Source organism: Blautia sp. MSJ-19 (assembly GCF_018918125.1).
Lineage (GTDB): Bacteria > Bacillota > Clostridia > Lachnospirales > Lachnospiraceae > Blautia_A.
The window spans coordinates 1-115,343 of the sequence record NZ_JAHLQA010000004.1 but is presented as its reverse complement, the minus strand read 5'-3'; the positions used below and the strand labels follow the sequence as shown (position 1 = coordinate 115,343).

The 115,343-nt window shown below is 43.5% G+C and carries 105 protein-coding genes, 1 tRNA gene, 1 rRNA gene and 2 riboswitches (1 of these 109 running past the window's edge); of the genes, 101 read left to right on the top strand and 6 right to left on the bottom strand.

What is annotated here, in order from left to right:
• From KQI91_RS02105 to aspS, 19 genes are all read left to right on the top strand, one after another.
• Window positions 1-238 carry the final stretch of an EAL domain-containing protein gene (locus tag KQI91_RS02105; protein ID WP_216391218.1) on the top strand. It extends 3,155 nt beyond the left edge of the window, so 238 of the gene's 3,393 nt are visible here — the last part of the coding sequence; its start codon lies beyond the left edge, outside the window; it ends in the stop codon at window positions 236-238.
• Window positions 239-270: 32 nt separating this feature from the next.
• Window positions 271-1,029 carry an HNH endonuclease gene (locus tag KQI91_RS02100; protein ID WP_216391217.1) on the top strand — a complete coding sequence of 253 codons (759 nt, stop codon included), beginning with the start codon at window positions 271-273 and terminating at the stop codon, window positions 1,027-1,029.
• A gap of 60 nt (window positions 1,030-1,089) precedes the next feature.
• Window positions 1,090-1,572, top strand: a complete 483-nt coding sequence (locus tag KQI91_RS02095) for a low molecular weight protein-tyrosine-phosphatase (RefSeq protein ID WP_216391216.1) — start codon at window positions 1,090-1,092, stop codon at window positions 1,570-1,572.
• A 197-nt stretch (window positions 1,573-1,769) separates the two neighbouring features.
• Window positions 1,770-2,696 (top strand): DUF5688 family protein, encoded by a 927-nt coding sequence (locus KQI91_RS02090; protein ID WP_216391215.1) that lies wholly within the window; start codon window positions 1,770-1,772, stop codon window positions 2,694-2,696.
• Between the two features lie 68 nt (window positions 2,697-2,764).
• Complete coding sequence (locus tag KQI91_RS02085; protein WP_216391214.1) at window positions 2,765-3,529, top strand: N-acetylmuramoyl-L-alanine amidase; 765 nt, start codon at window positions 2,765-2,767, stop codon at window positions 3,527-3,529.
• Window positions 3,530-3,555: 26 nt separating this feature from the next.
• Window positions 3,556-4,140, top strand: coding sequence for a YdcF family protein (locus KQI91_RS02080; RefSeq protein ID WP_216391213.1), 585 nt, complete (start codon window positions 3,556-3,558; stop codon window positions 4,138-4,140).
• A gap of 223 nt (window positions 4,141-4,363) precedes the next feature.
• Window positions 4,364-5,977 carry a hypothetical protein gene (locus tag KQI91_RS02075; protein WP_253288327.1) on the top strand — a complete coding sequence of 538 codons (1,614 nt, stop codon included), beginning with the start codon at window positions 4,364-4,366 and terminating at the stop codon, window positions 5,975-5,977.
• A gap of 57 nt (window positions 5,978-6,034) precedes the next feature.
• A complete protein-coding gene (locus KQI91_RS02070; protein WP_216391211.1) occupies window positions 6,035-6,385 on the top strand; it encodes a TIGR04086 family membrane protein in 351 nt (116 codons plus the stop codon).
• Between the two features lie 75 nt (window positions 6,386-6,460).
• A complete protein-coding gene (gene scfA / locus KQI91_RS02065; RefSeq protein ID WP_015541285.1) occupies window positions 6,461-6,601 on the top strand; it encodes a six-cysteine ranthipeptide SCIFF in 141 nt (46 codons plus the stop codon).
• Between the two features lie 90 nt (window positions 6,602-6,691).
• Complete coding sequence (gene scfB / locus KQI91_RS02060; RefSeq protein WP_216391210.1) at window positions 6,692-8,056, top strand: thioether cross-link-forming SCIFF peptide maturase; 1,365 nt, start codon at window positions 6,692-6,694, stop codon at window positions 8,054-8,056.
• Between the two features lie 24 nt (window positions 8,057-8,080).
• Entirely contained in the window at window positions 8,081-10,489 is a 2,409-nt protein-coding gene (gene secD, locus KQI91_RS02055) for a protein translocase subunit SecD (protein WP_216391209.1), read from the top strand.
• A gap of 124 nt (window positions 10,490-10,613) precedes the next feature.
• Window positions 10,614-12,326: a single-stranded-DNA-specific exonuclease RecJ gene (gene recJ / locus KQI91_RS02050; RefSeq protein WP_216391208.1), complete on the top strand. Its 1,713-nt coding sequence runs from the start codon at window positions 10,614-10,616 to the stop codon at window positions 12,324-12,326.
• Between the two features lie 121 nt (window positions 12,327-12,447).
• A complete protein-coding gene (locus KQI91_RS02045) occupies window positions 12,448-12,972 on the top strand; it encodes an adenine phosphoribosyltransferase (protein ID WP_216391207.1) in 525 nt (174 codons plus the stop codon).
• Between the two features lie 92 nt (window positions 12,973-13,064).
• Window positions 13,065-15,395 (top strand): RelA/SpoT family protein, encoded by a 2,331-nt coding sequence (locus KQI91_RS02040; protein WP_216391206.1) that lies wholly within the window; start codon window positions 13,065-13,067, stop codon window positions 15,393-15,395.
• 22 nt (window positions 15,396-15,417) lie between these two features.
• Complete coding sequence (locus KQI91_RS02035) at window positions 15,418-16,047, top strand: MBL fold metallo-hydrolase (protein WP_216391205.1); 630 nt, start codon at window positions 15,418-15,420, stop codon at window positions 16,045-16,047.
• Window positions 16,019-17,569 carry a coproporphyrinogen dehydrogenase HemZ gene (gene hemZ, locus KQI91_RS02030; RefSeq protein ID WP_216391268.1) on the top strand — a complete coding sequence of 517 codons (1,551 nt, stop codon included), beginning with the start codon at window positions 16,019-16,021 and terminating at the stop codon, window positions 17,567-17,569. Before KQI91_RS02035 ends, hemZ begins: the two co-directional genes overlap by 29 nt.
• Before the next feature lie 6 nt (window positions 17,570-17,575).
• The gene (locus KQI91_RS02025; protein WP_334300688.1) at window positions 17,576-18,151 is read left to right on the top strand and encodes an HD-GYP domain-containing protein; all 576 of its coding nucleotides are present in this window, start codon (window positions 17,576-17,578) and stop codon (window positions 18,149-18,151) included.
• 12 nt (window positions 18,152-18,163) lie between these two features.
• Window positions 18,164-19,414, top strand: a complete 1,251-nt coding sequence (gene hisS / locus KQI91_RS02020; RefSeq protein WP_216391204.1) for a histidine--tRNA ligase — start codon at window positions 18,164-18,166, stop codon at window positions 19,412-19,414.
• Window positions 19,415-19,441: 27 nt separating this feature from the next.
• Window positions 19,442-21,241, top strand: coding sequence for an aspartate--tRNA ligase (aspS, locus tag KQI91_RS02015; protein WP_216391203.1), 1,800 nt, complete (start codon window positions 19,442-19,444; stop codon window positions 21,239-21,241).
• Between the two features lie 59 nt (window positions 21,242-21,300).
• On the opposite strand, the gene KQI91_RS02010 is transcribed toward aspS, so the two are convergent.
• Window positions 21,301-22,533 carry a hypothetical protein gene (locus tag KQI91_RS02010; protein ID WP_253288325.1) on the bottom strand — a complete coding sequence of 411 codons (1,233 nt, stop codon included), beginning with the start codon at window positions 22,531-22,533 and terminating at the stop codon, window positions 21,301-21,303.
• 260 nt (window positions 22,534-22,793) lie between these two features.
• On the opposite strand from KQI91_RS02010, the gene KQI91_RS02005 reads away from it, so the two are divergent.
• The 31 genes from KQI91_RS02005 to KQI91_RS01855 all read left to right on the top strand — a co-directional run bounded on the left by KQI91_RS02005 (window position 22,794) and on the right by KQI91_RS01855 (window position 58,615).
• The gene (locus KQI91_RS02005; protein ID WP_216391202.1) at window positions 22,794-24,308 is read left to right on the top strand and encodes an efflux RND transporter periplasmic adaptor subunit; all 1,515 of its coding nucleotides are present in this window, start codon (window positions 22,794-22,796) and stop codon (window positions 24,306-24,308) included.
• Window positions 24,305-24,982, top strand: a complete 678-nt coding sequence (locus tag KQI91_RS02000; RefSeq protein WP_216391201.1) for an ABC transporter ATP-binding protein — start codon at window positions 24,305-24,307, stop codon at window positions 24,980-24,982. Before KQI91_RS02005 ends, KQI91_RS02000 begins: the two co-directional genes overlap by 4 nt.
• A 3-nt stretch (window positions 24,983-24,985) precedes the next feature.
• On the top strand, window positions 24,986-26,959 hold the full coding sequence (locus KQI91_RS01995) for a hypothetical protein (RefSeq protein WP_216391200.1): 1,974 nt from the start codon (window positions 24,986-24,988) through the stop codon (window positions 26,957-26,959).
• A gap of 15 nt (window positions 26,960-26,974) precedes the next feature.
• Entirely contained in the window at window positions 26,975-28,231 is a 1,257-nt protein-coding gene (locus tag KQI91_RS01990) for an ABC transporter permease (protein ID WP_216391199.1), read from the top strand.
• Window positions 28,232-28,447: 216 nt separating this feature from the next.
• Window positions 28,448-28,903, top strand: coding sequence for an IS200/IS605 family transposase (gene tnpA / locus KQI91_RS01985; RefSeq protein ID WP_117853754.1), 456 nt, complete (start codon window positions 28,448-28,450; stop codon window positions 28,901-28,903).
• A gap of 267 nt (window positions 28,904-29,170) precedes the next feature.
• Entirely contained in the window at window positions 29,171-30,040 is an 870-nt protein-coding gene (locus KQI91_RS01980; RefSeq protein WP_216391198.1) for a DegV family protein, read from the top strand.
• Between the two features lie 17 nt (window positions 30,041-30,057).
• Window positions 30,058-31,824, top strand: a complete 1,767-nt coding sequence (gene argS / locus KQI91_RS01975; RefSeq protein ID WP_216391197.1) for an arginine--tRNA ligase — start codon at window positions 30,058-30,060, stop codon at window positions 31,822-31,824.
• A 227-nt stretch (window positions 31,825-32,051) separates the two neighbouring features.
• Entirely contained in the window at window positions 32,052-33,296 is a 1,245-nt protein-coding gene (locus tag KQI91_RS01970; RefSeq protein ID WP_216391196.1) for a serine/threonine protein kinase, read from the top strand.
• Window positions 33,265-34,176 carry a hypothetical protein gene (locus tag KQI91_RS01965; protein WP_216391195.1) on the top strand — a complete coding sequence of 304 codons (912 nt, stop codon included), beginning with the start codon at window positions 33,265-33,267 and terminating at the stop codon, window positions 34,174-34,176. Before KQI91_RS01970 ends, KQI91_RS01965 begins: the two co-directional genes overlap by 32 nt.
• A gap of 35 nt (window positions 34,177-34,211) precedes the next feature.
• Complete coding sequence (locus KQI91_RS01960) at window positions 34,212-34,859, top strand: HAD-IA family hydrolase (RefSeq protein WP_216391194.1); 648 nt, start codon at window positions 34,212-34,214, stop codon at window positions 34,857-34,859.
• Window positions 34,860-34,987: 128 nt separating this feature from the next.
• Window positions 34,988-35,686: a CPBP family intramembrane glutamic endopeptidase gene (locus tag KQI91_RS01955; protein WP_253288324.1), complete on the top strand. Its 699-nt coding sequence runs from the start codon at window positions 34,988-34,990 to the stop codon at window positions 35,684-35,686.
• A 245-nt stretch (window positions 35,687-35,931) separates the two neighbouring features.
• Window positions 35,932-36,303 (top strand): GntR family transcriptional regulator, encoded by a 372-nt coding sequence (locus KQI91_RS01950; RefSeq protein WP_216391193.1) that lies wholly within the window; start codon window positions 35,932-35,934, stop codon window positions 36,301-36,303.
• The gene (locus tag KQI91_RS01945) at window positions 36,300-37,202 is read left to right on the top strand and encodes an ABC transporter ATP-binding protein (RefSeq protein ID WP_216391192.1); all 903 of its coding nucleotides are present in this window, start codon (window positions 36,300-36,302) and stop codon (window positions 37,200-37,202) included. Before KQI91_RS01950 ends, KQI91_RS01945 begins: the two co-directional genes overlap by 4 nt.
• On the top strand, window positions 37,177-39,441 hold the full coding sequence (locus tag KQI91_RS01940) for a DUF6449 domain-containing protein (RefSeq protein WP_216391191.1): 2,265 nt from the start codon (window positions 37,177-37,179) through the stop codon (window positions 39,439-39,441). Before KQI91_RS01945 ends, KQI91_RS01940 begins: the two co-directional genes overlap by 26 nt.
• 9 nt (window positions 39,442-39,450) lie before the next feature.
• On the top strand, window positions 39,451-40,224 hold the full coding sequence (locus KQI91_RS01935) for a pseudouridine synthase (RefSeq protein ID WP_216391190.1): 774 nt from the start codon (window positions 39,451-39,453) through the stop codon (window positions 40,222-40,224).
• A gap of 421 nt (window positions 40,225-40,645) precedes the next feature.
• On the top strand, window positions 40,646-41,374 hold the full coding sequence (gene rpsB / locus KQI91_RS01930; protein WP_015541316.1) for a 30S ribosomal protein S2: 729 nt from the start codon (window positions 40,646-40,648) through the stop codon (window positions 41,372-41,374).
• A 30-nt stretch (window positions 41,375-41,404) separates the two neighbouring features.
• Window positions 41,405-42,343: a translation elongation factor Ts gene (gene tsf / locus KQI91_RS01925; protein WP_216391189.1), complete on the top strand. Its 939-nt coding sequence runs from the start codon at window positions 41,405-41,407 to the stop codon at window positions 42,341-42,343.
• Window positions 42,344-43,015: 672 nt separating this feature from the next.
• The gene (locus KQI91_RS01920) at window positions 43,016-43,951 is read left to right on the top strand and encodes a hypothetical protein (protein ID WP_253288323.1); all 936 of its coding nucleotides are present in this window, start codon (window positions 43,016-43,018) and stop codon (window positions 43,949-43,951) included.
• 115 nt (window positions 43,952-44,066) lie between these two features.
• On the top strand, window positions 44,067-45,392 hold the full coding sequence (locus tag KQI91_RS01915; RefSeq protein ID WP_253288322.1) for an MATE family efflux transporter: 1,326 nt from the start codon (window positions 44,067-44,069) through the stop codon (window positions 45,390-45,392).
• A 157-nt stretch (window positions 45,393-45,549) separates the two neighbouring features.
• Complete coding sequence (locus tag KQI91_RS01910; protein WP_216391187.1) at window positions 45,550-46,479, top strand: AEC family transporter; 930 nt, start codon at window positions 45,550-45,552, stop codon at window positions 46,477-46,479.
• Window positions 46,480-46,615: 136 nt separating this feature from the next.
• The gene (locus KQI91_RS01905; RefSeq protein ID WP_216391186.1) at window positions 46,616-47,119 is read left to right on the top strand and encodes a gamma carbonic anhydrase family protein; all 504 of its coding nucleotides are present in this window, start codon (window positions 46,616-46,618) and stop codon (window positions 47,117-47,119) included.
• Between the two features lie 57 nt (window positions 47,120-47,176).
• Window positions 47,177-47,665, top strand: a complete 489-nt coding sequence (locus KQI91_RS01900; protein ID WP_216391185.1) for an N-acetyltransferase — start codon at window positions 47,177-47,179, stop codon at window positions 47,663-47,665.
• A 269-nt stretch (window positions 47,666-47,934) separates the two neighbouring features.
• The gene (locus tag KQI91_RS01895; protein ID WP_216391184.1) at window positions 47,935-49,284 is read left to right on the top strand and encodes an MATE family efflux transporter; all 1,350 of its coding nucleotides are present in this window, start codon (window positions 47,935-47,937) and stop codon (window positions 49,282-49,284) included.
• A 97-nt stretch (window positions 49,285-49,381) separates the two neighbouring features.
• On the top strand, window positions 49,382-49,864 hold the full coding sequence (locus KQI91_RS01890; RefSeq protein WP_022214671.1) for a LeuD/DmdB family oxidoreductase small subunit: 483 nt from the start codon (window positions 49,382-49,384) through the stop codon (window positions 49,862-49,864).
• A 2-nt stretch (window positions 49,865-49,866) separates the two neighbouring features.
• Window positions 49,867-51,117, top strand: coding sequence for a 3-isopropylmalate dehydratase large subunit (locus tag KQI91_RS01885; RefSeq protein WP_005426416.1), 1,251 nt, complete (start codon window positions 49,867-49,869; stop codon window positions 51,115-51,117).
• A gap of 49 nt (window positions 51,118-51,166) precedes the next feature.
• Window positions 51,167-51,658, top strand: a complete 492-nt coding sequence (locus KQI91_RS01880; protein WP_173904117.1) for a LeuD/DmdB family oxidoreductase small subunit — start codon at window positions 51,167-51,169, stop codon at window positions 51,656-51,658.
• Between the two features lie 13 nt (window positions 51,659-51,671).
• On the top strand, window positions 51,672-52,916 hold the full coding sequence (locus KQI91_RS01875) for a 3-isopropylmalate dehydratase large subunit (protein WP_216391183.1): 1,245 nt from the start codon (window positions 51,672-51,674) through the stop codon (window positions 52,914-52,916).
• Between the two features lie 106 nt (window positions 52,917-53,022).
• Window positions 53,023-53,097, top strand: a riboswitch (glycine riboswitch).
• A 9-nt stretch (window positions 53,098-53,106) separates the two neighbouring features.
• Window positions 53,107-53,206, top strand: a riboswitch (glycine riboswitch).
• A 152-nt stretch (window positions 53,207-53,358) separates the two neighbouring features.
• Window positions 53,359-54,774 carry an alanine/glycine:cation symporter family protein gene (locus KQI91_RS01870; protein WP_216391182.1) on the top strand — a complete coding sequence of 472 codons (1,416 nt, stop codon included), beginning with the start codon at window positions 53,359-53,361 and terminating at the stop codon, window positions 54,772-54,774.
• Between the two features lie 215 nt (window positions 54,775-54,989).
• Window positions 54,990-56,312: a 2-hydroxycarboxylate transporter family protein gene (locus KQI91_RS01865; protein WP_216391181.1), complete on the top strand. Its 1,323-nt coding sequence runs from the start codon at window positions 54,990-54,992 to the stop codon at window positions 56,310-56,312.
• 119 nt (window positions 56,313-56,431) lie between these two features.
• Window positions 56,432-56,899 carry a TspO/MBR family protein gene (locus KQI91_RS01860; protein WP_253288321.1) on the top strand — a complete coding sequence of 156 codons (468 nt, stop codon included), beginning with the start codon at window positions 56,432-56,434 and terminating at the stop codon, window positions 56,897-56,899.
• Between the two features lie 345 nt (window positions 56,900-57,244).
• Window positions 57,245-58,615, top strand: a complete 1,371-nt coding sequence (locus KQI91_RS01855) for an NAD(P)/FAD-dependent oxidoreductase (protein ID WP_216391179.1) — start codon at window positions 57,245-57,247, stop codon at window positions 58,613-58,615.
• Window positions 58,616-58,716: 101 nt separating this feature from the next.
• On the opposite strand, the gene KQI91_RS01850 is transcribed toward KQI91_RS01855, so the two are convergent.
• The gene (locus tag KQI91_RS01850; protein WP_216391178.1) at window positions 58,717-59,292 is read right to left on the bottom strand and encodes a TetR/AcrR family transcriptional regulator; all 576 of its coding nucleotides are present in this window, start codon (window positions 59,290-59,292) and stop codon (window positions 58,717-58,719) included.
• Between the two features lie 205 nt (window positions 59,293-59,497).
• On the opposite strand from KQI91_RS01850, the gene KQI91_RS01845 reads away from it, so the two are divergent.
• The 3 genes from KQI91_RS01845 to KQI91_RS01835 all read left to right on the top strand — a co-directional run bounded on the left by KQI91_RS01845 (window position 59,498) and on the right by KQI91_RS01835 (window position 64,984).
• Entirely contained in the window at window positions 59,498-61,594 is a 2,097-nt protein-coding gene (locus KQI91_RS01845) for an efflux RND transporter permease subunit (protein WP_216391177.1), read from the top strand.
• Window positions 61,572-64,010 carry a hypothetical protein gene (locus KQI91_RS01840; protein ID WP_216391176.1) on the top strand — a complete coding sequence of 813 codons (2,439 nt, stop codon included), beginning with the start codon at window positions 61,572-61,574 and terminating at the stop codon, window positions 64,008-64,010. The genes KQI91_RS01845 and KQI91_RS01840 overlap by 23 nt, the downstream gene beginning before the upstream one ends.
• Before the next feature lie 95 nt (window positions 64,011-64,105).
• Complete coding sequence (locus KQI91_RS01835; RefSeq protein ID WP_330654426.1) at window positions 64,106-64,984, top strand: aldose 1-epimerase family protein; 879 nt, start codon at window positions 64,106-64,108, stop codon at window positions 64,982-64,984.
• Window positions 64,985-65,067: 83 nt separating this feature from the next.
• On the opposite strand, the gene KQI91_RS01830 is transcribed toward KQI91_RS01835, so the two are convergent.
• Window positions 65,068-66,297, bottom strand: coding sequence for a dicarboxylate/amino acid:cation symporter (locus tag KQI91_RS01830; protein ID WP_216391175.1), 1,230 nt, complete (start codon window positions 66,295-66,297; stop codon window positions 65,068-65,070).
• 299 nt (window positions 66,298-66,596) lie between these two features.
• Between KQI91_RS01830 and KQI91_RS01825 the strand changes: the two genes are divergently transcribed.
• From KQI91_RS01825 to KQI91_RS01740, 18 genes are all read left to right on the top strand, one after another.
• Window positions 66,597-67,220 carry a hypothetical protein gene (locus KQI91_RS01825; protein WP_216391174.1) on the top strand — a complete coding sequence of 208 codons (624 nt, stop codon included), beginning with the start codon at window positions 66,597-66,599 and terminating at the stop codon, window positions 67,218-67,220.
• A gap of 54 nt (window positions 67,221-67,274) precedes the next feature.
• Window positions 67,275-68,051, top strand: a complete 777-nt coding sequence (gene larB, locus KQI91_RS01820) for a nickel pincer cofactor biosynthesis protein LarB (protein ID WP_216391173.1) — start codon at window positions 67,275-67,277, stop codon at window positions 68,049-68,051.
• Window positions 68,052-68,064: 13 nt separating this feature from the next.
• Window positions 68,065-69,369: a nickel pincer cofactor biosynthesis protein LarC gene (gene larC, locus KQI91_RS01815; protein ID WP_216391172.1), complete on the top strand. Its 1,305-nt coding sequence runs from the start codon at window positions 68,065-68,067 to the stop codon at window positions 69,367-69,369.
• 8 nt (window positions 69,370-69,377) lie between these two features.
• Window positions 69,378-70,229, top strand: coding sequence for a patatin-like phospholipase family protein (locus KQI91_RS01810; protein ID WP_216391171.1), 852 nt, complete (start codon window positions 69,378-69,380; stop codon window positions 70,227-70,229).
• Window positions 70,230-70,378: 149 nt separating this feature from the next.
• Window positions 70,379-71,758 (top strand): alanine/glycine:cation symporter family protein, encoded by a 1,380-nt coding sequence (locus tag KQI91_RS01805; RefSeq protein ID WP_216391170.1) that lies wholly within the window; start codon window positions 70,379-70,381, stop codon window positions 71,756-71,758.
• 83 nt (window positions 71,759-71,841) lie between these two features.
• Window positions 71,842-72,561 carry a tRNA (N6-threonylcarbamoyladenosine(37)-N6)-methyltransferase TrmO gene (tsaA, locus tag KQI91_RS01800; protein WP_216391169.1) on the top strand — a complete coding sequence of 240 codons (720 nt, stop codon included), beginning with the start codon at window positions 71,842-71,844 and terminating at the stop codon, window positions 72,559-72,561.
• A 114-nt stretch (window positions 72,562-72,675) separates the two neighbouring features.
• Window positions 72,676-72,957 carry a DUF2325 domain-containing protein gene (locus tag KQI91_RS01795; RefSeq protein WP_216391168.1) on the top strand — a complete coding sequence of 94 codons (282 nt, stop codon included), beginning with the start codon at window positions 72,676-72,678 and terminating at the stop codon, window positions 72,955-72,957.
• A 151-nt stretch (window positions 72,958-73,108) separates the two neighbouring features.
• On the top strand, window positions 73,109-74,428 hold the full coding sequence (locus KQI91_RS01790) for an aspartate kinase (protein ID WP_216391167.1): 1,320 nt from the start codon (window positions 73,109-73,111) through the stop codon (window positions 74,426-74,428).
• A 226-nt stretch (window positions 74,429-74,654) separates the two neighbouring features.
• Window positions 74,655-74,882 carry an HPr family phosphocarrier protein gene (locus KQI91_RS01785; RefSeq protein ID WP_005425170.1) on the top strand — a complete coding sequence of 76 codons (228 nt, stop codon included), beginning with the start codon at window positions 74,655-74,657 and terminating at the stop codon, window positions 74,880-74,882.
• Window positions 74,883-74,983: 101 nt separating this feature from the next.
• Entirely contained in the window at window positions 74,984-77,338 is a 2,355-nt protein-coding gene (locus tag KQI91_RS01780) for an ATP-dependent DNA helicase (RefSeq protein ID WP_216391166.1), read from the top strand.
• An 83-nt stretch (window positions 77,339-77,421) separates the two neighbouring features.
• Window positions 77,422-78,870, top strand: a complete 1,449-nt coding sequence (locus KQI91_RS01775; protein WP_216391165.1) for a serine hydrolase — start codon at window positions 77,422-77,424, stop codon at window positions 78,868-78,870.
• A 140-nt stretch (window positions 78,871-79,010) separates the two neighbouring features.
• The gene (locus KQI91_RS01770; protein ID WP_216391164.1) at window positions 79,011-79,700 is read left to right on the top strand and encodes an iron-containing alcohol dehydrogenase; all 690 of its coding nucleotides are present in this window, start codon (window positions 79,011-79,013) and stop codon (window positions 79,698-79,700) included.
• An 11-nt stretch (window positions 79,701-79,711) separates the two neighbouring features.
• Window positions 79,712-80,191 (top strand): 2-C-methyl-D-erythritol 2,4-cyclodiphosphate synthase, encoded by a 480-nt coding sequence (gene ispF / locus KQI91_RS01765; protein ID WP_216391163.1) that lies wholly within the window; start codon window positions 79,712-79,714, stop codon window positions 80,189-80,191.
• A gap of 33 nt (window positions 80,192-80,224) precedes the next feature.
• A complete protein-coding gene (gene cysS / locus KQI91_RS01760; protein ID WP_216391162.1) occupies window positions 80,225-81,634 on the top strand; it encodes a cysteine--tRNA ligase in 1,410 nt (469 codons plus the stop codon).
• Window positions 81,619-82,044, top strand: a complete 426-nt coding sequence (locus tag KQI91_RS01755; protein ID WP_216391161.1) for a Mini-ribonuclease 3 — start codon at window positions 81,619-81,621, stop codon at window positions 82,042-82,044. The genes cysS and KQI91_RS01755 overlap by 16 nt, the downstream gene beginning before the upstream one ends.
• Window positions 82,041-82,784, top strand: coding sequence for a 23S rRNA (guanosine(2251)-2'-O)-methyltransferase RlmB (gene rlmB, locus KQI91_RS01750; protein ID WP_216391160.1), 744 nt, complete (start codon window positions 82,041-82,043; stop codon window positions 82,782-82,784). Before KQI91_RS01755 ends, rlmB begins: the two co-directional genes overlap by 4 nt.
• 12 nt (window positions 82,785-82,796) lie before the next feature.
• Window positions 82,797-83,396 (top strand): sigma-70 family RNA polymerase sigma factor, encoded by a 600-nt coding sequence (locus KQI91_RS01745; protein ID WP_216391159.1) that lies wholly within the window; start codon window positions 82,797-82,799, stop codon window positions 83,394-83,396.
• A 72-nt stretch (window positions 83,397-83,468) separates the two neighbouring features.
• Entirely contained in the window at window positions 83,469-83,801 is a 333-nt protein-coding gene (locus tag KQI91_RS01740) for a hypothetical protein (protein WP_216391158.1), read from the top strand.
• A gap of 137 nt (window positions 83,802-83,938) precedes the next feature.
• Here the strand turns inward: KQI91_RS01740 and KQI91_RS01735 are convergent, their stop codons facing one another.
• Entirely contained in the window at window positions 83,939-85,603 is a 1,665-nt protein-coding gene (locus tag KQI91_RS01735; protein ID WP_216391157.1) for a glutamine--tRNA ligase/YqeY domain fusion protein, read from the bottom strand.
• 185 nt (window positions 85,604-85,788) lie between these two features.
• Between KQI91_RS01735 and KQI91_RS01730 the strand changes: the two genes are divergently transcribed.
• The 8 genes from KQI91_RS01730 to KQI91_RS01695 all read left to right on the top strand — a co-directional run bounded on the left by KQI91_RS01730 (window position 85,789) and on the right by KQI91_RS01695 (window position 94,175).
• Window positions 85,789-85,861 (top strand) — tRNA-Thr (locus tag KQI91_RS01730).
• A 246-nt stretch (window positions 85,862-86,107) separates the two neighbouring features.
• Entirely contained in the window at window positions 86,108-86,698 is a 591-nt protein-coding gene (locus tag KQI91_RS01725) for a Maf family protein (protein WP_216391156.1), read from the top strand.
• A gap of 4 nt (window positions 86,699-86,702) precedes the next feature.
• On the top strand, window positions 86,703-87,368 hold the full coding sequence (locus KQI91_RS01720) for an HAD family hydrolase (RefSeq protein ID WP_216391155.1): 666 nt from the start codon (window positions 86,703-86,705) through the stop codon (window positions 87,366-87,368).
• A complete protein-coding gene (locus KQI91_RS01715; RefSeq protein ID WP_216391154.1) occupies window positions 87,361-88,167 on the top strand; it encodes an HAD family hydrolase in 807 nt (268 codons plus the stop codon). The genes KQI91_RS01720 and KQI91_RS01715 overlap by 8 nt, the downstream gene beginning before the upstream one ends.
• Entirely contained in the window at window positions 88,167-88,424 is a 258-nt protein-coding gene (locus tag KQI91_RS01710; RefSeq protein WP_216391153.1) for a glyoxalase, read from the top strand. Before KQI91_RS01715 ends, KQI91_RS01710 begins: the two co-directional genes overlap by 1 nt.
• A gap of 254 nt (window positions 88,425-88,678) precedes the next feature.
• Complete coding sequence (locus KQI91_RS16045; protein ID WP_253288320.1) at window positions 88,679-91,297, top strand: hypothetical protein; 2,619 nt, start codon at window positions 88,679-88,681, stop codon at window positions 91,295-91,297.
• Window positions 91,298-91,430: 133 nt separating this feature from the next.
• On the top strand, window positions 91,431-93,479 hold the full coding sequence (htpG, locus tag KQI91_RS01700; protein WP_216391152.1) for a molecular chaperone HtpG: 2,049 nt from the start codon (window positions 91,431-91,433) through the stop codon (window positions 93,477-93,479).
• A gap of 270 nt (window positions 93,480-93,749) precedes the next feature.
• Entirely contained in the window at window positions 93,750-94,175 is a 426-nt protein-coding gene (locus tag KQI91_RS01695) for a sporulation initiation factor Spo0A C-terminal domain-containing protein (RefSeq protein WP_253288319.1), read from the top strand.
• On the opposite strand, the gene KQI91_RS16370 is transcribed toward KQI91_RS01695, so the two are convergent.
• Window positions 94,111-94,554 (bottom strand): DUF5721 family protein, encoded by a 444-nt coding sequence (locus KQI91_RS16370; RefSeq protein ID WP_253288332.1) that lies wholly within the window; start codon window positions 94,552-94,554, stop codon window positions 94,111-94,113. The two genes, KQI91_RS01695 and KQI91_RS16370, sit on opposite strands and share 65 nt — an antisense overlap.
• Before the next feature lie 214 nt (window positions 94,555-94,768).
• Between KQI91_RS16370 and KQI91_RS01690 the strand changes: the two genes are divergently transcribed.
• Both KQI91_RS01690 and KQI91_RS01685 read left to right on the top strand, forming a co-directional pair.
• Window positions 94,769-95,608 (top strand): DegV family protein, encoded by an 840-nt coding sequence (locus KQI91_RS01690; RefSeq protein ID WP_216391151.1) that lies wholly within the window; start codon window positions 94,769-94,771, stop codon window positions 95,606-95,608.
• A gap of 73 nt (window positions 95,609-95,681) precedes the next feature.
• Window positions 95,682-95,933: a hypothetical protein gene (locus tag KQI91_RS01685; protein WP_216391150.1), complete on the top strand. Its 252-nt coding sequence runs from the start codon at window positions 95,682-95,684 to the stop codon at window positions 95,931-95,933.
• Window positions 95,934-96,033: 100 nt separating this feature from the next.
• On the opposite strand, the gene KQI91_RS01680 is transcribed toward KQI91_RS01685, so the two are convergent.
• The gene (locus tag KQI91_RS01680) at window positions 96,034-96,234 is read right to left on the bottom strand and encodes a cold-shock protein (RefSeq protein ID WP_005425201.1); all 201 of its coding nucleotides are present in this window, start codon (window positions 96,232-96,234) and stop codon (window positions 96,034-96,036) included.
• 275 nt (window positions 96,235-96,509) lie between these two features.
• Here KQI91_RS01680 and pyrF point away from each other — a divergent pair, with 275 nt between their 5' ends.
• From pyrF to KQI91_RS01580, 20 genes are all read left to right on the top strand, one after another.
• Window positions 96,510-97,436 (top strand): orotidine-5'-phosphate decarboxylase, encoded by a 927-nt coding sequence (pyrF, locus tag KQI91_RS01675; protein ID WP_216391149.1) that lies wholly within the window; start codon window positions 96,510-96,512, stop codon window positions 97,434-97,436.
• Between the two features lie 19 nt (window positions 97,437-97,455).
• On the top strand, window positions 97,456-98,238 hold the full coding sequence (locus tag KQI91_RS01670) for a dihydroorotate dehydrogenase electron transfer subunit (protein ID WP_216391148.1): 783 nt from the start codon (window positions 97,456-97,458) through the stop codon (window positions 98,236-98,238).
• Entirely contained in the window at window positions 98,235-99,140 is a 906-nt protein-coding gene (locus KQI91_RS01665) for a dihydroorotate dehydrogenase (protein WP_216391147.1), read from the top strand. Before KQI91_RS01670 ends, KQI91_RS01665 begins: the two co-directional genes overlap by 4 nt.
• 116 nt (window positions 99,141-99,256) lie before the next feature.
• Entirely contained in the window at window positions 99,257-100,582 is a 1,326-nt protein-coding gene (locus tag KQI91_RS01660) for an MATE family efflux transporter (RefSeq protein ID WP_216391262.1), read from the top strand.
• Between the two features lie 159 nt (window positions 100,583-100,741).
• Window positions 100,742-101,422 carry an orotate phosphoribosyltransferase gene (pyrE, locus tag KQI91_RS01655; RefSeq protein ID WP_216391146.1) on the top strand — a complete coding sequence of 227 codons (681 nt, stop codon included), beginning with the start codon at window positions 100,742-100,744 and terminating at the stop codon, window positions 101,420-101,422.
• Between the two features lie 49 nt (window positions 101,423-101,471).
• On the top strand, window positions 101,472-101,624 hold the full coding sequence (locus KQI91_RS01650; RefSeq protein WP_005425210.1) for a hypothetical protein: 153 nt from the start codon (window positions 101,472-101,474) through the stop codon (window positions 101,622-101,624).
• A gap of 19 nt (window positions 101,625-101,643) precedes the next feature.
• A complete protein-coding gene (locus KQI91_RS01645; protein ID WP_216391145.1) occupies window positions 101,644-102,117 on the top strand; it encodes a VanZ family protein in 474 nt (157 codons plus the stop codon).
• Entirely contained in the window at window positions 102,101-102,415 is a 315-nt protein-coding gene (locus KQI91_RS01640) for a hypothetical protein (RefSeq protein WP_216391144.1), read from the top strand. The genes KQI91_RS01645 and KQI91_RS01640 overlap by 17 nt, the downstream gene beginning before the upstream one ends.
• Window positions 102,416-102,419: 4 nt before the next feature.
• Window positions 102,420-103,007, top strand: coding sequence for an HD domain-containing protein (locus KQI91_RS01635; RefSeq protein WP_216391143.1), 588 nt, complete (start codon window positions 102,420-102,422; stop codon window positions 103,005-103,007).
• A gap of 18 nt (window positions 103,008-103,025) precedes the next feature.
• A complete protein-coding gene (locus tag KQI91_RS01630) occupies window positions 103,026-105,059 on the top strand; it encodes an aminopeptidase (RefSeq protein WP_216391142.1) in 2,034 nt (677 codons plus the stop codon).
• Window positions 105,060-105,208: 149 nt separating this feature from the next.
• Window positions 105,209-105,709 carry a 5-(carboxyamino)imidazole ribonucleotide mutase gene (gene purE, locus KQI91_RS01625; protein WP_216391141.1) on the top strand — a complete coding sequence of 167 codons (501 nt, stop codon included), beginning with the start codon at window positions 105,209-105,211 and terminating at the stop codon, window positions 105,707-105,709.
• 26 nt (window positions 105,710-105,735) lie between these two features.
• Window positions 105,736-106,761 (top strand): phosphoribosylformylglycinamidine cyclo-ligase, encoded by a 1,026-nt coding sequence (purM, locus tag KQI91_RS01620; RefSeq protein ID WP_216391140.1) that lies wholly within the window; start codon window positions 105,736-105,738, stop codon window positions 106,759-106,761.
• A complete protein-coding gene (purN, locus tag KQI91_RS01615) occupies window positions 106,755-107,378 on the top strand; it encodes a phosphoribosylglycinamide formyltransferase (RefSeq protein ID WP_216391139.1) in 624 nt (207 codons plus the stop codon). Before purM ends, purN begins: the two co-directional genes overlap by 7 nt.
• A gap of 36 nt (window positions 107,379-107,414) precedes the next feature.
• On the top strand, window positions 107,415-108,689 hold the full coding sequence (gene purD / locus KQI91_RS01610; RefSeq protein WP_216391138.1) for a phosphoribosylamine--glycine ligase: 1,275 nt from the start codon (window positions 107,415-107,417) through the stop codon (window positions 108,687-108,689).
• 94 nt (window positions 108,690-108,783) lie between these two features.
• Window positions 108,784-109,548: an SseB family protein gene (locus KQI91_RS01605; RefSeq protein ID WP_216391137.1), complete on the top strand. Its 765-nt coding sequence runs from the start codon at window positions 108,784-108,786 to the stop codon at window positions 109,546-109,548.
• Between the two features lie 164 nt (window positions 109,549-109,712).
• Window positions 109,713-110,090, top strand: a complete 378-nt coding sequence (locus KQI91_RS01600) for a GntR family transcriptional regulator (protein ID WP_216391261.1) — start codon at window positions 109,713-109,715, stop codon at window positions 110,088-110,090.
• 51 nt (window positions 110,091-110,141) lie between these two features.
• A complete protein-coding gene (locus tag KQI91_RS01595) occupies window positions 110,142-112,613 on the top strand; it encodes an ATP-dependent Clp protease ATP-binding subunit (protein WP_216391136.1) in 2,472 nt (823 codons plus the stop codon).
• A gap of 171 nt (window positions 112,614-112,784) precedes the next feature.
• Entirely contained in the window at window positions 112,785-113,198 is a 414-nt protein-coding gene (locus KQI91_RS01590; protein ID WP_216391135.1) for an endosialidase, read from the top strand.
• Window positions 113,192-114,574 (top strand): DNA repair protein RadA, encoded by a 1,383-nt coding sequence (gene radA, locus KQI91_RS01585; RefSeq protein WP_216391134.1) that lies wholly within the window; start codon window positions 113,192-113,194, stop codon window positions 114,572-114,574. The genes KQI91_RS01590 and radA overlap by 7 nt, the downstream gene beginning before the upstream one ends.
• A gap of 445 nt (window positions 114,575-115,019) precedes the next feature.
• Window positions 115,020-115,343 (top strand): 16S ribosomal RNA (locus KQI91_RS01580); the annotation flags it as partial.

Here is a 115,343-nt window from a genome sequence, read left to right as displayed (position 1 = left end):
CGCAAGTGCTGTGGCAGATGAAAAAGAGTATTATCTGTTGAAGCAATTTTGCAGGATGATTCATAATCTTGGTTTGAAGATTTGTATTGAAGGTGTTGAAAACGAAGAAGAATGGAAAAAAATCCAGCGGCTTGAACCGGACTTCGGACAGGGATTTTTCTGGGGAAGACCCTGTGAATACGATGACTTTGTAAAACAATTTATACGGGAAGGAAAAAGCAAAATTGTACGGCTGTGATAGTGGCAATCTAAAAGAAGGAGAAAAAGCCTATGAAAATGATTTCTGAACTGAAAGTTGGACAGATATTGAGAAATACAGAGCTTGTGGATACGTTTCAATGTGATAAAGCTGGAGATATGAGAAACTCAAAGATTCCGGGAATTTTGGTTATCATTTCGGACTATACCAAAGGCATGTATCATGACAAATGGATTGGCGGAGTGCTGCATTATGCAGGCGAAGGATTGAAGGGCGATCAGGATATTCAGTCGGGACATAATGCAGTGCTGGCAGAGAGCAGCCAGACGGGAACGGAAGTGTATCTGTTTGAAGCTATGGAGATGGAGGAGTACATTTTCTGCGGCAGGGTAGAGCTGACTGAGGAGCCATATACGGAAATACAGCCCGGGGAAGACGGCGTACCGCGCAATGTATGGAAATTCCCCGTGCGTCCGGTTGCAGACAGTGAAGTAAGAAAACCACAGATGTTTGTGTTCGAAGATATGGAAGATTACAAAAAGCGTGGAAAAGAAGTTGATGCCGCATATGTGAAGCTGATGGAGGAAAAGAAAAGGAATATATACAAATCTCCGTATGCATCAAGAATAACTGTACCGCAATCAGGAACAGATCAGGAAATGACGATTCCACAGGACATTGTCGGCAGGAATGTGAAACATAAAAAGTTTGGTACAGGAACGATTACTGCTATCAGCGGAGCCTCCATAGAGATTGCGTTTGCAAAGGCAGGGACAAAGAAACTGGGATATGAATTCTGCATGAGAAATAAGATGCTTGAGTTTCTTTGAGAAAAGAAAGTTTGTGGATATAAAAAATCAGACAAAGGCAAGTTAAGGAGAACAGAGGTAATGATAAAAGTTTTATTCGTGTGCCTGGGAAATATCTGTCGTTCCCCAATGGCGGAATTCATCTTCAAAGACATGGTTAACAAAAAACAACTACAGTCGGATTTCTATATCGCATCTGCAGCAACGAGCACAGAGGAAATCTGGAATGGCATCGGTAATCCGGTATATCCACCGGCAAAACGTGAACTGGCAAAACATGGAATTTCCTGCGAGGGAAAGCGTGCTGTGCAGATGAAGAAGGCAGATTATGACAGATATGATTATCTGATTGGAATGGAAGAGAGGAACCGAAGAAATATGCTTCGAATCCTCGGCAGTGATCCGGAACATAAAGTAAGTCTTCTGCTGGACTATGCAGAACAGCCGGGTGATATTGCGGATCCATGGTATACCGGGAATTTTGAAAGCACTTACCGTGATGTGATCAGGGGCTGTGAGGGATTTCTGAAGTACTTGGAAAACAAGGGAGAAATAACTTTATAATAAGAAACAGATAATTGGAAGTTGTTGTTTTCAGCGACTTTTGTCGAACGGATTTTCTTTACATAACAGAAAATATGCTGTATGCTCGATATACAGCAACTCTTGAAGGGAGCGTCTGCTTCCTTCTTTTTTTTAATAAATCTATTTATATCATGGGCAAGTCGCCCGAATTATTCAGGAAAGATGAGGAATTGAATATGGAAAACGGATACGAAATTTTTGTGGATGATCTTCGACAGAATCTTCTCAAAGCAACTGCATATGAGGAGGAAATGATCTGCTATAAGACTGCGGAAGAATATCCACCGACTTCGGGCGACCGCCTGCTGTTAAAGAACAGACAGCGAGAGGGTGTCTATGAGGTCTGTGCACTTTATGTGCAGGATCTTTATGAAGCCTATCAGAATGGATGGAGCATGGAAAGTATTGTACAGGAAGTCCTTCGGAGATTGGATGCGATCGCAGAATCAGAATGTTTCGAAAAGAGCAAGGACCTTGAGGAGTACGATAAGATCAAGGATGATCTTTTTATACGTCTTTTGAATGCAGTGAAATATCAGGAGGAGCTGAAGCAGGCGGTTTATCGCAGAATCGGTGATATTGCACTGGTTTTATATGCACGTATGGGAGAACTGGATGGATGCAATACCAGTGTGAAGATCAAACAGCATGTGCTGAAACAGTGGAATAAAGACGAACAGACGGTGTTCAATGATGCACTTCTGAATACATATTTTATTTCGCCGCCCAGAATTTACTGTTGGGAGAAGCTTCTCTATAATATTAATTATGAGGGAGAGAATTTTATGAATCTGTTGTTTGACCAGCCGTTAAAAAAGGACGTGATAGGAAATTGTCTGAGTACATCGCTGAGGACGAATGGAGCGGTGGCAGTTTTTCTTCCGGGAGTGGCACAGCGCCTGAGTGAACTTTTGGATGGCAGTTTTTATATGGTGTTTACCAGCATTCATGAAGTAATGATCCATAGTGAACGGACGGCAGATCCGGCAAATCTGAAAGAGGTACTGGCGGAGACTGTGAGAGAGACAACACCGGAGGAAGATTTTCTTACCTATTATGTCTATCATTATGACAGAGAAACCGGTCAGTTCAGTTATTGCTGAAAAGAGAGGGGGATGCGTTTACATGCTGACTGCATATACTAATTAAAAAGCAGTCAGGAGTTTTGAAATTGGCTTATAAGATTGTATTGGATGCGGGGCATGGAGGAACAGATCCCGGTGCTATATATAATGGAAGAAAGGAAAAAGATGATAATCTGGCACTGGCGCTTGCAGTAGGAAAAATCCTTGAAGACAATGGCGTGGATGTGGTATATACTAGAACTGACGATCGCTATCAGACACCGTTTGAGAAGGCACGTATGGCGAATGAGGCAGGTGCGGATTATTTTATTTCTTTTCATCGTAACAGCAGCCCGGAAGATAACCAGTATCAGGGCGTTGAAGTGCTGGTGTATGATAAAAGTGGCATTAAATATCAGATGGCACAGAATATTGTCGGGGCATTGGGTGAGCTTGGATTTCGAGAAATCGGTGTAAAGGAGAGACCGGGACTTGTGGTTCTGAGGCGAACCCGAATGCCGGCATTGTTGATTGAAACCGGCTTTTTGAACTCGGATGCAGACAATGCCCTGTATGATGAAAAAAAGGATGAAATTGCCAGAGCAATTGCGAATGCGATTCTTGGTACACTGTCCGAAGAAACGATAGAATCACCGTTGTACTATCGTGTTCAGACAGGCGCGTTCCGCAACAGAGAAAATGCGGACCGAATGCTGTATCAGCTGACAGATCAGGGATATCCGGCATTCCTTTTGCAGGAAAATGATCTGTATAAGGTACAGGTAGGAGCTTTTCAGCAGCTTGGCAATGCAATCAATATGGAACAGCGACTCAGAGATGCCGGATACAGTACGGTGATCGTGACAAAATAAATCATACAAAAAGAGAAGGTTTGGATATGTACGAAGAATTCATAAAAGAAACAGGAAACTTTATTTTTGCAGAGGATCGGCCGGAGAGAGCAGATATTATTTTTGTTCCGGGAAACGGATATTCCCAGATGGCAGAAAAAGCGGCAGAACTTTATCGTGAAGGATATGCCTCACTGGTATTGCCAAGTGGAAAATACAGTATTTCTGTCGGGAAGTTCGCAGGAGTATTGTCAGGACAGAAACATTACAATGGAAATTATTCCACAGAGTGGGAGTTTTTAAGAGATGTTCTGATAAAGAATGGCGTTCCGGAAAAGGCAGTCCTGCGTGAAGATGAGGCTACTTTTACATGGGAAAATGCGAAACTTTCCAAAAAAGTTACAGATGCGGCGGGTATTATAATAAGGAAGGCAATTATCTGTTGCAAGAATTATCATGCAAGAAGAGCACTTATGTATTACCAGAGGGCATATCCGGAAGTGGAATTTCGGGTATGCCCCTGTTGTGTAGATGGAATTACCAGGGAGAACTGGACAGAGTCTGAAAAGGGAATAAAAGAAGTGCTGGCAGAAGTAAACAGAATCGTCACGCAATTCTCACTAATGATGTGATATGTGTAAATATAAAAAAAATAATTTGGGGGTGTCGAAAAAAGTAGAACTGTGATATAATGCTTGTGTCGTAAAATAAAATATTGTGTTACAAAATCTTTACGAAACAATAAAAGTTTGTATATTACAGAATAAATATATTGTATGATAAAATAGAACAAGTCATTAGTGAATGGTTAAAATAGATTGAGGTGCGAAGATTATGATGAAGAAGAGGAAGAACATGCAGTTTATAACTGCAGCAGCGTTGGCGGCAATACTTGTGACAGGACAGGTTCCTGCATCTGTGGTTATGGGAGACAGTACAGCGAATGTTCAGGTCAGCAGCCTGATACCTGATAATGTTACAGTGGATCAGCCGGTTCCTCTTTCGGAAATTGGGCTTCCGACAAGTGAATATGGAACACTTTCCTGGGCTGATGCGTCCAGTGTACCGTCAGAGCGTGTACAGACTTATGAAGTGGTTTTCCATCCATATAATACGGCAGATCTGGCTAAGATTTCCGGCTGGGATGGAAAGTCTGATGCAATTTACAGCAATGTGACGGTGGTTGTCAGCAGTATCAGTGAGGATTCTGATCATGAGAGTGGTGAAGACACGGAGAGTGAATCAGAAAAGAATACAGATGAAACATACAGTGAAACAGAAAACACAGCAGCTGACACAGAAGAAGCACAGGATGATGCAGAGGTAAAGGAAGAGGATACGGCTTCTTCGGAGAATACAGAGGTGCCGGCGCAGACAGATGAGACTGTTGCCCCGGAAGAAAAAACAGCAGAAGAGGCACCGGCAGAAGAGACACCAGAGATTACAGAAACTCCGGAAGTGACAGAAGGGGCAATAGAAGATACAAAAACTGCAGAAAAAGAAGAATCTCCGGAAATTACGGAAACTCCGGCAGCAGAGGAAGTACAGCAGGAAGTAACCGCGGTCCCGACAGAGGAAGCAAAGACAGAGCCGACGCAGACACCGGAAGCAACGGTTACGCCGGAAGCTGATAAAGATAATATTTTTGATGGCACAGAAAAAGATATTTCTGCAGATGACCGTGAACAGACCGCAGAAGATGATCTTTCTGATGAAGAAAAGGCACAGCAGGCAGAAATCAATCATACCAGCAACGGAATTACTGTGTCCGGAATTAATCTGCCATGGTATGTGCAGTTCCGTGTAGCCAGTGGAGAAAATTATGAATTTACCAATGAGCTGGAAGCAAATGTATTTAAATCTTATGAATTTGAACTGTGGGATTTGAAAAATGATACAGAATACAAAATTCCGGATGGAGAATATCTCAGTGTCACTGTACCGGTAAAAGCAGGCTATGATTATACGATTGAACACATCCTGGACAGCGGAGCCATGGAAACGATTGTTCCGAGCGTAGACGGAAGCACAATGGTATTCAGTACACATTCTTTCAGTCCGTTTGGCATTGCAGGAAGCAAGGCTCTGGTAGGTGAGAAAATTGAGGATGGAAGTTATTCGGCAGGTACAGGTTCGGATACGGCGACTACACCGGAGGCAACTGTAGCAGCTGAGACAACGTCTTCTGTTGACATTACGCAGACACCTGCTTCATCCGAAGATTCAGACAACAGTACAAATACTACAGCAGAGAGCAATGGTGATGCATCAGCAGATGAAACAGATGCATCGGCTGCTCAGGAGAATCAGGAAGCGTCTTCGGATCAGAGCGAGCAAGATAATTCAGGAAATTCTGTAAAGGCAGTACGTACCGGAGACAATACACCGATACTTCCGTTTGTAATTCTCGGAGTTGCTGCGGTGGTGATCATTGGGGTACTGGTTTATCTGAGAAAGAAAAATAAATAACTCTGGGATACATATATAGAGAAGCCTTTCCATATATCTGTATGGGAGGGCTTTTTTATGAAAATAAAGGCGATTTTGAGATCTCTGTTTCTGGCATATGCACTGTCAGGAATCTGTCTGTTGCTGCTGGCATTGCTGGTTTTTAAGCTCGATATAGGTAAAGGACCAGTTACTGCAGGAATTCTGACGATTTATGTGGTATCCTGTCTGGCAGGTGGATTTCTGGCCGGAAAAATATTGAGAAAAGACAAATATCGTTGGGGATTGCTCGTCGGAATCTGTTATTTCGTTCTGCTTGCCGGAGTATCTTTTGCAGTACAGAGAAAATGGGATATGAGTCTTCAACATGCGATAACAACATTTTGTATGTGTCTGGGCGGAGGAACTCTCGGAGGTATGTTGTCCTGATAAAAAAATGCTTTTAATTGGATGAGTTTTATGCTATACTATGCCCAGATAACTATACATAAGGAGGGATATATAATGGAACATATCAAAACATTAAATACAAAGAATCTGCAGAACACAGTAAAAAAAGGTGGATGCGGTGAATGTCAGACATCTTGCCAGTCAGCATGCAAAACTTCCTGTACTGTAGGAAATCAGAGCTGCGAGAACAAATAAGCAGGTTCAGAACATTCAGTTAAGCAGCGGAGTGAAATCCGCTGCTTATTCTTATGAAAGAAAAAGTTACAGGAAAGGATTTTCAGAAAGATGAGTCTGATTCATAGATATCAGAGCAATGGTTACAACATTGTTCTGGATATTAACAGTGGGTGTATTCATCTGGTAGACCTTGTGACATACGAAGTTCTTCCTTTTATGGAAGAGGGACTTTCAGAACAGGAGATCGTTGATAAATTAAAAGACCAGTATCCTGAAGCTGATATTCGTACTTCTGTTTCCGAATGCGAGAAGCTGAAAGAACAGGGGATGTTATTTACCAGAGATGTATACGAAAATATAATAGAAGAATTTACGGAGAATCGACAGACAGTAGTAAAGGCACTGTGCCTGCACATTGCCCATGATTGCAACCTGGCCTGTCGATACTGTTTTGCTGAAGAAGGAGAATATCATGGCCGAAGAGCACTGATGTCCTTCGAAGTTGGAAAGAAAGCACTTGATTTCCTGATTGCCAATTCAGGTTCCAGAAGGAATCTGGAAGTGGATTTCTTCGGAGGGGAACCTCTGATGAACTGGCAGGTAGTCAAGGACCTGGTAGCATACGGAAGAGAGCAGGAGAAGCTTCACAATAAGAAGTTCCGTTTTACACTGACGACCAATGGTGTACTGCTCAATGACGAAGTTATGGAATTCTGTAACAAAGAAATGGGAAATGTTGTTCTCAGTGTGGATGGACGTAAGGAAGTACACGATTATATGAGACCATTCCGTAAGGGTGCAGGAAGCTATGATCTGGTCATCCCGAAATTCCAGAAATTTGCAGAATCCAGAAATCAGGATAAGTATTATGTGCGTGGTACATTTACCCATCATAATCTTGACTTCTCAAAGGATGTCCTGCATCTGGCAGACCTTGGTTTCAAACAGATCTCTGTGGAGCCGGTAGTTGCGGCAGATACCGAGGAGTATGCAATCCGTGAGGAAGATATTCCGCAGATCAAGGAAGAATACGATGCACTGGCAAAAGAAATGATCGCCAGAGAAAAAGCCGGCAAGGGCTTCAATTTCTTCCATTTTATGATTGACCTGACCGGTGGACCTTGTGTTTACAAGCGTCTCTCAGGATGTGGTTCAGGAACCGAGTATCTTGCAGTAACTCCGTGGGGAGATTTCTATCCGTGTCATCAGTTTGTTGGTGAAGAGCAGTTCCTTATGGGAAATGTGGATGAGGGAATCACGCATCCGGAGATCCGTGATCAGTTTGGTAAATGCAATGTTTACACAAAAGAAGCCTGCAAGGACTGTTTCGCAAGATTTTACTGCAGTGGCGGCTGTGCTGCCAATGCTTATCATTTCCAGAAAGATATTAATGGCAATTATGGTATCGGATGCGAACTTCAGCGTAAGAGAGTGGAGTGCGCAATCATGATAAAGGCCGCATTAGCGGAATAAAATAATGCAAGAAGGGAAAGAACAATGAAGAAAAGCAAAGGAATTGTTGTCCTGCTTCTGACCGCCATTATCACAGTCTTTCTGTGTTACACGGCAGGGATTGGAATCGGACCCACAGGCACCGGCTCTGCAAAAAATATCAAGACCGGCCTGGACCTGTCTGGTGGTGTCAGCATCACCTATCAGGCAAAAGACAGTAACCCAAGTGCAGAAGACATGTCTGATACTGTGTACAAGCTCCAGAAGCGTGTCGAGCAGTACAGTACAGAAGCACAGGTGTACAAAGAAGGAAGCGACCGTATCGCTGTAGAGATTCCTGGTGTCACAGACGCTGATGCGATTCTGAATGACCTTGGAAAACCAGGTTCTCTGTGTTTTATCACCATGACAGATGATGACGGCAATGCAAACTTCTCCAGCACGGGAAGCGGATATGTACTTGCAAGAAGTCTGGATGAGATCCGCGATGCCGGATCTGTCGTTCTGGAAGGTACGGACGTAAAGGATGCCCAGGGTGGTGCATTCCAGTCTGACAAGAACAGCTCCAGAGAATATGCAGTCAGCCTGACTCTTACAGATGAAGGTAAGACGAAATTCGCAGATGCTACAGAAGCAAACGTCGGAAAACAGATTGCCATCGTGTACGATAACCAGATCTTAAGTGCACCGAAGGTAAACGAAGCAATCACAGGTGGACAGGCACAGATCACTGGTATGTCCAGTGTGGAAGAAGCACAGAATCTTGCTTCTTATATCCGTATCGGATCCTTGAGCATCGAACTGGAAGAACTTCGTTCCAGCGTGGTTGCTGCACAGCTTGGTGAAGAAGCAATCTCCACAAGTGTGATGGCAGGCCTGATCGGTCTGATCATTGTGATCATCTTTATGATCCTTATGTATCGCCTTCCAGGTGTGGTTGCCGGTGTGGCACTGATCCTGTACACGGCGATCGTACTGATCACATTGAATGCATTTGATATCACACTGACCCTTCCGGGTATCGCCGGTATCATTCTTGGTATTGGTATGGCAGTGGATGCGAACGTTATCATTTACGCACGTATCCAGGAAGAAATCGCGGCCGGAAACTCTGTAAGAGCTTCTATCAAATCCGGTTTCTCCAAAGCGTTCAGCGCAATCTTCGATGGAAACATTACGACTCTGATCGCATCTCTGGTACTGATGTGGCTGGGTTCCGGTACCGTTAAGGGCTTCGCTTATACACTGGCTCTTGGTATCGTAGTTTCCATGTTTACAGCACTGGTTGTATCACGTTTTGTCATGAATGCTCTTTATGCAGTGGGATTCCATGATGAGAAATTTTACGGTCGTGCAAAACAGCGTAAAGTATTCAATGTTGTTGGAAAAAGAAAAGTATTTTTCATTATTTCCATTATCCTGATTCTCAGCGGTCCGGTTGCAATGGCAATCCATCACAACGTAGATGGAACTGCTCTGAACTATGCACTTGACTTCTCCGGTGGTACAGCAACAACAGTAACCTTCAACGAAGACATGGATATCAAACAGATTGATTCTGAGGTAACTCCTGTTGTTGAAGAAGTTACAGGCGACAAGAACGTACAGCCGACCAAGGTTGTAGGTACCAATCAGGTAGTCATCAAGACACGTACGCTTTCTCAGGAAGAACGTGAGAAACTGGACAGCGCACTTGTTGAGAAATTTGATGTAGACGATTCTCTGATCACAACAGAAAGTATTTCTTCTACAGTAAGTTCTGAAATGAGAAGAGATGCTGTTGTTGCCGTGATCGTGGCTACACTCTGTATGCTTGCTTACATCTGGTTCCGTTTCAAAGATATCCGTTTCGCAAGCAGTGCAGTACTTGCCCTGCTGCATGACGTACTGGTAGTATTTGCATTCTATGGAATTTCCAGAATTTCCGTAGGTAATACCTTCATTGCCTGCATGCTTACGATTGTAGGTTATTCTATCAACGCGACGATCGTTATCTTCGACCGTATCCGTGAGAATACGAAGGGAAGCAGAGCAAACCTTGAAGAGATCGTTAACGAAAGTATCACACAGACACTTACAAGAAGTATGTATACTTCCTTTACAACCTTCGTAATGGTAGCTGTTCTGTACATCATGGGTGTATCTTCCATCCGTGAGTTTGCAGCGCCTCTGATGGTTGGTGTTATCTGCGGAGCGTACTCTTCTGTATGCATCACAGGTGCTCTGTGGCTGGTAATGAAACGTTATTATAAGAAACCTGTTGCACAGGCTGTAGCAGCAAAAAGTACAGCAGCTCCTGCAAAACAGAATAATAACAACCAGAATACAAAATCCGGAAAGAAAAATCCGGATCAGCCGAAAAAGAAAAACCGCAAGAGAGTAGCAGAACGTCTGGCGGCACAGGAAGCAGCGGCAAAAGAAAATGCTTCCAAAGATGAAAATAAGGATGCATAATCCAAATCATAATAAGTAACAGCTTACAGGATCCCGGGACAGTAAAATGTCCCGGGATTTCTTTGTGTTTTACGGAATATTTTCTGATATAATAGAAAACAGCAAACGGAGAAAGAGGAGCATTATGGAAAAATGGATGGTTTATACCAAACGTGCAGATTTTCGGGAGATTGGTCACAGATTTGGAATTGATCCGGTGATTGCACGTTTGATCAGAAACAGAGATGTTGAGGATATGGAAGGAATACGTACATATCTTTATGGAACACTGGAGGAACTTCCGTCACCGTGGCTTATGAAAGATATGAAAGAGGCCGTTCAGATTCTCACAGGCAAGATACAGCAGAAAAAAAGAATTCGGATCATCGGGGATTATGACATAGATGGTGTGACAGCAACCTGTATTTTGCTTAAAGGTCTGCAGCGTCTTGGAGCAGATGTAGATACCTATATTCCGGACAGGATCAAAGATGGATACGGGATGCATGAACAATTGATTGACAAAGCTCTGGAGGATGGCATTGATACGATACTGACCTGTGACAATGGAATTGCGGCAGAAGCAGAGATTGCCTATGCCAAAAGGGAAGGGCTGACGGTGATTGTTACGGATCATCATGATATTCCATTTAAAGATACAGATATGGGAAGAGAATGGAAGGTTCCGGAAGCAGATGCCGTAGTCAATCCGAAGCAGATGGACTGTCCTTATCCAAATAAAAATATCTGCGGAGCGGTAGTAGCGTGGAAACTGATCTGGGCATTATATGAAAAAACAGGAATCCATAAAGATGAAGTGATGGAATTTCTGGAACTGGCTGCGATTGCAACCGTGGGAGATGTTATGGATCTGCAGGGCGAAAATCGCATTATTGTGAAAGAAGGATTAAAAAAACTTCCATCGACATCATTTGAAGGATTAAAGGCATTGATTCGTGTAAATAATCTGGAAGGAGCAGAAATCACGGCATATCATGTAGGGTTTGTTCTGGGACCGTGCATCAATGCAAGCGGGCGTCTGGACACAGCTGCCAGATCATTGAAACTCTTGTGTGCACAGGATTTTGAAACTGCCATGAAACTGGCAGATGATCTGTATGATCTGAATCAGAGCAGAAAGGCAATGACGGAGCAGGGAAAAGAGCTGGCGATCAGGACGATCGAAGAAGAGGGACTTAATGCGGACAGAGTGCTTGTTGTATATCTTCCGGACTGTCATGAAAGTCTTGCGGGGATCATCGCAGGAAGAATCCGGGAGGCATATCATAAACCGGTGTTTGTTCTTACCAAAGGAGCAGAAGGAGTCAAAGGAAGCGGAAGATCGATCGAAGCATATTCCATGTACGAAGAACTTGTGAAATGTGGAGATCTCCTTACACAGTTTGGCGGACACCCGATGGCAGCAGGTCTTTCTATGGATGAAAAAAATATAAATGCATTCCGGCAGAAACTTAATGAGAATTGTGCACTGACAGAAGAGGAACTTATTCCCAAAGTTATGATCGATGTGCCGATGCCGATTTCTTATCTGTCCAGGGAACTTACGGAACAGTTGAAGTTACTGGAACCTTTTGGAAAAGGAAATGTAAAACCGCTTTTTGCACAGAAAGGAGTCCGCGTTATGGGACTCAGGATCCTTGGAAAGAACAGAAATGTAGCAAAAATGAAACTGGCAGATGCAGAAGGCAACCAGAGAGAAGCTGTGTTTTTTGGAGAAGCACAGGAATTTGCGAAATTTGCAGAGATGCATGACAGCATATCCGTGACGTATTATCCGGAGATCAATGTCTATCAGGGCAGGGAGACTTTGCAGGTAGTGATTCGGAATTATTGTTGAAATTGCTTATTCTTCACGGGAACTGAACCTGAGGCTTGGAGGGTTGGTGATTGATTCCGGGACAAAAAAGTGGTATAATTATAAATCAGATTTAACAGAAAACAGGCGGAGGTACGCAAAAATGAAAAAAATAGAAGATTACGTAAGAAGTATTCCGGATTTTCCGGAGCCGGGAATTATTTTCAGAGACATTACAAGTGTCCTGCAGGATGCTGACGGACTTCAGCTTGCAATCGACTCTATGCAGGCATGTCTGAAGGATACGGATGTAGATGTGATCGTCGGAACAGAGTCCAGAGGTTTTATCTTTGGTGTGCCGATCGCATATAATCTTCATAAACCGTTTGTGCCGGTTCGTAAAAAAGGCAAACTTCCATGTGAGACCATATCCAAGAGTTATGATCTGGAATATGGAAGTGCAACTATAGAGATGCATAAAGATTCTATCAAGCCAGGACAGAAGGTAGCCATCATTGATGATCTTATCGCAACAGGCGGTACGGTAGAAGCTGCAATCAAGCTGGTAGAAGAACTTGGCGGTGAGGTTGTCAAGGTTGTCTTCCTTATGGAGCTTGCAGGATTAAAAGGCCGCGAGAAACTTGCGGGTTATGATGTAGCGTCTGTGATCTGCTACGACGGCAAATAATCTGTCACGGACAGAGAAACAGAATAAACCAGGGTTCATGTGATTCGGATGAGTATTGATTGGAAGAAATAACGGCAGGCAGGTGGGAGATAATGGCAGAGAAAAAAGAAAATGTACAGCATGAGAAAACAATGGACAAGGCAGAGCAGGAAAAGCTTGAATCCGTAAAAAAGGCAGATGCGGCAGTAAAAACCATGCAGGACTTTACAAGTCCGGAAGTTTTATACAAAGAGCTGATTGCCAGTGTGAAGAAATATCATCCTTCTACGGATATTTCCATGATACAGAAAGCCTATGAAGTGGCCAGTGACGCCCACAAGGACCAGAAAAGAAAATCAGGAGAACCGTATATCATACATCCTCTTTGTGTGGCAATCATACTTGCGGATCTGGAACTGGACAAAGAAACGATCGTTGCAGGTCTGCTTCATGATGCCGTGGAAGACACCTGGATGACTACAGAAGAAGTAGAAAAGGAATTCAGTGCAGAAGTAGCGCTTCTGGTGGATGGTGTTACGAAACTGGGACAGCTGAGCTATTCTGCTGACAAAGTAGAGCTTCAGGCTGAAAACCTCCGAAAAATGTTCCTTGCAATGGCAAAGGATATCCGCGTGATTCTGATCAAGCTTGCCGACCGCCTGCATAATATGCGTACCCTGCAGTATATGAGACCGGAAAAACAGCAGGAAAAAGCACGTGAGACGATGGATATCTATGCACCGATCGCCATGCGACTGGGTATTTCCAAAATCAAAGTGGAACTGGATGACCTTTCGTTGAAATATCTCAAACCGGATGTATATTATGATCTGGTCAACAAGGTGGCACTTCGTAAGAGTGAACGTCAGGAATTTGTCAATAATATTGTCAAACAGGTCAAACAACATATGGAAGAGGCATCTATAGAGGCTCAGGTAGATGGAAGAATCAAGCACTTCTTCAGTATTTACAAAAAAATGGTCAATCAGGACAAGACGATCGATCAGATCTACGATCTGTTTGCAGTACGTATTCTGGTTGATACTGTGAAGGACTGCTATGCGGCACTCGGTGTGATCCATGAAATGTATAAGCCGATTCCGGGTCGATTCAAAGACTATATTGCCATGCCGAAGCCAAATATGTACCAGTCTCTGCATACCACTCTGATCGGACCGAACGGACAGCCGTTTGAGATACAGATCCGTACTTTCGAGATGCACAAGACCGCAGAATATGGTATTGCGGCTCATTGGAAATACAAAGAATCTTCTGACGGCAAAGTACCGGTGGACAAACGAGAAGAAGAAAAGCTGAACTGGCTCCGTCAGATTCTGGAATGGCAGAGAGATATGTCCGATAACCGGGAGTTTATGAGTCTCCTGAAAAATGACCTGGATCTTTTTGCGGACAGTGTATACTGTTTTACTCCGCAGGGAGATGTCAAGAATCTGCCTAATGGTTCTACGCCGATTGATTTTGCGTACAGTGTGCACAGTGCCGTAGGTAACCGTATGGTGGGGGCACGTGTCAACGGCAAACTGGTTCCGATTGAGTATCAGATCAAAAATGGAGACCGTATTGAGATTATTACTTCCCAGAATTCGCAGGGACCGAGCCGTGACTGGCTGAATCTGGTCAAGAGCACGCAGGCAAAGAACAAGATCAACCAGTGGTTCAAAAAGGAACTCAAAGAAGATAATATCCTGAAGGGCAAGGATATGCTGACACAGTATGCCAAATCCAAAGGATATAAGCTGGGAATTTATACAAAACCACAGTTTCTGGAATCTGTTATGCGCAAATACGGATTCCGTGACTGGGATTCCGTACTGGCGGCGATCGGTCACGGCGGATTGAAGGAAGGACAGGTTTTTAATAAGCTGTTAGAGGCTTATGACAAAGAAAATCAAAAGAATCTTACGGATGAGCAGGTACTGGAAGCGACAGGCGAATCACAGGAAAAATTACACGTTACCAAGAATAAGGGTGGCATTGTCGTAAAAGGGATTCATGATGTCGCTGTACGATTCTCAAAATGCTGCAGTCCGATTCCGGGCGATGAAATCGTTGGTTTTGTGACCAGAGGGCGTGGAATTACCATACATCGAACAGATTGCGTGAATGTACTGAATATGTCAGAGATGGATCGCTCCCGTCTGATCGAGGCGGAATGGCAGCCGTCTGACAATAAAGGCGCTGAGAAATATATGGCCGAGATTCAGGTGTTCGCAAATAACCGAACCGGTCTTCTGGTGGATCTTTCCAAGATTTTTACAGAGAGAAAAATTGATATGCGAAGTATCAACAGCCGTACCAATAAACAGGAAAAAGCGACGATTTCCATCAGTTTTGAGATTGGAAGTAAGGAAGAGCTGTCTTCTCTGGTTGCCAAGATACGGCAGATTGAAAGTGTAATTGATGTAGAGCGTACAACCGGCTGATTGTTAAAAAGAGGATAAAAGAATGAAAAAACTGGATTTGCAGAAATGCATTGTTGGAAGTGTGTTTACCAACTGTTACTTTCTGAAAAATAAAGAGACGGGAGAAATGCTGATTGTTGACCCGGGCGATAATGCAGATAAGATCGAACAGAAGGTTCTCGAAATGCAGGGAAAACCGGTTGCTGTTCTTCTGACACATGGTCATTTTGATCATATTCTCGCGGCAGAAGAGATTAAGAAAAAATACAATATTCCGATTTATGCGTGTGACAAAGAAGAAAAAACACTGCTGAACCCGGAAATCAATCTTTCGGCGTATGGCCGTGGCAACTGTTCTATTCGTGCAGACAGATATCTCGCAGATCTGCAGGTTGTGGAACTGGCAGGTTTTTCTGTGCAGATGATTGAGACACCTGGTCATACTGTGGGCAGCTGCTGTTACTATCTGAAGGATGAAGGAGTTCTGTTCAGTGGCGATACGGTATTCCGTGGTTCTGTCGGAAGAACAGATTTTCCGGAAGGAAGCACATCTGCGATCGTTCACAGTCTGCACAGACTGCTGGAGGCACTTCCGGATGATACAGAGGTATATCCGGGACACGATGCGTCAACAACGATCGGCTATGAAAAGAGGTATAATCCATTTGTATAAGATTGGTATTCTGTTTAAGGACAGAGAGTTTGAACATGATATATATGAACTGATCCGGGCATTCTATCCGGGAAGTGAGATTAAGTCTTTTTATGAAAAAGAGGAAGAGAACTGCGATCTTTATTTCAGGATAGAGAAGCAGGGCGATTCCTGTGTGATTCGATATGAAGACCATGAAAATAAAGGTGTGACAAGTGCAGAGTTTATAGAAGGGCAGTCTTCGGATGCCCTTATTTCTTGTGCAGGAGAGGATTCTGCTGATGCGAAAGAACGAGCACATGCGATTCGCAAAGAACGTAAGGATATTGTGAAGATCGCTCTGTACAAATTGCTGGTAAAACTGACTGGCAAAACACTTCCGTGGGGGAATCTGACTGGTATCCGTCCGGCGAAGCTGGCAATGGGACTTATTGAATCCGGAATGAAGAATACAGAGGCTGCGCAGGAGATGCGAGATCGATATATGGTCAGTCCGCAGAAAACAGCACTTGCTATTACAATAGCCAACAGAGAAAGAGAAATACTGAAAGATATTGATTACGAAAAAGGTTACAGCCTGTATGTGGGAATACCATTCTGCCCAAGTATCTGCCTGTATTGTTCTTTCAGTTCTTATCCGCTGAAACAGTGGAAGAACAGAGTGGATCAGTATCTGGAGGCGCTTTGCAGAGAAATAAAAGAAGTTGCAGCCATCATGAAGGCAAAGGGCAGAAAACTGGACACGGTTTATATTGGTGGCGGTACACCGACGACACTGGAACCTGAACAGCTGAAAGTACTTCTGGATGCACTGATGGAGAATTTTGGATGTGAAGACCTTGCTGAGTTTACGATTGAGGCAGGGCGTCCGGACAGTATAACCAGAGAAAAACTGATGATGATCCGTAAGTACCCGATTACACGAATTTCGGTCAATCCGCAGACAATGAATCAGGAGACGCTTGATATTATCGGACGCCGCCATACAGCAGAAGAGACAAAACAGGCATTTTTGCTGGCACGAGAATGTGGCTTTGACAATATCAACATGGATCTGATCGTGGGGCTTCCGGGAGAAGATAAAGAGATGGTTGCAAAAACTCTGGAGGAAGTCCGCAGACTGGCACCGGACAGTGTGACCGTACATTCACTTGCTGTAAAAAGAGCTGCACGTCTGAATATTTTTAAAGACAAATATCAGGAAATGACATTTGAGAATAATCAGGAAATCATGGATATGACCATGAGAGCTGCTTATGAAATGGGAATGGGCCCTTATTATCTGTACAGACAGAAGAATATGAAGGGAAATTTTGAGAATGTTGGTTATGCAAAGGTTGACAAAGCCGGGATTTACAATATACTAATTATGGAGGAAAAACAGCCGATCATTGCCCTGGGGGCAGGTGGCTCTTCCAAACTGGTCTTTGATCATGGCAAACGCATCGAACGCGTGGAAAATGTCAAAGACGTTACAAATTATATTGACCGTATTGATGAAATGATAGAACGAAAACGCACAGGAATTAATACCTGGCTGTAGCAGGAGGTGGACACATTGCAGACAGCACAGACACAGACCGTGAAATCGGTGGACAGGATATTGGAATTTGATCTGTCGCAGGAATTAAGTCATGGAATGCTTGTCAGTAATCTGGCATATGCAGTGTCCGCAGAACTGGGTAAAGATGAAGCGTTCTGTTATCAGATGGCACTTGCCGGAATGCTTCATGATATAGGAAAACTGAAACTGACAGGTTATATCAATGGACAGGAAAATGATCCTCTTCTGATTGAGGAACTGAAATATGTCCGGATGCATTCCACACTGGGATATGAAGAACTGAAAGATCAGGGGTATTCAGATCTGGTGCTTCAGAGCATTTTGTATCATCATGAAAATTATGACGGAAGCGGATATCCTTCGAATCTCAGAGGGGACAGTATTCCGCTGGGAGCCAGGATTTTACGGGTATGTGATGTTTATGCGGCACTCAGTTCCGACAGGCCGTATCGCAAAGCGTTTGATGTCAGTACAGTGATAGAGTTAATGATTGATGAGATCAAAAATTTTGATATGGAAGTTTTTCTTGCATTTCAGAGAGTGGTACACAATAACAAATAACAGGAGGACAGCATGGCATTAAAGAAGAAACCGGTAACCGGTATGAAAGATATTTTACCAAAGGAAATGGAGATCCGTAATTATGTGATGAACATGATCCGTGAAACTTACGGTAAATTCGGATTTACAGCAATTGAGACTCCGTGCGTGGAGCACATCGAGAACCTCAGCAGCAAACAGGGTGGGGAAAATGAGAAACTGATCTTCAAGATCCTCAAACGTGGAGAAAAACTGAAACTTGATACAGCAGAGTGTGAGGCAGATCTGGTAGACTCCGGACTTCGTTATGACCTGACTGTACCGCTTTCCAGATATTATTCCAACAATGCCAGCCAGCTTCCGGCACCATTCAAGGCACTGCAGATGGGAAATGTATGGAGAGCAGACCGTCCGCAGAGAGGTCGTTTCCGTCAGTTCATGCAGTGTGACATCGATATTCTCGGTGAGTCCACTTACCTTGCAGAGATCGAGCTGGTCATGGCAACTACCACACTGCTTGGCAAACTGGATTTCCATAACTTTACGATCCGTATCAACGACAGAAAGATCCTCAAGGCTATGGCACAGTACAGCGGCTTCCCGGAAGAAAGCTTTGATACTGTATTTATCATTCTTGACAAGATGGACAAGATCGGTCTTGAAGGCGTAGCAGAAGAACTCGAAAAAGAAGGCTTCAGCAAAGAAAGCATTGATACATACCTTGGTATGTTCAAAGAGATCACTTCCGATATCGAGGGTGTTCGTTACTGCAAAGAAAAACTGAGTGATGTTCTTGATCCGAAGGTTGCAGAAGATCTGGAAACTATCATCACAGCAGTAGATTCTGTAAAGAATGCGGACTTCAAGATTTCCTTTGACCCGACTCTGGTTCGTGGAATGTCTTATTATACAGGTCCGATCTTCGAGATCGCAATGGATGAGTTTGGCGGTTCTGTCGGCGGCGGCGGACGTTATGATGAGATGATCGGTAAATTTACAGGTCAGAATACATCTGCATGCGGATTCTCCATTGGATTTGAGAGAATCGTTATGCTGCTTCTGGAGAGAGGATATGAGATCCCGACAAGTGCAGCCAAGAAAGCATACCTGATCGAGAAAAATATGCCGGCAGACAAGCTTCTTCCAATCCTGAAACAGGCAGAAGAAGAGCGTAAGAACGGTGTGCAGGTCAACATTTCCATCATGAAGAAAAACAAGAAATTCCAGAAGGAACAGATGACTGCAGAAGGATATACAGAATTTGTAGAATTCTTTAATAAATAATATAAATGCTTCAAAAGGAGAAAAATCATGGCTGAAAGTATGAAAGGTCTGCACAGGACATGCCGATGTGCAGAAGTAACAAATGATATGGTCGGCAGCAAAGTAACCCTGATGGGATGGGTTCAGAAAGCTCGTAACAAAGGCGGACTTGTCTTTGTGGATCTCCGTGACCGTTCCGGAATCATGCAGGTCATTTTTGAAAATGGCAGCATCGATGAAGAAGGATTCGAAAAAGCCGGCAAACTGAGAAGTGAATTTGTGATCGCAGTTACAGGTACTGTTGAGAACCGTGGCGGTGCCGTAAACGAAAACCTTACTACAGGTGCACTCGAACTTCGTGCAGAATCCTTAAGAGTTCTGGCAGAGTCCGATGTTCCGCCTTTCCCGATCGAGGAAAACAGCAAGACAAAAGACGAGATTCGTCTGAAATACCGTTACCTTGACCTGAGAAGACCGGACCTTCAGAGAAATCTGATGATGAAGAGCAAAGTAATGATGCTCACCCGTAAATTCTTCACAGATGAAGGATTCCTTGAAGTTGAGACTCCGATGCTTGGTAAGAGTACACCGGAAGGTGCAAGAGATTACCTTGTTCCGTCCAGAATCCATCCAGGTTCTTTCTACGGACTGCCGCAGTCTCCGCAGCTTTACAAACAGCTTCTGATGTGCTCCGGATATGACCGTTATATCCAGATTGCACGCTGCTTCCGTGATGAGGATCTTCGTGCAGACCGTCAGCCGGAATTTACACAGATCGATATGGAGCTTTCTTTCGTAGATGTTGATGATGTCATCGATGTAAATGAGAGATTCCTTGCATACCTGTTCAAAGAAGTTCTTGATGTAGATGTCAAACTTCCGATCCAGAGAATCACCTGGCAGGAAGCTATGGACCGCTTTGGTTCTGATAAGCCGGATATGCGTTTCGGAATGGAACTGCATGACGTAAGCGAAGTAGTTAAGGACTGTGGATTTGTAGTATTTAAGGGTGCTCTTGAGGCTGGCGGAAGCGTTCGTGGTATCAACGCAGAAGGTCAGGGCAGCATGCCGCGTAAGAAGATCGACAAGCTTGTTGAGTTTGCCAAGACTTATGGTGCAAAAGGTCTTGCTTACATCGCAATCGCAGAAGACGGCACACGTAAATCTTCTTTTGCAAAATTCATGACAGAAGAAGAGATGGATGCACTTGTTCAGGCTATGGAAGGTAAGCCGGGCGACCTGCTTCTCTTTGCAGCAGACAAGAACAAAGTTGTATATGATGTTCTCGGAGCTCTCCGTGTAGAACTTGCAAAACAGATGGATCTTCTTGACAAGAATGAATACCGCTTTGTATGGGTAACTGAGTTCCCGCTTCTTGAGTGGAACGAAGAAGAAAACCGTTATACAGCAATGCATCATCCATTCACCATGCTGATGGATGAGGATATCCCGCTGATCGAGAGCGGAGACCTCGGAAAGATCCGTGCAAAAGCATACGATATCGTACTGAATGGTAACGAGATCGGTGGTGGTAGTGTTCGAATCCACCAGAATGATATCCAGGAGAAGATGTTCGAGATGCTTGGCTTCACCAAAGAAGCTGCTTATGAACAGTTCGGATTCCTTCTGAATGCATTCAAATACGGAGTTCCGCCTCACGCCGGACTGGCTTACGGACTTGACCGTCTCGTAATGCTGATGGCAAAAGTTGACAGCATCCGTGATGTCATCGCCTTCCCGAAGGTAAAAGACGCATCCTGTCTGATGACAGAATCACCGAGCAGAGTAAGCGAGCAGCAGCTTGAAGAACTTGGGCTGGAAACTGCGCAGGAAGAAACCGAAGAATAAAGATATAGATATAGAAAAGGCTGTCCCGTCAGGGGCAGCCTTTTTGTAATAAAAGAAAATCATTCTTCATAAAAATCATTTTCATCATCGGAAGTACTGTCATCGTTTTCGATGTTTTCATCCTCATCCTCAATGCCTTTATCATTGGCTTCTTCGGAAGAAATGGCAGATGTGTCAGAAACAGGAGAACTGCTCAATGTACCGAAGATTGCATTTCCGATGGAAATATTGCTGTCCTGAAGCTTCCAGGAAACGCCGTCGTTAGTCAGATGGAAAGTGGCGTCCGAGCTTACAGTAGAAGTGTTGGATTCAATATTATTAAGGAGCATGGACATTGAGTTCTCGTAACGTTTTTCGGAACCGTCAATCACGGCATCGGCAGATGCAAGATAAGTATCCAGCTCGGTTTGATAAGCATCCAGGATGGCAGCACTGTCAAAAGTTGTGATCTTAGTTTGTACAGAGGCACTGTAGCTTTGTTCATCACAGGAAGTGATTGTAAAGTCAAAGTTTTTGTGCACCTGCGCAACAAGAGCGGATGCAATTGAGTTTTTATCAGTATCGGAAGTGTTCAAAAGACTTTCAATACCAAGATAATTTCCCATTTGTACAGTATCCATTGTTTTCAGGGTATTCAGATAGACGGTCAATGTTTCCTCAGGAGAGAGGAGGTCATTGTTGGACAGATCAGTCATAAGACCGCCGACAAGGTCATTTTCAAGAGCGTGTGAACGTACAATCTCCCATTCGGCACGGTCGTCAGACCCACTGTTGCGGAGCTGCATGGTACATTCACGTTCCACTGTCGCATAGCTGTTGGATTTAAGCAGCTGATCAAGAATCAGATAGCGTTCTTCCATGGAATCTGTACTTTCTTCGGTAGACGTTGTGTCAGAATCCGCAGCATTGAGGATTGCAGCCTCCAGAGATGCCTGTGCGTAATCTTTTGCAAGGGCATATGCGTCTACTGTAGACAGGCGGAGTTGTGCAGAAGCCTCTTTTTTATCATTGTCGACGTTGATATTGAGAATTTTATAGTCAAAATTCTGGAAAAAGAGTGAAAAAACGTCTTTTACATCTTTTGAGAGGTTGGTTTCACTCGTGGCATCGGGAAAAAGTTCTTTGTAGGATACATATTTCTGAGTTGCATCAGAATTCAGATTTTTCAGCAGATCCAGTTCATTTGTGATCACTGCTTCGACATTTGTTTTATCCACGTGGGAACAGCCGCTCAGACAGGTGATGGCAAGGATAAACAGAAGAAGCGGGATCAGGCTTTTGACGATCTTCATAGGTATCTTTCCTTTCAAAAATAATCTCTTCTATTTTATCAGATAACCATATAAAAGTCAAAAAACGGTAATTTTATCCGGTTTTGTGTGTGAATCGTGAAAAAAATGTGAAAAATAAGGTGATTTTGTACAGCTCTTTTCTTTTAAGGGTGAATCTGATATGATATAAAAGTTAAAAAAGTATCTTTTACAGAGTAAGAAGCAAAATGGTGTACCATTAGGTTCAGAAACATTGGACTGTTAGGAGGAAACACGGATTTATGAAAAAGCGTATATTGATCCTTCTTGGGATATTGATAATTGGAGGCGGCGCAGCGGGCGTGTGCTGGAAAATGGGTGTGTTTGGGCAGCAGGAAAGCAGTGCCGATGCAGTATATGTGACAAAGATCAGCGATCTTACAGGACAGACAGCAGGTGTCTCAAATCGTTATGCCGGTGTTGTGGAACCGCAGGAAACCGTTGAGGTAGAACTGGAAAGCGGCAGGACGGTCAAAGAGGTTCAGGTTAAGACCGGTGATGAGGTCAAAAAAGGGCAGCTTCTTTTTGAGTATGATCTCAGCAGCATTCAGGAGAGTCTGGAAGAAGCACAGCTGGGAATGGATCAGCTTAAAAATGAAGCAAACAGTCTCAGCGAGCAGATTGCAACACTCGAAAAAGAAAAGAAGCAGGCATCGAAGGATAACCAGCTTTCTTATACGATTGAGATTGAAACAAATAAGATGAATCTTAAGAAAAATGAATACAGTCAGAAGAGCAAGCAGGCTGAGATCGATAAACTTCAGAGCGCGACCGGCAATACAGAAGTAAGAAGTACGATTGATGGCGTCATTCAGAAGATAGATACCTCAAAGCTGACGACCGATGATAACAGCAGTCTGGACGATACCGACAGTGCAGCAGATGCATATTCAGATAACAGCGGAAGCAGTAATGCTTTTATTACGATTCTGAGTACCGGTGCATATCGGATCAAAGGTACTGTGAATGAGATGAATGTGGGCAGTATCATTGAGGGAGAGCCGGTCATTGTACGTTCACGTGTAGATAACAGTCAGACCTGGAAGGGCAGCATGGGAACAATTGATAAAGAGAGTGCGACCAGCAATAACAGTAATTCTTATTTTGGTATGGTTGACAGCAGTGGAGATTCTCAGACAAATACAAGCTCCTATCCATTTTATGTGAATCTGGATTCCTCAGACGGACTGATGCTCGGTCAGCATGTTTACATAGAAATGGATGAAGGCCAGGACGAGCAGAAGCAGGGTGTCTGGCTCAGTGAAGCTTATATTATGGATATTGATTCAGATCAGCCTTATGTCTGGGCAGTGGACAAAAAGAACAAACTGGAAAGACGGACGGTCATTCTGGGACAGTATGACGAAACTCTTGGTGAATATGAGATTGCGGATGGACTGACCAAGAATGATTATATTGCATATCCTTCAGAAATACTGGAAGAAGGAATGGCTACAACGACGAATATTGAGAATGCAATGGATACCGATACGGTCGATATGGAACCGACAGATACTTCGGATTTTGACGGGGAGTCCATTCCGGATGAACTGGACGCAGAACCGGTCAGCGATTACGAAATGAGTGACGACGGAACGGTGACAGAAGATATGGATGCGTTTGATGACAGTATTGTGGAGGATGGCTCGGAGGATATGCCGGAGGATGATTCCATGGATGATATGACAGAAGATTTTTCTGATTCAAATGAAATACTGGATGATGATTTGATGCCTGTACAGGAGGATACACAATGATTTTGGAGTTAAGCGGAATCTATAAGAACTATCAGCAGGGAAAAATGAGCGTACCAGTACTCAGGAATGTGAATTTTTCTATGGAAGAGGGAGAGTATGTGGCGATTATGGGACCATCCGGTTCCGGCAAAACGACACTGATGAATATCATTGGCTGTCTCGATAAACCTACGGAAGGGAAATTTCTTCTGGATGGTCAGGATATCCTTTCCTGTTCCGAAAATGATATGTCTGATATCCGGCTCAACAAGATAGGTTTTGTATTTCAGAGCTTTCATCTGCTGCCAAGACAATCTGCTCTGGCAAATGTGGAGCTTCCGCTCAACTATGCAAAAGTCCCCAAAAAAGAACGAAGAGAACGGGCACTGAAGGCACTGGAGAGAGTGGGCCTGGCAGAGAGGGTGGATTTTCAGCCCAATCAGCTTTCTGGAGGTCAGATGCAGAGAGTGGCAATTGCCAGAGCAATCGTGAACAATCCGAAACTTCTTCTGGCAGATGAGCCGACAGGAGCACTCGACAGTAAATCGGGGGCACAGGTTATGGAACTTTTTCAGAAGCTGAATGACGAAGGAGTAACGGTTCTGATGATCACGCATGATCCGGATATCGCGGCACATGCAAAAAGAGTAGTTACGATTCGTGACGGAGAGCTGAGGGAAAAAGAGGTGAAGTAAAGAATGAAGAAAAAGATTCTTATAGGCATTCTGGTTGCGGCACTGATTGCAGGTGGTTCAGCAGGCGGGGCAGTCTATTATAAAAATTCTCATCAGAAAACAGTTTCCGTTGTCAGTGTAGACAGTCTGGCTGGACAGTATTATATGGATGACACGAATCTTGATGGAAATATTGTGACCAGTGCGGTGCAGAATGTGACGCTGGACAAAGACATGATCATTCAGGATGTTTACGTATCCAAGGGTGATTCTGTAAAAAAAGGAGATAAACTGATCACTTTTGACATGACACTGGTGCAGATGGAACTTAACATTGCAAAGCTGAAGCAACAACAGCAGGAGCAGAACCTCAATAAGGCGGTCAGTCGCCTGAACAGCCTGAAAAATGGTGGAAAGATAGAAGAAAGTGATGCGGATCCGCTGGATTCTTCCGGAAGCAGTACAGATACAGATACCACCAGTGGGATGGACAGTGAGACCGCGTCAGTGACCGGAATTCAGCAGGGAACTTATCTGGCAGCGGCAGTGAATCCTGTTCTGGCGGCAGCAATTGAGGAGTTTGCGGCGGAAGAACAGCAGACAGAAGAGGCTGGAGCGGATGAGAATATGGATGCGGTGATCTCTGATCAGACAGAGGAAAACAACGAGGAACCGACGGTAGATTTCGATTCCGGTGATTCTGAAGACACCGACAGCAGTGACTCAGATGCAACAATCTCGGATAGTACAGATATTTCCGGAGACGGAAGTTCAGACACTGGTTCGGAATTTACGGATCAGGATATAGATATTATAGATACAGAACCGGATAAGGACAGCGATATTGTGAACGATGGAACCCCGGAATTTTATCAGGTGCTGGATGGAAATACCGAACCATATACCGGTTCTGGTACAGAGGAAGATCCGTATGTCTTTTTATGTAGTTCTGCAAAAGGATATGTGATCGCAAAAGGCTCTTTTCTGAATAAGATGGGAGCATTTTATGCAGATGGAACGAAAGAACCCGGCAGGGAAGGGTACTGGTATCAGCTGGAATTCCATCAGAATGATACTGTCAATGATCTGCTGAACAGAAAGGAATCCTGTACGGGATACTATCTGGTGGATGGCGGGCTTCTTGAAAAAATGGTCGTGGATGATTCAGAGGTGGAATTTTCACTGGACGGAGCTTCTCATTACGATGAAGTACCGGATGATGGCTATGATGACGGTGGTTACGATGGAAATGGAGACGGTGACGGTTCTGCATCCATCTCCAGAGCAGATGCGATCAAAATGCAACAGACCAAGATCGACAGTCTGAAGCTGGATATCAGGGAAAGCAAACTGAACATTGAAAAACTGGAGAAAAAACTCAAAAAGGAAACGATATGCAGTAAACTGGATGGTACAGTGGCAAAAGTTGGAGATGCGTCTACTGGTGTTTCGGAAGGAACCACTTTTATGACGATCAAGAGCAAAGAAGGATATTACGTAAAAGGAACTGTCAGCGAACTGATGCTGGATCAGGTAAAGGAAGGAACCATTCTGAATTGCTCCAGTCAGAACGGGGAGTTTGAGGCGGAAGTTGTAGATGTGTCAGACTTTCCGGTATCGGGAGACAACTACAGTGGAAACGGAAATCCGAATGTATCGTACTATGTGTATACTGCAACGATTCCAGATAAAACTGTAAAAGTTTCCGATGAGGACTGGCTGACGATTTCTCTGACGAGCAGTACCGAAAGCAAGGGAATTGTGTTGGACAGGGCATTTGTCCGTTCTGATAATGGAGTCAGTTATGTATACAAAGATGATAATGGAGTCCTTAAGAAACAGGTCCTTGCTGTCGGGGGAAATGTAAATGGCGGCTACAGTGTGCTGGTAACAGGCGGAATCACAAGAGATGACAAAATTGCATTTCCGTATGGTGATACAGTGAAAGAGGGAGCCAAAACAAAAGAAGCTTCGGTAAGTGAGATTTATGGCTATTAGGAAAGGAGATATTTTATGCTTGAAAATATAAGGATATCCATTCAGGGAATCTGGTCCCATAAAATGCGCTCTTTTCTGACAATGCTGGGTATTATCATAGGTATTGCATCAATCATTGCGATTGTTTCAACGATCAAGGGAACCAGTGAACAGATTAAGGAAGACCTGATCGGAGCCGGAAATAATACCGTTTCTGTCAGCCTTAATTATGGAGACAGTACTTATGACCCGGAATACGGAATGACAGATGGAACAGCCGCACCACTTCTCTCAGATGAACAGAAGGAAGACGTGCGTAATCTGGACCATGTGCAGAATGCGACTTTTTTTTACAGCCGTACTTATACCAGTAGTGTATATTATGAAAACACCAGTTTTCAGGGTGGAAGTATTTATGGAATTGACAACAATTATCTGGATACCTGCGGTTATATGGTACGTTCTGGAAGAGGATTTACACAAAAAGATTATGATGAACTGCGAAAAGTAGTTCTCGTGGACAGCAATGCGGCAGACAATCTTTTCTCAGGAGAAAATCCGGTAGGAAAAACGATTGAAATCGGTTCAGAACCGTTTACGGTAATCGGTGTAGTGCAGCAGAATGACAACTACCAGCCAAATATCAAAAGTATTGATGAGTACAATGAGTATTATCAGATGATCATGGGAACTGTGATGATTCCGAACAAGTGCTGGCCAATGGCTTTTAAGTTTGATGAGCCGGAAAATGCGGTGATCAAGGCTGACTCTACGGACAACATGAGTTCGGCAGGAAACGCAGCCGCAGATGTCATGAATCAGGGAATTGATACGAATTCATCAAAATACAAATATAAAGCGGACGATGTGATGCAGCAGGTAAAAAATCTGCAGAAACTCAGTGAGAGTACTAATACACAGCTGATCTGGATCGCAAGTATTTCGTTACTGGTAGGAGGAATCGGCGTTATGAATATCATGCTGGTGTCTGTTACAGAGAGAACCAGCGAAATCGGACTGAAAAAGGCGATCGGGGCAAGAAAAAAAGCGATATTGTTCCAGTTTCTGACAGAAGCCTCCATGCTGACAAGTATCGGAGGAATCATTGGAGTCATTGTTGGAATTGCACTGTCCAAGATTGTCTCGGAGCTTTCCGGTGCGCCGACTGCGATCAGTATTCCTGCAATCATTGGTTCTGTGCTGTTTTCTATGCTGATCGGAGTGATCTTTGGATTGCTTCCATCTGTGAAAGCTGCTGATCTGAATCCGATAGATGCATTGAGAAGTGAATAAACAAAAGGTCAGAGTTTGTTTCCTGATTCACAGGAGCAGGCTCTGGCCTTTTTTGTATACGGCTTTAGCCTGTTCAAAATGTCTACGCATTGTGTAGACACTTTGAACTATAATCCACCTGCTTTGCGGGTGGTGTACACTTGTTATACGCAAAAATCACCTTTCCGTACTATAATAGAGGTGTCCAGCCACTATTACGAAAGGAAAGGTGATTTTATGGCAAAGAAAACGAATGATTTATCACACACAAAATGGATGTGTAAATATCACATTGTCTTCACTCCAAAGTATAGACGAAAAATAATTTACAATCAATACAAAGCTGATATTCGTGACATTATAAAACAGTTATGCTCTTATAAAGGAGTAGAAATTATCGAAGGGCATCTTATGCCCGACCATATTCACATGTTGGTCAGCATACCACCGAAATATAGCGTATCTAGTTTTATGGGATATTTAAAAGGAAAGTCAGCACTTATGATATTTGATAGACACGCAAATCTAAAGTACAAATTTGGAAACAGACATTTTTGGAGTGAAGGATTTTATGTTAGTACAGTAGGAGTAAATGACGCCACAGTACGCAAGTATATTCAAGAGCAGGAAAAATATGATATTATGCAGGATAAACTTAGCGTAAAAGAATATGAGGACCCTTTTAAGGGTTAAGGCGAAGTAGTACAAATGCCCTTTTAAGGGCGGCGACGAGTCAAGAGCAATGTGGCTGGAGCAAAGCGAAAGCCAGCGCCTTGAGACGCTGGCCTAGCATTAAAGGCTTATAGCCGTCCTACGAGCCACCCGTTTCACGGGTGGGGGCGACTGAGAAGCGCATTTTTGATATTTTAATTGAGATACCGAAAAAAATGTGCTAAACTATAATCAATATGCAATGATTCAGATATTACATATAAAGCAAAATACATGAGGAGATGCAGTATGGGAAAAATTGCGATTGTAACAGACAGTAACAGTGGCATTACACAGGATGAGGGAAGAAAACTGGGAGTTTCTGTCCTGCCAATGCCTTTTTATATTAATGAAGTAATGTATCTGGAGGGAATTACACTTTCGCAGGAAGATTTTTATGAAAAGTTGAAAAATGATGAACCGATTTCAACTTCCCAGCCAAGCCCGGCTGAAGTATGTGGATTGTGGGATAATCTTCTGAAAGAATATGATGAAGTAGTACACATTCCGATGTCCAGCGGTCTGAGCGCAGCTTGTGATACCGCAACAATGCTTGCCAGAGATTACGATGGCAAGGTTCAGGTTGTCAATAATCAGAGAATTTCAGTTACACAGAGACAGTCTGTACTGGATGCGCTTGCTTTGCGTGAGGCTGGAAAAAATGCCGTTGAGATCAAGGAAAGACTGGAAACAGAAAAAATGGAATCCAGTATTTACATTACACTTGAAACTCTGAAGTATCTCAAAAAAGGCGGAAGGATCACACCGGCGGCAGCTGCCATTGGAACGGTTCTGAATCTGAAGCCGGTTCTTCAGATCCAGGGCGAAAAACTGGATGCCTATGCCAAAGTAAGAGGCAAAAAACAGGCAAAAAGAATTATGATGAAAGCAATGCAGGAAGATTGGGAGACGCGGTTTAAGAATTACGTGGAATCCGGTGAAATGTGTCTGCAGATGGCATATACAGGAAACAAAGAAGAAGCAGAAGAATTCAAAAAAGAAGTACAGGCAGCTTTTCCTGGAATGGATATTCACATGGATCCTCTTTCTTTAAGTGTTGCCTGCCATATCGGACATGGTGCACTTGCTGTAGCATGCTCAAAGAAAGTAACTGTATAAAATAAGGAGTCAGAAAAATGAAAAAACTTATGGAATTGATGGCAGAAGAGCTTGCTTCTGCTTTTGAAAAAGCCGGATATGATCCGGAATACGGTAAAGTTACTGTATCAAACAGACCGGATTTATGTGAATTTCAGTGCAATGGAGCAATGGCAGGTGCCAAAGCATACAAAAAAGCTCCATTTATGATTGCAGACGATGTAGTTGCATATCTGAAAGACAGTCAGATTTTTGCAATGGCAGAAGTAGTAAAACCAGGATTTATCAATTTGAAGGTCAAAGAAGAGTTTCTTGCAGATTACCTTAAAAAAATGGCAGCAGATGAAAAATATTCTGTAAAGACTGCAGAACAGCCAAAGACGATCGTGATCGACTACGGCGGACCGAACGTAGCAAAACCACTTCATGTAGGACATCTTCGTTCTGCAATCATCGGTGAGAGTATCAAACGAATTGGTCGTTATGTAGGACACAAAGTGATCGGTGACGTGCATCTTGGAGACTGGGGTCTGCAGATGGGGCTGATCATTACAGAACTGAAACACCGCAAACCGGAACTGGTTTATTTTGATGATACTTACGAAGGTGAATATCCTGAGGAAGCTCCATTTACGATCAGTGAACTGGAGGAAATCTATCCATGTGCAAGCGGCAAGTCCAAAGAAGATGAAGAATACCGTAACGAAGCACTGGAAGCAACACATCAGCTTCAGCAGGGCAAACCTGGGTACATGGCTCTCTGGAATCACATTATGCAGGTTTCTGTTACAGACCTGAAGAGAAATTACGCAAATCTGAATGTTTCCTTTGACCTGTGGAAAAAAGAGTCCGATGCACAGCCATATATCCCGGATATGGTGCAGAAGATGAAAGACCAGGGATTTGCTTATGAAGATCAGGGAGCACTGGTAGTTGATGTCAAGGAAGAATCCGATACCAAGGAGATTCCACCATGCATGCTTCTCAAATCAGACGGAGCATCTCTGTATACAACTACAGATCTTGCAACCATCGTTGAGCGTGTCAAACTGTTTGATCCGGATGAAATTCTTTATGTAGTAGACAAACGTCAGGAACTTCATTTCATTCAGGTATTCCGCTGTGCGAGAAAGACTGGCCTTGTGAAACCTGAGACAGAGCTTTCTTTCCTTGGATTTGGTACGATGAATGGAAAAGACGGCAAACCGTTTAAGACAAGAGAAGGCGGCGTTATGCGTCTGGAAAATCTCATCGCAGATATTGATGAAGAGATGTTCCATAAGATTGTTGAGAACAGAAGCGTCAAAGATCAGGATGCCAAAGAAACAGCAGAAATTGTCGGACTTTCCGCAATCAAATATGGTGACCTGTCCAACCAGGCAACCAAAGATTATGTATTTGATATCGACCGGTTCACTTCCTTCGAGGGAAATACAGGTCCGTATATCCTGTATACGATCGTTCGTATCAAATCTATCCTCAACCGCTACAAAGAAGAAGGCGGAAATCTTGAGGCGGGAGAAATCCTTCCGGCTGTCAACGCAAGCCAGAAAAACCTTATGCTGGAACTGACCAAATTCGGAAGCACCATTGAGAGTGCATTCGAAGAAAAAGCACCGCATAAGATCTGTGCATACATTTATGAAGTATCCAATGCATTCAACAGCTTTTACCATGAGACCAAGATCCTGAGTGAAGAAGATCAGGCACAGAAAGAATCTTTCCTCAAACTTCTCGGTCTTACAAAAGATATCCTTGAAACAAGCATCGATCTCCTTGGCTTCTCAGCTCCGGACCGTATGTAATATGGATACGCCCCATCCTCCATATGGAAGATGGGGCATTTTTTATGTCGGCTTTTTCATTCTCCGTTATTTTTATAAAAAATTAATAAAAAGATACTTCTTTTTATGCTATACTTATTTCACTGAAAAAGTACTTATTCTCCGGTTGGAATTCTCCAGCCTTATCCCATTACCAATGAAAAATAAATTATTGAAAGGAGCGACTCTTTATCGATTTAACAGGAATTTTGCTAAAAGGCCGCTACTGTATTGTTGAACAGATTGGCAAAGGCGGCGAAGGTGCCATGTACCTTGCTCGTGATCTGGAACTTGGGATTTTTCGTGCAGTCAAAGAGCTTCCGGTCCAGAACAGGAGAGAAGCCAGCCTGCTTCGGCTTCTGAATCATCCATCTTTGCCGCAGATGATTGATTATGCAGAACGTGGTGAGCATTGTTATATTATTATGGAATATATACGTGGAAAGTCTCTTGCACAATATTTGCAGGAAGGACGAAGTTTTTCGCTGGAAGAGATTCTTCAGCTGAGTGATGTGATTCTGGAAGTGCTGGAATATCTTCACTCCAGGAAACCGGCTGTTTTTTATGGGGACTTAAAACCGGCAAATCTGATGCTGACAGAACAGAATCGTTTGTATCTGGTAGATTTTGGAAGTGCCAGTCAGGATTACAGCGCATCTTATAAAGAAACAAAAGGAACCAGGGAATATGCCGCACCGGAACAGTTTCAGGGCAAAATTTCTGCCGCAAGTGATTTTTACGCACTTGGAAAAACAATAGAAATGTTATGCGGCAAAAAGAAGATTCAATATTTGCTGCGCTGTCCTGCAGCAGTGGGATTTGTCTTGAAATGTTGCCGGACAGAGCCGGAAAAACGCTGGAAAGATGCTGCGGAAGCCAGAAAGGCATTATGTAAGATTCATCCGATAAAATTCAAAATAAGAGCTGTACTGTTTCCGGCAGCAGCGGTAGCAGCTGCATTGGCGGTGGTGTTCAGTATGGGAGTGTTGCGGAAGAGAACACTTCCGGCACTGCCACAGGTTTTAACACCAGTGCTGTCTGAGTATTATACATTGGAGTACAGATACGGAATGCGTGCACATAGAGAAAAAATTTACGCAAATATTGAAACGAGGCTTCAGAGACTGCAAAAAGTATATCAGGATGAGGAAGAGCAGATCAGAATCCTGGAGCTTCTTGCAATTAACGGAGAACTTGCAGACAGGGCAGATCGTGCGGAGTTGTATTACAGACAGCTTCTGACGTATGAATCGGGCTATGCCGAGGGCTATCTGAAATATGGAATGTTTCTGTGTCGTCAGGCAAGATATCAGGAGAGTCGGGCTGTTTACAGACAATGGAAAAAAAGAACAGAGGAGGTCGGAGGACAGGAAGAAGTATCTCTTTCATGGCAGATGTGGAAAAAGGAGGCGGGAATTATTCTTGGAAAAAGTAAAACAGCATTTATGGAGTAAAAACAGAGGGAAAATTAAGTATGGCAAAGTGGGAGCGATAATGGCAATGCTGCTTTTGATCTGTGAAATCAGAACGTCAGTCTATGCAATGGAATTTGGCGGGTTTGATGTGTCAACTGGAATTGGAGAGGCAGGAGGAGACTGGTCAGACTGGGATGAGGAACCTTCTTATGAGCCTTCTGGACAGGAACAGGAGAACAGTTATAATATTATGCAGCAGGAGAATGATCAGGATATGCAGGAGAATGTGCAGGAACCTTATCAGAGTGGAAGGGAGAGCTTTTCAAATAGTGGTGGAACAGAAAACAGTCAGGAAACAGCTTCATGGAATGAGGATGGAGAAACGGAAATAACCGGTTCCTACAGTTGGATAGATCCGGGTGAGGACAGAAGGCAGGAGAAAAATAAAAGGGAATACAGAAAGGAACGGGAATTGGAAATAATGGAAGAAAATCCTGAGGTGCTCTTTCCGACGTTAACTCCGACTCCGGTGCCGACACCTGTAGCAGAACCAACAGTGCCCCCGACTCCGGTTTTTACAGAGGTACCGGAACAGGAAGAACATACAGTGACAGAATATAGTGAGGAGTACAGACTTCCGCCGACGGAATGTCTGCACAAGAGAAAACTATGTTATCAAAAGTATGAAATAGGAAGAGGAGAGATGTTTGAACTGTATTTTAACGAAAAAAAGATACCGGAAGTGCTATCTGTCCGGGTAAATGGACAGGAGAGAGCGTGGAGCATGGAAGAAAACAGATTAAAGACAGAAGGGTTGACGGAAAAAGATAATAAACTGGAGTTGCTTCTTGTGATTCCGGAGGATTTGACATGGACGGAAATACAAAAGAATGTTATACTGTCGTATAAAGTTTTTTGAGGATGAAAATCTGTATATAGAAAATCGGAGGAATTATGTACAAAGCAATTTTATTTGATCTGGATGGAACGCTGACACAATCTGGAGAGGGAATTACGAAATGTGTGCAGTATGCATTGGAGAAACTGGGAAGACCAGAGCCGGATCTTAAGAAACTGGAGGTCTTTATCGGACCACCGTTGATGGAACAGTTTATGAAATACGCGAATCTGGACGAGATGACTGCACGAAAGGCAGTGGAATATTACAGAGAACGGTATTCTACGACCGGAATATTTGAAAACAGACCGTATCCGGGTGTGGAAGGTATGTTGCAGGAATTAAAAAGAAAGAACTATATTCTTGCAGTTGCATCTTCAAAGCCGGAATATTATGTGAAACAGATTGTAGAATATTTCCATTTGGCAGAATATTTTGATGAGATCGTTGGAAGTGAAATGGATGGATCCAGAACTAATAAAACAGAAGTGATCGAAGAAACATTGAAGCGACTTGGACTGGAACGGCATCGCGACCAGGTGCTCATGGTTGGTGATAAGGAGCACGATGTTCTTGGAGCAAGAAAAGCCGGACTTGAATGTATTGCAGTTTCCTATGGTTATGGAACAGAGGAAGAGCTTGCATTGGCGGAACCGCTGCAGACGGTTGCATCGACAGCTGAATTGCTGGATTTTTTCGTCTGAGCCCCCGACGCAGACAGAGTCATATCAGACAAATCTGGCGTGTAGCATATCCGTGTGGGATTCATTTTGTGATTTCACAGATCGTAGGATACGTGGGTCTTTGGCTGATCATGAAGTCCGGAGGGGGAATGGATGCATATTATGAACATGCAATTTTGCTCACAGGTCTGACGGGGCTGATTGCCATGTTTCCGTGTCTGTGGTTTTACAGTCGGGATCGTGCAGCAAGAAAAATCGGAGGTCTGGTATCCGCACAGAAACCATGGAAATTAAATGGTGCTGAAATGGTTCTGTTTCTGGGGATGGGGGCTGGCTTTTCACAATTTGCAAATATGCTGGTGGGCATCCTGCAATCCCTTTTGAATTATGAAGCATATCAGGAATCTATGGATCAGATGATGTCAGGAAAACAAATGTGGTTTTTGATACTTTGTATGGGAATCATCGCACCGCTGGCAGAAGAGATCGTTTTTCGCTGGTTGATTTATCTACGTCTCAGGGATTACATGAGGATGGGAACAGCAGCGGTTATTTCTGGCCTGATTTTTGGAATTTATCATGGAAATCTGGTGCAGGCAGTATATGCAGGAATCCTTGGAATGGTGTTTGCATATTTTCTTGATATCAGTGGCTGTCTGTGGAGCAGTGTGCTGCTTCATATGGGGGCAAATATCTGGTCGCTGATCTCACCGGATCTGTATACGTGGATGATAGATAAAAATCCGACATCGGTAATGATGTTACTGCTGATTTTGCTGGCAGTGATAATTTTTGGATATTCTTATTTTACAAAAAGGGTGCAGGGAAGAATAAAGCGAGTTTTGTGACAGAAAATATTGTGAATATAATATAAGTGATAAGCACTTACGAAGAAAAAGCTTTCAGGTTGATGAAAACCTGGGAGCTTTTTTGGGTTGCATCTCAGTAAGGAAGATACTTGTTTTATCATTGATTTAGAAAGATTTTATATTTGAAAGGGTTGTGCGGATAGAGTACCTGTGCTATCATAAGTGTATTAAAACAATTAATACACTATATACACATGTGCAGCGCAAAGAAGAAAGGAGGGCCAATGATTATCTTAGATTATCAGGACAGACGTCCGATCTATGAACAGATTACAGAAAAATTCCGAATGCTAATCTACCAGGGAGCATTGCCGGCCGGTTCGCGGATTCCTTCTGTGCGTCAGCTGGCAATGGAACTGTCCATCAATCCGAATACGATTCAGAGAGCATATATGGCGTTGGAGCAGGAAGGGTTGATCTATCCGGTTAAGGGTAAGGGGAATTTTGTTGCGGAGACCAGGCAGATTCAGGAGAAAAGCAAAGAAGATTTTCGAAGAGAATTTCAGGATTTGATAAAACGTGGAATTCATACAGGCATGACAGAAGAAGAACTGATTTTATTGGTTCAGAAGAGTTATGAGGAGGAACTGGGATGATAGAGATTAAAGAATGCAGCAAAGCATTTGATTCACTTAAAGCAGTCAGCAAAGTTTCACTGGACATTGGGGAACGGGAAGTGTTTGGCCTGGTCGGCAGTAACGGGGCTGGCAAAAGTACCCTTCTTCGGATGATGGCAGGGATACTGAAACCGGATGAAGGGGAAGTGTGTATTGATGATATACCGGTATTTGATCATGCGCAGGCAAAAGAGCAGATTTTTTACATATCGGATGACTGTTACTTTCCTGCAAATTATACAGCATTGGATATGGCTGCTTTCTACAGACTTCATTATCCGAAATTTGAGATCCAGCGTTTTTCACAACTGATGAGACAGTTTCAGCTTGATGAAAAACAGAGAGTCAGCAGTTTTTCAAAAGGTATGAAAAAGCAGCTGATGGTGCTTCTTGGAATCAGTGCAGGAACCAAGTATCTTCTCTGTGATGAGACTTTTGATGGTCTTGATCCTGTGATGCGTCAGGGAGTTAAGAGTCTGTTTGCGGCAGAAATTATGGGCAGAGATTTTACACCGGTTCTTGCATCCCATAACTTGCGTGAGCTGGAGGATATCTGTGATCATGTAGGGCTTCTGTATAAGGGAGGCATGCTGCTGAGCAGAGATCTTGAAGATATGAAATTTCATATTCACAAGATTCAGTGTGTGTTTACTGATAAGAAGCAGGAAGATGCTCTGAAAAAAGAACTTGATGTGTTGAAAGTTGATCATCAGGGATCCCTTGTTATGTTAACGGCACGCGGGACACGTTCTGAGATCATGGAGAAGATTCGGGAGAAAAAACCATTGTTCAGTGAAGTGATTCCGCTGACTCTGGAAGAAATATTTATCTGTGAAACGGAGGTGGCTGGCTATGAGATCCAGAATATTTTCTTCTAAACATATAAAGACGATCACGAAAGGACAGGAGTGGATACCGGCATTTCTGACACTTGGATTTCTGCTGGCATTTCCGGTAGCGGCACTGGTAAAACTGGGCACCTGGAGAACTATGGGATATACATCGGCAGAGATTTCTGTTCTATATGCGCATTTGTGGAAAGATGGTCTGGTGATGACCGGGATGGTTGTTGCGGTGATCGCAGCATTGATGAACAGTATAAACGAGTTTATTTATCTTTATTCAGGGAAGAAGACTGATTTCTATCATGGACTTCCGATGAAGCGTTCGGAAATGTTTACAGAAAGAGTCGTGACAGGGCTGATTTATTATATAGTTCCATACGTGGTCATGGAGTTTTTTATGATCTGTATCGGGGCGACCAGAGGATTCTTCAGTCTGAAGATTATGGGAATGGCAGTCAGAATGTTTGGCATGCATCTGCTCATCTATCTGGTGATCTATTTCAGCATTGTGCTGATCATCTGTGTTACGGGAAATATGCTGATGGGTATTTTATGCCTGATGGGTATGTATTTATATGGTATTGCCATGAATATGTTGATGCTGAGTTATGGTACTGCTTTTTTACAGACATTTGCCGGTGACAGAAGATACGGAATCTTCAGATTTCTTATAAATTATGCGTCACCGGGGACACTGGTACTTAGCATGCTTAATGAGTATGCGTACGGAAATGCAGGAAAACTGATTGCAGCAATTGCGATTCTGACAGTGGTACTCGCACTTCTTTCCTGGCAGGCTTATGTGCGGAGACCATCCGAAGCAGCGGGCAGATCCATGGTATACAGATGGATCGCAGTACTGGTAAAATTTATGGTTGTAGTTCCGACAGGGCTTGGTGTCGGATGGATCTTTTATACATTTACTACCGGAAAGAGTGGAATGATCTGGTGGATTTTCGGACTGATTCTTGGAACGGTAGTTTCCCATGGCCTGATAGAGACAATTTATCACATGAGTTTCCAGAAGTTCTTTGCCCGGAAGATTCAGATCGTAATTGCGGGAGTATTGGTAGCCTGCTGTGCACTGATCTATCAGAAAGATCTTTTGCATTTTGACAGTTACATCCCGAAGCAGGAAGAAATTGCATCGGTGAATATTAATACGAGTGCATTTGACCAGGATTATTATGAAGCTGTCGATAAGACAGACGATGGAAAATTTTTTAATTTTGTAGATAATAATAAATGGGATGATGCCAGGATGGCATTTTCGGGTGAAAATGGAATAGGTGATCAGACCTATGCCGCACTTAAAAATATTGTAAACAGCAGCTGTAAAGAGGCGGAGATCAATGAACGGGTATATTCTTATTTTACGTGTGTTAAATATACGCTCAAATCCGGCCGTGTAATCTACAGGAATTACTGGGCGGGCGAATACCTGAAACCATTGATGAGTGGTCTGTATGAAGAGGAAAATCTGAAAAAAATGAAATTCAGTTTGCTTGACATTGATGAGAAATATCTGAATAGTCTCTATCTGACTGATGCAGGTGGAAATGGATACCGCATTTTCCAGAATGATGAATCCAAAATGTCAGAACTGATGGAAGCAATGAGAAAAGATGTTGAAGAAGCGAGTACAGATGACTTCCTGCATGCGCCTGAGGTGAGAATTGATTTTGAATACAAGCTGCCGGTAAAACGTTCTGTTGCGGCTATGATACCTGGTGAAAGCGAAGAGAGCAGCAATTATGTGGACTGGGTGCTCGGAATCTATCCTTCTTTTAAAAATACACTTGCAATTTTGAAGGAAACAGGGTATCCTCTGACGATAGATGAATTAAAGATCAATAAGATCACACTGAATTATAATTATGGAGATATCAATGAGACTCCGGCAGAAGAAGTGACTTATGAAAAACCAGAAGAAATAGAAGCCCTGCAAAAAGCAATGGTGGTTAAATTCAGTGGATATTTTGGAGATGACGCGGAAGTCAGTACGAACATTGATGTCAGTGCGTATACAGAACAGGGCGAAGTTATGAACGTATTTGGGCTGAAACTGTCTGAACTGCCTGATTTTGTTCAGGATAAACTGGATGAACTTGGAATTACACAAAATAGTGTGCAGATAGCTGAGCCGATGGTAAGTGATGAGACAGTGACAGACGATTATGTCGAGGATTACTATGAGGATGACAATGATGATATTGCATCGCAGGCAATCATAGGTGGAGCAGACGAACCGACATCGATCAGTCTGGAGTAAGGAGTAAATATGGCGAAAGCAGTGAGACTGGACAAATTTCTCGCGGATGCGGGAAAAGGAACCAGAAGTGAAGTAAAGAAGTTCATACAGAAAGGGCAGGTTCAGGTGAATGGAGTGCCGGCGAAGAAACCGGAACTGAAAGTTGATCCGGATAATGATATGGTTGTGCTTTCCGGTGAAACAGTCGGTGCAGCACCGGAATTTGTCTATTATCTTCTGAACAAACCAGCCGGCTGCGTCAGTGCGACAGAAGACCGTAACGACCGGACGGTCATGGAATATGTTCCATCTGAACGTAAGGGGCTGTTTCCGGTAGGTCGTCTGGATAAAGATACGGAGGGATTACTTCTTATTACAGATGACGGGATGCTGGCGCATGAACTCCTTGCCCCGGGGAAACATGTGGACAAAACGTACTTTGTCCGCGTGGAGGGCAGGCTTACGGTGGAAAACATTGAGAAACTGGAAAAAGGTGTGGATATCGGAGAGGATAAACGGACCATGCCGGCAAAAGCTGAGATCGTAGGTGGAAGCTGGGAAGGTGTAGGCGAACCGCAACCAGGACGTGTCCGCAGGGAAAATCTCCCGGAGGTCTACACCGAACTTCTCCTGACGATTCACGAAGGCAAATTCCATCAGGTGAAACGCATGATGGCAGCAGTAGGCACACCGGTCATTTATCTGAAACGGGTCTCGATGGGTCCACTTACCTTACCGGATGACCTCAAGAAAGGGGAGTGCCGTCCCCTGACTGCAGAAGAAATTATGAGTTTGAAACAATAAGATTTCAGGTGGAAAGTTTCTCCGTGTGGGGACAGAAATACTCACGAGGCTTTCGTTATGAAGTGCAGGCAAGCTGCCGTCATCAAGTGCTTTGTCTGAGGCGAAGCCGAGTTTGCACGACTGACGGCAAATAAGCGCATGCACTGAATAGAAAACGCAGTGGTATTGATGAACCCGCACGGAGAGAACTGACACCGTGAATATTGAAAAAGTACAGAAAAATAAAGCAAAAAACTACGAAAACCCTCTTTACACAGAGGGTTTTTCTATGCTATACTCTAGAAGTTGCAATGTGCGCAAAGACGCACAAATAAAAAGTCACGTACAGAGATTCCGATGGATGGTGCCCTTACGGTGTGAGGTTGGGTCCGGATAGAAAATGATCTGTACGGAAGAATTTAACCAAAAAGGAGAACAAATCATGAGCGTTATTTCAATGAAACAGCTTTTGGAAGCAGGTGTTCATTTCGGACATCAGACAAGAAGATGGAACCCTAAAATGGCTCCGTACATCTACACAGAAAGAAATGGTATCTATATCATCGACCTTCAGCAGTCTGTAGGCATGGTTGACGATGCATACAATGCAGTAGCTGATATCGTAGCTAACGGCGGAAACATCCTTTTCGTTGGTACTAAGAAACAGGCTCAGGATGCTATCAAAGCAGAAGCAGAGCGTTGCGGACAGTTCTATGTAAACGAAAGATGGCTTGGTGGTATGCTTACAAACTTCAAGACAATCCAGAGCCGTATTGCAAGACTGAAACAGATCGAAGCTATGGAAGCTGACGGAACTTTCGAAGTACTTCCAAAGAAAGAAGTTATTGAATTAAGAAAAGAACTTGCTAAACTGCAGAAAAACCTTGGCGGTATCAAAGAGATGAAACGTCTCCCGGACGCAATCTTCATCGTTGACCCTAAGAAAGAAAGAATCTGCGTTCAGGAAGCTCATACATTAGGAATTCCGCTTATCGGTATCTGCGATACAAACTGTGATCCAGAAGAACTGGATTACGTAATCCCGGGTAACGATGATGCTATCCGTGCCGTAAAACTGATCGTTTCCAAAATGGCAGACGCTGTTATCGAAGCAAATCAGGGAACAACAGAAGCTGAAGAAGCAGAAGTTGAGGAAGCTACAGAGGAATAATTAATTTAATAATTCCAGGAGGAAAATACAATGGCTATTACAGCAGCTCAGGTAAAAGAATTAAGAGAAATGACTGGCGCCGGAATGATGGATTGTAAGAAAGCTCTTACAGCTACAGAAGGCGACATGGACAAAGCAGTAGAATTCCTGCGTGAAAAAGGTCTTGCTACAGCTCAGAAGAAAGCAAGCCGTGTTGCAGCAGAAGGTCTTTGCAAGACTCTCGTTGCTGATGACGCTAAGAGCGCAGTTGTTGTAGAAGTTAACTCTGAGACAGACTTCGTTGCTAAGAACGAAAAATTCCAGAGCTATGTTGCAGATGTTGCAGCACAGGCACTTACTACTTCCGCAGCAGACATCGATGCTTTCCTTGCAGAAGCATGGGCACTTGACACAACCAAGACTGTAAAAGAAGCTCTTGCAGCTCAGGTTGCAGTTATCGGTGAGAACATGAACATCAGAAGATTCGCTCAGGTGAAAGAAGAGAACGGTTTCGTTGCTTCCTACACACATATGGGTGGAAAGATCGGCGTTCTTGTAGACGTTGAGACAGATGTTGTTAACGATGCAGTCAAAGAAATGGCAAGAAACGTAGCAATGCAGATCGCAGCTCTGAAACCGCAGTACACAAGCGACAGCGAAGTAAGTGCTGAGTACATCGAGCATGAGAAAGAAATCCTTCTTGCTCAGATCCAGAACGATCCTAAGGAATCCCAGAAACCGGAGAAGGTTATCCAGGGCATGATCACTGGACGTATCAAGAAAGAACTCAAAGAAATCTGCCTTCTTGACCAGGTATACGTTAAAGCAGAAGACGGAAAACAGTCCGTTGCTAAATACGTAGAAGAAGTTGCTAAAGCAAACAGTGCTAAGATCACAATCAAAGGTTTCGTTCGTTTCGAGACTGGAGAAGGTATCGAAAAACGCCAGGACGACTTCGCAGCTGAGGTTGCAGCACAGGCCGGTATGTAATCTGTAAAGGTTATATATCTATCATAATTCAACTACTAAGAGGCCCCGGAGGTCTTATAGCACTACATTTTGGAGTGTGTATAAGGCTTTCGGGGCCTTTTTTCGTCTGAGGGAGCATCCCAGATTGCCAGAACTGTCAATAGAGTCCACGAAAATGCCGATGGAAAATGACCTAAACGATAGTAATTACATACGAAGTCCACGAAATTACGGTAGCTGAATGACTTAAATAACAGCAAGTATGAATCAAGCCCACAAAATCTTCTTAAATTGTATGACTCATATTATAGTAAGTATAAACTGGACCATTGAAAGCCTTAAAATTGGATGCTCTAAACACGAGTAAGCACAATTTGAGTCAATAATAAGAGTAAAATCAGATGACTTGAATCCCCGTTTGTTGGAAAATAAGTCCATGAATAGTAAATACTGCGGATGTGCAAAGTAAAAATTTAATATGGATATATTGAATTTTAGGAAAAACAATGCTACTATAAAATTAAAGCATATTTCTCTACAAATTCAAGGCTTTTTTGCCGTCTGATCTTCTATATTCACTTCAGAAATCCATGCTTTTAGATCCAATTAAAAAGAAAAGCGGGGGTTTGGAGTGCACTAAATGATAGTACGACACGTTCTTGATACTCCTGCAAAAAACAGGAGGCAATGCCTATGGCAAAAAGAAAGAACCATGAAACTGTTACAACGAAGAAAAAACAGATGATTAGAAAGAATCCACGAGCTAACAAGAAGTACAAAGATACCGTTTTTCGGATGTTGTTTTCTGATCGTGAAAATCTGCTGTCACTTTACAATGCGATTAATGGAACTACATATGAAAATCCAGAGACACTGGAAATTGTGACGCTTGAGAATGCCATTTATATGGGAATGAAAAATGATCTGGCATTTATCGTAGATACAAATCTGTTTTTGTATGAACATCAGTCAACCTACAATCCGAATATGCCGTTGAGAGATTTATTGTACATATCCAGTGAGTATCAGAAATTAGTGGATCACAGATCGTTGTATTCTTCGACTTTACAGAAGATACCGGCACCAAATTTTATTGTGTTTTATAATGGAACAAGGAAGAAGGAAGACCGGTGGGAAAATCTGCTGTCTGAAGCGTTTGAACATTTGGATGGTAAGCCAAATCTGGAGCTGCGAGTAGTTACGCTGAATATCAATGAAGATCATAACCGAGATTTGATGGAACAGTGCAAAATATTAAGAGAGTATGCACAATACGTAGCAAAAGTACGAAATTACACAGAAAAGATGAAATTGGATATAGCTGTAGAATGCGCTGTAGAAGAGTGTATTCGGGAGGGAATTCTGGAAGAATTCCTGAGGAAGAATCGAGCGGAGGTAGTTGCAGTGAGTATATTTGAATATAACAAAGAGAAGGAAGAGAAGAAACTTCGAGAAGCAGAATATGAGGCTGGATATGACAGTGGAAGGCAGGACGGGTTAACAGAGGGAGAACTGCGAAAGGCGAAGGAAACTGCTACAGAGCTTGCAAAACTGGGAATGGCAAAAGCACAGATTGCAGATGTACTTAAAACAAAGGAAGCAGTTATTTCTCAATGGCTTGAGGAGTAAGCAAAAATAACACATGCCTCAAACGCATACCACAGCATATAAGATAAGCATTTTACAATTCATCTTTTCTGTACTAGAATATACCAGGTAAAAATCAGAAAGGATGAAGAAACCTATGTTTTCAAATAAAGATCTGAAAAATCTGATCGTGCCATTGTTTTTGGAACAGCTTCTGATGGCACTGGTGGGGATTGCGGATGTTTTTGTGATTGGGTTTGTGGGAGAAGCGGCGGTGTCCGGTGTTTCGCTTGTGAACTCGTTTAATACGATCTTTCTTAATCTATTTACGGCACTGGCATCGGGCGGTGCTGTTGTGATCAGTCAGTATATCGGTCATAAGGACAGGGAACACGCAGGGCAGGCGGCGAGTCAGCTTTTGACTGCATCCGTAATCCTGTCAGTGGCAATATCAGTGGTGATCCTTCTGACGAATGCTTCCCTGATGCGTCTGATGTTTGGAAAAGTCGATGCAGATGTTATGGATGCCTGTGTGACATATTTAAGAATCTCAGCGTATTCGTATCCTGCGCTTGCAATCTATAACTCGGGTGCGGCATTGTACCGGAGCTTCGGCAAGACAAGCACAACCATGTACATATCGATTCTGGCAAATATCATCAATGTGATCGGAAACTGCATTGGCGTATTTGGACTTCATGCAGGAGTAGTGGGAGTTGCGGTGCCATCCCTTGTATCCAGATGTTTTTCAGCGGTGGTGATCACGATTTTATGCTTTTCTGCCAAAAATCCAGTCAGCTATCTTGGCTCCTGGATCATGAAACTGGATGTCAGCCTGCAGAAAAAAATTCTCAGGATCGCGGTTCCAAACGGAGTGGAGAGCGGTGTGTTCCAGCTTGTAAAAGTTGCACTTTCCAGTGTTGTTGCACTGTTTGGAACGTATCAGATCGCAGCGAATGGCGTGGCACAGAGCATCTGGAGCCTGGCGGCACTTGTCTGTGTGACGATGGGACCGGTGTTTATCACAGTCATCGGACAATGCATGGGGGCCGGTGATATCGAACAGGCAGAAATATATTTCCGGAAACTGACAAAGATCACGCTCGTTTTTGCGATTGCATGGAATGCACTGATCTTTGCAGTTACACCGGTATTTATGTCGTTCTATGCACTGGAAGATCAGACAAAACGTCTGGTAATCCTGCTGGTCCTGATCCACAATATCTTTAATGCAGTGGCATTTACTTTTGCAGATCCGCTTGGCAAGGGGCTGCGTGCAACCGGCGATGTCAAATTTACAACAGCGACATCACTGTTTACAACGATTGGCGTACGCCTGATCTTCTCAATGATCTTCGGAATCTGGCTGAACCTTGGTGTGATCGGAATCACATTTGCGATGTGCCTGGACTGGTCGGTACGCGGAATCATCTTCTGGTGGAGATTTAAACAGGGAAAATGGAAAACATTTAAAGTAATATAGAAAGTATAAGAAAAATACCTTGAAACATAAAGTTCAGAGTGCTAACATAATGGAAATGTACCGGGAACTTTATGAGTTCAGGGTATTTTTTTGTGTTGCATATCGAGGAGATGTCAGTGGCATCTCCGCTGATTATTTTGGGGAGGAAGAAAAACAAATGAAGGTTCTGGAAATCATATCGCCGGTACTGGTGATGATCATTCTTGGTATTTTATGCCGGAAATGGAAACTGCTGAACAAGAACGGCATCGACAACATGAAAGCACTGGTCACAAACATCATGCTTCCTGTAGCAATCTTTCATGCGCTGGCTACGTCGGATTATGGAGCAGAAACGGCGAAATTGGTCGGTATCATGTTTATCATGCTTGTGGTATCTTTCAGTATCGGATTTCTTATGAAACCGCTCATGACCGAAAATTACCGCAAGTATCTGCCATTCATGGTCAGTGTGTATGAGGGCGGATCGATGGCATATCCTCTGTACACAAGTCTCTGCGGTCAGGAAAACCTGTCACAGATCGCAGTTCTTGATATTGCGGGACTGCTTTTTGGATTCAGTATTTATATGGGAATGCTTGGACAGACCGAGAACGGTGAGAAGATCAATGTAAAAAATCTTGCAGTAAGCGCAGTAAAAACACCGGCATTTATCGCAAGTGTTCTGGGAATCATTGCGGGATTGACAGGTGTGATCAAACTTCTGCTTGCAAGCCCGGCAGGCGGGATTTATACAAGCGTGGAAAGTATTCTGACCACATCTCTGACAGCGATCATCCTGATCGTGGTAGGTTTCAGCATGGAACTGACACCGGAACTTTTTGGACCGTGTATCCGGACGATCGTGATGCGTATTGCTTTGCAGGCAGTTATGATCGTGGGAGTCCTCCTGGCGGTACATAGTTTCATCGGAAGTAATAAATTACTGGATCTTGCGGTGATCACCTATATGTCTGCACCGGCAACATTCAGTATGCAGACATTCCTCAAGCGAGAAGATGGAAGCGCATATGTGTCTACAACAAACTCGCTGTATTGTATTGTGTCGATTGTGGTGTATATGATACTTGCGTTTTTTACATATTAATACAGGATATATTAGTGCCATATGGAACCCAAATCTATATGGCACTTTTGCATGTCCGTTTTTTTGTGCTTGATTGACAGCAAAAGCACGGTTTGTTACACTGAAATCATATCAGTAGAAATCAGAGGAAAATACAATGAATTATAAAAGTGTAAAAATATCAGAAGATGCGAGAATCGCAAAGCAGTCGGTGATCACAGGAGATGTGACGATCGGGCGGGACAGTTGTGTACTTTATTTCGCAGTGATCCGTGGAGATGAAGCTCCTGTTGTGATCGGGGAAGAGTCCAACATTCAGGAGAACTGTACAGTTCATGTAAGTCGCAACAAGCCGGTTCATATTGGAAATAATGTCACCGTAGGGCACAATGCAGTGATCCATGGCTGCACGATCGGAGACAGGAGCCTGATCGGAATGGGGGCGGTGATCCTTGACGGAGCAAAGATTGGAAATGACTGCATCATAGGAGCAGGAAGCCTTGTGACAAAGAATACTGTGATACCGGACGGCTCGCTTGTAATGGGAAGTCCTGCCAGAATCAAACGAAATCTTACCTGGGAAGAAAAACTGGGAATTCTTGAGAACAGCAAAGAATATGTTTCCGTGTCAAGAGAGATGCAGAAACAGGGCGTATTATAAGCTGCTGTGAACGGAGTGGACGGTAACTATTATAATTTACAGAGAGTGAGGAAAAACATGTCCTATGTAATAAGAAAAGCTACACCGGAGGATCTTCCGAGAATCCGGGAGATCTACGAGATGGCAAGACAGTTTATGAGAAAAAATGGCAACCACTCACAGTGGGGCAAAGGTGACGAACCGGAAGCTCTGATCGAAGAAGATATCCGTCAGGGAAATCTGTATGTACTGGAGGAAGAGGGCATTCATGCAGTATTCGCCTTTATTATAGGAGAAGATCCGACCTATCTGGAGATAGAAGAAGGCAGCTGGAAGTCAGAGGAACCTTATGCTGCCGTGCATCGGGTAGCCAGCGACGGAATCGTGCAGGGTGTCCTTGGTCATGTCATGGATTACTGCAGCGCACAGGTATCACATCTTCGGATCGATACACATAAGGATAACAAAGTAATGCAGCACGTACTGGAAAAATACGGTTTCGTAAGCTGCGGCATCGTGCATGTCCCGGATGGAAGCCCACGCATTGCATATGAACTGCTCCCATAATATGTCATAATATGTAAAAAAAACGTTATCTGCGTTACAGGTAGTATCCCGCGAGGTGTTTTGCCATGAATATGGCAAAATCCCGAGACATACGGGGCAAAATGCTATCACCGAGGGTGATTTGGAATGCATTTTGACCAAATTACTGTGAACGGAGTGAACAGTAATTAAAAAACTTGAATTATTTGGTTTAAAGGAACATAATGTCAGAGGCGGTATGACCGCCGGCGAAATTTGAAAAAGAATTATGGGGGAGTTGAGGTAGAAAAATGGAACAGCAACAGCATATGTTCACGAATCGCATGATTCGGAATCTGCTTATTCCGGTCGTGTTGGAACAGTTGTTGAATTCAATCATGGGAACTGCGGATACCATGATGGTAAGTAATGTCGGCTCGGCGGCAATTTCGGCGGTATCGCTGGTGGATTCCATCAACGTGCTCGTCATTCAGGCATTTTCCGCACTGGCGGCAGGCGGTGCAATCGTCTGTGCACAGTATATCGGACAGAGAAACAAAGAAAAAGCAAACGAATCTGCAAGACAGGTGTTGTTTATCATCACAGCCATTTCAGTAGCAGTGAGTCTGATCTGTCTTGTTTTCCAGAAGCCACTTCTGAGGCTGATCTTTGGTTCAGTCGAAGCGGAAGTTATGAGAGCATCAGAAATTTATTTCTTTTATACAGCCCTGTCCTTCCCGTTTATTGCGGCGTATGATTCAGCAGCATCTATTTTTCGCGCACAGGACAATACCAGAGGTCCTATGATCATATCCATGATTTCCAATGTGATGAATATTGTCGGAAATGCCGTTATGATCTGGGGTTTCCACATGGGTGTGGCAGGCGCGGCGCTTTCTACACTGCTTTCCCGTGTTTTCTGTGCGGTAGTAGTACTGATCCAGCTTCGAAAAGAAAGGGAAGGTCAGGAAATTGTTGTACGTGATTATTTCAGAATCCGTCCGAACTGGTCCATGATAAAACGAATTCTCGGAATCGGAATTCCATCCGGTGTCGAAAACAGTATGTTCCAGCTTGGCAAACTGGCAATCCAGTCCACGGTGTCTACTTTGGGAACAGCAGCAATCGCAGCACAGGCGATGACAAACATTCTGGAAAACCTGAATGGTATTGCAGCAATCGGTGTAGGTGTGGGGCTGATGACGATTGTCGGTCAGTGTCTCGGTGCAGGAAGAAAAGACGAAGCAGTCTATTACATAAAGAAACTCTGTGTGATCGCAGAAATCGTAGTATTGACAAGCTGCCTGATCGTATTTGCACTCACCAAACCAGTCACGATTCTCGGAGGTATGGAGAAACAGAGTGCAGATATGTGTTTCCATATGGTGATGTGGATCACGATCGTGAAGCCTGTTGTATGGACAATGGCATTTGTACCAGGTTATGGGCTCCGCGCGGCAGGAGATGTGAAATTTTCCATGATCACATCCTGCTGTACGATGTGGGCGTGCAGATTCTGTCTCTGTGTATTTCTGATCAGAGTCATGGGTTTCGGTCCGATGGGCGTCTGGATCGGAATGTTTGCAGACTGGACCGTCCGCAGCATCATTTTTACATGGAGATTCCACAGTCGCAAGTGGCTGCAGCATAAAGTAATTTAAAGTGCATAATTCTTATGAATATACATTTTGCTATTGTGGGATTTTGTGGTAGAATAGAGAGAAAATGAATAGTTATACATAGAAAGGAATCATTATTATGGAAAAAGGTACAATTTTTAAATTTCATAATGACCTTGATACAGACCAGATCATTGCATCCCAGTATCTGCTTCTGCCGAACCTGGATGAGATGAAAGGTCATGCATTTGAATCATTAGATCCTGATTTTGCAAAAAAAGTGAAACCAGGAGATTTCGTAGTAGGCGGCGAGAACTTCGGCTGTGGCTCTTCCAGAGAGCAGGCACCGGGTGTTCTCAAAGCACTTGGTGTACAGGCAGTCATCGCCAAATCCTTCGCAAGAATTTTCTTCAGAAACGCAATCAACATCGGACTTCCGGCGATCGTCTGTAAAGATCTTCCGGATGATGTACAGACTGGAGATACCATGGAACTTCATATGTCCGACGGTACAGCAGTTGCAAACGGCAAGACCTATACCTGTACCAAACTTCCGGAATATATGCAGGGAATTCTGAATCAGGGCGGTCTGATCGCTTCACTGAACAAGGAGGAGAAATAACCATGGGAATGACAATCGCAGAAAAAATCATCGCAGCAGCAGCCGGTGTAGACAGTGTCAAACCTGGCGATATCCATACCGTACAGCTTGACCGTCTGATGAGTAACGACGGAACTACTCATCTGACTGTAGATATGTACAAAAACAAACTGAACCATCCGCACATTGCAGACACAAAGAAACTTGTTTTTATCGTTGACCACAACGTACCGTCTGACTGCCCGAAGACAGCAGCATCTCAGAAGAAGATGAGAGATTTTGCAAAAGAAAACAACATTGATTTCTGGGAAGGCAAGGGTGTCTGCCATCAGGTTATGATCGAGAATTATGTTCGCCCGGGTGAACTGATCTTTGGTGCGGACAGTCATACCTGTTCTTATGGTGCACTTGGCGCATTTGGTACTGGTGTCGGATGTACAGACTTCCTCTATGGAATGGTGACAGGAACTTCCTGGGTACTGGTTCCGGAATCTGTAAAATTCAACCTGACCGGTAAACTCCCGGAAGGTGTTACCGCCCGTGACCTGATTCTTACCATCATCGGTGAAGTAGGTGCAAACGGATGCAACTATCAGGTAATGGAATTCACCGGAGAGGGTGCAAAAACTTTAAGCATCAGCGATCGTATGACTCTCTGCAACATGGCAGTAGAGGCAGGTGCAAAGACCGGTATCTTTGAAGCAGACGAAAAGGCAATGGAATACCTCAAAGAGCACGGACGTGAGCCAAAAGCTGTATTCCACAGCGATCCGGATGCAAAATACGTAAGAGAATATACTTTTGACCTCAGTAAAGTCCGCCCGGTAGTTGCAAAACCGGATTTCGTAGACAACGTTGTTCCGGCAGAAGAAGCATGTGGAATTGAAATCAACGAAGCATTCCTTGGCTCCTGCAACAACGGACGTATCGAAGACCTGCGCGTAGGTGCCGAGATCATCAAAGGAAAGAAAGTATCTGACAAGGTACGTTTCCTCGTTGTTCCGGCAAGCCAGACAATTTACCGTCAGGCGTTAAAAGAAGGCCTGATCGACATTTTCATGGAAGCAGGTGCGATCGTTATGAACCCGAACTGCAGCGTATGCTGGGGAAGCTGCCAGGGCGTTATCGGTGAAAACGAAGTCCTGATCAGTACAGGAACACGTAACTTCAAAGGACGTGCAGGACATCCAAGCTCCAAAGTATATCTTGGATCTGCAGCAACTGTTACTGCATCTGCGATCGCAGGCAAGATCGCACTGCCGTCTGAGATCTGAGAAAGTACGACGAAAACACTTAATTTATTCAGTGAGGGATACATAGATTATGGAAAAGTTTACAGGTAAAGTCTGGGTACTTGGGGATGACATTGATACCGATATCATCATTCCGACCGAGTATCTGGCACTCAAGACAATCGACGATATGAAACAGTATGGATTCAGTCCGCTCCGTCCGGAACTGGCAGGACAGATCCAGAAAGGCGACATCATTGTTGCCGGCAAAAACTTCGGCTGCGGCTCTTCCAGAGAGCAGGCACCGGAGATCATCAAGGCACTGGGAATCCAGTGTGTCATTGCAAAATCTTTTGCAAGAATTTTCTTCAGAAACTCCATCAACAATGGACTTCTGCTGATCGAGCAGCCGGATCTCCACGATGATATCAAAGAGGGAGATACCGTGACTGTTGTGATGAATGAACATGTTGACTATGATGGAAAACAGTACCCGATCGCTTCTCTGCCGGAGAACCTGATGAGCATCATCCAGGCTGGCGGACTTGTAAAAGCCATGCGTAAACTGAATGGACTGGACTAAGGAGGTGAGTCAGATGGGCGAAACAGTTATCGAAAAGATTATCAGAAACAATGTGGGTCATGCTGTAAAACCTGGCGATATCGTGACCGTTAATGTGGACAGAGTCATGATCCATGATATTTTTATTCCATTTGTTGCAGAGAAATTTGAAGAGATGGGATTTCAGAAATTATGGGACCCGGATAAGGTAGTTCTGATCTATGACCACCTTGTTCCGGCAAGCCAGCTTGACGATACCAGACATTTCCACACAGGAGATGCTTTTGCAGAGAAATACGGAATGAAAAACGTACACAGAAGTGACGGAATCTGCCATCAGCTGATGACAGAGGCTGGCTATGTCAAACCGGGTAATATCGTATTTGGTACAGACAGCCACACAACTACTTACGGATGTGTCGGCGCATTTTCTTCTGGTATCGGATATACAGAGATGGCAAGTATCCTTGGAACAGGAACCATGTGGATCAAAGTTCCGGAGACTATTAAGGTTGTGATCGAGGGAGAACTTCCGGAGAATGTTATGTCCAAAGATGTGATCCTTCGTCTGATCGGAGATCTCGGCGCAGATGGTGCTACTTACCGTGCACTGGAATTCACAGGAAGCGCAGTCAAGAATATGTCCGTGGCAAGCCGCATGACTATCGCAAACATGGCGATCGAAGCCGGTGCAAAATGTGCACTCTTCACACCGGATGAAAAGACAGCAGAGTACTGTGAGATTGAACTGAATGATTTCCAGAAGAGCCTTGTCGGTGATGAGGATGCAGCATATCTCAAGACAATAACTTACCGTGCCGAGGACCTTGTTCCGGTTATGGCATGCCCGTCACAGGTAGACAAGATCCGTGATGTCAGCACCCTGGAAGGAACTGAGATCGATCAGGTATTTATCGGATCCTGTACAAACGGCCGTCTGGAAGACCTTGCAGCAGCCGCTGAAGTTCTGAAAGGCAAAAAAGTTGCCGACTATGTAAAACTGATCGTAACACCGGCAAGCCGCAAGATTTACAGACAGGCGATCGAGCTTGGTATTCTGGACACTCTGGCAGAGGCAGGCGCAATGATCACACATCCGGGATGTGGACTGTGCTGTGGACGTGCAGGCGGTATCCTGACAGACGGAGAGCGTGTTGTGGCAACAAACAACCGTAACTTCCTTGGTCGTATGGGAACTTCCAAGGTAGAAATCTATCTGGCATCTCCAAAAACTGCAGCGGCATGTGCGATTGCAGGAAAAATCGTCAGCCCGAAATAATAAAAATTTGCAATACAAAAAAAGTCAAGAGGGAAGAATAATTTTTCCTATCTTGACTTTTTTGCGATTTAGCACTATAGTATAACGCAGTAACAGCAATAACGAGGAGAAGTTTGCAGGAAAGAGGCGTAAGCCCACCGAAGGAGTAAAACTCTCAGGTATCCGTGATTTCGGACAGAAACTGTAAATGGATCGTATCTCTGGAGACACCTGTTTCGATACAGGGGCCGAAGGTGCAAGCGACGTGTAAACGTCTTGAATCTCTCAGGCAAAAGGACAGAGGATGCTTTTAGTAACTACATCCTGACAGTGTATTCTTTTATTAGTTCTATTTTTTATAGTCTGAGTTTCAGAGATTCTAATTTTTATCAGAGAATGATTCTTATTTTAATTTCCCTTTTTATGATGCTGAAAAATACATACATAAGGAGAACTTTTTGAGATGTGGGAAGCAATCAACAATTTCTTAGTTGCAGTGGATGACAAAGTCTGGGGCGTGCCGCTTATGGTACTGATTATAGCCGGTGGTGTTCTTCTTACCAGCAGACTTGGGCTGCTTCAGGTACGCCGTCTTCCATTGGCACTGAAATGGATGTTCAAGAATGAAGAAGAAGGAGACGGTGAGATCTCCAGTTTTGCAGCTCTGTGTACAGCATTGAGCGCAACCATCGGTACCGGTAATATCGTAGGTGTTGCAACAGCAGTCTGTGCCGGAGGTCCGGGAGCACTTTTCTGGATGATCGTGGCAGCATTCTTCGGAATGGCAACCAAATATTCCGAAGGTCTTCTGGCGGTAAAATACCGTGTGGTTGCAGAAGACGGACACAGCCTTGGCGGACCATTCTATTATATCGAGAAAGGTATGGGACCGAAATGGAAATGGCTTGGTAAAGTTTTTGCATTCTTTGGTGTCTGTGTAGGCCTTTTTGGTATCGGTACATTCAGCCAGGTAAATGGTATTTCCAGTGCTGTACAGAACTTCTTTGATCCGGACAAGACAAACTGCATCAATATCCCATTCCTGGGACAGTATTCCATCGCAGTTGTTGTTTCTTCTCTGATCCTTGCATTCTGTGTAGCAGCGATCCTGATCGGTGGACTGAAACGAATCGCAACTGTAAGCCAGATCATTGTACCATTTATGGCAGTGATCTATATCATTTTCAGTGTTACACTGATCATCTGCAATATTACAGAAATTCCGGCAGCAATCGTAACGGTTGTCAAAGCAGCATTTAATCCAAGTGCAGTAACCGGTGGTGTGGTTGGTTCTATGATCGTAGCAATGCAGAAAGGTGTTGCACGAGGAATCTTCTCAAATGAGGCTGGTCTTGGTAGTGCACCGATCGCAGCAGCAGCAGCGCAGACAAAAGAACCGGTACGTCAGGGTCTTGTCAGCATGACAGGTACTTTTATTGATACGATCATTATCTGTACGATGACAGGTCTTTCCATCGTCCTGACAGGGGCATGGCAGGTAGAAGGAATCGAAGGTGTGCAGGTTACTACCTATGCATTCCAGCACGGACTTCCGTTCCCGGCTAAATTCACAGCATTTGTACTGATGCTCTGTCTTGTCTTCTTCGCATTTACAACAATCCTCGGATGGGATTACTACAGTGAACGCTGCCTGGAATACCTGACAAACGGACATCAGAAGAAGATTATCGTATACCGCTGGTTATATATTATCGCAGTATTTATCGGACCATACATGACAGTAAGTGCTGTATGGACCATCGCAGATATCTTTAATGGTCTGATGGCAATTCCGAACATGATCGCACTGTTTGCACTGAGCGGAGTTGTTGCTAAAGAAACAAAAGATTTCTTCAAAGCAGAGAAACATAAACTCTAAGAGCCATATTTACGCACAAATCTTATAGGAAAGAAGCACAGCAGAAGGGAGAATTCCTTTTTGACTGTGCTTTTTTGTGTAAAAACTATAAATATTCCAGATTACAATAGCATCATGCATTAAAATTATTTTTTTTCGGGGCAGGCGGGGCTTATAATAATGTTATGCATAAATCTGGTGCGCACTAAATCCAAACTTATGTATACGGAGGAAAAATGACTGAAAAGTCTGCGAAAAAGAATTCATTAAGTGACCTAAAATTATACGGTGCTCCATGGTATATTACGGTCATTGGCTGTATTGTTGTCATTGCGGCAGCATGGCTTGGAGCATTAGGAACTGATTTCGCAAGCATCATGGTACTGATCATTGCTTACGGAGTTCTGTTTTTTGAACTTGGCGAGCGTTTGCCAATCTGGAATACTTATATCGGCGGCGGTGTGCTGGCTGCATTTTTTGGAACTGCGATCATCCGCCAGTTATCTCTGATTCCGGAAGTGTATCTGGATCCGATCAACGAATTTATCGGAGGAGATACTGTTGGATTTACAACGATCTGGATCATTATCCTGATCACAGGATCTGTACTTTCACTGGAAAAGAAGATTCTCCTGAAATCCTTTGTCGGATATTTCCCGGCAATCCTTGGCGGTCTTGTAGCAGCAATGGCATTCGGTGCACTTGGCGGTCTGATCTTCGGGATTGATCCGACAACGGTTATTCTGAAATATGTACTTCCTGTTATGGGCGGTGGAAACGGTGCAGGAGCTGTACCGATGTCTGAAATCTATGAAAAGGTAACAGGACAGTCAGCGGTAAGTTACTATGCTTTTGCAATTGTTATCCTGACGATTGCGAATATCATGTCCATCATTGGTGGTGCACTTTTAAATGCACTGGGCGATAAATGTCCGAAGCTGACCGGTGACAAAAAGACACTTCTTCGAAACAGCAATTTTGATGTTGCAGATAAAAAAGAAGAAGAGCCAACATTCTCCGATATGTGCGGTGCAATCATGGTAATCTTCGGAAGCTATGCTGTCGGACAGCTGTTTTCCGGATATATCCTGCCGACAATCTTTGGAGCACCGATTCATGAATATGCATACATGATCGTGTTTGTAGTTATTCTGTCTGCAACTGGTGTGATCCCGAAAAATATCCGTGCAGGTGCAAAACGTCTTCAGAAGTTCGTGAACAAAGCATTCGCGGTTGTTATGATGGCCGGTCTTGGTTTTGACTTTGACCTTGGTGAACTGGTTTCTGCATGTACAGTATCCAATGTAGTAATTGCGCTTCTGATCGTTATCGGCGCGATCGTTGGTTCAGCTCTGGTTGGACAGCTTGTTGGATTTTATCCGATCGATTCTGCAATCACAGCAGGTCTGTGCATGGCAAATCGCGGTGGAAACGGAGATGTTGCCGTACTTGGTGCAGCAAAACGTATGGATCTGATGGCGTACGCTCAGCTTTCTTCCAGACTTGGAGGCGGTATCGTGCTGATCATCGCAAGCTTCCTGTTCTCGTTCTGGATGTAAGAAGCGATAAATTAAAATTTTAGCCGAAAAAAGTTGCTGTGAACAATGTGCACAGTAACGCATAATTCCTTCTGTTTTTCATACACTAGACAGTGATGATGAGAACAGGAGGAATTTTTTTGAAGAAAAAAACAAAAACACTGCTGACTGCGCTGGCGGTGCCACTTGGAGTCGGGGCAGTTTCAGGCTTTCTTACGCAGGGAAGCATGGATACGTTTGAAAAATTAAAACAGCCGCCTCTGACACCGCCGGGCTGGGTATTTCCTGTAGTATGGACAGGGCTGTTTGCGATGATGGGAACAGCTTCTTATCTCGTTGCGATTTCACCAAAAACAGAAGAACGTAAAAAAGCACTGACACTGTATGGGCTGCAGTTAGCGGTAAATTTCCTGTGGCCGGTATTTTTCTTTAATGCAGGATGGTATCTCTTTGCATTTGTATGGCTGCTTCTTTTGTGGTATCTGGTATACCTTTGCATGAAGTCATTTTCAGAAATCTCACAGAATGCCGGATATCTGATGATTCCGTATCTGGTGTGGCTGACCTTTGCAGGTTATCTGAATTTCTTTATTTTTCTGCTCAACTGAGAAGAACAGCAGTAACGAAGCACTGTCTGAGAAGGCGGTGCTTTTTACGGTTTGACATAGACTGCAGCCACTTTTGTGTTTTGCAGAAAAACATCTGATTTTCATGGAAAAACAATGCTTGACAAAAATGAGAGAATCCTGTAGTATAGATAAGGATTATGTTTAAGTTGCTGTGAACGGAATAAACAGTAGCCATTTTTCCAACTGCCGTAATGAATGGAAGTGACAGAACCCGTCACGATACCTTCTGCGACAGCTTTTTTTATGCAACGGGGAATGTTCCCTGTCACATATGGATGAGGTATATAAACAAATGGGAAGTAATGCTTACAAGGAGGAAAAGGCATGAACTATGATGTGATCATTATCGGCGCTGGTCCTGGAGGAATTTTTGCAGCGTATGAATTAATGAAAGAAAAGCCAGATTGTAAAGTGGCAGTTTTTGAAGAGGGATATTCCCTTGAGAAGAGAAAATGCCCGATCGACGGCAAGAAGATAAAGAACTGTATCAACTGTAAGAGATGTTCGATCATGTGCGGTTTCGGTGGCGCAGGAGCATTCTCCGATGGAAAATATAATATCACCAACGATTTCGGCGGAACCCTGTACGAGCATATCGGCAAGAGCCAGGCAATTGAGCTGATGAAATACGTTGACGATATCAATATGGAATATGGCGGTCAGGGAACCAAGCTTTATTCCACAGCAGGAACCAAGTTCAAGAAACTCTGCCTGCAGAACAAACTGAACCTGCTGGATGCATCTGTGCGTCATCTGGGAACAGATATCAATTATATCGTTCTTGAGAACCTGTACAATGCAATGAAAGATCATGTGGATTTTTATTTCGACACACCGGTACAGAAACTGGAAGTGTTGGAAGACGGATATCGTGTAATCTGTGAAAAAGGTTCTTATGAATGTAAGAAATGTATTGTTTCTGTTGGACGAAGCGGAAGCAAATGGATGGAAACTGTCTGTAAAGACCTGAAGATCCCGACCAAATCAAACCGTGTGGATATCGGTGTGCGTGTTGAGATTCCGGCAGTTATCTTCTCACATCTGACGGATGAACTGTATGAGAGCAAGATCGTGTATCGTACAGAGAAATTCGAAGATAACGTCCGTACTTTCTGCATGAACCCGAACGGAATCGTAGTAAACGAAAATACCAACGGCATCATCACGGTAAATGGCCACAGCTATGAAGGTGATGAGAAGAAGACAGAGAATACAAACTTCGCACTTCTCGTTTCCAAGCATTTTTCTGAGCCATTTAAGGACAGTAACGGATACGGCGAAAGTATCGCAAGACTTTCCAACATGCTTGGTGGTGGTGTTATCGTACAGCGTTTTGGTGACCTTGTACGTGGACGTAGAAGTACCGTGAAACGTGTGGAAGAAGGCTTGGTAAGACCAACTCTTACAGCAACACCTGGAGACTTAAGCCTCGTACTTCCGAAACGTATCCTGGACGGAATCATTGAGATGATCTACGCCCTGGACAAAGTAGCACCGGGAACTGCAAACGACGATACCCTTCTGTACGGTGTGGAAGTTAAATTCTACAACATGGAAGTTGAGATCGACGACAACCTCGAAAGCTGCCACAAGGGTCTGTACGTGATTGGAGATGGAAGTGGTGTCACCCACTCCCTGTCCCACGCATCTGCAAGCGGTATTTACGTAGCTAGACATATCGTAGAGCAGAACTAAGCCAATCAGATATAAGATAAAAAAATCCCATGAACTGTAAGATAACAGTTTGTGGGATTTTTTGTGAAGCAGGGCAGTCCGAACGGGCTGCCCTGGCTGATTTATTTCAGTATATTCAACCCCTTCAGCATAATATCCTCCGTATAACGGGCGAGTTCTTCCGGGCTCTGGCGGGTGTCATTTCGGATCCAGTTTTCGATGATGCCGATGCAGCCGGACAGCACATAGGAAGAGTAGATTTCACTCAGTTTGGGATCCGCGTTGGCGAAAATCTCGTCCCAGTCCTTTGTGCAGCGTTCACGGAGAATATCTTTTAATCGATTTTCAAAATTCTGTTCCTGATTATTGACTAGGATAAGTCTCACAAAATCTGAATTCTTTTCAAGAAACTTATAAAGATCGCAGATCAGCGGGAATGGTTTTCCCTTCATATCCTGTGGCTGATGGGAATTGGTGATTTCAATAAATTCATCCAGTATATCATTTTCCAGGTGTTCCAGAAGATCCTGGATATCCTTGTAATGCAGATAAAAGGTTCCACGGTTCAGATTGACATGGTCGGTCAGTTCGCGGACAGTGATATTCTGTACCGGTTTGGTCTGCATCAGTTCTGTAAGTCCGTCTTTGAGTAGTGCCTGTGTGCGCTGAACACTTCTGTTTTTTCCCTTTGTATTCATAAAAATAACTCCATTTCTGCTGCCATGAGGAACAGCTTTCAAAAATTTTGCAAAAGATTGAACAAAATAATGAACATGTGTTGAAAAATAAACTGCTGTAAAAATATTGATTATTGAGTTTTTTCTGCCTTCTGACTATACTATACCACGAGTTGAAAAATAAACAAGTGTTGATTTTGAAAAAGAGAAAAAAGGGAGGACGAAAATGGAACGTTATACTTCATTTATTCTGAAACACAGAAAAATGATCATAGTAGTCTTCGTGTTTCTTGCGGTGGTCTGTGCAGGGCTTTCCACAAAGGTTGGTGTAAACTATAAGTTTGCAGATTACCTGCCGGATGATGCTGCATCCACAGTTGCACTCGACACGATGGAAGAAGAATACAGCCAGCCTGTGCCGAATATGAGAGTGGTCATACACGATGTGACGATTCCACAGGCACTGGAGTATAAGGAAAAAATAGAACAGGTTGATGGTGTAGAAGAAGTCAACTGGTTAGATGATGTGGTGGACATCTATGAACCACTGGAAGATGCAGATCAGGATACTGTTGATGAGTGGTACAAAGATTCCGATGCACTTTATTCTGTGACAATCGTTGATGATGAGACTGAGAAAAAAGCAGCGGTTGATGAGATTCGCGATATTATCGGTGATGATAATGCCATGTCAGGAACAGCAGTCACAGATGCATTGTCACCGTTCCATACATCCGCTGATATCCAGAAAATCATGTTATTTGTGCTTCCGGTGACCTTTATTGTATTGCTACTGACAACAAATTCCTGGTTTGAGCCGGTACTTTTTATGATCACGATTGGTATTGCAATCATGCTGAACCGTGGAACAAACCTGATGTTTGGAGAGATTTCCTTTGTTACCAATGCAGCAGGAAGTGTTTTACAGCTTGCTGTTTCCATGGATTATTCCATTTTCCTGCTTCACAGATTTGCAGAAAACAGAGCGGAAGGTAAGGATGTTCAGGATGCCATGGTGGCGGCAGTAAAACAGTCCACAGGCTCGGTGCTTTCCAGTGGTCTTACAACAGTGACCGGTTTTGCGGCACTGATTCTGATGCGGTTCAAGATCGGACCGGATATGGGATGGGTCATGGCAAAAGCGATCGTATTCAGCCTTCTCTGTGTACTCTGCTTCCTGCCGGCACTGGCAATCAGTACTTATAAACTGATTGATAAGACGCAGCATAAATCCTTTTTCCCGGATTTCCATAAATTTGCAGGAGCCGTTATGAAAATCTGGATTCCGGCACTGCTGATCGCAGTAGTGATTGCGGTTCCATGTTTTATCGCACAGGGAGAAAACTCCTTCCTCTATGGTGGCAGTCGTATTTACAGTACGAATGCCACACAGATGGGGCGAGATCTTTTGAGTATTGAAGATGAATACGGGGCATCCAATCCACTTGTCATTATGGTACCAAAAGGAGACACCAGTAAAGAAATCGCATTGAGTGAGGAACTGAATGATAATGAAAATGTAACTTCTGTGATTTCTTATGTAGACAGTGTGGGATCAACGATTCCGGATGGCTTTGTTCCGTCAGATTCACTTTCACAGCTTTATTCAGAGAATTACAGTCGTTTTGTAGTGACGTTGAGTACTGAGGAATCCGAAGAAGGATGGACAGAGAAACTGAACGAAGTTTATAAGATCTGCGAAAAATATTATGGTGATGAGGTAAAGATTGCAGGTGATCTGGCAAGTACCAAGGATCTGAAAGAAACGATCACGGAGGATAACAGCAGAGTTAACATTCTTGCAATTGCGTTCGTATTTGCAATTCTTCTGTTTAACTTCAAGTCAATCACACTTCCGGTGATTCTGACACTGGTGATCGAGCTGTCCATCTGGATCAACCTCGCGATTCCATACATGCAGGGAACAACACTTCATTATATTGCATATCTGATCATCAGTTCTGTACAGCTTGGAGCAACGATCGACTATGCGATCCTGTTTACCGGAAGATATCTGGAAGAACGGCGTACCAGAAACAAAAGAGATGCGGCAAGAGAAAGTATCCGCATGTGCGTCCTTTCACTGCTTACCTCAGCAGGTATCCTGACGATTGCGGGACTTGCACTTGGAAAGATTTCCACAAACCTTGTCTTAAGTCAGCTCGGAACCCTGGTCGGAAGAGGGGCAGTCATTTCCTTTGTTCTTGTACTGACCGTCCTGCCGGCAATGCTGATACTTTTTGACAGAGTGATAGAAAAAACAACTATGCATACAAAATTTTACAGGGAGGTAAAACATCATGAACCGAAATCGAAAAAGTAATTCAGGAAAACGCAAAAACATTATTTTAAAAACAACGGCAATTGCGCTGAGTGCAGTACTTGGTGCGGGAAGCGTACTTCCGGTACTGGCTGCTGATACAGATTTATTAAAAGATGAAAATGTATATGTCACTCTGATGGAAGATGGAACTGTCTCAGACATATATGTGGTAAATGAATTTACTTCCACATCTGACAGTGAAGTGACAGATTACGGAAATTATAGTTCCGTAAAAAATCTGACGACAGAGTCAGAGATCACACAGAATGGTGATCAGGTTTCAGTAGATGTCACAAAAGGAAAATTCTATTATCAGGGAAACCTGAAAACGAAAGATATTCCGTGGAACATTTCGATCAGCTACAAACTGGACGGAGCACCGATCGCGGCTTCCGAGCTGGCAGGAAAGAGCGGACATCTGGAGATCGAGATCAAAACAAGCGAGAATAAAAACTGCAACAGCACTTTCTTCGAAAATTATCTTCTCCAGGCAACAGTCGTCCTCAATACAGAGCTCTGCTCCAATATCGAAGCTGATGGGGCAACAGCAGGAAATGTAGGAAAAGACCGCCAGCTTCTCTACAATATCATGGCAGATCAGGAAAAAGATATTAAGATTGAAGCAGATGTAGAAGACTTCGAGATGGATGGAATCACCTTCAAAGGCGTTCCGATGGGATTTGATATTGATAAAGATTCTATTGATACTTCTTCTCTGAAAGATAAGACAAAAGAGATCACCGATGCGACAAAAGATCTTGATGATGGTGCGAAAGAACTCAAAGACGGAATGGCAGATGCACTGGAAGGAAGTCAGGAACTCAGTGATGGTACAGATACCCTTGCTTCCGGAACAGCAACTTTGCTGGATGGCGGAAATACACTGAATTCCGGCAGCCAGTCGCTGTTATCTGGAGCAGTCAGCCTGCAGAGCGGAATTCAACAGTATACATCTGGAACAGCAAGCCTGATCTCCGGAATGAAACAGTATATCAAAGGAACCGGACAGCTGGCAGATGGTGCAAAACAGCTGAAAGCACTGGAAAGTCTTGGAGAGGTTACTACGGCAGTAACAAAACTGTCAGCAGCAGTAAATGGGGATGGAAGCGGCCAGGATCTGACCACCGGTTCTGCACAGCTGAGCACTGGATTGGCACAGCTGAAAACACAGGTGGATGAGCTGGCGGCATCTTCAAGTGCACAGCAGCTTGAGGCACTGGTACAGGGACTCGTGCAGGCAAAAGATTCCTTAAATACACTTTCTGCACAGTTTTCTCAGATGGCTCAGCTTTTGCAGGCAGATGCGGGAATGGCACAGTCCATCAGTGCAAGTCACAGTGCAGTACTTGAGAGCCTGAACAGTCAGGCGGCAGCTGCAAATGAACAGCTCGCGTCAAGCGGTGCAAGCATGGCAGCACAGATAAATGAACAGGTAGAGAGGGCAAACGGACAGATTAGTACAGCAAATGAACAGCTCAGCGCAAGCGCGGCTTCTGCAAACAGCCAGATCGATGCGGCAATTGCAGCTGTTAATTCTGCAGTTGCATCCGGGGCAATTGACGGAGACCAGGCATCTGGAATTATTGGTGGATTGAAAGCATCCAGAGTAAGTGTAGAAGGTACCGGAGGCATTGAGGGTGTATCTGCACCGGATACTTCTGCTGTATCTGTTTCCATGCCGGGCGAAGATGCAAACATTCAGGCACAGGCAGCACAGCTGGCAGCATCTGCTTCCTCTTTATCAGAAGCAGCATCCGGATTCCAGTCAGCAGCAGATCAGTTCGGAGCAATGGCAGGACGGATCAATGTTTCAGATGATATGCAGAATATGATCGGACAGCTGCAGTCTGCAATTGACAGTGCATGCCAGGGTGCAAATGCTCTGCAGAGTGGCATTTCTCAGGTTGGCGCTGGTCTGACACAGCTCCAGAGTGCGACAAAAGACCTTCCAACAGCGGCAAAAGGAATTAAACAGCTGAACGATGGATTCACAAAACTGCAGAAGAATGATGACAAATTGATCTCAGGTGGAAATCAGCTGGCTACATCAGCCTCATTACTTCGAAGTGGGGCATCCAGCCTTGTGTCAGGTGTCAGCCAGGTATCCGGTGGAATTACCAGTGCACTCAGCGGTATGCAGTCATTAAAGAGTGGGGCAGATTCTCTGAACGACGGAAGTGTTCAGCTTGTGGATGGTCTGAAAGACCTGGATGACGGGGCACAGGAACTGAAAGATGGAACTGCGGAATTCAAAGACAAAACATCCGACATTGACCAGCAGATAGAAGATGAGATTGACAAAATGCTGGATGAGATTTCCGGAAGCGATTATACACCGATATCTTTTGTTTCTGCAGACAATAAAGACATCGGACTGGTGCAGTTCGCAATCCGTACCGATGATATAAAAAAATAAAAGAAACGAAGAAATAAAAAATATCTGGTGATTTGATCCGCCTCCATATGAATTTTGTGATACAATAGAAACAGAAAAATTCATATGGAGGTTTTATGATGCGTATACTTGAAAATGAGCAGCTCCGTGTAACAATCAGCGATTACGGTGCAGAATTATCTGGAATCTTTGACAAGAAAAATGAAAGGGAAGTGCTTTGGAATGCAGATCCTGCATACTGGAAACGCCATGCACCGGTACTGTTCCCGAATGTAGGAAGGCTGTATCAGGATCATTGCCTGATAGATGGAAAGACCTATACATCCGGTCAGCATGGGTTTGCACGTGACATGGAGTTTACCTGTACGGAAGAGAGTGAAACTTCTGTTACGCATTTACTGGAAGCAACGGATGAGACCAAAAAGGCATGGCCATATGAGTTCCGGTTATATATCACACATACACTGAATGGACGAGATCTGACAGTATCATGGAAAGTAGTAAATAAAGATCAGGAGACTATGTACTTTACAATCGGAGCCCACCCGGCATTTAATGTTCCGGCTCTCCCGGATACTGTACAGAGCCAGTATCACCTTACGTTCAGCGGTCAGAAAGAACTTACTTACTGTCTGCTAAATCCGGAGTTCGGAACTGCTGTTCCAGATCAGACGCATACTCTGGAACTGGAGGATGGTACTTGTCTGATTGATGCGCATATGTTTGATGAGGGAGCATTGATCTTTGATGATGGACAGATTACAAAAGCAGGTATTACACTGCCGGACGGTACACCATATGTGGAAATTTCCTGTGATGGATTCCCGAACTTTGGAATCTGGTCAGCGATCGGGGCACCGTTTGTCTGCCTGGAACCATGGATGGGACGTTGTGACAATACCGGATATGACAAAGAATTGTCTCAGAAACCGAATATCAATACATTGAAACCAGAAGAAATATTTGAAAAATCTTATGTGATTTCGATGAAGTAACTTCTACATAAAAATATTTACATAAAAAGAACCGGAGGGAAGTCCACAACAGGACCGCCTTCCGGTTTGCATTTTATGTAGGATTACTTTGTTTCGTCAATTTTCAGACGACCTTTTAAAGCAACACAGCATGCAAGGTCTCCGATAACATTGACACAGGTTGCCCCCATATCACACAGAGTGTTGATGCTGATATAGACACCCATAACTCCGGCAGGAAGTCCGGCCATAGTTGCAAGGGCAGCGAAAGATGCGATCGCACCGCCTGGAACACCTGGAGTTCCAACGGAAAGGAGTACGTTTGCCAGAAGTACAATGACCATCATGGAAACGCTGACATTGATGCCACAGGCATTGGCAAAGAACATGATCATGAAGGACATCAGGATGGATACAGCATCCATGTTTACCGTTGCACCAAGAGGAATGGCAATGCTGGTGATCTTGTTGGAAACACCCATTCCTTCTTCCATGCACTGTTTACTGATCGGGATAGTAGCAGAACTGGAACATGTTCCGAATGCGTTCAGTGCAGCAGGCATGATTGTTTTGAAGAATTTGATCGGGCTTTCTTTACCGATCACTTTAACAGCGAGTCCATATACCACAAATGCAAAGATAAAGAATGCCAGGTACAGGATGATCAGCTGTGTAGCCAGTGAAATGATGGTTTCGGTACCGTTTGCCTCTACAACCGGGACGATGGTACAGAAAACACCGATTGGTGTGAAATACATGATCGTGCTGATAATCTTCAGACATACTTCATTGAGTGAATCGATTACATTCAGAAGCGGCTTGCCTTTTTCGCCAACTGCAATCAGAGTAAATCCGATGATGACAGCAAATACAAGAACCTGGAGCATATTACCCTGCGCAAAAGCAGATACCGGGTTGGATGGAATCAGGTTTTTAATGGTGTCCAGGATATTGCTCATATCAGTTGCTGCAATATCAGAAGTCGCCATCTCAAAGGAAACTCCTCTGCCCAGGTGGATAAGACGCGGGATGATCAGGCCGGCAAGACTGGCAAGTGCAGTTGTGCACAGGAAAAATACCATGGAAGCACCGGTGATCTTACCGGTCGTCTTAATGCTTCCGATGCTGCAGATTCCCATAACAACGGAGCAGAATACAAGTGGAAAGATCATCATGTTCAGGGCATTCATGTAGATGCCGCCAAGAAGACTGGTGACTGTCAGGACCGGTGCAAAACGGTCTGCAAGAAACAGTCCGGTCAGGATACCGAGAAGCAGGCCGATGAAAATCGCGCCGGTGATATGCTTCTGATACCAGGCATAAAACTTTTTCATTTCATTTCCTCCTCAAAAAATGGTATGTTTGGCGAAAAATCCTCTTAAACATACAGAATATGACGAAAATTATAGCATGTACAGAAGTGGGGTGTCAAGGAAACCTATAATATAGAAAGGATTTTTCGGAAACCGAAAGAAAAATTTGCAAAAAGAATAACGGGATTTACTGGAACATTTGGAAAAATTTATTTTATTTCAGAAAGAAATATGCTATAGTTAGAGATAGTTTGCAGCGGTGATGTATGGGACTGTTGCAAGAGGGATACGCTAGATAAAGACGACTGGGGGAATGTACAGTGGGGCAGACTGTATTACATAAGAACGAACTGGAATACTTTTTTGTAGAGGAATCCTATGGAGGGAATCAGGACCTGTTTCCGGATGTAACTATGCGGGATGGAGGATGTGGGGCGATAGCAGCTTGCGAAAGCTGTATTTATTTTGCCAGAACGAATGAGATGAAAAAACTCTACCCGCATTCGACGAAGGAAATCAGCTGGAAAGAATATCATGATTTTGCATATGTGATGAAACACTATCTCTGTCCGAGACCAAATGGAATCGATACACTGGAATTGTTTATGGAGGGATTTGGCGAATACCTGGCAGATGTGCATGATGATAAACTGAAGATGGAAGCTTTTCATGGGACACATACATATGAAGAAGCCGTTGACGCTGTGCACAGACAGATTGACAGTGCCTGTCTGATCCCTTATCTGATGCTGAAACATAAGAATGAGAAAGGATCTCTGGAAGATTATATCTGGCATTGGTTCATACTTGCAGGTTATGAAGAGAAAGAGGATGATTTTCTGGTAAAAGCAATTTCTTACGGCGAACACAAATGGTTTTCGCTGAAAGAAATGTGGGATACCGGATATGACAAAAAGGGCGGAATGATTTTGTATCATATGTAGAAACAAGTGGGAGGATGTGAACAGCATGCTCCCTTACTTTTAGGAGGTGCCAGATTGGAAACCAGAGAAATACTGACAAGATTTAAAAACGGAGAACTCTCAATGGAGCAAGCGGAACATTATTTCCGCAAAGAACCGTTTGAGGAGATGGAATACGCAAAGCTGGATTCACACAGAGAGATTCGTTCAGGATTTCCGGAAGTGATTTTCTGCAGTGGCAAGGCAGATCAGCATTTTGTGCATATTTTTAAGAAGCTTTATGAAGATAATGGAGAAGTCTTTGGAACGAGAGCATCCAGACATCAGTATGAACTTGTAAAAGATATTCTTCCGGATGTGGAATATGACGAATTGTCACATATTATCAAGATTGAAAAGAAAGAAAAAGAACATATTGGAAAGATTGCAATCTGTACGGCCGGTACGGCAGACATTGCGGTGGCCGAGGAAGCAGCACAGACAGCTGAATATTTTGGCTCCCATGTAGACAGAGTGTTTGATGTTGGGGTGAGTGGCATTCACAGACTGTTTTCCAGACTGGAAGTTATTCAGGATGCGAATTGTGTGGTTGCAGTAGCAGGCATGGAAGGCGCACTGGCAAGTGTGCTGGGCGGTCTTGTGGACAAGCCAGTCATTGCAGTACCGACTTCTGTTGGGTATGGAGCAAGCATGAATGGATTGTCGGCATTGTTGACGATGATTAATTCCTGTGCAAATGGCATTGCGGTAGTAAATATTGACAATGGATATGGGGCAGGTTATATGGCAACGCAGATCAACCGTCTGGCATGCAGAGATTACAATACAAAAGAAACATCGGAAATAGATTGAGACAGGTGGTTATATGGGTAAGACATTATATTTGGAGTGTTATTCTGGAATCAGCGGGGATATGACAGCAGCGGCACTTCTGGATCTGGGGGCAGATCAGAAAGTGCTGCAGAAAACCCTGGAGAGCCTTCCGATTGCCGGATTTCGTACAGAAATCACCAGGGTCAAAAAATCCGGGCTGGATGCCTGTGATTTTTCTGTGATTCTGGATCATGACAATCACGACCATGATATGACATATCTGCATGGATATGAAGAGAAGCATATGCATGACATGGTACATCATCATGAATATGAACATGTACATGAGCAGCACGCTCATAAGCATGAACGGCAGCACGAACATGCTCATTCTCATCGTGGAATCAGAGAAATTACAGAAATCATCCAGAATTCGGAGATGACAGAGAGAGCAAAAAAAATGGCATTGCATGTGTTCGACATACTGGCACAGGCAGAAGCCAAAGCACATGGTGTTCCGGTTGAAGAAGTACATTTTCATGAGGTTGGAGCAGTAGATTCTATTGTAGACATTGCAGCAATTGCAATCTGTATGGATAACCTGGATATTACAGAAATGATCGTACCGGTTTTATATGAAGGAACCGGCTTTATTCGTTGCCAGCATGGGCAGATCCCGGTACCGGTACCGGCAGTGATGCATATCGCAGAAGCGCATGATCTGAAACTGAAGATTACGGACATACAGGGAGAGCTGGTTACACCGACAGGAGCTGCGGTTGTGGCAGCATTCCGTACCTCTGACAGACTTCCGGAAGATTTTACGGTGCTCAGATCGGGACTCGGAGCTGGGAAGCGGCAGTATTGCTGTCCTGGTATCCTGCGTGCCATGCTCATTCGATCAGGAGCAGAAGAAAAAGATATGATCTGGAAACTGGAAACAGACATGGATGACTGCACCGGCGAAACAATGGGATATGTTATGAAGCTCCTTATGGCAAATGGAGCCAGGGAGGCACATTATACTCCAATCTATACAAAGAAAAATCGTCCGGCTTATACATTAACAGTACTCTGCAAAGAAGAAGAAAGAAAGAAACTGGAGAATCTGATCTTTGCCGAGACAACAACGATCGGGATTCGCAGGACCAGGATGGAACGCACGATCCTCAAAAGGGAGATCGTGAAATTCGGAACACCGCTTGGAGATGCGGTGGCAAAGCTCTGTACTTTGCCGGATGGACAGATAAGATGCTATCCCGAACATGACAGTGCATCCGAACTTGCACAAAAAAATCAGATCAGTTTCAGGGAAGCGTATGACAGGATCAGGAGTTATTGGACAACAGAGAGGTGAGACAGAAAATGAAAACAGGGCTTGTTTTGGAAGGTGGCGCGATGCGCGGAATCTACACAGCCGGAGTACTGGATGTGTTTTTGGAACAGGGGATAAAGTTTGATGGCGTGATCGGTGTTTCGGCGGGCGCGCTGCACGGCTGTTCTTTTGTATCAGGGCAAAAAGGAAGAAGTCTCAGGTATTTTAAAAAATATCGAAATGATAAACATTTTATGAGTTGGTGGAGTTTTCTGCATACGGGTGAAGTCGTAGGAAAACAGTTTTGCTATCATGATATTCCGGAGCGTTTGGATCCGTTTGATTATGAAGCGTTTGTCAGATCAGATACTGCATTTTATGCAACCTGTACTAATGTTGAGACGGGAAAGGCAGAATATATCAAAATTACAGATATGCTGAGTCAGATCGATGCAATGAGAGCTTCGGCATCTATGCCATATGTATCCAGAATCGTGGAGTATGATGGAATGAAACTGTTAGATGGCGGATGTGCGGACAGTATTCCTGTTGAAGCGTTCCGAAAGATGGGATATGACCGCATCGTGGTCGTGCTGACGAGAGAAGCAGGATTTGTCAAGAAACCGGAAAATATCAGGATGGCAGAGATTCGCTATCATAAATATCCGGAGTTTGTGCATACACTGCAAAACAGGCACAAGGTTTACAATCACAGCCTGGAAGTACTGAAAGAAATGGAAAAAACAGGCGAGGCATTTGTGATTCAGCCGGACAAAAAAATGGATATCAGTCGTATGGAAACAGATCTGAATGTTATTCAACAGGCGTACGATCTGGGAAGCAGAGATGCGCGTATCCGTATGAGAGCACTGAAGGAATGGATGCCGCAGGGAAATCTGTAATTTCAGGTTGCATATCAGCGTCAGATTCTGTATAATCAGATACATAAAATAAAAGCGAACCAAAAAGTACAAGGGCGTACAGCACGCATAAATGTGTGATGTATGTCCTTGTGTTTTTTTGTTTCCAAAATAACAGGGGAGGATTGGATATGGATGGAATTGTAAACCTGATCAATCAGATCGATGCATGGGTATGGGGGTGGTGGATGATCTTGCTGCTCCTTGGAACACACATTTTTATGACAATACGTACTGGTGTGATCCAGAGAAAGATTGGAACTGCGATCAGACTGTCTGTTACGAAAGATCCTGATGGAGAGGGGGAAGTCAGTCAGTTTGGTGCGCTGACCACTGCGCTCGCATCTACGATTGGAACTGGAAATATCATTGGTGTCGGAACCGCCATTGCACTTGGCGGACCGGGAGCAGTGCTCTGGTGCTGGCTGACAGGTGTCTTTGGTATTGCGACAAAATACAGTGAATCACTGATCGCAGTCAAATATCGTGTCAAAACAAAAGACGGGCGTATGCAGGGCGGTGCGATGTATGCTCTTGAGCGTGGACTTCATATGAGATGGCTTGGTCTGATCTTTGCCGTTTTTGGAGGATTTGCATCGTTTGGAATCGGCTGTGCCACACAGGTCAATGCAATTGCAACGGTATGTGAAGAAAATCTGCATATCCCACCGGCAGCAGTAGGAATCGTGGTGGCTGTACTGACTGCGTTGGTTATCTTTGGCGGGATCAAGGCAATTGCCAACGTCTGTGAAAAACTGGTTCCTTTTATGGCAGCTTTTTATGTTATCGGATGTTTTGTCATTCTTTGTATCAATTATGACTTTATCATCCCTGCAGTCGTTACGATCTGTAAAATGGCATTCACTCCTGGAGCAGCGGCAGGCGGACTGGTAGGGAGAGGAATCATGATGGCGATGCAGTATGGAATCGCGAGAGGTCTGTTTTCTAATGAATCTGGTATGGGTTCTGCTCCGATTGCTGCAGCAGCGGCACAGACGAGAAATCCGGTACGCCAGGCCCTGGTATCCAGTACCGGTACGTTCTGGGATACGGTTGTTGTATGTCTTATGACAGGTCTGGTCCTGGTTACAAGTATTATGAAAAATCCGGCGATTGATATGGGAGAGATCACGAATGGTGGTGTACTGACTACACTGGCATTTCAGCAGATTCCTGTGATCGGTCCGGTGATACTGGTTGTGGGAATTGTTTCATTTGCGTATTCAACTGTACTTGGCTGGGCATATTACGGAGAACGCTGTGTGGAATATTTTGCAGGCAAAAAAGGGCTTATTCCGTATCGGACGCTGTACATAGCGGTAGCTGTGATCGCACCGGTTGTATCTTTAAATCTGGTATGGACGATCGCGGATATTCTGAATGCACTGATGGCACTGCCAAACCTGATCGCGGTTTTAATGTTGTCCAATGTGATCGTTGCGGAGACAAAAAAATACATAAATAATCTGGATGCAAAAGATGATACTGAGATTGAAATCATTGACCGCTGAAGGAAGAAGCGATACAATATCAGAAAACGAAGACAGTCTGCATTTATGCAGGCTGTTTTTATGAGGAAGAGCAGGAGAGGTTTATGGCAGAAGAACATGAAATGAAAGTAATTGCAAGGATCCACAATGATTTTCCAACAAAATTTGGGATTCCACATCAGAGCAATCGCTTGGATGCATTGAAAGCAACGATCGTTTTTGAACCGGAATATCGTGTGCCAGAGGCATTTCGCGGATTGGAAGAATACAGTTATATCTGGCTGATATGGCAGTTTTCAGAGGCTGTGAGAGAAAACTGGTCACCGACAGTACGCCCGCCGAGGCTTGGTGGAAATACGAGGATGGGGGTGTTTGCAACGCGTTCTCCGTTTCGGCCGAACAGCATTGGATTGTCTTCTGTGCGTCTGGAAAAAATAGAGTTCCATCAGGAACTTGGGCCGGTATTGCATATAGCAGGAGCAGATCTGATGAATGGAACACCGATTTATGATATCAAGCCGTATCTTCCATACGCAGACAGCCACCCGGAGGCAAAAGGTGGATTTACCGATCATATCAGAGATTATCGTTTAAATGTGGAGTTCCCGGAAAAGCTTATACAAAAAGTACCGGAGGCACAGAGAGAAGCGCTTCTCGAGGTACTGGCAAATGATCCTCGTCCACGATATCAGAATAAACCGGAGAAGATTTATGGACTGGCTTATGGTGACAGAGACATCCATTTTCGGGTGAGGGGAGAGACGCTTACAGTTTGCGATATAACAGAATTAAAAAAATCCTTTGACAAACAAAACAATATGTGATAGTATTTTATACACAGTTAGTATAAGCTAACAAAGGAACATTAAGCGGATCTTAAGTCCGCTTTACTTTTAAAACATGAGTTAGATGAGAATAACAAAAGGAGAGGTGATGCTATGAGTATCGTAATTGTAGGCGGTAATGAACGTATGGTATGTCAGTATGAGGATATCTGTAAAGGATATGGATGTAAGGCAAAAGTATTTGCAAAAGAAAAAGGAGCCATGAAAAAGAAAATCGGGGCACCGGATCTCATGATTCTGTTTACAAGCACGGTTTCTCACAAAATGGTCAATTGTGCCGTAGAAGAAGCTAAGAAAAAATCTATTCCGGTCTGCAGATGCCATACAAGCAGCGCGTCTGCTCTTGAAAATATTCTTCGTGAATATTGTGCATAAAAATTAGTTTTTTATAAAGAAATACTTGCAAATCCCGCTGTTTTTCAATACAATAAAAGACAGATTTTCTGACTGAAAAGAAAAGGCTGCTGTAAGCACTGACAAACAATGTGAGCATCAGCAAGAAAACAGAAGGGTGAGAAGTGTTATTATGAAAAAGGTTGTAAAATTTGGAGGAAGCTCTCTGGCCAATGCGGAACAGTTTCAGAAGGTTGGAGATATTATCAGAAGCGAGGAGAGCAGACGTTATGTGGTACCGTCCGCACCTGGCAAAAGATTTTCCGCAGACACAAAAGTAACAGATCTTTTATATGCGTGCTATGACAAAGCGGAAGCAGGCGAAGATTTCAGTGATATTCTGACAGAGATCAAAAGCCGTTTTTATGAAATTATCAAAGGTCTGAATCTGGATCTTTCCCTGGAAGAAGAATTCAAACAGATCGAGACAGATTTTAAAGCACATGCAGGAAATGAATATGCGGCTTCCCGAGGAGAATTTCTCAATGGTAAAGTAATGGCTGCATATCTGGGATATGAGTTTATTGACTCTGCAACAGTCATCCGCTTTGACAAAAACGGAAATTTTGACGCCGACAAGACAGACAAGCTTCTCAGCAAACGACTTCAGAAATGTGAAAGAGCCGTTATTCCGGGATTTTATGGTGGAATGGAAGACGGGACTGTTAAAACATTTTCCAGGGGTGGATCAGATGTCACCGGTTCACTGGTAGCAAAAGCAATCCATGCAGATATTTATGAAAACTGGACAGACGTTTCCGGTTTCCTTGTAACGGATCCGAGAATTGTTGAAAATCCGGCAGTGATCGAGACAATCACATACAGAGAACTTCGTGAGCTTTCTTACATGGGAGCGACTGTCCTTCACGAAGATGCAATCTTCCCGGTTCGCAAGGAAGGTATCCCGATCAATATCCGTAATACAAATCGTCCGGATGATAAGGGAACATTTATCGTGGAAAGCACCTGCCGCAAACCAAAATACGTGATTACAGGTATTGCGGGCAAAAAAGGTTTCTGCTCCATCAATATTGAGAAATCCATGATGAACAGCGAAATCGGATTCGGAAGAAAGATTCTTCAGGTATTTGAAGATCAGGGAATCAGTTTTGAGCATGTTCCTTCCGGAATCGATACAATGACGGTTTATGTACATCAGGATGAATTCGAAGAAAAGGAACAGCAGGTAATTGCGGGCATTCATCGTGCAGTTCAGCCGGATTTTGTAGAAATGGAATCTGATCTGGCACTGATCGCAGTCGTAGGACGTGGGATGAAGTCTCAGAGAGGTACCGCAGGTCGTGTATTTGCAGCACTGGCACATGCGCATGTCAATGTTAAGATGATCGATCAGGGTTCCAGTGAGCTGAACATCATCATTGGTGTGGAAAACAGGGATTTTGAGACCGCAGTAAAAGCAATTTATGATATTTTTGTCCTGACTCAGGTATAAATAAAGAGGAGATTTGGAAGATCCGGCCCGATGCCGGATCTTTTTCTCTTTAAAACTATGTTCAAATATGATAGAATTCCACTAGAAAAAATCACAAAAAATTTTTATCTGAGAATATAAAATTATATAATTTATCGAAAAATATGAATAAAATTTTAAGTCTGTTGACAAATCCTCCTCAGAGTGACAAAATACGCCTAAAGTCTGATGCAGGAGGATGAAGCATATGGTTGAAAGACATATTAGATTAAATGCGACTGAAGATGTAAAAGAATTTGTAAACGAAGCTACCAAATGCGATTTTGACATTGACATTTCCTATAATAGAATTATTATTGATGCCAAATCCCTTTTAGGTATTCTGAGCATGGATCTTACCAGAGAACTGACGGTAAGATGCTATGGAGAGAGCCAGAGATTTAACGAAGTAATGGCAAAATTTGCTGTAGCATAAAGCGTATACGGCAGACAGGGCGCATATTCCGGAAGCGGGTATGCGCTTTTTTTGAAGTCTGAAACAGGCAGGCGTCCCTAGGAAGGCAGGAAAAGAACAGTATGGAAAAACCGATCGTCCGTATTTCGGTCAGAAATCTGGTGGAATTTATATTAAGAAGCGGTGATCTGAAAAGCAGTGGCGGCGCAGCAGACAAAGAGGCTATGCTGAAGGGAAGCCGTCTCCACAGGAAGATTCAGAAACAGATGGGGAGCCATTATCAGCCGGAGGTTTCTTTAAAAAAAGATACGGAATATGCAGAACTGATCCTTCGTGTGGAGGGACGTGCGGATGGCATCTTTACACAGGAAGAAAAAGTCTGTATTGATGAGATCAAAGGAATATATAAGAATCTGGAACTGCTTGAAGAACCGGTTTTGGTGCATCGGGCGCAGGCACTCTGCTATGCGTGGATCTATTTAGATGAACATGATCTGCAGGAAATTGATGTGCAGATGACGTATGCACATCTGGAAACAGAAATGATCAAACGTTTTCGCGAAACACTGACCAGACAGGAACTGGAGGAATGGTACAGAGAACTCACAGATGCCTATTACAAATGGCTGTCCTATCAGATTGAATGGAGAAGGAAAAGAAACCAGTCTATGCAGAATCTGGAGTTTCCATTTGATTATCGGAAAGGACAGAAAGAAATGGTTGCCGGCATTTATCATGCGATATCCAGGCAGGAGCAGATTTTCATTCAGGCGCCGACAGGTGTCGGAAAAACGATGTCGGCGGTATTTCCGGCGGTACGTTCGATTGGAGAGGGAAAAGCGGAAACTTTGTTTTATCTGACTGCCAGAACGATTACGAGAACGGTTGCACAGGATGCATTTGAGATTCTGAGAGAGAAAGGCCTGCTTTTTAAAGTAGTTACGATTACGGCAAAAGAAAAACTGTGTTTTTGTGAGAAACCGGAATGTGATCCGGAAAAATGTCTTTATGCAAAGGGGCATTATGACCGGGTCAATGCGGCGGTCTATGAACTCTGGACAACAGAACAGTGTTTTGATCGTGAAACGATTCTGCATCATGCGGAAAAATGGCAGGTATGTCCGTTCGAAATGAGTCTGGATCTGGCGGTCTGGATGGATGGTGTGATCTGTGATTACAATTATGTATTTGATCCAAATGTTTATCTGAAACGATTTTTTGGAGAAAATATATCAGGTAGCTATCTTTTTCTGATTGATGAGGCACATAATCTGGTTGACAGAGGACGGGAAATGTACAGTGCTTCGCTCTGTCTGGAGGAGATGATACAGACCCGTGATTTCCTGAAACCTTATAGTCAGAAAATGTGGAAGAAGCTGGGAAAAGTGATACGTCAGTTAGAAGAACTGAGGAAAAACTGTGTTTCCTGGCAGGTTCAGGAAAATGCCGGAGTTCTGCCGGTCAGTCTTCTGAGTGTTCAGGGAGAACTGGATCAGCTGATGGAGGAGCCACCGTCACAGGAGGTTGTGGATGGAATCCTTGATTTCTACTTTGCAGTGCGTGATTTCCTGAATATAGCAGAGCTTGTAGATGAAAACTATGTGGTGTATACGGCATTTGGAGAAGACGGAAGATTTTATATAAAACTGTTCTGTGTCAATCCGGCAGCAAATCTGCAGAGATGTCTGGATAAAGGTGTCACCACAGTGTTTTTTTCTGCGACACTTCTTCCAATGCAGTACTATCGTAAGATGCTGAGTACCCGAACAGAAAACTTTGGCATCTATGTAGAATCCCCGTTTGAACAAAAAAAGCGTTGTCTTCTGATATGCCGGGATGTGAGCAGCCGTTACACAAGGCGGAATTATGAAGAGTACCACAGAATTGCAGAATATATTGCGAGAATGAGCTGGCAGAAAAAAGGAAATTACATGGTCTTTTTTCCATCGTATAAACTTCTGGAAGATGTATATCAGGTTTATCAGGAAGAATATGCAGCAGGATGGGTACATTGTATCAGTCAGCATGCTTCCATGACAGAGAAAGAACGCGAAGAGTTTCTGGAAGAATTTAAAGAAGAACGCGGGGAAACACTGGTTGGTTTCTGTGTGATGGGGGGGATTTTTTCGGAAGGAATCGATCTGATCGGAAATCGTCTGATCGGAGTTGCAGTGGTTGGAACAGGGCTTCCACAGGTCAGTTGCGAAAGGGAGATATTGAAAGAGTATTACGACCAAAAAGGAGAACAGGGTTTTGATTATGCATATCGCTATCCGGGAATGAACAAAGTCCTGCAGGCGGCAGGGAGAGTGATCAGAACCAGAGAAGATATCGGAACGATCCTTCTGATGGATGACCGGTTTGCGAACAGAGAGTATCGAAGTCTGTTTCCAAGAGAATGGAACGATGCCCGCATATGTTTACTGAAGGATCTGGAAATGCAGTTGAAAGACTTCTGGGGACAGTTCGGAAAATAACAAAATAAGTCAGCTTGACATACAAAAAATATCCTGTATACTATGGACAAAAAAGCAGGAATATACAGAAAGAGGAGAAACATATGGCAACTGGAAACCGTTTGAAAAAATGGAAGATCTGGGCAATAGGAGTAACAGCTGTACTGGCGGGATCAGCGGTTCCTGTGCCGGCGGCATCCAGCAGTCTGCTGTCAGTCACAGAAGAAGCACAGATTCGTCCGATCAGTGACGGATCAGACAAATATCTTTTAAAAAGCGATGGATTTTACTGCCTAAAAGAAGATGGGAGCAGGGATAACGCGGCAGCAGTACATTATTTTGATCATATGGAAATAGACGGAACAGTACTGGACGGATTTTATTATCATGACGAAAACGGATGTTTTCAGGCAGACAGTTCGCATATGGTGAAGATCAATAAACTGAGCTGTACAAAAATATCCGGAGACAGTGAGGAAGTGACTGAGTTTGATGGGTATTATATGGTCAACAATCTGGGGAAGCTCAGTGCTGCGCCGCAGGTACACTACATCAGTAATTATACGGCAGACGGAGCCACCTACGATGGATATTATTATTTTGATGAAAATGGCAGAATGGTCACAGAGCCGGGGATTCATGAGCTGGAAATGACTTCAAATGGTCAGATGTTTTCCGGTACGTACTATTTTGGCGGTACAAATGGAGTACTGGTGCAGGAAGCTGGTGTGACGGAGGATGGTTTTCCGGTGGATGAGACGGGTAAAGTAGGTGACCTGGAAGACCTTGGGATGGATACACTGGAACCACAGCTTGAGACGATGCTTTCCGGATATGAGGGCGAGTGGAGCGTGTATGTGAAAGATCTGGAGACAGAGGAGGAAATCGTTCTGAATGATGAGCCTTTGTATTCAGCAAGTCTTATTAAAGCTTTTGTTATGGCAAAAACATATGAAGATATGGATAAGGTTCTGGAACATGAGGCTGCACAGCTCAAGACAGCGGCAGATGATGCAAAGGTGAAAGAGAAAGTGGATACTCTGCTGTGGAATATGATCACAGTCAGTGACAATGAATCCTGTAACGAACTGGGCAGATTGCAGTCGGATAGCCATGATTTTCAGGATGGTGCGGAGCAGGTAAATAAATATCTGCAGAAAGAAGGATATACCAGAACCAGTTATCAGAGTACTCTGCATCCGTCTGCGTCAAAACTTGTAACACTTGGAGGACACAATCAGACGACAGTTACAGATTGTGGGAAACTGCTTGAACGGATCTACAGAGGGGAATGCGTCAGCAGGGAAGCATCAGAAGAAATGCTGAATCTTCTTATGAATCAGGAAAACACGACGAAGATTCCGGAAGGAGTCGGAGAAAATATTACGATTGCCAATAAGACGGGAGAAACAGATGAAGACCAACATGATATTGCAATCGTTTACGGTCCAAAGACGACATATATTTTATGCGTCATGTCAGAGAACGGAACAGACGCTGTTGAGAATATACGCAGGATTTCCAGAGTGGTTTATAATTATCTGAACCTGTAGGGGGAGATCTGATGGCTTTCGTTGATTTTTGAAAGGAAATCATGTATAATAACAGATTGTAATAAAATAGGTTTTTTGTCTGCTGTCACGACAGTGCTGAATGACGGCGGATGATATTAAATTCAGGAGGAGAGAAATAAATGCGAGTCGATGCAGATGACTTTGCCCGACCTTGCGGGGACGGGAATATGCACCATACAGAGGTAAAGGAAGTATTGATTGAACCGGGAGCGGTAAATATGCTCGAAGAGGCCATGTCAGAGGGCTTTCTGAAAGAATATATCTCACCGCTTCTGATCTGTGATACAAACACATGCAAAGCGACAGAAGAACTTATGGAAGATATTTTTGACCGATGTCAGGTTCTGGTTCTGGATGCAGAAGAACTTCAGGCAGACCAGCATGCGGTAGAAATCGTGGAGAATTATATGGATGAGGATATTGACCTGATCCTGGCAGTTGGTTCCGGCACGATTCATGATATCAGCAGATATGTGGCTTTTCAGTATAAGCTTCCTTTTATTTCCGTCCCCACAGCAGCCAGTACAGACGGATTTGTATCAGAAGCAGCGAATATGGTATGGAACGGACAGGAGAAACGGATTCCTGCAGAGCCGCCGGTCGCGATCTATGCAGATACGGACATTTTTGCAAATGCGCCGGCAGCGCTTAATATTGCCGGTATGGCATGTCTGAACGGAAGCGATTTGCAGCCGTCAGATATCCAGAGAGCAGAGCAGCTGATTGAACAGGGTGATGCAGAAACATGTGAGAAACTGATGTATGCACTCATAAAATGCGGTATCGCCAGTCAGGCGGAACAGAGATAAGGAGACGGAATATGAGAGTTGGAATGGGATATGATGTACATAAGCTGACCGAGGGAAGAAAACTGATTCTTGGTGGAGTTGATATTCCGTGGGAAAAAGGTCTTCTGGGACACTCTGATGCAGATGTGCTGATTCATGCAGTTATGGATGCACTGCTTGGTGCTGCGGCACTTGGAGACATCGGCAAACATTTTCCGGATACAGATCCGGCATATAAAGGAATTTCCAGTATTAAGCTGCTGGTGCATGTGGCAGGACTTCTTCGGGAACATGGCTATGAAATTGGAAATATTGATGCGACAGTGATCGCGCAGAAACCGAAGATGGCACCGCACATCCCACAGATGCGTAAAAATATGGCAGATGCTCTTGGGATCCCGGAATCAAAGATCAATGTCAAGGTAACTACAGAAGAAGGACTTGGATTTACCGGAAGCGGAGAGGGAATCTCTTCTCAGGCAATCTGTCTGCTGACAGAGATCCAGGGCTGATTCTGTTACAAAATAATATCGGAGGAAAGAGACATGAAACTTTTTAATACAATGTCACGAAGAAAAGAAGAATTTGTACCGCTGGAAGAGGGCAAGGTACGCATGTATGTATGCGGACCGACTGTATACAACCTGATCCATATCGGAAATGCAAGACCGATGATCATTTTTGATACTGTACGCCGTTATCTGGAGTACAAAGGATACGAAGTAAACTATGTATCCAACTTCACAGACGTAGATGACAAGATCATCAAGAAAGCAATCGAGGAAGGCGTGAGCGCAGAGGAAGTTTCCCAGCGTTATATCGCAGAGTGCAAGAAGGATATGGCAGGCATGAACGTAAAACCGGCTACCACACATCCGCTTGCAACACAGGAGATCGACGGAATGATCAATATGATCCAGACACTGATCGACAAAGGTTATGCATATCCGGTTGCTGATGGAACTGTATACTTCCGTGTAAAGAAATTCAAGGAATACGGTAAGCTTTCTCATAAGAACCTCGATGATCTGCAGTCAGGATTCCGTTCCCTGCAGGTATCCGGTGAGGATCAGAAGGAAGATCCGCTGGATTTCGTACTCTGGAAACCGAAGAAAGAAGGAGAGCCATACTGGATATCTCCATGGTGTGACGGAAGACCGGGCTGGCATATTGAGTGCTCCGTTATGTCCAAGAAATACCTTGGAGAGGAGATCGATATCCATGCCGGCGGCGAGGACCTTGTGTTCCCTCACCATGAGAATGAGATCGCACAGAGTGAATGCTGCAATGGAGTTCCTTTTGCAAAATACTGGATGCACAATGCATTCCTGAACATCGACAACCGCAAGATGTCCAAGTCTCTTGGAAACTTCCGTACTGTCCGTGAGATCAGTGAACAGTATGATCTGCAGGTGCTTCGTTTCTTCATGCTGAACGCACATTACAGAAGCCCGCTCAACTTCAGCGCGGATCTGATGGAATCCTCCAAGAACGCACTTGAGAGAATCACAGAGGCAGCAGCAAGACTTCGCGACCGCAAGGCAGCAGCGGCTGTACAGGAAGCAACAGAAGATGAGAAGAAACTGATGCAGGAAGAAGCTGCATTTGTGACCAAGTTCGAGGAAGCTATGGATGATGATTTCAACACAGCTGATGCACTGGCAGCAATCTTTGAACTTGTCAAATTTGCCAACACAAATGTACAGGAAGGAAGCTCAGCAGAATTTGCAGCACACACCCTGGAAGTTATGACAAAACTCTGCGATGTTCTCGGACTGATCCTTGAGAAGAAGGAAGAAATCCTTGACGAAGAGATCGAAAACCTGATCGCAGAACGTCAGGCGGCAAGAAAGGCAAAAGATTTCGCAAGAGCAGATGAGATCCGTGGACTGCTTCTTGAAAAAGGCATCGAACTGAAAGATACTCGTGAGGGCGTAAAATGGAAACGAATTTGATGCAGCTTGATGAGCTGTTTCATCTTGAAAACCAGGATCTGCGGAGTTATTCTCCGCTGACTCTGGCGTATATCGGAGATGGAATCTATGAGCTGATCATCCGTACAGTCCTTGTCAGGAAGGGCAACTGTCCGGTCAACCAGCTTCACAAAAAAGCAAGCAGTCTGGTAAAGGCAGCTTCTCAGTCAGCCATCATGGAAGTGATCGAGGAGAAACTGACCGAGGAAGAACATAATATCTACCGCAGAGGCCGCAACGCACATTCACCGACTATGGCAAAGCATGCGACGATGGCAGATTACAGGCGGGCGACAGGATTTGAGGCTCTGATGGGATATTTATATTTAAAAGGAGATTACCAGAGGATGCTTGAACTCGTCCGTATGGGAATCGGAGAGGACAGATTATGAGTGAACAGATAGAAGGCCGCAATGCGGTGCTGGAGGCTTTTCGCTCCGGCAAGTGCGTGGACAAGCTCTTTATTCTGGATGGCTGCCAGGACGGCCCGGTACGTACAATTGCAAGAGAGGCACGCAAAAAAGACACGATCATCAATTATGTATCCAAAGAAAGACTGGACCAGCTCAGCGAGACACATGCACATCAGGGCGTGATCGCGCAGGTTGCGGCTTATGAATACAGCACCGTAGAAGACATTCTCGCAAAGGCAGAGGAGAAAGGCGAGCCGCCGTTTCTGATTCTTCTGGATAATGTAGAGGATCCTCATAATCTTGGTGCGATCATCCGTACAGCGAACCTGGCAGGTGCACATGGTGTTATCATTCCGAAGCGCAGGGCTGTCGGGCTGACATCTACGGTGGCAAAGACTTCTGCGGGTGCAATTAATTATACACCGGTAGCAAAAGTGACAAATCTTGTGAGGACGATCGAGGAACTGAAAGAAAAGGGAATCTGGTTTGTCTGTGCTGATATGGGCGGAGAGAATATGTATGATTTGGATCTGACAGGACCAATGGGCCTGGTGATCGGAAATGAAGGCGAAGGCGTCAGCCGTCTGGTAAAAGAAGCATGTGACTTTACAGCTTCCATACCGATGAAAGGTGATATTGATTCACTGAATGCTTCTGTGGCAGCAGGTGTACTTGCCTATGAGATTGTAAGACAGAGACTGGTGAAAAGCTCTAAATAAAGGGGAAACAAAATGAGCCGTTACGATCAGTACAGCGACGAAGAATTGATTTTCAGACTGCGACAGGGAGAAACGGATATTTCCGATTATCTGATGGAAAAATATAAAGAATTTGTCCGTAAAAAGGCAAGAGCGATGTTTCTGATCGGAGGCGAGACGGATGATCTGATACAGGAAGGCATGATCGGTCTTTTTAAGGCGATTCAGAATTATCAGACAGATAAGGATGCTGCATTCCGAACATTTGCAGGACTTTGTATTGACCGCCAGCTATACAGTGCGGTTCAGAATTCCAACAGACAGAAACATCAGCCATTGAATACTTATGTTTCACTGAGCGAAGAAAATGAGTCGGATCATCTGGAAGGTTCCTGGGCGGATGATCCGGAAACGATCATTATTGATCAGGAGAGTACGCGGACGCTGGAACAGGAGATTACGAAGGTCTTAAGTCCGATGGAAAATAAAGTTCTGGACTATTATCTCAGAGGATATGGATATGTGAAGATTGCCAAGATTATGGGAAAAACACCGAAATCCATTGATAATGCGCTGCAGCGTATCAGGAGTAAAATCAGAAACTTTCCCCTTCCTTTTTCTGAGCAAAAGTAGTAAAATAATGATTATATTATAGCTGAATATCAGAGAGTTAATCTTCTGTAATATGAAAGGAGAAGTGTGGTTATGGCAAAAATCAATAAATATTGGGGATTTGTAGCAGTTGGAGCAGTTGCGGCTGCAGCGGCAGGTGCAATCGCGGCACTTGCATTCAAAAAAGATCCATTAGATGACTTTGATGATTTTGAAGACGATTTCGAGGATGAGACTGAAGAGGAGCCATCTGAGAAAGAAGAAAAGAAAGAAGCGGCAGAAGATTTTGCTTCCTGGGAAGAGGCAGAAGAAGCTGTAGAAAAGGCTGTGGAGGAAACTGCTGAGACAGCAGATGCCGAGCAGGCAGTTGAAGAAGCAATCAAGGAAGAAACAGAAGAAAAAGAAAGCGAAGAGACAGAAGAATAATCTATTTGCGCAAGAGAATAAACAAGACTGTTGTGATAGAAATGCCTGGCATTTATAAGACAACAGTCTTGTTTTTTTTGCATTTTTACAAAAAAGAGAAGCAGATCTTTGCAATCTGCTTCTCCCGAAAGTTCTGTTTATTTAGGAAGGCGGAAAGAACTCTTCAGAGATACGATACGGTTAAATACCGGAGCACCCTCTTTGGAGTCATGGATGTCAGCACAGTAGAATCCGTTTCTTACGAACTGGAAACTGTCATAGCCTTTGGCTTCCATAAGAGCAGGCTCAACATACGCAGTAACAGTAGTAAGAGAGTTCGGATTTACGTTCAGGGATCCGTCTTCTTTATTGTATACACCTTTTTCTTCGTCTACGATGTTTTCATAAAGACGTACAGTTGCTTCTTTTGCGTTGGTAGCTTCTACCCAGTGAATAGTTCCCTTAACTTTACGGCCATCCGGAGCGTTGCCGCCTTTTGTTGCCGGATCATAAGTGCAATGTACAACACGTACAGTACCGTCATCATCTGCTTCGTATCCTGTACAGGTTACGAAATAAGCATTCATCAGACGTACTTCTGTGCCAATGAAAAGTCGCTTGTATTTACGTGGCGGGTCGATCATGAAATCATCACGTTCGATATATAATTCTCCGCTGAATGGAATCTTACGTGTTCCGAGAGCCTCGTTTTCCATGTTGTTCGGAGCTTCCAGATATTCCACCTGTCCTTCCGGATAGTTGTCGATCACGAGTTTGATCGGATCCATGACAGCCATCATACGTGGACGTTTTAATTTGAGATCTTCACGGATGCAGTACTCAAGCATTGCATAGTCTACGGAGCTGTTTGCTTTGGAGACACCGCAGAGATCTACGAACATCTTGATGGATTCCGGTGTGAAACCTCTTCTTCGAAGTGCTGCGATAGAAACAAGACGCGGGTCATCCCAGCCGTCTACGATTCCGTCTTCTACCAGTTTCTTAATGTAGCGTTTTCCTGTTACGACATTGGTCAGGTACAGTTTGGCAAATTCAATCTGCTTTGGCGGCTGCGGGTATTCCAGTTCACGAACAACCCAGTCATAAAGCGGACGATGATCCTCGAATTCGAGGGTACAGATGGAGTGAGTGATTCCCTCGATCGCATCTTCGATCGGATGTGCAAAATCATACATCGGATAGATGCACCAGGTATCTCCGGTTCTGTGATGTGTCATGTGAGCAACACGATAGATGACCGGGTCACGCATATTCATGTTAGGGGATGCCATGTCAATTTTGGCACGGAGAACTTTTTCTCCATCGGCATACTTGCCTTCCTTCATTTCTTCAAAAAGCTGCAGGTTTTCTTCGACAGAACGATTACGGTACGGGCTTTCTTTACCAGGTTCTGTCAGAGTTCCACGATACTGACGGATTTCATCAGCAGTCAGGTCGCAGACGTAAGCTTTGCCTTTTTTGATCAGTTTGATAGCTGCTTCATACATCTGACCGAAATAGTCGGAAGCGAAGAAAAGTCTGTCCTCCCAGTCGGCACCAAGCCATTTGATATCAGCTTTAATAGATTCTACAAATTCGCTTTTTTCCTTTGTAGGATTGGTATCATCAAAACGCATATTAAACTTGCCGTTGTATTCCTGAGCAAGTCCGTAATTCAAAAGAATGGATTTGGCATGTCCGATATGGAGGTATCCATTAGGCTCCGGTGGGAAGCGGGTATGCACGGTATCATAAACACCTTCCGCCAGGTCTTTATCAATGATGTTTTCAATAAAATTTTTAGAAACGGTTTCGTTTTCCATCTCTTTCCCTCCTGAATGTTTCTTTAAAGGTTAATCATATCATAAAAGTGTTGAATTTAAAAGATTTCCATGAAAAAATATCGGAAAATAAATGCAAAAAAAATTAAAATTACCTGTTGACAGTACACGGTTTTTCTGTTAATATTATCAACTGTGAGCGACAGAAATGTCGGCTCATGAGAAGTGCTGCTGTGGCTCAGTCGGTAGAGCGTCGCCTTGGTAAGGCGGAGGTCACGGGTTCGATTCCCGTCAGCAGCTCTCTTTTTTTGCTTGTTTTTCAAGGGTTTGGGGACTTTGGAGATATCAAAAGTAATCAAAGTAGCAATCAGATTGTCGCGGTTGAATGCAGATATGATTAAAATATAGAATATAAAAAAGGCGCAGAAGATATTTCTGGGCTTTTTTATGTTTGGCAGTTGCGTGATATGACGGGACAGAGTATACTGGTACAGAAGTAAACTGAGTATGTTTACGAAACAGTAAATAAAGAAAAGGGACATTTCTATGAAAAAAATTGTGCTTGCTTCGGCATCACCAAGACGTAGAGAACTTTTGGCGGCTGCCGGGGTTATTTTTCAAATCTGTGCGGCAGACGGAGAAGAGAAGATTACATCAGATAAGCCGGAGGAAATCGTACAGGAACTGTCTAGGCAGAAGGCGATGGAAGTTGCGGCAAAATTCAAACTGGAAGAGGGAAGCATTGTAATCGGGGCTGATACGATCGTTGCATATAAAAATAAGATTTTAGGAAAACCGACAGATGAGTCGCATGCGTTCGAGACCCTTAAAATGCTGCAGGGAAATACCCATCAGGTTTATACCGGAGTCACTGTTTTGATCAGAAAACAGGAAAAATGGCAAGATATTTCTTTTTCAGAATGTACAGACGTTACATTCTATCCAGTGTCCGATGAGGAACTTCAAGCATATATCAGAAGCGGAGAGCCGATGGATAAAGCGGGAAGCTATGGTATCCAGGGCAGCTTTGGGGTTTATGTCAGAGAAATTCGAGGGGAATATACCAATGTTGTCGGTCTTCCGGTTGGCAGACTCTTTTATGAAATGAAGCAACATGGAATTGAGTTAAGAGGATAAACAAATGATAAAAGCATGTATTTTTGATCTGGATGGAACACTGGCAAATACACTGGAATCCATGGCATATGTAGCCAATGAGATTTTGGAAAAAATGAACCTGCAGCCGCAGCCGACTGAAAATTTCAAATATTACAGTGGTGAGGGGGCTGATATGCTGATACGCAGATGCCTTAAGGATGCCGGTGATCCGGAACTGTTGAATTATGAACAGTGTCGGAATCTTTACAGAAAAAAATTTGATGAGGATCCATTATATAAGGTGGTTCCTTATGATGGAATCCTGGAAACACTGGAAGAATTAAAAAAGCAGGGTATGAAGTTGGCTGTGTGTTCAAATAAGCCGCATGTGGCGGCGGTTAAAGTGATCAGGCAGATGTTTGAAGGATATTTTGACCTTGTGATCGGACAGAGTGATGCTGTTCGCCGCAAACCTGCGCCGGACGGTCCACTAAAAGCAGCTGAAGAATTTGGAGTAACACCGCAGGAATGCATGTATGTAGGAGATACCAGAACAGACATGGAAACCGGGAAGGCAGCAGGAATGCATACGGTCGGCGTTCTGTGGGGATTTCGGGACAGACAGGAACTGGAAAGCAGCGGGGCAGATGTGATTGCACAAAGACCACAGGATTTATTACAGATATGCGAGGAATGGAAAGATGATTAAGCTGGTTGCAAGTGATCTGGATGGTACGCTGCTTCTGAAGGGGGCACAGAGCCTTCCAGAGGACATTTTTCCGCTTATCCGAGAGTTAAAGGAACTTGGAATTCTTTTTGTGGCGGCAAGCGGAAGACAGTATGCAAATATGAAAAAGCTTTTCTCACCGGTAGTGAATGATATTGCTTTTATAAGTGAAAATGGCGGGCTGGCTGTCTATAACGAAAAAATTCTGTATCAGGATAGTTTTGATCCGAAGCTTGTTCGTGAGATTGCAGAGAGTATTTATGCGAGAGACGGAGCAGAGTTCACCTGTTCGACAAAAGATTTTTACTATCTCAGACCGAAGACAGAACATTTCAGGGATCTGATGAATAATGTGGTCAAAAACAACTGCAGGGAAATAAACAGCTTTGATGAAATGAGAGAGCCGTGTATGAAAATGGCTGTTTATGAGAGTAATGGTCTTCAGGATGAAACAATCCGTTACTGGAAGGAGCGATTCGGTGATCGTTGTACGGTAGTTACTTCTGGGAATGCATGGGTGGATTTTATTCCTTTTGAGACAAATAAGGCAAAGGGAGTTGATGTCTATCAGAAGCTTCTGGGAATATCTAAAGAAGAATGTGTTGTATTTGGAGATGAATATAACGATATCGCCATGCTGAAATCAGTACCTTACAGTTTTGCGATGGCACATGCAAAAGAAGGAGTAAAAAAAGCGGCTTCATATGAAACAGAATCTGTACAGACAGTTCTTCGAAAACTGATCAGAGCAAAAGGAAAAATAGAGGAGGTAATAAAATAATGTACAGCAAAGAATGTATAGAATCATTCCTGAAAAATCAGGGCAGACTTTATGATGAACCGGTAGCGGAGACTTTGGAAGAAGCGGAAGAATTTCTGGAAGACTGTATGGCTGTCGAGGTAAGGAACATCAAAGAAGTGAGAGAATATCTGGATGAAGCCGGAGCGGATGTCAGCGGAATGTCTGATGAAGAGTTAAAAGAGGCATGTGAGGTATTTCCATTGCCTTCCGGTGGTTATCTGATCGTAGAAGGGTAAGTACTGCTTTGAATCTGGCGAGCTGAAAGGAATATCCCTGTCCGAGGAATCTGCGGATGGGGATATTTTTTCGTTTTATAGTAAACAGAGATGAGCCAGGAACGTAAAATACAAATTACATTTATTGGGAGATGCATGATATAATTTCTAACAGGAGACGGGGTATAAGAATACTATAAGAAAAAGTAAATCAGGAATTGCTTCTACTGGAACATACACAGGAGACAGAACAGACCTGAAAAGGAGGATGAGTTATGCGGAAAGAAAGGATTCTTGCGGTTATAATGTCGGTACTTCTGGCATTATCCATGATTCCGTACACTGTTTTTGCAGCAGAAACTACTGCATTGGACGGAAAACTGAAAATTAAGGGAAATGCAGAAAATGGAAAGACTCTGAGTGCAGATTTCAAAGAGGTCAAACCAGAAGGCCTGACAGAGGAAAATGTAACATACCTGTGGTCGCGAAAGACTGCAGACGATGAGGCTGCGGAAAAGGCAGGCAAAAAGCCGGAACTCAAAGAACTTGGCAAAGAAAAAACTTATACAGTTACAACAGAGGATGTTGGCGCAAAAATTGTTCTGACTATCACCGGAAAAGAAGAAAATGGATTTTCCGGAAGTCTGACAGCAATTACTGGAGAAGTGACTGAGACGCAGACGTCGGAGGAAACACAGACTCCGTCAGTGGAAGTGTCACAGAACGGAGACAGTGCACAGACAGAAGAAACACAGGAAACAGCAGAAACTGTGCAGGAAAGCGAAGAGAATCTTTCAGAAGAGTTACAACCGTCCGGTGAACCAGGAAGTGAAGAACAGGAAGATACTTCCGAAGCAGGTACAGAAGAAGTGGATGGCATACCGGCTGCAACTGCGGATGAGACACAGGAAACAACAGAACCGGCCGGAGCTGAATCAGTAGATGGAATTCCAGAAGCAACCGAAGACGGCACATACGGACAGACGACAGATGAGGAGTCTCAGAACACAGATTCTGCAACAGAAAACGGAGATGGTCAGAGTACAGATGGGACAGAAACTCCGGCAGAGACGCCTGCTCTTACGATTACGGTCGGAGATGGCAATTCTGATACGTTGGATTTTGGTACTGTAATTGCAGGACAGGAAGAAAATGTTGAAGCACAGTATGTGACTGTAAAAAATAACAGTGAGAATACACTGACTTTCCCGGAGATCAGTCCGGAGAATTTTGTGGTGAATGATATTTATTCGCTGGAACCAGGACAGGAGATTACTTTGGCGGTTGCTCCGCGTGTCATGGAAGGAAGAGAAGCAAAATCCTATGAAGATACGATCACATATGAAAGTAATGAAGGTGCAAAAGTTTCTTTCAAAGCCAAAATGACAATACAGAATGCAGAGACACCTGACAATCCGGAAACACCGGAAACACCAGAGACACCGGAGAATCCTGAAGTTCCAGAAAATCCTGGAACAAGTAATGTAACACCGGATACTTCATCGGCGGAATTCGAATTTGTTGAAGGGCAGACTGTCCCTGATGCAAAGACCATTACATTAACGAATGAGGGCAGTGCTGCTGCAGAAATGTCAGAGGCAGTCAGCAGTGCAGGAGAAGTCGGAGGACAGGATTTTGACATTACATGGCAGGCGCAGACCATTGAAGCTGGAAAAACAGCAGATTTTGTGATTCGTCCCAAAGACAGTCTGACACAGGGAACTTATGAGGAAACTTTTACAATTACAGATAGCAGTACTGGAAAGACCAACGTGATTACAGCATTTGTTACAGTGGATGAAGTACAGCATAATCTGATCACATCTGATACAGTCTGCGACTTTGCAAGTGCAAAAGAAGGATATGCGGAGATCACAGCAAAACAGATTACGGTCACAAATAAGGGGAATATAGCGGAAACACTGACATTACCAGCAGTTGAGAATTTTGAGATCTGGACAGAAGATGCTTCAAAGCTTACTCTGGCACCGGAGGAAAGCGTTGTATTTTATGTACGACCGACAACGGGGTTGGCAGTTGGTTCCTACTCAGCCAGTATGAACGTGACTTCTGCGGTTTCTGTACCTCTGAAATTCCAGGTCATAAAGGGAACGGCATCTCTGACAAAGATCCAGCAGCCGTCAGCAGTGAGCGGACTGGCGAATGGAACGAAAAAGGAAGCTTCTGCACTGAAACTTCCGTCTACTGTTGTGATTGAGACGACCGGTGGAAACATGAAGGCTTCTGTTTCCTGGAATGTCAAAGACTGTTCCTATGATCCGTCCAGTACAGATGCACAGAAATTTACAGTAACCGGAACGGTGACACTGCCGTCAGGTGTAGACAATGATAATAAGATCGGACTTTCTGCCAGTGTTGAAGTCAGCGTCAAAGCTTATGAGGCTAAAATCGCATCTGCAGAAAACAATAAAATCACAGGCATTGATGCAAATGGAACATATACAACGCAGTCCAAGATTTCGTTTACTGCAGTTGGGGCTGGGATGGATAATGCTTCTCCGAGAAAAGGGGATACGCGCTATGTCCCGCAGAGCTGGAAAGTGATTAATACAAATGTATGGAATGCGGCGCCGTATACAGCAACTTTTGGGTTGGCAAAGACTGGAAACTATACACTGGAAATTACTTTCAGGCAGCAACAGTATCAGGGAGCAGCATGGAAGGATACCGGAAAAACAGATACCAGACAGGTTGCGTTTTCAGTAACAGAAGCAAAAGTCACAGCACCTGGAACAAACCTGACACCAGCTGCCAACAGAACCGCAGTTAAGACAGGTGATAATACACCGATTCTTCCATTTATATGCATCCTCATTGTTGCGGCAGGGGCAATTGCTGGTGTGGTTGTTTATAAAAAGAAAAATAAAAAGTAAGAACAAAGAAAAAACGATATAAAATGTTTTGTTAGCACTCAATTTGGTTGAGTGCTAATTTTTTCTTGACTTTTGGAAAAAAGGGTATTAGTATATAGAAAAGCGAAAAAAGAATCAAAGGAGTGTAGATAATATGGCTGAAAAGCACGGAAATTTATCAATTAACAGTGAAAACATTTTTCCTATCATAAAGAAATGGCTGTATTCTGACCATGATATTTTTGTTCGAGAGCTGGTATCCAATGGATGTGATGCTATTACAAAATTAAAGAAACTGGAAGTAATGGGGGAATATTCTTTCCCGGATGATTATAAACCAGCTGTTCAGGTTGTTGTAGATTCTGATGCCAAGACGCTGAAGTTTATCGATAACGGTATCGGTATGATTGCAGAGGAAGTAGAAGAATATATTACACAGATTGCATTTTCCGGTGCGACGGAATTCCTTGAAAAATACAAGGACAAAACAACAGATGATCAGATGATCGGACATTTTGGTCTGGGATTCTATTCTGCATTTATGGTTGCAGATGAAGTGCATATTGATACACTTTCCTTCAAAGAGGGTGCAACACCGGTACATTGGACCTGTGATGGCGGTACAGAATATGATATGCAGGATGGAGACAGAACAACAGTCGGAACAGAGATCACCTTGTTCCTGAATGACGAGAGCCTGGAGTTCTGCAATGAATACCGTATGCGTGAAGTTATCGAAAAATATTGTTCTTTCATGCCGGTAAACATTTATCTTTCCAGGGCAAATGCAGAACAGGAATATGAAACGATCGATGAGTCTGAACTCAGGGATGATGATGTTGTTGTAGAACATATTCATGAGGATGCAAAAACAGAGGAAAAAGAAAATGAAAACGGAGAAAAAGAAGTTGTAGAAGTTTCTCCTGCCAGAGATAAAGTGAAGATCAACAAACGTCCGGTGTCTTTAAGTGATCCGAATCCGCTCTGGATGAAACATCCGAACGAATGCAGCGATGAAGATTATAAAGAATTTTACCGTAAAGTCTTTATGGATTACAAAGAGCCGCTGTTCTGGATTCATCTGAATATGGATTATCCGTTCAATCTCAAAGGTATTCTGTATTTCCCAAAAATCAATACAGAATATGATTCTATTGAAGGAACCATTAAGTTGTACAATAATCAGGTGTTTATCGCAGATAACATCAAAGAGGTAATTCCAGAATTCCTGCTGCTTCTCAAAGGTGTGATCGATTGTCCGGATCTGCCGCTGAATGTTTCAAGAAGTGCACTGCAGAATGATGGATTTGTTCAGAAGATTTCTGAATATATTTCCAAGAAAGTTGCAGATAAACTGACTGGTATGTGTAAGACTGATCGCGAATCTTATGAAAAATACTGGGATGATATCAGTCCGTTCATCAAGTTTGGCTGCATCAAAGACAGCAAATTCGCAGAGAAATTGCATGATTATATTCTGTTCAAAGATATTGATAACAAATATCTGACCTTAAAAGACTGTATTGAGCAGAATAAAAAAGAAGATACAACAGAGAAGACAGCAGAAGAAACAGAAAACAAAGACAATGGAGAAACAAAAGAGCCTGAAAAGACAACCATCTTCTATGTGACAGATGCTGTACAGCAGAGCCAGTATATCAATATGTTCCGTGAAGCTGGAAAAAATGCAGTGATTCTTTCACATAACATTGATACTACTTTCATTTCTCATCTGGAACAGAAAGACCAGACGATTCAGTTTAAGAGAATTGACGCGGATGTAACAGAAGAACTGAAGGGTGAGGGAGCTGCTGATGAAGAAACAGCGAAGACTCTGACTGATCTTTTCCGTAAGAACCTGAACATGGAAAAGCTGGAAGTAAAAGTAGAAAATCTCAAGAATGAATCTGTAGCAGCAATGATGACACTTTCAGAAGAAAGCCGTCGTATGCAGGACATGATGAAAATGTATAATATGTATGGCATGGATCCGGGTATGTTCGGAGGACAGGAGACACTGGTATTGAATGTGAGTCATCCGCTTGTGAAATATCTGGCAGGCAATCAGGAATCAGAACATGCAGCAGTGATCTGCCAGCAGTTGTATGATCTTGCGATGCTGAGCCATAAACAGTTATCACCGGATGAGATGACCAAATTTGTGCAGAGAAGTAATGAAATATTGATGCTTCTGACCAAATAATATATAGTATATACAAAAAATAAAAAGAATCCCGAATATTCTTCAAAGAAATGGAGAATGTTCGGGATTTTTGCGTATATTGTTGACAAGAAGTAAAAAAATCTATATGCTGAAATAGTATGGTAATGTTATGAAAAAAGAAAGAAAAACAGGAAATGTGACTCTCTGAATGTCGTTTTTTTTCGAAGAACCACGAGTTTGGTAGGAAAAAGAAAAATGTGAAAAATTTGTCGTATAATACTGACAAAAGAGTAAAGCGGAGGAGAGCACATGAGAAAAGTGTATCGTTTAATCAGACAGCTTGGAATGACCTCAAAGTATAAGGGATATTATTACGTTGCTGAAGCGGTAATGATGTCAATGGAACTCCAGGATTATCCTATCAAGATCACAAAAGATATTTATCCGTATCTTGCCAAAAAATTTAAATCAACACCAGTGAATATCGAACATGATATCCGTACTGTGATTAATGTCTGCTGGACTGCGAATAAAGAAAGTATGGACCGGATTGCAGGATATCCACTTCGATACAGACCTACAAACAGTGAATTTGTAGATATGCTGGCTTATTATCTGATACAGACAGAGCTGGACAGTGATGCTGCCAGACAGGAAAACAGCCAGAATCTTACAGCATGTCAAAATCCAGCTGATGGAGTCTTAAGTATTCCGGAACTGCAGAATCCCATATGATCTCAGGCTTTTTATCAAAGACGAAGGAATCCGTTGAAATACCGGTAGTACATAGCAGTTCGTGATTTTTGTACTGAATGTTTAAGTTTAATCCGCGAATTTGATCATTAGAAATAATATAAGAGGAATCTGTAAAAATTGCGGAATATTGCTGCAAAGATAACTGAAAAACAAACTTGAACTGAATTGGAGGCAGTTTGCCGCGAATGATAGAAAAACAGTAGGGTTTCAGTTCTTTCCATGAGCAGTAAGGAGAAGCTGGAAAGTTCAGATTCTGGGCAGTTTCTGTGTCAAAGAAATCTTTTTGAAGCGTTCCGTCAATGGTAAAGTGGCTGAAGGTTGTGATGGAGGCTTCGACGAGAGAAAAAGAATCGAACATATTTCCGATCAAGAGCTGATTCATGAACTTTTTTACATCGTTGATTTTAAGTGCAAGCATTTTTGTACTCCTATAATTCAATATAGCTCCCATTATAAAACAGAATCAAAAAAAAGAATAGAGTTTTTCGAAAAAGACTTTTCAAATATGTAGTGATATGTTAATATAGATGTGGTATTCGATACTACATATTATGGAAAAGAGGACGATATAATTGAGCTATAAAATTGTCATAGATAGTTGCGGAGAATTATTGGATGAATGGAAACAGGATCCTCATTTTGAGTCTGTTGCACTGACTCTGAGTGTGGGTGGTGAGAATATTATAGATGATGAAACTTTTGATCAGGCATCTTTTCTGAAAAAAGTTGCAGAATGCCCGGAGTGTCCGAAGTCGGCCTGCCCGTCTCCGGAACGTTATATGCGAGCATTTGACTGTGAGGCAGAGCATGTATATGCGGTGACTCTTTCTGCAGAACTGAGCGGTTCTTATAACAGTGCAGTTCTTGGAAAAAGTCTTCTTCAGGAAGAAAGACCTGACAAAAAGATTTATGTGTTTAATTCAAAATCCGCTTCTGTAGGACAGTCTCTTATTGCAATGAAAATTCAGGAATGTGAAGAAGCCGGTTATACGTTTGAGAAAGTAATTGAAACAGTGGAGGCGTATATTGCCGATCAACATACATTTTTTGTCCTGGACAATCTTGAAACCCTTCGCAAAAATGGCAGACTCAGCAAGGTAAAAGCTCTTGTGGCCAGTGCACTCAAGATCAAGCCGGTTATGGGCTCTACAGATGAAGGGGCAATCTGCCAGCTGGATCAGGCAAGAGGTATGAATAAAGCTCTTGTAAAGATGGCACAGAATATTGTAGAAAAGACAAAAGACAGTGAAAACAAAGTTCTTGCAATCTCACATTGCAATTGCAGGGAGAGAGCAGTCCTTCTCAAAAATGCACTGGAAGAAAGAATGCCGATGAAGAGCGTGGTGATTCTGGAGACCGCTGGCGTCAGCAGCATGTATGCGAACGATGGCGGCGTGATCGTAGCTGTATAAGCCCTTCCCTTTTGGGAAAGAATGTGGTATACTGTTTAGAAATTGAGCTTATACAACAAAGGAGATTCTCAGAATGAGTCAGAAAAAAGTAGACAGCTATAAGGCAGGCAAGGCAGGACGCTCCAAAGCATCCAGAAAAGAAAAACTGATTGACAGACTGGAGATTCTGGCATGGGTTGCCATCTGTGTGGCAATGGTAGGCTGGATTGGATATTCTGCATATGCGAAGGTAGAAGCAAAACAGGAATCTGTTGTTACAGAGACAGTCATGGATACATCTGCAATTGATGATTATGTTTCCGGACTTTCTTCTGATGCACAGTAAAAGAATGAGAAAAGATGAAATAATAAAAAACCCCGGTTGATCCGGGGTTTTTTATTTAATGGTTATGAAAGGTTTAAAAACCTTGAAGTATCAGAGTGGATTATAATTTTGTAACATTAGCTGCCTGCATTCCGCGAGCGCCTTCTGTTAAATCATAAGTTACGGCCTGTCCTTCATCCAGTGATTTGAATCCTTCACCATTGATTGCAGAAAAATGAACGAATACGTCAGCGCCATCCTCTCCTGTGATAAAGCCATAGCCTTTTTCTGCGTTGAACCATTTTACAGTTCCCTTGTTCATGATGTTACCTCCATAAAAATAAAAAGTTAATGTCCATCTGACGAAAAAAATCACCAGATTTTAGAGACTACATCGTAGGTAATATATAATCTCTAAAAACTAGTGATTTTATATTAAAGTTCTATTCGTCTATGACTGAATTATAGCCCCCGGCTTATAAAATGTCAAGGTTAATATGTAAAAAACACTTTATTAAATCGTCCATTTCGTGTATGATATTGGTGATAATGTATAGATAATTATTAAAATAATATAAACTCCAGGAGGAAGCAGTTATGATTAACAAGCTTATTGAAAACATTCGTAAAACCAATGCACCGATCGTTGTGGGACTGGACCCTATGCTGAATTATATCCCAAAGCATATCCAGGAAAAAGCATTTGCTGAATTCGGAGAAACTCTGGAAGGTGCGGCAGAAGCAATCTGGCAGTTCAATAAGGGAATCGTGGATGCAACTTATGATCTGATTCCGGCTGTAAAACCACAGATCGCAATGTATGAACAGTTTGGGCTTCCTGGACTGCAGGCATACAAGAGAACGATAGATTATTGCAAATCCAAAGGTCTGGTAGTGATTGGTGATATCAAACGTGGTGATATTGGCTCAACTTCTGCAGCTTATGCAACAGGACACCTGGGACATGTGCAGGTAGGATCCAAAAAATATGCAGGATTTGATGAAGATTTTGCCACTCTGAATCCATATATGGGATCAGACAGTATCAAACCATTTATTGAAGTATGCAAAGAAGAGAACAAAGGTCTGTTTGTTCTGGTCAAGACTTCGAATCCTTCCAGTGGAGAATTTCAGGACCGTCTGATTGACGGACGTCCGCTGTATGAGTGGGTTGGAGAAAAAGTCGCTGAATGGGGTGAGGACCATATGGGCAGTGAATACAGTTATGTAGGTGCTGTTGTTGGAGCAACTTATCCGGAAATGGGTAAGGTACTTCGTAAGCTGATGCCAAAAACATTTATCCTTGTTCCGGGATATGGCGCACAGGGCGGAAAAGGTGCGGATCTGGTCCATTTCTTCAATGAAGACGGATTAGGAGCAATTGTAAATTCTTCTCGTGGAATCATTGCAGCTTACAAACAGGAATCATATGCAGAATTTGGTGAACTGAATTATGCAGATGCATCTCGTAAAGCAGTAGAAGTTATGATCGAAGACATCAGTGGAGCTCTGAAAAACCGCTGATGAGGGCAGGAGGAGACAGATGAGTACAAAAACTAAAGAAACTTTAACAGTCATCAGCCAGGCAGAAATCGGCAGGGATATTTACAGCCTCTGGCTGCAGACAGATCAGATGGCACAGTATGCACGGCCGGGACAGTTTCTCTCTTTATATACCGGAGATGGCAGTAAACTGCTTCCAAGACCAATCAGTATCTGTGAGATAGACAGAGAAAAGAGCAGGATCCGTCTGGTATATCGTGTGACAGGTAAACATACGGGAACAGAAGGTTTTTCCAGATTACAGCCGGGAGAAACTGTAGAAACACTGGGACCGCTTGGAAATGGTTTCCCGTTGGAAGAAGCACAGGGCAAAAAAGTTTTTTTGATTGGCGGAGGAATTGGAATTCCACCGATGCTGGAAACTGCAAAACAATTAAACGCACAGAAAACAGCTGTGCTTGGATACAGAGATGAGCTGTTTCTGAATGACGAATTTGAAAAATATGCAGATGTTTATGTGGCGACCGAAGATGGAAGTGCAGGAACAAAAGGAAATGTATTGAATGCGATTAAGGAAAACGGACTTGAAGCAGATGTGATTTTTGCATGTGGTCCGACACCGATGCTTCGTGCATTAAAAGAATATGCCGAAGAAAAAAATATTACATGCTGGATTTCCATGGAAGAGAGAATGGCATGTGGAATTGGTGCCTGTCTTGCATGTGTGTGCAAATCCAGGGAAATCGATGCACATTCTCAGGTACATAACAAGCGTATCTGCAAAGATGGTCCTGTATTTCTGAGCACGGAGGTGGAGTTATGAGCAATACAAAAGTAACTCTTGCTGGAGTTGAATTAAAAAATCCTGTTATGACGGCTTCCGGTACATTTGGGTCCGGAGCAGAATACAGTGAGTTTGTAGACCTGAATAAACTCGGTGGTGTGGTGACAAAAGGTGTGGCAAACGTGCCATGGCCAGGGAATCCGACACCGAGAGTGACTGAGACTGCGAGTGGAATGCTGAATGCGATCGGTCTGCAGAATCCGGGAATCGATCTCTTCTGTAAAAGAGATATTCCATTTTTGAAACAATACGATACGAAGATCATTGTAAATGTATGTGGGAAAAGTACAGAGGATTATTGCGAGGTGGTAGAAAGACTGGCAGATGAGCCGGTTGATCTGCTGGAAATCAATGTATCTTGCCCGAATGTAAAAGAAGGCGGGATTGCATTTGGACAGAATCCCCAGGCGCTTGAAGCGATTACAAAAGAAGTAAAAAAATATGCAAAACAGCCGATTATTATGAAACTTAGTCCGAATGTAACGGATATTACTGAGATGGCAAAAGCAGCAGAGGCTGGTGGGGCAGATATTCTTTCTCTGATCAATACACTTACAGGAATGAAAATTGATATTTATCGAAAAACCTTTGCACTGGCAAACAAAACCGGCGGCATGTCCGGTCCGGCAGTCAAACCAGTAGCAGTACGGATGGTTTATCAGGTTGCACAGGCAGTTGGACTTCCGATCATTGGTATGGGAGGGATTGCAACAGCAGAGGATGCACTGGAATTTATCATGGCAGGCGCAACGGCTGTATCTGTAGGAACAGCAAACTTTTTCAATCCATATGCAACTGTTGAGATTGCAGAGGGAATCGAAAGATTTATGGAACAGCAAAATGTGGAAGACATCAATCAATTGATTGGTGTTGTGAAGTAATTATCTGAAAAACAGTATAGTAATACAAGCAAGACAGCAGCAGGAGCCTGGAGAGACTCTTTCTGCTGTCTTGTATCGGGAAAGGAAATAATTTGAGTAAACAGAAAACAAATGATATGACTGTTGGAAATCCGGTCAGACTGATCATTCAGTTTATGATTCCAATGTTTTTGGGAAATATTTTTCAGCAGTTTTATAATATTGTGGATTCCATTGTGGCGGGACAGTTTATTGGTGTGGATGCGCTGGCGGCAATCGGAAGCACCGGTTCACTGATGTTTTTTGTCACTGGCTGGCTGAATGGCCTGAGCAGTGGCTTTGCAATCATTGTAGCCCAGATGTTCGGTGCAAAAAAATATGATGACATGAGACATTTTGTGGCGATGTCTGTATATCTGATGTTTGGCTTTGCGGCGTTTATGACGGTTGGATTTCTGGTATTCAATGTGCCGATTCTGCGTCTGATGAATTCGCCGGCTGACCTTATGGGAGATGTGGCAGGTTATATGGGAATCATTTATGCAGGTCTGCTTGTTACTGCAGCCTACAATACACTTGCGGCATTTCTTCGTGCACTGGGTGATTCAAAATCTCCATTGTATTTTCTTATCATTTCGGCAGGAATCAATGTGGTCCTGGATATTGTTCTGATCCGGTTTGTTGGAATGGGAGTAGAAGGCTGTGCATATGCGACAGTGATCGCACAGGCGGTTTCGGCCGTGTGCTGCCTGATTTATATTCAAAAGAAATACCCGATCCTTCATCTGGAAAAGAAAAATTTTGAAATACGTAAAGGAAGTATGGGTAAGCTGCTGATTCTTGGTATTCCGATGGGACTCCAGTTTTCTATCACTGCGATTGGAACGATCATTGTACAGAGTGCAGTAAATATTTATGGAGCTACATATATGGCCGGATTTTCGGCAGCAGGAAAAATTCAGAACGTGATCGGTATGGTGGCTGTTTCTATGGGTGCAACGATTGCCACTTATGTGGGCCAAAACCGTGGAGCAGGCCGTATGGATCGTGTAAAACAGGGAGTAAAATATTCCTGGATCATGCTTTTGGTATGGAGTGTGATCGAGATGGCACTGGTGTATTTTGGTGGAAAATATTTCACGTATCTGTTTATCAATCCTTCTCAGACGGATGTGATAGGTGTATCGGTGACATATTTCCACACTGTATTCTGGGCATATCCTTTTTTGTGTACGATCTTTGTGTTCCGAAATGCACTGCAGGGAATGGGATATGGACTGGTTCCAATGCTCGGTGGCGTCTTTGAACTGGTAGCCAGAACCCTGATCGTTGTGCTGGTTGCGGGAAAAACAAGTTTTGCAGGTGTGTGTCTTGCAGATCCAATGGCATGGATCGCGGCACTGATCCCGTTGATCCCATATTATTATTACATTATGAGGAAACATATGAAAACAGCAGTATAAAATATAACAAAAGCCGGCTATAATCCTGAAATGCAAAGGCAACAGGATTGAATAGTTGGCTTTTTTATGTTAGTATAAAGGAGATATGCAAAAGCAGATCTGAACAGAGCTAGAGAGAAAACAGGCGAAAAGCCGTGCAGACAGGAGGTCCAGTATAAAATGGAACAGTATAAACAGGAATTTATTGAATTTATGGTAGACAGTCAGGTGCTGAAATTTGGAGAATTTACGCTGAAAAGCGGAAGAAAATCTCCGTTCTTTATGAATGCAGGCGGATATGTGACAGGATCCCAGTTAAAGAAGCTTGGTGAGTATTATGCAAAAGCAATCCATGACAAATATGGTGAGGATTTTGATGTGCTGTTTGGACCTGCATATAAGGGGATTCCGCTCAGCGTTGTAACTGCAATTGCATTTAGTGAACTGTATGGTAAAGAAATCCGTTATTGCTCTGACCGTAAAGAAGAAAAGGATCATGGCGCAGATAAAGGAAGTTTCCTGGGAAGCAAACTGAAAGATGGCGATCGTGTAGTTATGATCGAGGACGTGACAACTTCTGGTAAATCCATGGAAGAGACTGTACCGAAAGTAAGAGGTGCTGCCAATGTAGAAATCGTTGGACTGATGGTTTCTCTTGACCGTATGGAAGTTGGAAAAGGCGGAGTTAAGTGCGCACTGGATGAGGTTCATGATCTTTACGGATTTGAGACAAATGCGATCGTTACGATGGCAGAAGTGATCGAGCATCTTTACAATAAAGAATATAAGGGGCAGATCATCATTGATGACGAATTAAAAAAGGCAATCGACGCATATTACAGCCAGTACGGGGCAAAATAATATGTTGTCCGCAGACGACGCAGGGCAATCTGAATAAGGAGGAGATGCCATGAACGAAAAGATTTATAAAACGATGAGCAGAACCGGTGCTTGCAGCATTGCAGTTGGAATCATCACATTAGTGACAGGTGTGGCAGCAGGCGTATTGATGATCGTCAGTGGAAGCAGACTGTTAAAAAGAAAATCAGACATTCTGATCTGATACCGGGCAGGGGAATATAGTGAAAAACAGTACGAAACATAAGATCAGAGTTCTTGGGATTCTTTTGTTCCTGCTGTATGTACTGTTGCTGGTGTATTTCCTGTTTTTTTCAGAGGAATACGGCCGGGTGGCGGTTGAGGAACGAATGTACCGATATAATCTGATCCCTTTGGTAGAAATACGAAGATTCTGGATTTACAGGAAACAGCTTGGACTGATGGCAGTTGCCACCAATCTGTTTGGCAATGTGATTGGATTTATTCCGTATGGATTTATTCTGCCGGTTATTGTGCGGAGATGCCGCAATGGCTTTTTTATCATTTTATCAGGATTTGCACTCAGTCTTCTGGTGGAAACCGTTCAGCTTGTTACAAAGGTCGGCTGTTTTGACGTGGATGATATGATCCTGAATACACTGGGGGCGGCATTGGGCTATGGGCTTTTTGCTGTCTGCAATTATCTGAGGAGAAAGCATTATGGCAAGAAGATATAGATATGCAATCGTAAAGAAGAAAGAAGCTGCAAAAGGGAAGCTGTCAGTAGGGCTGGCAAGTGCTTCCCTGCTTCTGTTTGTAGGAGCGATCGGAATAGCCTATGCACTGGAAGGTGGATATGGATTTATTGTTGGAGGAATCTGTTTGTTTGCAGCATTACTTTCTGTGTATGGATTTTTGATGGGAATTCTGAGTTTTTCGGAAGAAAACTGTATGCACAGAACAAGTGTGGTAGGTGCCATCCTGAATGGTGTGTTTATGGTAGGATGGCTTGTTTTTTTTCTGATGGGAGTATAAATATATGGAACGTTTGGAAAAACAGATGAAGTTTATTCTGGAAGTAGACAAAGTAAAAAAGATCATCCGCCAGACATATCTGACGGATGGGAGTCGCAAAGAGGATGATGCCGAGCATTCCTGGCATCTGGCACTTATGGCTGTATTACTGAAGGAATATGCAAATGAAGATGTGGATCTCGCGACGGTCATTCCGATGGTATTGATTCATGATCTCGTAGAAATTGATGCGGGGGATACCTATGCATATGACAGTGCAGGCCTGGCAACGCAGAGAGAGCGTGAAACGAAGGCGGCAGATCGTATTTTTGGAATGCTTCCGGAAGATCAGGGAAAATGGTTTCGCAGTTTGTGGGAAGAGTTTGAAGCCTATGAGACGGCGGAAGCAAAATTTGCTCATGTGCTGGATAACTGTCAGCCACTGATTCTGAACGATGCCTCCGGTGGAAAGAGCTGGAAGGAACATACAGTCCATAAAAGTCAGATTTACAAAAGAAATGAGCATACAGCAGAGGGCTCCAGGGAAATATGGGAGTATATGAAACAACTGGTGGACAAGCATATACAGCTTGGACATGTGCTTGATGATTAAAGCAAAGGAGATGAGAAATTGGATGAATTACTGAAAGAACGTTATGAGCTGGCAAAGGAGCGGATTGCAGAAATCTGCACAGAGACGGTGGCTCATCCGGCGTTTCTCGAATTTTTTCAGAAAACGGCAACTTTCTTAAGAGAGACAGCTGAGATTCTGGATAGAACAGAACAGGAATTTACTATAGAAGAATTACAGGAAGAAAATAAGAAACTTTATAAAGAGCTGTTTCCACAGAATTATGAGCATTGTTACGGGAATCCGGCTTATGCAGCAGAAAAACTGGGTGAGTATGGAAAGGCATTTGCTTTTTTGTATGCGGAACTCCGTGGAACGATTGCTTATGCATATGAAAAAAAATACTGGGATTATACTGTAGCGGCAGAACTCTTTCTGGAAGTGTACGCTGCATTTGAAGGTGATGAGCAGCCGTCTGTAAAAAATGTAGAAGACATGCTGCGTTCTTATGTGAATGACTATTGCCAGGATATGATGGAACAGAGGATTGCAGAAGCTGTTGACCCAGAGCTGGATTTTGCAGTGCGTATTGTGATGGACTCTGATCTTTCTGATCTCCGTTACCTGTACAGATATGGAGAATATGTTTCAGTAAATGAAACAGGTGTGGCAGAGTTCCTGAACAGTCTCAGCCAGGAACAGATTGACAGCATGGCACGGACATATACAGAAGGATATAGAATCGGCTTTATTAATGGAAGAAAAGATATTACCAGGAAAAAAACGGTCAATATTCGTTATAATCTTGGCTTTGAGCGAATGGTGCGTGCCGCGATTCTGCAGTTCCGTGACATGGGGCTGGAACCGGTGATCTATCGCCATGCGACACATGCAGTAAATAAAAGAGGCACTGCGTGGATCGGTTTTGTTGGTGGAAATGCCAACCCACAGTACGAGTATGATCACAGACAGGATCAGGCTCTTTTTATGGACAGCGATTTTGTACAGCGTAAACTTCGCTCTATGCAAAATGCATATGAGAAGTATAAAGAACTGGCAGCTGTTCATGGTGGACCGGCATGTATTGAGACTTTTGGAGAAGAACCGTTTGCGCCGGTATCTACAGATGGTGCATGGGTTCTGAGCGAAGCACAGCAAAAACAGCAGGTGGAACTTGACAATGAATCTGGCCAGATCGTGAACCGTTATATCAAAGGCGATGAGAGAAGTTTCACGATCATTGCATACCCGGTTCCTGAGATCGGCAAAAATTTCCCGGAGATCTTTGCGGAGATCGTTAAGATCAATACATTGGATTATAAGCTGTATGAACGCATTCAGCAGACGATCATTGAAACGCTGGATACCTGCAAGTGGGTGGAGATCAAAGGAAAAGATGACAATGAAACGGATCTGATCATTCATCTGCATGAGCTGGAAGATATCAAAAAACAGACCAACTTTGAAAACTGTGTGGCAGACGTGAATATTCCGGTAGGAGAAGTATTTACTTCTCCGGTACTTGCGGGAACCGGCGGAATCCTTCATGTAAAGAAAGTGTATCTGAACGGACTGCAGTTCAAGGATCTGAAACTGGTATTTGACTGTGGACAGGTGATTGATTACTCCTGTGCAAATTTTGAAACAGAAGAAGAAAATAGAGCCTATATCGAGGACAACATCCTTCACCATCATCCGAAGATTCCGATGGGAGAGTTTGCAATCGGCACGAATACGACTGCATATGTAGCAGCCGAAAAATATGGTATTGCAGATAAACTTCCGATTCTGATCGCAGAAAAAATGGGACCACATTTTGCTGTGGGAGATACCTGTTACAGCTGGTCAGAGGACACTCCGGTATTCAACCCGGATGGAAGAGAGATTATTGCCAGAGATAACGAAATCTCAATCCTTCGTAAAGAAGACATCAGTCTGGCATATTATGGATGTCACACCGATATTACGATCCCATATGAAGAGCTGGGAAGTATCCGTGTGATCGATGAAGACGGAGAGGGAACTTCCATTATTGAAAATGGTCGTTTTGTTCTTCCAGGAACAGAGGAACTGAATCAGCCTTTTGAAGCGTGACGACAGCTTTTAAGAACTGGCGGGCAGACTTTTTATACAAAAAGAGTTTGCCCGCCAAAATATTTCTTTTCCGTAATTTTATTGACACAATTTTAGAATCTTAGTAGAATCAACCTGAAGATGTAAGAAAACATACGAGGAGGCCACCAATGAAAAAAGTTGGAATTGTAATGGGAAGCGACTCAGATATGCCGGTTATGAGTAAAGCGGCAGCAATTCTTGACAAGCTGGGCGTTGAGTACGAGATGAAGATTATTTCTGCACACAGAGAACCGGATGTGTTCTTTGAATATGCCAAAACAGCAGAAGAAAAAGGTTTCAAGGTAATTATTGCAGGAGCGGGAATGGCAGCACATCTTCCTGGAATGTGTGCGGCAATCTTTCCAATGCCGGTTATCGGTATTCCGATGCATACGACATCTCTTGGGGGAAGAGATTCCCTGTATTCGATTGTACAGATGCCGTCTGGAATTCCGGTAGCAACAGTAGCAATTAACGGAGGCGCAAACGCAGGGCTTCTTGCAGCAAAGATTCTGGCAACATCTGATCCGGAACTTCTGGACAGACTGAAAGCATACAGCCAGGAACTGAAAGAACAGGTTGAAGAAAAAGATGCCAGATTGCAGGAAGTCGGATACAAAGCTTACTAAAAACAGGTGGAGGAGATCACAAGATTATGGATTACAAAAAAGCAGGTGTGGATATAGAAGCAGGTTATAAGTCAGTAGAGTTAATGAAGAAACATATTGCAAAGACTATGAGACCGGAGGTGTTGGGCGGCATCGGAGGATTTTCCGGAGCGTTCTCCATGAATGCATTCAAGGATATGGAGGAACCAACTCTGGTATCTGGTACTGATGGATGTGGAACCAAGGTTAAACTTGCTATGATCATGGACAAACATGATACGATTGGAATCGATGCAGTTGCCATGTGTGTGAATGATATTGCATGTGCAGGGGCTGAACCACTGTTTTTCCTGGATTATATTGCATGTGGCAAGAACTATCCGGAGAAGATTGCTGAGATCGTGAGCGGAGTTGCAGAAGGCTGTGTACAGTCAGGTGCGGCACTGATCGGTGGAGAAACAGCAGAACATCCGGGACTTATGCCGGAAGATGAATACGATCTTGCCGGATTTGCGGTAGGCGTGATCGACAAAAAAGATCTTCTTACAGGTGAAGAACTGAATCCAGGAGATGTTCTGATCGGTATGGCATCTACTGGTGTCCACAGTAATGGTTTTTCGCTTGTACGTAAAGTATTTGAGATGACAAAGGAATCTTTGGATACATACTATGATGAGCTGGGTACAACACTTGGCGAAGCACTGCTGGCACCGACCAGAATCTATGTAAAGGCACTTAAGAGTATCAAAGATGCGGGTGTCCGCATCCATGCGTGCAGCCATATCACCGGTGGCGGTTTCTATGAAAATGTTCCTCGTATGTTAAAAGAAGGAACAAGAGCAGTTATTGAGAAAGACAGTTATCCGGTTCTTCCGATATTTGGACTTCTTGCAAAGACAGGAGATATCGAAGAAAAGATGATGTACAATACGTTTAATATGGGACTCGGCATGGTACTGGCAGTAGATCCTTCCGATGTGGATAAGACAATGGAAGCAATCCGTCAGGCCGGAGATACTCCGTATGTAGTTGGGCGTATTGAAGCAGGAGAAAAGGGAGTGACTTTATGCTAAAACTTGGTGTTCTGGTATCAGGAGGCGGTACAAATCTGCAGGCGATCATGGACGCAATCGATAGCGGTGTGATAACCAATGCGGAAATCGGCCTGGTGATCAGTAATAATCCAGGAGCATATGCACTGAAACGCGCGGAGAGCCGGGGAATCCCGGCTAAGTGCATTTCTCCCAAAAATTTTGAAGACAGAGATGCGTTTCACAAAGCGTTACTGCAGGAACTCAGAGAGAATGGGGTGGACCTCGTCGTGCTGGCAGGATTCCTTGTGGCAATTCCGCCAATGATCGTAGATGCTTATCCGAATAAGATCATTAACATTCATCCTTCTCTGATTCCGTCTTTCTGTGGAGTGGGATTTTATGGACTTCATGTACACGAAGGTGTACTTGCACGAGGTGTGAAGGTTACCGGTGCAACCGTTCATTTTGTTGATACGGGGACAGATACAGGGCCGATCATTCTTCAGAAAGCGGTGGAAGTACAGCAGGGAGATACCCCGGAAGTGCTGCAGCGTCGTGTGATGGAAGAAGCTGAATGGAAGATTCTCCCTGAAGCAATCAATCTGATCGCAAATAACAGAGTTTCCGTGCGGGATGGAAAGGTTGTTATTGACTGAAGATGTTTTATTAATAGAGGAGGCAATTAAAAGCTCATGAAAGTACTGATCGTTGGAAGTGGCGGAAGAGAACATGCAATTGCATGGAGCGTTGCAAAGAGTCCTAAGGTTGAAAAGATTTACTGCGCACCGGGAAATGCAGGAATTTCTGAATATGCAGAATGTGTGGCAATTGGTGCCATGGAATTTGAAAAACTTGCAGATTTTGCCCAGGAAAAAGGTGTTGATCTGACTATTATCGGTATGGATGATCCGTTGGTCGGTGGAGTGGTAGATGTATTTGAGGCACGTGGTCTGAAGGTATTTGGCCCACGTAAGAATGCAGCAATCCTTGAGGGGTCTAAAGCATTTTCAAAAGACCTGATGAAAAAATATGGGATTCCGACAGCTGCATATGAGAATTTTGATGATCCACAGAAAGCTCTGGAGTATTTACATACACAGGCAAAATTTCCGATTGTTCTCAAGGCAGACGGACTTGCATTGGGTAAGGGAGTTCTGATCTGTAATACGCTGGAAGAAGCGGAAGCAGGCGTTAAAGAGATCATGGAGGATAAAAAATTCGGAAATGCCGGAAATACAATGGTTATCGAAGAATTTATGACCGGCCGTGAGGTGTCTGTTCTTTCCTTTGTAGATGGCAAGACAATTCGTACTATGACATCTGCACAGGATCATAAGCGTGCCATGGATGGTGATAAAGGTTTGAATACGGGCGGAATGGGTACATTCTCACCAAGTCCGTTCTATACAGAAGAGGTGGATGAATTCTGCAAACAGCATATTTATCAGGCAACGGTAGATGCTATGGCGGCAGAGGGACGTCCGTTTGTCGGAATTATTTTCTTTGGTCTGATGTTGACAGCAGATGGACCGAAGGTTCTGGAATACAATGCAAGATTTGGAGATCCGGAGGCACAGGTTGTACTTCCGAGAATGAAGACGGATATTATAGAGGTTATGGAAGCATGTGTGAATGGAACTCTGGATCAGGTGGAGCTGGAGTTTGAAGACAACGCTGCAGTCTGTGTAGTCCTGGCAAGTGAAGGATATCCGGTAAAATACGAAAAAGGAATTCCAATGTATGGATTTGAAAATTTCAAAGACAAAGACGGATATTATTGTTTCCATGCAGGAACTAAATTTGAGAACGGGCAGATCGTTACAAATGGTGGACGTGTCCTTGGAATTACTGCAAAAGGAAAAACTCTGAAAGAAGCACGTAAGAATGCATATGATGCAACCGAATGGATTCAGTTTTCCAATAAATATATGCGCCATGATATCGGAAAGGCTATCGACGAAGCATAATAGAAAAAATAACCAAAAAGGTATGTCATTTTTCGTGAAATATGGTATAATTCATGATATATCATGCGGAAGCGATAAATGAAAGGAAAATGAAATGGGTATTAGTGTAGAAGAAGCAGTTAAGGAACTTCAGGCAAGGGAGACAGTATTTGTCGCATATTCACAGGCAACGAAGCTTCCTTATGTAACCTGCGGAGAAGAGACATATAATGATCAGGTGTGGCTTTTTGCGGATGAGGAAACTCTGAAGGAATATGGCAAAAAGAAATTAGAAGAAAAGGTACTTCTTATGGGAATGCGGTATGAAAAAAAGGATTTCCCAAGAATGTATGGTCTTCTGTTTTCAATTGGAGTAAACTCTGTAATCTGGAATAATGGAACTGATGAGGTTGAACTGGATCTGGAAAAAATCGTAAGGCAGCCGGATCTTAGCAAGATGGAGCCGGCGAAACGTCCGCTGATCAACCCAACTTTGCAGCTTTCCGGAATTTATTTTATGCAGGAGCTTCGTCGTCCGGTGCAGAAAGAAGAGCACAAGAATCTGAGAGCACTGGAAGAAGAACTGATTGCAAATCTGAAAAAATCACAGTTTCTGGTTGCTATGGAACGTGATGAGGAGAATCCGAAAAAAATCAATATTCCATACCTGAAAAATAAAGAAGGACAGATTTTACAGCCGGTATTTTCTGATGTTATGGAATTTGAAAAATTTGCAAGAGGCAAAAAGCTTCGTCTTGCAAAAATTCCATTTAATAAATTGCCGGATATTCTGATCGATCAGGCAGAAGCAATGGTGTTTAATCCTATGGGATTCAATCTGATCCTTAATAAAGAACAGTTCACAAAAATCCTTGGATGATAAATAAAAGGAACAGAACAGGCGGCTTAATGGCTGCCTGTTTATTTTTTACTTGCAAAATCCGGGACATGTGCTAGTATATGTATAACATGACGAATTGCGGAAGCGATTTGCTGCGGGAAGATCCGCAGGTATCATACAACAAAGACAAGGGGCTGATAGTTATGGTCATTGAAATAGATTTTAACAGTGATGAAGCGATTTATGTGCAGCTGATGAACCAGATTATCATTGGAATTGCGACATCCAGGCTGCAGGAAGGAGATCCGCTTCCTTCTGTCCGCCAGCTGGCAGATACCATAGGAATCAATATGCATACAGTGAATAAGGCATATTCATTGCTGCGACAGGAGGGATTTGTCAGTATTGATCGCAGACGCGGAGCGATTATAGCGGTAGATATCAATAAGATCAAAGCACTGGAAGAAATGAAAGAAAATCTTCTGGTGGCACTGGCAAAGGGCTGCTGTAGAAATGTCAGCAGAAGAGAAGTACATGATCTGATAGATGAGATCTATGACGAATATGAGATAGACCAGTAACAATATGACAGCAGTCCCGCATTTTGCGGGCAGATAGGAGGAAAACGAACTATGCAGGATAGATTTACCAGACAGGCCGCCAATGCATTAAAACTGGCAAAAAGCACCGCACAGTCCTGTAATCATTCATACATTGGAACGGAACATATTCTGGTAGGGTTGCTCAAAGAAAAAGAAGGCACTGCCGGAAGGATACTGGAAGAATTTGGAGTAGAGGAAGAAACGCTGCAGCAGTTGATTACGAAACTGATTGCACCATCAGATGTGCTGGTTGTGGAAAGGGTGCCAGAATACAGCCCACGAGCTGAGAGATTGCTCAGTCTGGCGCATCGTGAATCTGAAAATCAAAAAGAAGAACAGACCGGTACAGAGCATTTGCTGATCGCAATGCTTAAAGAAACAGACTGTGTTGCAACAAGGCTGTTATATACGATGGGAATCAATATCCAGAAATTATATGTAGCGGTGCTTACTGCAATGGGTGTTGAGAATCCGGGAGCAGAAGAACTACAGGGAGGAAAGAATCAGAAAAATCAGAAGAATGGTTCACCGACGCCGACACTGGATCAGTACAGCAGAGATCTGACAGTGATGGCAGCAGAGGGCAGGCTGGATCCGGTAGTCGGACGCGACAGAGAGATCACGCGACTGATTCAGATCCTCAGCCGACGCAGCAAGAACAATCCGTGCCTGGTAGGCGAGCCGGGAGTCGGTAAGACTGCAATTGTGGAGGGACTGGCACAACGTATTGTGACAGGGATTGTTCCGGATTCTGTAAAAGACAAAAGAGTCGTAGTTTTGGATATGTCAGGAATGGTTGCAGGAAGTAAATATCGTGGTGAATTTGAAGAACGCATTCGCAAGGTGATTGATGAAGTTCGGACAAATCAGGGAATTCTCCTGTTTATTGATGAACTTCATACCATCATTGGTGCAGGCGGTGCAGAGGGTGCACTGGATGCATCTAATATTTTGAAACCATCTCTTTCGAGAGGGGAAATTCAGCTGATCGGAGCAACCACTCTTGAAGAATATCGCAAATATATTGAGAAAGATGCGGCACTGGAGCGCAGATTTCAGCCAGTTACGGTGGAAGAGCCAACAGAGCAGGAAGCTCTGGAAATCCTCAGAGGTCTGAGACCATATTATGAAAAACATCATGGAGTCACAATTGAGGAGGAGGCTCTGGAAGCGGCTGTAAAAATGTCGGTACGTTATATTAATGATCGTTTTCTTCCGGACAAAGCAATTGATATTATTGATGAGGCGGCTTCCAAGGTACGGCTTGGCAGTTACCGTTCAGCACCGGAGATCGAAGAGCTGGAAAGGCAGATCAGAGAGATTCTGAAACAAAAAGAAGATGCGATCAAACAGGCAGATTTGCCACTTGCGAAAAAACTGCAGCAGGAACAAAAAGAAGCAGAAGAACAGATTGCGAAATACAGAGCCAGAGAAGAACGAAGAAACAGACGAAAACAACTGACTGTGACAGAAAATTCTGTAGCAGATATTGTTTCTGACTGGACAAAGATTCCGGTCAAGAGGCTGACAGAGGGTGAGACAAAGAGACTGGCTGCTTTGGAAAAAGAACTGCATAAGCGTGTGATCGGACAGGAAGAAGCGGTTAAGGCTGTTGCGCAGGCGGTCAAACGTGGAAGGGTAGGATTGAAAGATCCGCATCGCCCAATAGGATCGTTCCTGTTCCTGGGACCAACCGGAGTGGGTAAGACGGAACTTTCAAAGGCTCTTGCAGAAGCCGTGTTTGGAAGCGAACAGGCAATGATTCGTGTAGACATGTCAGAATATATGGAGAAACACAGCGTCTCTAAACTGATCGGTTCTCCTCCGGGATATGTAGGATACGATGAGGGCGGTCAGCTCAGTGAAAAAGTCAGAAGAAATCCATACAGTGTACTCCTTTTTGATGAAATTGAAAAGGCACATCCGGATGTGTTTAATATTCTTCTGCAGGTATTGGATGACGGACATATTACAGATGCACATGGACGTAAAGTGGATTTTAAACAGACGATCATCATTATGACTTCCAATGTAGGTGCCCAGGCGATCATTGAGCCAAAGAAACTTGGTTTTATGTCAGAAAAAGATGACAAACAGGACTATGAAAGAATGAAATCCGGAGTTATGGAAGAAGTGAGAAGGCTTTTCAAACCAGAATTCCTGAACCGTATTGATGAGATCATGGTATTCCATCCATTGAAAAAAGAAGAAATCAAGAAAATAGTAAATATCCTTTTGAAAAATCTTCAGAAACGCTGTGCAGAACAGCTTGGAATTCAGCTTAAGATAACAGAATCTGTCAAAGAATATCTGGCAGAGTCTGGATTTGACAGCAAGTATGGCGCGAGACCACTTCGCCGTGCAATCCAGAATAAACTGGAAGATCCGATGGCAAATGAAATTCTGGAAGGCAAAATTCGAAATGGAGATACGGTAAAAATTCAGCTGCATCAGAAAGAAATACGATTTGTCCCAAGTCGTGATGAACGGAGCGGACAATAACGGAAAATCTAAAAAAGATATGAAATCTTAATTAGGATACTGGTCAAAAAAAGTGGTAAATGTTATAATAATGTAACCGAAATATCTAGGGTAGTTGGAACAATGTCACAACGCAATACAGATATGTAAGGACCAAAACACAACAGAAAAGTCTAGGGAGGACATAAGATCATGGCAGTAGTAAAAGAACTGATCCGTACAGAAGAAAATGGGGGTATCAGCTTTGGTAATTATGAATTACCGGCAAAATCAAAGGTATCTGATTTCCCTTATCAGGGAGATGTTTATAAAGTAAAGACATTTAAAGAAATCACCAAACTGGAACGTAATGGAATGTTCGTATACGAGTCCGTACCGGGAACTGCTGTATTCTCACTGAAGCAGGACGGCACCAGCATGGAATTTGCAGTAGAAGGTGCAGAAGATGCACAGATCACAGTAGAGCTGGAAGCAGACACAGAATACAGTGTTTCCATCAATGGTGAAGATGCCGGAAAAATGCAGACAAATCTTGGTGGCAAACTTTCTTTCAGTGTAGAACTCGGAGGAGATACAGCAGTAGCAGTAAAGGTTGAAAAATGCTAAAAAATAAAAAGATCGTTTATTTTTGTCAGGAATGTGGCTATGAGTCTTCGAAATGGATGGGACAGTGTCCCGGATGCAGAGCGTGGAATACGTTTGTAGAAGAAACCGTTTCTGCGAAGAAATCATCTTCAGCAGGAAGCGGACTGCAGAGCGGCACACGCAGAGCAGAGCCGGTAGTTCTGAAAGATATCCGATTTTCTGAAGATGAAAGAAGATTGACAAAGATAGGAGAGCTTGACAGAGTGCTCGGGGGCGGTATCGTCCCCGGGTCTTTGGTATTAGTGGGTGGAGATCCGGGAATCGGAAAATCCACCCTTCTTTTACAGGTTTGCAGGAATCTGGCACTTTCAGGCTGCTCTGTTTTGTATATATCGGGTGAAGAATCGTTGCGTCAGATCAAACTCCGGGCGGAACGTATCGGAGAATTTAATGAGAAATTGCAATTATTATGTGAAACAAATCTGGAAACGATTCGGGAAGTGATCGAACGCAAGAAGCCGGATATGGTTGTGATCGATTCGATACAGACAATGTTTCATGAGGATATCAGCTCTGCACCGGGCAGTGTTTCTCAGGTAAGAGAATCTACTAACATTTTGATGCAGATTGCAAAAGGACAGGGTGTTTCCATCTTTATTGTAGGGCATGTAACAAAAGAAGGGAATGTAGCCGGTCCGAGAGTATTGGAACATATGGTAGATACAGTACTGTATTTTGAGGGGGATCGTCATGCTTCCTATCGTATTCTGAGAGCAGTTAAGAACCGATTTGGTTCTACAAATGAGATTGGTGTGTTTGAAATGCGTAATACAGGTCTGGAAGAGGTAAAAAATCCATCTGAATTTATGCTGAACGGGAAGCCAAACGGGACGTCCGGTTCTATCGTTGCATGTTCTATGGAAGGAACAAGACCGATTCTTGTAGAGATTCAGGCTCTGGTATGCCAGAGCAACTTTGGAATTCCAAGGAGAACTGCGGTGGGAACTGATTTTAACCGAGTGAATCTTCTAATGGCGGTTCTGGAGAAGAAGGTCGGAATTCATCTGGCAGCATGTGATGCATACGTTAATATTGCGGGTGGTATGAAGATGACAGAGCCTGCGATAGATCTGGGAATTTCATTGGCGGTCGTATCAAGCTGTAAAGATATCATTATTCCGGATTCTGTGATCGCATTTGGAGAAGTGGGATTAAGTGGAGAAGTCCGTGCGGTAAGCATGGCTGGACAGCGCGTGGCAGAAGCAAAAAAATTAGGATTTGATACAGTGATTCTGCCGGAAGTGTGTAAAACCTCTGTTGGCAAAGTACAGGGAATTAATCTTGTTTATGTTGCGTGGATTCAGGATGCAATTCGATTTATCATGCAGAATAAGTAACAAATTTGAGAAAATAGTAAAAATCGCAAAAAGTTGTTGACAGCATGGTTAGAAAGTGGTATTCTAACTGAGCTGTCACAAAGAATTGTTTCTTTTGAAGACACAACTTAAAAAGCTTTGAAGAATTAAAAAAAGTTGTTGACAAGGGAGCGAAGATGTGATAGAGTAAGCAAGTCGCCAATGAGGCGGTAAACAAAGAACCTTGATAACTAAACAGTGAAACACATACGATTCTCGAAAATTCACAATGAACACTTAACGAACACGAGTGAAAACGAAGTGCGAGTTTAGTGAGAATGCGGTTCGAAGGAACTTGATGAAAGCGAGTGCAAACGACGCTTGAATCTAGTAAATCGAACTTCATTGTTTCTTTTTTAAGAATGAACTTTTTATAAACAGTAAAACGGGAAGATAGCCAAGTGTTGTCTGACCGGAATCAAACATTTTATCAGAGAGTTTGATCCTGGCTCAGGATGAACGCTGGCGGCGTGCTTAACACATGCAAGTCGAACGGGAAACCTATTATTGAAACTTCGGTCGATTTAATTTGTTTCTAGTGGCGGACGGGTGAGTAACGCGTGGGTAACCTGCCCTATACAGGGGGATAACAACCAGAAATGGTTGCTAATACCGCATAAGCGCACAGGACCGCATGGTCCGGTGTGAAAAACTCCGGTGGTATAGGATGGACCCGCGTTGGATTAGCTAGTTGGTGGGGTAACGGCCCACCAAGGCGACGATCCATAGCCGGCCTGAGAGGGTGAACGGC

What these genes read in the sequence shown, in the direction of transcription:
- KQI91_RS01840 (WP_216391176.1), top strand. Translation starts at nt 61,572, where the DNA reads ATGAACCGAAATCGAAAAAGTAATTCAGGAAAACGCAAAAACATTATT.
- KQI91_RS01880 (WP_173904117.1), top strand. Translation starts at nt 51,167, where the DNA reads ATGGAAAAGTTTACAGGTAAAGTCTGGGTACTTGGGGATGACATTGAT.
- KQI91_RS01845 (WP_216391177.1), top strand. Translation starts at nt 59,498, where the DNA reads ATGGAACGTTATACTTCATTTATTCTGAAACACAGAAAAATGATCATA.
- KQI91_RS01715 (WP_216391154.1), top strand. Translation starts at nt 87,361, where the DNA reads ATGATTAAGCTGGTTGCAAGTGATCTGGATGGTACGCTGCTTCTGAAG.
- KQI91_RS01605 (WP_216391137.1), top strand. Translation starts at nt 108,784, where the DNA reads ATGGGTATTAGTGTAGAAGAAGCAGTTAAGGAACTTCAGGCAAGGGAG.
- purE (WP_216391141.1), top strand. Translation starts at nt 105,209, where the DNA reads ATGAAAAAAGTTGGAATTGTAATGGGAAGCGACTCAGATATGCCGGTT.
- KQI91_RS01950 (WP_216391193.1), top strand. Translation starts at nt 35,932, where the DNA reads ATGATTATCTTAGATTATCAGGACAGACGTCCGATCTATGAACAGATT.
- KQI91_RS01650 (WP_005425210.1), top strand. Translation starts at nt 101,472, where the DNA reads ATGAACGAAAAGATTTATAAAACGATGAGCAGAACCGGTGCTTGCAGC.
- KQI91_RS01780 (WP_216391166.1), top strand. Translation starts at nt 74,984, where the DNA reads ATGGAAAAACCGATCGTCCGTATTTCGGTCAGAAATCTGGTGGAATTT.
- KQI91_RS01775 (WP_216391165.1), top strand. Translation starts at nt 77,422, where the DNA reads ATGGCAACTGGAAACCGTTTGAAAAAATGGAAGATCTGGGCAATAGGA.
- KQI91_RS02100 (WP_216391217.1), top strand. Translation starts at nt 271, where the DNA reads ATGAAAATGATTTCTGAACTGAAAGTTGGACAGATATTGAGAAATACA.
- KQI91_RS02000 (WP_216391201.1), top strand. Translation starts at nt 24,305, where the DNA reads ATGATTTTGGAGTTAAGCGGAATCTATAAGAACTATCAGCAGGGAAAA.
- KQI91_RS02070 (WP_216391211.1), top strand. Translation starts at nt 6,035, where the DNA reads ATGAAAATAAAGGCGATTTTGAGATCTCTGTTTCTGGCATATGCACTG.
- rlmB (WP_216391160.1), top strand. Translation starts at nt 82,041, where the DNA reads ATGAGTGAACAGATAGAAGGCCGCAATGCGGTGCTGGAGGCTTTTCGC.
- argS (WP_216391197.1), top strand. Translation starts at nt 30,058, where the DNA reads ATGAAAAAACTTATGGAATTGATGGCAGAAGAGCTTGCTTCTGCTTTT.
- KQI91_RS01945 (WP_216391192.1), top strand. Translation starts at nt 36,300, where the DNA reads ATGATAGAGATTAAAGAATGCAGCAAAGCATTTGATTCACTTAAAGCA.
- KQI91_RS01865 (WP_216391181.1), top strand. Translation starts at nt 54,990, where the DNA reads ATGACTGAAAAGTCTGCGAAAAAGAATTCATTAAGTGACCTAAAATTA.
- KQI91_RS01755 (WP_216391161.1), top strand. Translation starts at nt 81,619, where the DNA reads ATGGAAACGAATTTGATGCAGCTTGATGAGCTGTTTCATCTTGAAAAC.
- KQI91_RS01695 (WP_253288319.1), top strand. Translation starts at nt 93,750, where the DNA reads ATGAGAAAAGTGTATCGTTTAATCAGACAGCTTGGAATGACCTCAAAG.
- KQI91_RS01770 (WP_216391164.1), top strand. Translation starts at nt 79,011, where the DNA reads ATGCGAGTCGATGCAGATGACTTTGCCCGACCTTGCGGGGACGGGAAT.
- KQI91_RS02010 (WP_253288325.1), bottom strand. Translation starts at nt 22,533, where the DNA reads ATGAAGATCGTCAAAAGCCTGATCCCGCTTCTTCTGTTTATCCTTGCC.
- KQI91_RS01905 (WP_216391186.1), top strand. Translation starts at nt 46,616, where the DNA reads ATGAATTATAAAAGTGTAAAAATATCAGAAGATGCGAGAATCGCAAAG.
- KQI91_RS16370 (WP_253288332.1), bottom strand. Translation starts at nt 94,554, where the DNA reads ATGTTCGATTCTTTTTCTCTCGTCGAAGCCTCCATCACAACCTTCAGC.
- KQI91_RS01990 (WP_216391199.1), top strand. Translation starts at nt 26,975, where the DNA reads ATGCTTGAAAATATAAGGATATCCATTCAGGGAATCTGGTCCCATAAA.
- secD (WP_216391209.1), top strand. Translation starts at nt 8,081, where the DNA reads ATGAAGAAAAGCAAAGGAATTGTTGTCCTGCTTCTGACCGCCATTATC.
- tsf (WP_216391189.1), top strand. Translation starts at nt 41,405, where the DNA reads ATGGCTATTACAGCAGCTCAGGTAAAAGAATTAAGAGAAATGACTGGC.
- ispF (WP_216391163.1), top strand. Translation starts at nt 79,712, where the DNA reads ATGAGAGTTGGAATGGGATATGATGTACATAAGCTGACCGAGGGAAGA.
- rpsB (WP_015541316.1), top strand. Translation starts at nt 40,646, where the DNA reads ATGAGCGTTATTTCAATGAAACAGCTTTTGGAAGCAGGTGTTCATTTC.
- KQI91_RS01830 (WP_216391175.1), bottom strand. Translation starts at nt 66,297, where the DNA reads ATGAAAAAGTTTTATGCCTGGTATCAGAAGCATATCACCGGCGCGATT.
- KQI91_RS01590 (WP_216391135.1), top strand. Translation starts at nt 112,785, where the DNA reads ATGGCAGTAGTAAAAGAACTGATCCGTACAGAAGAAAATGGGGGTATC.
- KQI91_RS01940 (WP_216391191.1), top strand. Translation starts at nt 37,177, where the DNA reads ATGAGATCCAGAATATTTTCTTCTAAACATATAAAGACGATCACGAAA.
- cysS (WP_216391162.1), top strand. Translation starts at nt 80,225, where the DNA reads ATGAAACTTTTTAATACAATGTCACGAAGAAAAGAAGAATTTGTACCG.
- KQI91_RS01915 (WP_253288322.1), top strand. Translation starts at nt 44,067, where the DNA reads ATGTTTTCAAATAAAGATCTGAAAAATCTGATCGTGCCATTGTTTTTG.
- KQI91_RS02075 (WP_253288327.1), top strand. Translation starts at nt 4,364, where the DNA reads ATGCAGTTTATAACTGCAGCAGCGTTGGCGGCAATACTTGTGACAGGA.
- KQI91_RS02005 (WP_216391202.1), top strand. Translation starts at nt 22,794, where the DNA reads ATGAAAAAGCGTATATTGATCCTTCTTGGGATATTGATAATTGGAGGC.
- KQI91_RS01810 (WP_216391171.1), top strand. Translation starts at nt 69,378, where the DNA reads ATGAAAACAGGGCTTGTTTTGGAAGGTGGCGCGATGCGCGGAATCTAC.
- KQI91_RS01955 (WP_253288324.1), top strand. Translation starts at nt 34,988, where the DNA reads ATGGATGCATATTATGAACATGCAATTTTGCTCACAGGTCTGACGGGG.
- pyrF (WP_216391149.1), top strand. Translation starts at nt 96,510, where the DNA reads ATGATTAACAAGCTTATTGAAAACATTCGTAAAACCAATGCACCGATC.
- purD (WP_216391138.1), top strand. Translation starts at nt 107,415, where the DNA reads ATGAAAGTACTGATCGTTGGAAGTGGCGGAAGAGAACATGCAATTGCA.
- KQI91_RS01795 (WP_216391168.1), top strand. Translation starts at nt 72,676, where the DNA reads ATGAGTATCGTAATTGTAGGCGGTAATGAACGTATGGTATGTCAGTAT.
- KQI91_RS02095 (WP_216391216.1), top strand. Translation starts at nt 1,090, where the DNA reads ATGATAAAAGTTTTATTCGTGTGCCTGGGAAATATCTGTCGTTCCCCA.
- KQI91_RS01710 (WP_216391153.1), top strand. Translation starts at nt 88,167, where the DNA reads ATGTACAGCAAAGAATGTATAGAATCATTCCTGAAAAATCAGGGCAGA.
- scfB (WP_216391210.1), top strand. Translation starts at nt 6,692, where the DNA reads ATGAGTCTGATTCATAGATATCAGAGCAATGGTTACAACATTGTTCTG.
- KQI91_RS01980 (WP_216391198.1), top strand. Translation starts at nt 29,171, where the DNA reads ATGGGAAAAATTGCGATTGTAACAGACAGTAACAGTGGCATTACACAG.
- KQI91_RS01850 (WP_216391178.1), bottom strand. Translation starts at nt 59,292, where the DNA reads ATGAATACAAAGGGAAAAAACAGAAGTGTTCAGCGCACACAGGCACTA.
- hemZ (WP_216391268.1), top strand. Translation starts at nt 16,019, where the DNA reads ATGAAAAGAGGTATAATCCATTTGTATAAGATTGGTATTCTGTTTAAG.
- KQI91_RS01720 (WP_216391155.1), top strand. Translation starts at nt 86,703, where the DNA reads ATGATAAAAGCATGTATTTTTGATCTGGATGGAACACTGGCAAATACA.
- pyrE (WP_216391146.1), top strand. Translation starts at nt 100,742, where the DNA reads ATGGAACAGTATAAACAGGAATTTATTGAATTTATGGTAGACAGTCAG.
- KQI91_RS01920 (WP_253288323.1), top strand. Translation starts at nt 43,016, where the DNA reads ATGGCAAAAAGAAAGAACCATGAAACTGTTACAACGAAGAAAAAACAG.
- KQI91_RS01910 (WP_216391187.1), top strand. Translation starts at nt 45,550, where the DNA reads ATGAAGGTTCTGGAAATCATATCGCCGGTACTGGTGATGATCATTCTT.
- KQI91_RS01995 (WP_216391200.1), top strand. Translation starts at nt 24,986, where the DNA reads ATGAAGAAAAAGATTCTTATAGGCATTCTGGTTGCGGCACTGATTGCA.
- KQI91_RS02090 (WP_216391215.1), top strand. Translation starts at nt 1,770, where the DNA reads ATGGAAAACGGATACGAAATTTTTGTGGATGATCTTCGACAGAATCTT.
- KQI91_RS01595 (WP_216391136.1), top strand. Translation starts at nt 110,142, where the DNA reads ATGCAGGATAGATTTACCAGACAGGCCGCCAATGCATTAAAACTGGCA.
- KQI91_RS01875 (WP_216391183.1), top strand. Translation starts at nt 51,672, where the DNA reads ATGGGCGAAACAGTTATCGAAAAGATTATCAGAAACAATGTGGGTCAT.
- KQI91_RS01685 (WP_216391150.1), top strand. Translation starts at nt 95,682, where the DNA reads ATGAGTCAGAAAAAAGTAGACAGCTATAAGGCAGGCAAGGCAGGACGC.
- KQI91_RS01735 (WP_216391157.1), bottom strand. Translation starts at nt 85,603, where the DNA reads ATGGAAAACGAAACCGTTTCTAAAAATTTTATTGAAAACATCATTGAT.
- KQI91_RS01660 (WP_216391262.1), top strand. Translation starts at nt 99,257, where the DNA reads ATGACTGTTGGAAATCCGGTCAGACTGATCATTCAGTTTATGATTCCA.
- recJ (WP_216391208.1), top strand. Translation starts at nt 10,614, where the DNA reads ATGGAAAAATGGATGGTTTATACCAAACGTGCAGATTTTCGGGAGATT.
- KQI91_RS16045 (WP_253288320.1), top strand. Translation starts at nt 88,679, where the DNA reads ATGCGGAAAGAAAGGATTCTTGCGGTTATAATGTCGGTACTTCTGGCA.
- radA (WP_216391134.1), top strand. Translation starts at nt 113,192, where the DNA reads ATGCTAAAAAATAAAAAGATCGTTTATTTTTGTCAGGAATGTGGCTAT.
- hisS (WP_216391204.1), top strand. Translation starts at nt 18,164, where the DNA reads ATGGCATTAAAGAAGAAACCGGTAACCGGTATGAAAGATATTTTACCA.
- KQI91_RS01900 (WP_216391185.1), top strand. Translation starts at nt 47,177, where the DNA reads ATGTCCTATGTAATAAGAAAAGCTACACCGGAGGATCTTCCGAGAATC.
- KQI91_RS01855 (WP_216391179.1), top strand. Translation starts at nt 57,245, where the DNA reads ATGAACTATGATGTGATCATTATCGGCGCTGGTCCTGGAGGAATTTTT.
- KQI91_RS01745 (WP_216391159.1), top strand. Translation starts at nt 82,797, where the DNA reads ATGAGCCGTTACGATCAGTACAGCGACGAAGAATTGATTTTCAGACTG.
- KQI91_RS01740 (WP_216391158.1), top strand. Translation starts at nt 83,469, where the DNA reads ATGGCAAAAATCAATAAATATTGGGGATTTGTAGCAGTTGGAGCAGTT.
- KQI91_RS02035 (WP_216391205.1), top strand. Translation starts at nt 15,418, where the DNA reads ATGAAAAAACTGGATTTGCAGAAATGCATTGTTGGAAGTGTGTTTACC.
- scfA (WP_015541285.1), top strand. Translation starts at nt 6,461, where the DNA reads ATGGAACATATCAAAACATTAAATACAAAGAATCTGCAGAACACAGTA.
- tnpA (WP_117853754.1), top strand. Translation starts at nt 28,448, where the DNA reads ATGGCAAAGAAAACGAATGATTTATCACACACAAAATGGATGTGTAAA.
- KQI91_RS01960 (WP_216391194.1), top strand. Translation starts at nt 34,212, where the DNA reads ATGTACAAAGCAATTTTATTTGATCTGGATGGAACGCTGACACAATCT.
- KQI91_RS01935 (WP_216391190.1), top strand. Translation starts at nt 39,451, where the DNA reads ATGGCGAAAGCAGTGAGACTGGACAAATTTCTCGCGGATGCGGGAAAA.
- KQI91_RS01635 (WP_216391143.1), top strand. Translation starts at nt 102,420, where the DNA reads ATGGAACGTTTGGAAAAACAGATGAAGTTTATTCTGGAAGTAGACAAA.
- KQI91_RS01890 (WP_022214671.1), top strand. Translation starts at nt 49,382, where the DNA reads ATGGAAAAAGGTACAATTTTTAAATTTCATAATGACCTTGATACAGAC.
- purN (WP_216391139.1), top strand. Translation starts at nt 106,755, where the DNA reads ATGCTAAAACTTGGTGTTCTGGTATCAGGAGGCGGTACAAATCTGCAG.
- KQI91_RS02045 (WP_216391207.1), top strand. Translation starts at nt 12,448, where the DNA reads ATGAAAAAAATAGAAGATTACGTAAGAAGTATTCCGGATTTTCCGGAG.
- KQI91_RS01665 (WP_216391147.1), top strand. Translation starts at nt 98,235, where the DNA reads ATGAGCAATACAAAAGTAACTCTTGCTGGAGTTGAATTAAAAAATCCT.
- KQI91_RS01885 (WP_005426416.1), top strand. Translation starts at nt 49,867, where the DNA reads ATGGGAATGACAATCGCAGAAAAAATCATCGCAGCAGCAGCCGGTGTA.
- KQI91_RS01785 (WP_005425170.1), top strand. Translation starts at nt 74,655, where the DNA reads ATGGTTGAAAGACATATTAGATTAAATGCGACTGAAGATGTAAAAGAA.
- KQI91_RS01640 (WP_216391144.1), top strand. Translation starts at nt 102,101, where the DNA reads ATGGCAAGAAGATATAGATATGCAATCGTAAAGAAGAAAGAAGCTGCA.
- KQI91_RS01725 (WP_216391156.1), top strand. Translation starts at nt 86,108, where the DNA reads ATGAAAAAAATTGTGCTTGCTTCGGCATCACCAAGACGTAGAGAACTT.
- htpG (WP_216391152.1), top strand. Translation starts at nt 91,431, where the DNA reads ATGGCTGAAAAGCACGGAAATTTATCAATTAACAGTGAAAACATTTTT.
- tsaA (WP_216391169.1), top strand. Translation starts at nt 71,842, where the DNA reads ATGGCAGAAGAACATGAAATGAAAGTAATTGCAAGGATCCACAATGAT.
- KQI91_RS02040 (WP_216391206.1), top strand. Translation starts at nt 13,065, where the DNA reads ATGGCAGAGAAAAAAGAAAATGTACAGCATGAGAAAACAATGGACAAG.
- KQI91_RS01790 (WP_216391167.1), top strand. Translation starts at nt 73,109, where the DNA reads ATGAAAAAGGTTGTAAAATTTGGAGGAAGCTCTCTGGCCAATGCGGAA.
- aspS (WP_216391203.1), top strand. Translation starts at nt 19,442, where the DNA reads ATGGCTGAAAGTATGAAAGGTCTGCACAGGACATGCCGATGTGCAGAA.
- KQI91_RS01895 (WP_216391184.1), top strand. Translation starts at nt 47,935, where the DNA reads ATGGAACAGCAACAGCATATGTTCACGAATCGCATGATTCGGAATCTG.
- KQI91_RS01600 (WP_216391261.1), top strand. Translation starts at nt 109,713, where the DNA reads ATGGTCATTGAAATAGATTTTAACAGTGATGAAGCGATTTATGTGCAG.
- purM (WP_216391140.1), top strand. Translation starts at nt 105,736, where the DNA reads ATGGATTACAAAAAAGCAGGTGTGGATATAGAAGCAGGTTATAAGTCA.
- KQI91_RS02080 (WP_216391213.1), top strand. Translation starts at nt 3,556, where the DNA reads ATGTACGAAGAATTCATAAAAGAAACAGGAAACTTTATTTTTGCAGAG.
- KQI91_RS01870 (WP_216391182.1), top strand. Translation starts at nt 53,359, where the DNA reads ATGTGGGAAGCAATCAACAATTTCTTAGTTGCAGTGGATGACAAAGTC.
- larC (WP_216391172.1), top strand. Translation starts at nt 68,065, where the DNA reads ATGGGTAAGACATTATATTTGGAGTGTTATTCTGGAATCAGCGGGGAT.
- KQI91_RS01680 (WP_005425201.1), bottom strand. Translation starts at nt 96,234, where the DNA reads ATGAACAAGGGAACTGTAAAATGGTTCAACGCAGAAAAAGGCTATGGC.
- KQI91_RS01805 (WP_216391170.1), top strand. Translation starts at nt 70,379, where the DNA reads ATGGATGGAATTGTAAACCTGATCAATCAGATCGATGCATGGGTATGG.
- KQI91_RS01670 (WP_216391148.1), top strand. Translation starts at nt 97,456, where the DNA reads ATGAGTACAAAAACTAAAGAAACTTTAACAGTCATCAGCCAGGCAGAA.
- KQI91_RS01835 (WP_330654426.1), top strand. Translation starts at nt 64,106, where the DNA reads ATGATGCGTATACTTGAAAATGAGCAGCTCCGTGTAACAATCAGCGAT.